At 71.0% G+C, this 114,644-nt stretch carries 97 protein-coding genes, 5 tRNA genes, 2 pseudogenes and 1 riboswitch (1 of these 105 running past the window's edge); of the genes and pseudogenes, 72 read left to right on the top strand and 32 right to left on the bottom strand.

Features of this window, described 5'->3' with window-relative positions; all coding sequences use genetic code 11:
* Positions 1–28: 28 nt before the first annotated feature.
* Entirely contained in the window at positions 29–1,147 is a 1,119-nt protein-coding gene (gene gcvT, locus ACIRC0_RS30435; protein WP_403622272.1) for a glycine cleavage system aminomethyltransferase GcvT, read from the bottom strand.
* A 184-nt stretch (positions 1,148–1,331) separates the two neighbouring features.
* A riboswitch (glycine riboswitch) is annotated at positions 1,332–1,443 on the bottom strand.
* Positions 1,444–1,659: 216 nt separating this feature from the next.
* Between gcvT and ACIRC0_RS30430 the strand changes: the two genes are divergently transcribed.
* The 10 genes from ACIRC0_RS30430 (at position 1,660) to ACIRC0_RS30385 (ending at position 13,392) form a co-directional block, all read left to right on the top strand.
* Positions 1,660–2,352 carry an AAA family ATPase gene (locus ACIRC0_RS30430; protein WP_403622375.1) on the top strand — a complete coding sequence of 231 codons (693 nt, stop codon included), beginning with the start codon at positions 1,660–1,662 and terminating at the stop codon, positions 2,350–2,352.
* Between the two features lie 66 nt (positions 2,353–2,418).
* Positions 2,419–3,210: an enhanced serine sensitivity protein SseB gene (locus ACIRC0_RS30425; protein ID WP_403622270.1), complete on the top strand. Its 792-nt coding sequence runs from the start codon at positions 2,419–2,421 to the stop codon at positions 3,208–3,210.
* 214 nt (positions 3,211–3,424) lie between these two features.
* Positions 3,425–4,219: an enhanced serine sensitivity protein SseB C-terminal domain-containing protein gene (locus ACIRC0_RS30420; protein WP_403622372.1), complete on the top strand. Its 795-nt coding sequence runs from the start codon at positions 3,425–3,427 to the stop codon at positions 4,217–4,219.
* A 323-nt stretch (positions 4,220–4,542) separates the two neighbouring features.
* Positions 4,543–5,550 (top strand): ABC transporter permease, encoded by a 1,008-nt coding sequence (locus tag ACIRC0_RS30415; protein WP_403622267.1) that lies wholly within the window; start codon positions 4,543–4,545, stop codon positions 5,548–5,550.
* Between the two features lie 69 nt (positions 5,551–5,619).
* The gene (locus tag ACIRC0_RS30410) at positions 5,620–7,413 is read left to right on the top strand and encodes an ABC transporter substrate-binding protein (RefSeq protein WP_403622265.1); all 1,794 of its coding nucleotides are present in this window, start codon (positions 5,620–5,622) and stop codon (positions 7,411–7,413) included.
* A gap of 111 nt (positions 7,414–7,524) precedes the next feature.
* A complete protein-coding gene (locus ACIRC0_RS30405; RefSeq protein ID WP_403622262.1) occupies positions 7,525–8,523 on the top strand; it encodes an ABC transporter permease in 999 nt (332 codons plus the stop codon).
* Positions 8,520–9,617 (top strand): ABC transporter ATP-binding protein, encoded by a 1,098-nt coding sequence (locus tag ACIRC0_RS30400; protein WP_403622259.1) that lies wholly within the window; start codon positions 8,520–8,522, stop codon positions 9,615–9,617. The genes ACIRC0_RS30405 and ACIRC0_RS30400 overlap by 4 nt, the downstream gene beginning before the upstream one ends.
* Positions 9,618–9,640: 23 nt before the next feature.
* Positions 9,641–11,119, top strand: a complete 1,479-nt coding sequence (locus ACIRC0_RS30395) for a dipeptide ABC transporter ATP-binding protein (RefSeq protein ID WP_403622257.1) — start codon at positions 9,641–9,643, stop codon at positions 11,117–11,119.
* A gap of 105 nt (positions 11,120–11,224) precedes the next feature.
* A complete protein-coding gene (locus ACIRC0_RS30390; protein ID WP_403622254.1) occupies positions 11,225–12,625 on the top strand; it encodes a M1 family metallopeptidase in 1,401 nt (466 codons plus the stop codon).
* 68 nt (positions 12,626–12,693) lie between these two features.
* Complete coding sequence (locus ACIRC0_RS30385; RefSeq protein ID WP_403622369.1) at positions 12,694–13,392, top strand: trimeric intracellular cation channel family protein; 699 nt, start codon at positions 12,694–12,696, stop codon at positions 13,390–13,392.
* Between the two features lie 289 nt (positions 13,393–13,681).
* Here ACIRC0_RS30385 and ACIRC0_RS30380 read toward each other — a convergent pair.
* Positions 13,682–14,143, bottom strand: a pseudogene (locus tag ACIRC0_RS30380) (alpha/beta hydrolase); the annotation flags it as partial.
* A gap of 558 nt (positions 14,144–14,701) precedes the next feature.
* Between ACIRC0_RS30380 and ACIRC0_RS30375 the strand changes: the two are divergent.
* Positions 14,702–15,562: a thioesterase family protein gene (locus tag ACIRC0_RS30375; protein WP_403622252.1), complete on the top strand. Its 861-nt coding sequence runs from the start codon at positions 14,702–14,704 to the stop codon at positions 15,560–15,562.
* Between the two features lie 480 nt (positions 15,563–16,042).
* Here ACIRC0_RS30375 and ACIRC0_RS30370 read toward each other — a convergent pair whose 3' ends face one another.
* Positions 16,043–16,672 carry a TIGR03086 family metal-binding protein gene (locus ACIRC0_RS30370; protein ID WP_403622249.1) on the bottom strand — a complete coding sequence of 210 codons (630 nt, stop codon included), beginning with the start codon at positions 16,670–16,672 and terminating at the stop codon, positions 16,043–16,045.
* Positions 16,673–16,786: 114 nt separating this feature from the next.
* Here ACIRC0_RS30370 and ACIRC0_RS30365 point away from each other — a divergent pair, with 114 nt between their 5' ends.
* Complete coding sequence (locus ACIRC0_RS30365; protein WP_403622246.1) at positions 16,787–17,752, top strand: helix-turn-helix transcriptional regulator; 966 nt, start codon at positions 16,787–16,789, stop codon at positions 17,750–17,752.
* A 154-nt stretch (positions 17,753–17,906) separates the two neighbouring features.
* Complete coding sequence (locus tag ACIRC0_RS30360; RefSeq protein ID WP_403622243.1) at positions 17,907–18,275, top strand: hypothetical protein; 369 nt, start codon at positions 17,907–17,909, stop codon at positions 18,273–18,275.
* Positions 18,276–18,286: 11 nt separating this feature from the next.
* Here the strand turns inward: ACIRC0_RS30360 and ACIRC0_RS30355 are convergent, their stop codons facing one another.
* Entirely contained in the window at positions 18,287–18,913 is a 627-nt protein-coding gene (locus tag ACIRC0_RS30355) for a TetR family transcriptional regulator (protein WP_403622240.1), read from the bottom strand.
* 134 nt (positions 18,914–19,047) lie between these two features.
* On the opposite strand from ACIRC0_RS30355, the gene ACIRC0_RS30350 reads away from it, so the two are divergent.
* The 3 genes from ACIRC0_RS30350 (at position 19,048) to ACIRC0_RS30340 (ending at position 20,814) form a co-directional block, all read left to right on the top strand.
* Positions 19,048–19,215: a hypothetical protein gene (locus ACIRC0_RS30350; RefSeq protein WP_103838011.1), complete on the top strand. Its 168-nt coding sequence runs from the start codon at positions 19,048–19,050 to the stop codon at positions 19,213–19,215.
* A gap of 39 nt (positions 19,216–19,254) precedes the next feature.
* Entirely contained in the window at positions 19,255–19,563 is a 309-nt protein-coding gene (locus tag ACIRC0_RS30345) for a DUF4190 domain-containing protein (protein WP_403622237.1), read from the top strand.
* An 87-nt stretch (positions 19,564–19,650) separates the two neighbouring features.
* Positions 19,651–20,814: a cysteine desulfurase family protein gene (locus tag ACIRC0_RS30340; RefSeq protein ID WP_403622234.1), complete on the top strand. Its 1,164-nt coding sequence runs from the start codon at positions 19,651–19,653 to the stop codon at positions 20,812–20,814.
* A 46-nt stretch (positions 20,815–20,860) separates the two neighbouring features.
* On the opposite strand, the gene ACIRC0_RS30335 is transcribed toward ACIRC0_RS30340, so the two are convergent.
* Positions 20,861–21,517, bottom strand: a complete 657-nt coding sequence (locus ACIRC0_RS30335; RefSeq protein WP_403622231.1) for an N-acetylmuramoyl-L-alanine amidase — start codon at positions 21,515–21,517, stop codon at positions 20,861–20,863.
* An 84-nt stretch (positions 21,518–21,601) separates the two neighbouring features.
* Here ACIRC0_RS30335 and mnmA point away from each other — a divergent pair, with 84 nt between their 5' ends.
* Complete coding sequence (gene mnmA, locus ACIRC0_RS30330; RefSeq protein WP_366024891.1) at positions 21,602–22,726, top strand: tRNA 2-thiouridine(34) synthase MnmA; 1,125 nt, start codon at positions 21,602–21,604, stop codon at positions 22,724–22,726.
* Between the two features lie 30 nt (positions 22,727–22,756).
* On the opposite strand, the gene ACIRC0_RS30325 is transcribed toward mnmA, so the two are convergent.
* On the bottom strand, positions 22,757–23,539 hold the full coding sequence (locus ACIRC0_RS30325) for an alpha/beta fold hydrolase (protein ID WP_403622227.1): 783 nt from the start codon (positions 23,537–23,539) through the stop codon (positions 22,757–22,759).
* A gap of 36 nt (positions 23,540–23,575) precedes the next feature.
* A complete protein-coding gene (locus ACIRC0_RS30320; protein WP_366024893.1) occupies positions 23,576–23,899 on the bottom strand; it encodes a DUF427 domain-containing protein in 324 nt (107 codons plus the stop codon).
* 51 nt (positions 23,900–23,950) lie between these two features.
* Here ACIRC0_RS30320 and ACIRC0_RS30315 point away from each other — a divergent pair, with 51 nt between their 5' ends.
* The 5 genes from ACIRC0_RS30315 to ACIRC0_RS30295 all read left to right on the top strand — a co-directional run bounded on the left by ACIRC0_RS30315 (position 23,951) and on the right by ACIRC0_RS30295 (position 31,012).
* Positions 23,951–24,490, top strand: a complete 540-nt coding sequence (locus ACIRC0_RS30315) for a TIGR00730 family Rossman fold protein (protein WP_403622224.1) — start codon at positions 23,951–23,953, stop codon at positions 24,488–24,490.
* A 15-nt stretch (positions 24,491–24,505) separates the two neighbouring features.
* Positions 24,506–25,204 carry an SDR family oxidoreductase gene (locus tag ACIRC0_RS30310; RefSeq protein WP_403622221.1) on the top strand — a complete coding sequence of 233 codons (699 nt, stop codon included), beginning with the start codon at positions 24,506–24,508 and terminating at the stop codon, positions 25,202–25,204.
* A gap of 30 nt (positions 25,205–25,234) precedes the next feature.
* Positions 25,235–26,242, top strand: coding sequence for a methionine synthase (locus ACIRC0_RS30305; protein ID WP_403622218.1), 1,008 nt, complete (start codon positions 25,235–25,237; stop codon positions 26,240–26,242).
* 15 nt (positions 26,243–26,257) lie between these two features.
* Positions 26,258–28,453, top strand: coding sequence for an NAD-dependent DNA ligase LigA (gene ligA, locus ACIRC0_RS30300; protein ID WP_403622215.1), 2,196 nt, complete (start codon positions 26,258–26,260; stop codon positions 28,451–28,453).
* A 225-nt stretch (positions 28,454–28,678) separates the two neighbouring features.
* Complete coding sequence (locus ACIRC0_RS30295; protein WP_403622212.1) at positions 28,679–31,012, top strand: putative bifunctional diguanylate cyclase/phosphodiesterase; 2,334 nt, start codon at positions 28,679–28,681, stop codon at positions 31,010–31,012.
* Positions 31,013–31,029: 17 nt separating this feature from the next.
* Here ACIRC0_RS30295 and ACIRC0_RS30290 read toward each other — a convergent pair whose 3' ends face one another.
* The gene (locus ACIRC0_RS30290) at positions 31,030–31,614 is read right to left on the bottom strand and encodes a TetR/AcrR family transcriptional regulator (protein WP_403622209.1); all 585 of its coding nucleotides are present in this window, start codon (positions 31,612–31,614) and stop codon (positions 31,030–31,032) included.
* A gap of 97 nt (positions 31,615–31,711) precedes the next feature.
* Here ACIRC0_RS30290 and ACIRC0_RS30285 point away from each other — a divergent pair, with 97 nt between their 5' ends.
* From ACIRC0_RS30285 to ACIRC0_RS30230, 12 genes are all read left to right on the top strand, one after another.
* Positions 31,712–32,086, top strand: coding sequence for a DUF4267 domain-containing protein (locus ACIRC0_RS30285; protein WP_403622206.1), 375 nt, complete (start codon positions 31,712–31,714; stop codon positions 32,084–32,086).
* A 28-nt stretch (positions 32,087–32,114) separates the two neighbouring features.
* Positions 32,115–32,609, top strand: coding sequence for a cupin domain-containing protein (locus tag ACIRC0_RS30280; RefSeq protein ID WP_403622203.1), 495 nt, complete (start codon positions 32,115–32,117; stop codon positions 32,607–32,609).
* Positions 32,610–32,734: 125 nt separating this feature from the next.
* Positions 32,735–33,031, top strand: a complete 297-nt coding sequence (gene gatC / locus ACIRC0_RS30275) for an Asp-tRNA(Asn)/Glu-tRNA(Gln) amidotransferase subunit GatC (protein WP_004925108.1) — start codon at positions 32,735–32,737, stop codon at positions 33,029–33,031.
* A gap of 6 nt (positions 33,032–33,037) precedes the next feature.
* Positions 33,038–34,540 (top strand): Asp-tRNA(Asn)/Glu-tRNA(Gln) amidotransferase subunit GatA, encoded by a 1,503-nt coding sequence (gatA, locus tag ACIRC0_RS30270; protein ID WP_403622200.1) that lies wholly within the window; start codon positions 33,038–33,040, stop codon positions 34,538–34,540.
* Complete coding sequence (locus tag ACIRC0_RS30265) at positions 34,537–34,779, top strand: hypothetical protein (protein ID WP_403622198.1); 243 nt, start codon at positions 34,537–34,539, stop codon at positions 34,777–34,779. Before gatA ends, ACIRC0_RS30265 begins: the two co-directional genes overlap by 4 nt.
* A 15-nt stretch (positions 34,780–34,794) precedes the next feature.
* Positions 34,795–36,309, top strand: coding sequence for an Asp-tRNA(Asn)/Glu-tRNA(Gln) amidotransferase subunit GatB (gatB, locus tag ACIRC0_RS30260; RefSeq protein WP_403622196.1), 1,515 nt, complete (start codon positions 34,795–34,797; stop codon positions 36,307–36,309).
* 270 nt (positions 36,310–36,579) lie between these two features.
* The gene (locus ACIRC0_RS30255) at positions 36,580–38,820 is read left to right on the top strand and encodes an MMPL family transporter (protein WP_403622194.1); all 2,241 of its coding nucleotides are present in this window, start codon (positions 36,580–36,582) and stop codon (positions 38,818–38,820) included.
* A complete protein-coding gene (locus ACIRC0_RS30250) occupies positions 38,798–39,373 on the top strand; it encodes a GNAT family N-acetyltransferase (RefSeq protein WP_403622192.1) in 576 nt (191 codons plus the stop codon). The genes ACIRC0_RS30255 and ACIRC0_RS30250 overlap by 23 nt, the downstream gene beginning before the upstream one ends.
* 63 nt (positions 39,374–39,436) lie before the next feature.
* A complete protein-coding gene (locus tag ACIRC0_RS30245) occupies positions 39,437–39,994 on the top strand; it encodes a hypothetical protein (RefSeq protein ID WP_403622189.1) in 558 nt (185 codons plus the stop codon).
* A gap of 190 nt (positions 39,995–40,184) precedes the next feature.
* On the top strand, positions 40,185–40,358 hold the full coding sequence (locus tag ACIRC0_RS30240; protein WP_403622186.1) for a hypothetical protein: 174 nt from the start codon (positions 40,185–40,187) through the stop codon (positions 40,356–40,358).
* Between the two features lie 155 nt (positions 40,359–40,513).
* A complete protein-coding gene (locus tag ACIRC0_RS30235) occupies positions 40,514–43,558 on the top strand; it encodes an AAA family ATPase (protein WP_403622183.1) in 3,045 nt (1,014 codons plus the stop codon).
* A gap of 38 nt (positions 43,559–43,596) precedes the next feature.
* The gene (locus ACIRC0_RS30230; RefSeq protein ID WP_403622180.1) at positions 43,597–43,791 is read left to right on the top strand and encodes a DUF6191 domain-containing protein; all 195 of its coding nucleotides are present in this window, start codon (positions 43,597–43,599) and stop codon (positions 43,789–43,791) included.
* 14 nt (positions 43,792–43,805) lie between these two features.
* On the opposite strand, the gene ACIRC0_RS30225 is transcribed toward ACIRC0_RS30230, so the two are convergent.
* Entirely contained in the window at positions 43,806–44,963 is a 1,158-nt protein-coding gene (locus tag ACIRC0_RS30225) for a PQQ-dependent sugar dehydrogenase (protein WP_403622177.1), read from the bottom strand.
* A gap of 120 nt (positions 44,964–45,083) precedes the next feature.
* A complete protein-coding gene (locus ACIRC0_RS30220) occupies positions 45,084–46,082 on the bottom strand; it encodes an aldo/keto reductase (protein WP_403622175.1) in 999 nt (332 codons plus the stop codon).
* Between the two features lie 74 nt (positions 46,083–46,156).
* On the opposite strand from ACIRC0_RS30220, the gene ACIRC0_RS30215 reads away from it, so the two are divergent.
* From ACIRC0_RS30215 to serA, 6 genes are all read left to right on the top strand, one after another.
* Positions 46,157–47,098, top strand: coding sequence for a 2-hydroxyacid dehydrogenase (locus tag ACIRC0_RS30215; RefSeq protein ID WP_403622172.1), 942 nt, complete (start codon positions 46,157–46,159; stop codon positions 47,096–47,098).
* Positions 47,099–47,646: 548 nt separating this feature from the next.
* Complete coding sequence (locus ACIRC0_RS30210) at positions 47,647–50,706, top strand: putative bifunctional diguanylate cyclase/phosphodiesterase (RefSeq protein WP_403622169.1); 3,060 nt, start codon at positions 47,647–47,649, stop codon at positions 50,704–50,706.
* 341 nt (positions 50,707–51,047) lie between these two features.
* Positions 51,048–52,895: an acetolactate synthase large subunit gene (locus ACIRC0_RS30205; RefSeq protein ID WP_403622166.1), complete on the top strand. Its 1,848-nt coding sequence runs from the start codon at positions 51,048–51,050 to the stop codon at positions 52,893–52,895.
* A gap of 21 nt (positions 52,896–52,916) precedes the next feature.
* Positions 52,917–53,441 (top strand): acetolactate synthase small subunit, encoded by a 525-nt coding sequence (gene ilvN / locus ACIRC0_RS30200; RefSeq protein ID WP_059128941.1) that lies wholly within the window; start codon positions 52,917–52,919, stop codon positions 53,439–53,441.
* A gap of 118 nt (positions 53,442–53,559) precedes the next feature.
* Positions 53,560–54,558, top strand: a complete 999-nt coding sequence (gene ilvC / locus ACIRC0_RS30195; RefSeq protein WP_403622164.1) for a ketol-acid reductoisomerase — start codon at positions 53,560–53,562, stop codon at positions 54,556–54,558.
* Positions 54,559–54,799: 241 nt separating this feature from the next.
* Positions 54,800–56,389, top strand: a complete 1,590-nt coding sequence (serA, locus tag ACIRC0_RS30190) for a phosphoglycerate dehydrogenase (protein WP_403622162.1) — start codon at positions 54,800–54,802, stop codon at positions 56,387–56,389.
* Between the two features lie 70 nt (positions 56,390–56,459).
* Here the strand turns inward: serA and ACIRC0_RS30185 are convergent, their stop codons facing one another.
* A complete protein-coding gene (locus ACIRC0_RS30185) occupies positions 56,460–57,992 on the bottom strand; it encodes an MFS transporter (protein WP_403622159.1) in 1,533 nt (510 codons plus the stop codon).
* 95 nt (positions 57,993–58,087) lie between these two features.
* On the opposite strand from ACIRC0_RS30185, the gene ACIRC0_RS30180 reads away from it, so the two are divergent.
* Entirely contained in the window at positions 58,088–58,678 is a 591-nt protein-coding gene (locus tag ACIRC0_RS30180; RefSeq protein ID WP_403622156.1) for a TetR/AcrR family transcriptional regulator, read from the top strand.
* Positions 58,679–58,686: 8 nt separating this feature from the next.
* Here ACIRC0_RS30180 and ACIRC0_RS30175 read toward each other — a convergent pair whose 3' ends face one another.
* Both ACIRC0_RS30175 and ACIRC0_RS30170 read right to left on the bottom strand, forming a co-directional pair.
* Positions 58,687–59,712 (bottom strand): alcohol dehydrogenase, encoded by a 1,026-nt coding sequence (locus ACIRC0_RS30175; RefSeq protein WP_403622153.1) that lies wholly within the window; start codon positions 59,710–59,712, stop codon positions 58,687–58,689.
* Positions 59,713–59,811: 99 nt separating this feature from the next.
* Positions 59,812–61,107 carry a PucR family transcriptional regulator gene (locus tag ACIRC0_RS30170; RefSeq protein ID WP_403622150.1) on the bottom strand — a complete coding sequence of 432 codons (1,296 nt, stop codon included), beginning with the start codon at positions 61,105–61,107 and terminating at the stop codon, positions 59,812–59,814.
* 161 nt (positions 61,108–61,268) lie between these two features.
* Here ACIRC0_RS30170 and ACIRC0_RS30165 point away from each other — a divergent pair, with 161 nt between their 5' ends.
* The 3 genes from ACIRC0_RS30165 (at position 61,269) to ACIRC0_RS30155 (ending at position 64,808) form a co-directional block, all read left to right on the top strand.
* Positions 61,269–62,195, top strand: a complete 927-nt coding sequence (locus ACIRC0_RS30165) for a proline dehydrogenase family protein (protein WP_403622147.1) — start codon at positions 61,269–61,271, stop codon at positions 62,193–62,195.
* Between the two features lie 50 nt (positions 62,196–62,245).
* Positions 62,246–63,877: an L-glutamate gamma-semialdehyde dehydrogenase gene (gene pruA / locus ACIRC0_RS30160; protein ID WP_403622144.1), complete on the top strand. Its 1,632-nt coding sequence runs from the start codon at positions 62,246–62,248 to the stop codon at positions 63,875–63,877.
* A 76-nt stretch (positions 63,878–63,953) separates the two neighbouring features.
* Positions 63,954–64,808, top strand: a complete 855-nt coding sequence (locus ACIRC0_RS30155) for an alpha/beta fold hydrolase (protein ID WP_403622141.1) — start codon at positions 63,954–63,956, stop codon at positions 64,806–64,808.
* Between the two features lie 65 nt (positions 64,809–64,873).
* Here the strand turns inward: ACIRC0_RS30155 and ACIRC0_RS30150 are convergent, their stop codons facing one another.
* Positions 64,874–66,787 carry a glycoside hydrolase family 97 catalytic domain-containing protein gene (locus ACIRC0_RS30150; RefSeq protein WP_403622138.1) on the bottom strand — a complete coding sequence of 638 codons (1,914 nt, stop codon included), beginning with the start codon at positions 66,785–66,787 and terminating at the stop codon, positions 64,874–64,876.
* 225 nt (positions 66,788–67,012) lie between these two features.
* On the opposite strand from ACIRC0_RS30150, the gene ACIRC0_RS30145 reads away from it, so the two are divergent.
* The 6 genes from ACIRC0_RS30145 (at position 67,013) to cimA (ending at position 73,976) form a co-directional block, all read left to right on the top strand.
* Positions 67,013–67,549 carry a GNAT family N-acetyltransferase gene (locus ACIRC0_RS30145; protein WP_403622135.1) on the top strand — a complete coding sequence of 179 codons (537 nt, stop codon included), beginning with the start codon at positions 67,013–67,015 and terminating at the stop codon, positions 67,547–67,549.
* A gap of 288 nt (positions 67,550–67,837) precedes the next feature.
* Entirely contained in the window at positions 67,838–67,969 is a 132-nt protein-coding gene (locus tag ACIRC0_RS30140) for a hypothetical protein (RefSeq protein ID WP_103838047.1), read from the top strand.
* A gap of 207 nt (positions 67,970–68,176) precedes the next feature.
* Complete coding sequence (locus tag ACIRC0_RS30135; protein ID WP_403622132.1) at positions 68,177–69,220, top strand: 3-isopropylmalate dehydrogenase; 1,044 nt, start codon at positions 68,177–68,179, stop codon at positions 69,218–69,220.
* Between the two features lie 300 nt (positions 69,221–69,520).
* Positions 69,521–70,609 carry a branched-chain amino acid aminotransferase gene (locus ACIRC0_RS30130; RefSeq protein WP_403622129.1) on the top strand — a complete coding sequence of 363 codons (1,089 nt, stop codon included), beginning with the start codon at positions 69,521–69,523 and terminating at the stop codon, positions 70,607–70,609.
* 166 nt (positions 70,610–70,775) lie between these two features.
* Complete coding sequence (locus tag ACIRC0_RS30125) at positions 70,776–72,083, top strand: MFS transporter (protein ID WP_403622127.1); 1,308 nt, start codon at positions 70,776–70,778, stop codon at positions 72,081–72,083.
* A 282-nt stretch (positions 72,084–72,365) separates the two neighbouring features.
* Positions 72,366–73,976 carry a citramalate synthase gene (gene cimA / locus ACIRC0_RS30120; RefSeq protein WP_403622124.1) on the top strand — a complete coding sequence of 537 codons (1,611 nt, stop codon included), beginning with the start codon at positions 72,366–72,368 and terminating at the stop codon, positions 73,974–73,976.
* Between the two features lie 232 nt (positions 73,977–74,208).
* On the opposite strand, the gene ACIRC0_RS30115 is transcribed toward cimA, so the two are convergent.
* Positions 74,209–76,071 carry a ricin-type beta-trefoil lectin domain protein gene (locus tag ACIRC0_RS30115; RefSeq protein ID WP_403622121.1) on the bottom strand — a complete coding sequence of 621 codons (1,863 nt, stop codon included), beginning with the start codon at positions 76,069–76,071 and terminating at the stop codon, positions 74,209–74,211.
* Between the two features lie 250 nt (positions 76,072–76,321).
* Here ACIRC0_RS30115 and ACIRC0_RS30110 point away from each other — a divergent pair, with 250 nt between their 5' ends.
* Together ACIRC0_RS30110 and ACIRC0_RS30105 are read left to right on the top strand one after the other, a co-directional pair.
* Entirely contained in the window at positions 76,322–79,348 is a 3,027-nt protein-coding gene (locus ACIRC0_RS30110) for a glycoside hydrolase family 3 protein (protein WP_403622118.1), read from the top strand.
* Positions 79,349–79,430: 82 nt separating this feature from the next.
* A complete protein-coding gene (locus ACIRC0_RS30105; protein ID WP_403622116.1) occupies positions 79,431–80,798 on the top strand; it encodes a hypothetical protein in 1,368 nt (455 codons plus the stop codon).
* Between the two features lie 151 nt (positions 80,799–80,949).
* Here ACIRC0_RS30105 and ACIRC0_RS30100 read toward each other — a convergent pair whose 3' ends face one another.
* Positions 80,950–81,552, bottom strand: a complete 603-nt coding sequence (locus ACIRC0_RS30100) for a YceI family protein (RefSeq protein ID WP_403622113.1) — start codon at positions 81,550–81,552, stop codon at positions 80,950–80,952.
* A gap of 424 nt (positions 81,553–81,976) precedes the next feature.
* Between ACIRC0_RS30100 and ACIRC0_RS30095 the strand changes: the two genes are divergently transcribed.
* Both ACIRC0_RS30095 and ACIRC0_RS30090 read left to right on the top strand, forming a co-directional pair.
* Positions 81,977–83,569, top strand: coding sequence for an acyl-CoA carboxylase subunit beta (locus ACIRC0_RS30095; RefSeq protein WP_403622110.1), 1,593 nt, complete (start codon positions 81,977–81,979; stop codon positions 83,567–83,569).
* A 57-nt stretch (positions 83,570–83,626) separates the two neighbouring features.
* Positions 83,627–83,824: an acyl-CoA carboxylase subunit epsilon gene (locus tag ACIRC0_RS30090; protein ID WP_103838056.1), complete on the top strand. Its 198-nt coding sequence runs from the start codon at positions 83,627–83,629 to the stop codon at positions 83,822–83,824.
* Positions 83,825–84,074: 250 nt separating this feature from the next.
* On the opposite strand, the gene ACIRC0_RS30085 is transcribed toward ACIRC0_RS30090, so the two are convergent.
* From ACIRC0_RS30085 to ACIRC0_RS30050, 8 genes are all read right to left on the bottom strand, one after another.
* On the bottom strand, positions 84,075–84,656 hold the full coding sequence (locus tag ACIRC0_RS30085) for an ATP/GTP-binding protein (RefSeq protein WP_366024936.1): 582 nt from the start codon (positions 84,654–84,656) through the stop codon (positions 84,075–84,077).
* The gene (locus tag ACIRC0_RS30080) at positions 84,637–85,221 is read right to left on the bottom strand and encodes a DUF742 domain-containing protein (protein WP_403622107.1); all 585 of its coding nucleotides are present in this window, start codon (positions 85,219–85,221) and stop codon (positions 84,637–84,639) included. The genes ACIRC0_RS30085 and ACIRC0_RS30080 overlap by 20 nt, the downstream gene beginning before the upstream one ends.
* A gap of 97 nt (positions 85,222–85,318) precedes the next feature.
* Entirely contained in the window at positions 85,319–85,732 is a 414-nt protein-coding gene (locus ACIRC0_RS30075) for a roadblock/LC7 domain-containing protein (RefSeq protein ID WP_004983065.1), read from the bottom strand.
* A gap of 10 nt (positions 85,733–85,742) precedes the next feature.
* Positions 85,743–88,994, bottom strand: a complete 3,252-nt coding sequence (locus tag ACIRC0_RS30070) for a nitrate- and nitrite sensing domain-containing protein (RefSeq protein ID WP_403622104.1) — start codon at positions 88,992–88,994, stop codon at positions 85,743–85,745.
* Positions 88,995–89,361: 367 nt separating this feature from the next.
* A complete protein-coding gene (locus tag ACIRC0_RS30065; RefSeq protein WP_403622101.1) occupies positions 89,362–89,937 on the bottom strand; it encodes a GTP-binding protein in 576 nt (191 codons plus the stop codon).
* Positions 89,918–90,316, bottom strand: coding sequence for a DUF742 domain-containing protein (locus ACIRC0_RS30060; RefSeq protein ID WP_103838060.1), 399 nt, complete (start codon positions 90,314–90,316; stop codon positions 89,918–89,920). The genes ACIRC0_RS30065 and ACIRC0_RS30060 overlap by 20 nt, the downstream gene beginning before the upstream one ends.
* A 111-nt stretch (positions 90,317–90,427) precedes the next feature.
* Positions 90,428–90,841 carry a roadblock/LC7 domain-containing protein gene (locus tag ACIRC0_RS30055; RefSeq protein ID WP_103838061.1) on the bottom strand — a complete coding sequence of 138 codons (414 nt, stop codon included), beginning with the start codon at positions 90,839–90,841 and terminating at the stop codon, positions 90,428–90,430.
* 9 nt (positions 90,842–90,850) lie between these two features.
* Positions 90,851–94,594, bottom strand: a complete 3,744-nt coding sequence (locus tag ACIRC0_RS30050) for a nitrate- and nitrite sensing domain-containing protein (RefSeq protein ID WP_403622097.1) — start codon at positions 94,592–94,594, stop codon at positions 90,851–90,853.
* Positions 94,595–95,195: 601 nt separating this feature from the next.
* Between ACIRC0_RS30050 and ACIRC0_RS30045 the strand changes: the two genes are divergently transcribed.
* The 9 genes and pseudogenes from ACIRC0_RS30045 (at position 95,196) to ACIRC0_RS30005 (ending at position 99,821) form a co-directional block, all read left to right on the top strand.
* Positions 95,196–95,384 (top strand): hypothetical protein, encoded by a 189-nt coding sequence (locus tag ACIRC0_RS30045; protein ID WP_200422574.1) that lies wholly within the window; start codon positions 95,196–95,198, stop codon positions 95,382–95,384.
* 631 nt (positions 95,385–96,015) lie between these two features.
* Positions 96,016–96,792 (top strand): fumarylacetoacetate hydrolase family protein, encoded by a 777-nt coding sequence (locus ACIRC0_RS30040; protein WP_403622094.1) that lies wholly within the window; start codon positions 96,016–96,018, stop codon positions 96,790–96,792.
* Entirely contained in the window at positions 96,785–98,260 is a 1,476-nt protein-coding gene (gene gltX / locus ACIRC0_RS30035; RefSeq protein WP_403622091.1) for a glutamate--tRNA ligase, read from the top strand. Before ACIRC0_RS30040 ends, gltX begins: the two co-directional genes overlap by 8 nt.
* Positions 98,261–98,522: 262 nt before the next feature.
* Positions 98,523–99,258, top strand: a pseudogene (locus ACIRC0_RS30030) (HAD family hydrolase).
* 91 nt (positions 99,259–99,349) lie between these two features.
* A tRNA-Gln gene (locus ACIRC0_RS30025) sits at positions 99,350–99,421 on the top strand.
* 39 nt (positions 99,422–99,460) lie between these two features.
* Positions 99,461–99,533: transfer RNA gene (locus ACIRC0_RS30020), tRNA-Glu, on the top strand.
* A 23-nt stretch (positions 99,534–99,556) separates the two neighbouring features.
* Positions 99,557–99,629, top strand: a tRNA-Glu gene (locus ACIRC0_RS30015).
* Between the two features lie 21 nt (positions 99,630–99,650).
* Positions 99,651–99,722, top strand: a tRNA-Gln gene (locus tag ACIRC0_RS30010).
* Between the two features lie 26 nt (positions 99,723–99,748).
* Positions 99,749–99,821, top strand: a tRNA-Glu gene (locus ACIRC0_RS30005).
* A gap of 46 nt (positions 99,822–99,867) precedes the next feature.
* Here ACIRC0_RS30005 and ACIRC0_RS30000 read toward each other — a convergent pair.
* Complete coding sequence (locus tag ACIRC0_RS30000) at positions 99,868–100,524, bottom strand: MerR family transcriptional regulator (RefSeq protein ID WP_403622366.1); 657 nt, start codon at positions 100,522–100,524, stop codon at positions 99,868–99,870.
* 118 nt (positions 100,525–100,642) lie between these two features.
* Between ACIRC0_RS30000 and ACIRC0_RS29995 the strand changes: the two genes are divergently transcribed.
* On the top strand, positions 100,643–101,128 hold the full coding sequence (locus tag ACIRC0_RS29995; RefSeq protein ID WP_403622087.1) for a DUF4188 domain-containing protein: 486 nt from the start codon (positions 100,643–100,645) through the stop codon (positions 101,126–101,128).
* A gap of 79 nt (positions 101,129–101,207) precedes the next feature.
* Here the strand turns inward: ACIRC0_RS29995 and ndgR are convergent, their stop codons facing one another.
* Positions 101,208–101,924: an IclR family transcriptional regulator NdgR gene (ndgR, locus tag ACIRC0_RS29990; RefSeq protein WP_023546516.1), complete on the bottom strand. Its 717-nt coding sequence runs from the start codon at positions 101,922–101,924 to the stop codon at positions 101,208–101,210.
* A 190-nt stretch (positions 101,925–102,114) separates the two neighbouring features.
* Between ndgR and leuC the strand changes: the two genes are divergently transcribed.
* The 4 genes from leuC to ACIRC0_RS29970 all read left to right on the top strand — a co-directional run bounded on the left by leuC (position 102,115) and on the right by ACIRC0_RS29970 (position 105,409).
* Entirely contained in the window at positions 102,115–103,545 is a 1,431-nt protein-coding gene (gene leuC, locus ACIRC0_RS29985) for a 3-isopropylmalate dehydratase large subunit (protein ID WP_403622083.1), read from the top strand.
* Between the two features lie 5 nt (positions 103,546–103,550).
* Positions 103,551–104,144: a 3-isopropylmalate dehydratase small subunit gene (gene leuD / locus ACIRC0_RS29980; RefSeq protein WP_263232254.1), complete on the top strand. Its 594-nt coding sequence runs from the start codon at positions 103,551–103,553 to the stop codon at positions 104,142–104,144.
* A gap of 277 nt (positions 104,145–104,421) precedes the next feature.
* Positions 104,422–104,652: a hypothetical protein gene (locus ACIRC0_RS29975; RefSeq protein ID WP_403622080.1), complete on the top strand. Its 231-nt coding sequence runs from the start codon at positions 104,422–104,424 to the stop codon at positions 104,650–104,652.
* A 127-nt stretch (positions 104,653–104,779) separates the two neighbouring features.
* Positions 104,780–105,409 carry an HU family DNA-binding protein gene (locus tag ACIRC0_RS29970; protein WP_103838072.1) on the top strand — a complete coding sequence of 210 codons (630 nt, stop codon included), beginning with the start codon at positions 104,780–104,782 and terminating at the stop codon, positions 105,407–105,409.
* A gap of 64 nt (positions 105,410–105,473) precedes the next feature.
* Here the strand turns inward: ACIRC0_RS29970 and ACIRC0_RS29965 are convergent, their stop codons facing one another.
* Together ACIRC0_RS29965 and cofC are read right to left on the bottom strand one after the other, a co-directional pair.
* Positions 105,474–105,677, bottom strand: a complete 204-nt coding sequence (locus ACIRC0_RS29965) for a hypothetical protein (protein ID WP_403622077.1) — start codon at positions 105,675–105,677, stop codon at positions 105,474–105,476.
* Between the two features lie 306 nt (positions 105,678–105,983).
* Entirely contained in the window at positions 105,984–106,631 is a 648-nt protein-coding gene (cofC, locus tag ACIRC0_RS29960) for a 2-phospho-L-lactate guanylyltransferase (RefSeq protein WP_403622074.1), read from the bottom strand.
* 200 nt (positions 106,632–106,831) lie between these two features.
* On the opposite strand from cofC, the gene ACIRC0_RS29955 reads away from it, so the two are divergent.
* The 3 genes from ACIRC0_RS29955 to ACIRC0_RS29945 all read left to right on the top strand — a co-directional run bounded on the left by ACIRC0_RS29955 (position 106,832) and on the right by ACIRC0_RS29945 (position 109,849).
* On the top strand, positions 106,832–107,602 hold the full coding sequence (locus ACIRC0_RS29955) for a lysophospholipid acyltransferase family protein (protein WP_403622071.1): 771 nt from the start codon (positions 106,832–106,834) through the stop codon (positions 107,600–107,602).
* Positions 107,599–108,609 (top strand): NAD(P)H-dependent glycerol-3-phosphate dehydrogenase, encoded by a 1,011-nt coding sequence (locus ACIRC0_RS29950; RefSeq protein ID WP_403622069.1) that lies wholly within the window; start codon positions 107,599–107,601, stop codon positions 108,607–108,609. Before ACIRC0_RS29955 ends, ACIRC0_RS29950 begins: the two co-directional genes overlap by 4 nt.
* An 82-nt stretch (positions 108,610–108,691) precedes the next feature.
* Positions 108,692–109,849 (top strand): D-alanine--D-alanine ligase family protein, encoded by a 1,158-nt coding sequence (locus ACIRC0_RS29945; protein ID WP_403622066.1) that lies wholly within the window; start codon positions 108,692–108,694, stop codon positions 109,847–109,849.
* A 36-nt stretch (positions 109,850–109,885) separates the two neighbouring features.
* On the opposite strand, the gene ACIRC0_RS29940 is transcribed toward ACIRC0_RS29945, so the two are convergent.
* Together ACIRC0_RS29940 and ACIRC0_RS29935 are read right to left on the bottom strand one after the other, a co-directional pair.
* The gene (locus ACIRC0_RS29940; protein WP_403622063.1) at positions 109,886–110,368 is read right to left on the bottom strand and encodes a DUF3515 domain-containing protein; all 483 of its coding nucleotides are present in this window, start codon (positions 110,366–110,368) and stop codon (positions 109,886–109,888) included.
* A 20-nt stretch (positions 110,369–110,388) separates the two neighbouring features.
* Complete coding sequence (locus ACIRC0_RS29935; protein ID WP_028802415.1) at positions 110,389–110,622, bottom strand: Lrp/AsnC family transcriptional regulator; 234 nt, start codon at positions 110,620–110,622, stop codon at positions 110,389–110,391.
* Positions 110,623–110,828: 206 nt separating this feature from the next.
* Between ACIRC0_RS29935 and ACIRC0_RS29930 the strand changes: the two genes are divergently transcribed.
* Complete coding sequence (locus ACIRC0_RS29930; RefSeq protein ID WP_103838079.1) at positions 110,829–111,791, top strand: thiamine-phosphate kinase; 963 nt, start codon at positions 110,829–110,831, stop codon at positions 111,789–111,791.
* 11 nt (positions 111,792–111,802) lie between these two features.
* On the opposite strand, the gene ACIRC0_RS29925 is transcribed toward ACIRC0_RS29930, so the two are convergent.
* Together ACIRC0_RS29925 and ACIRC0_RS29920 are read right to left on the bottom strand one after the other, a co-directional pair.
* Positions 111,803–113,005 (bottom strand): FAD-dependent monooxygenase, encoded by a 1,203-nt coding sequence (locus tag ACIRC0_RS29925; RefSeq protein ID WP_403622060.1) that lies wholly within the window; start codon positions 113,003–113,005, stop codon positions 111,803–111,805.
* A gap of 35 nt (positions 113,006–113,040) precedes the next feature.
* Positions 113,041–114,644: the 3' portion of a BTAD domain-containing putative transcriptional regulator gene (locus ACIRC0_RS29920; protein ID WP_403622058.1), read on the bottom strand. 1,417 nt of this gene lie beyond the right edge of the window; 1,604 of the gene's 3,021 nt are visible here — the last part of the coding sequence; its start codon lies off the right edge, out of view; the stop codon is at positions 113,041–113,043.

The raw sequence follows: 114,644 nt of genomic DNA, 5'->3' as shown, positions 1-114,644 counted from the left end.
GGGATCACGTCACCTGTCCGCCGAGTGCCTACTTCTGGCGCTTGTAGAACGGCAGCGCCACGACCTCGTGCGGCTCGTGGCTGCCCCGGATGTCCACACCGACCCCGGGCGTGCCCGGCGCGGAGTGCGCGGCGTCGACGTACGCCATCGCGATCGGCCTGCCCAGCGTGGGGGAGGGCGCACCGGAGGTGACCTCGCCGATCACCTCGCCGCCCGCGACGACCGGGTACCCGGCCCGCGGCACGCGGCGGCCCTCGGCGACCAGGCCGACGAGGACGCGCGGCGGGTTCTCCTGAGCACGGGCCGCGGCCTCCTTCAGCGCGGCCCGCCCCACGAAGTCGCCCTCCTTCTCGAACTTCACCACCCGGCCGAGCCCGGCGTCGAACGGCGTCAGCGAGGTGCTCAGCTCGTGCCCGTACAGCGGCATGCCCGCCTCCAGGCGCAGCGTGTCCCGGCAGGAGAGCCCGCAGGGGGCCAGACCGGCGGGCGCGCCCGCCTCGGTCAGCGCCTGCCACAGCTTCTCGGCGTGCTCGGGCGCGACGAACAGCTCGAAGCCGTCCTCGCCGGTGTAGCCGGTGCGGGCGATGAGGGCGGGGACGCCCGCGACCGTGCCGGGCAGGCCGGCGTAGTACTTCAGGCCGTCGAGGTCGGCGTCGGTGAGGGACTTCAGGATGCCGGGGGACTCGGGGCCCTGGACGGCGATCAGCGCATACGCGTCCCGGTCGTCGCGCACCGCGGCGGCGAAGCCCGCGGCACGCTCGGTCAGCGCGTCGAGGACCACCTGGGCGTTGGAGGCGTTGGCGACGACCATGTACTCGGCCTCGGCCAGCCGGTAGACGATCAGGTCGTCCAGGATGCCGCCGTCCTCCTGGCAGATCATGGTGTAGCGGGCGCGGCCCACGCGGACGGAGGCGATGTCGCCGACCAGCGCGTGGTTGAGGAACCGGTCCGCCTCGGGCCCGGTCACCGTGATCTCGCCCATGTGCGAGAGGTCGAACAGCCCCGCCTTGGTACGGACGGCGACGTGCTCGTCGCGCTCGGAGCCGTACCTGAGGGGCATGTCCCAGCCGGCGAAGTCGGTCATCGTCGCGCCGAGCGAACGATGCAGGGCATCGAGCGAGGTGCGGCGCAGGGGGCTACTGCTCATCGGTTGTGCTCCCAGGGCGTGGGTCCCCCCGCGCGAGCGCATTCGAGCGTGGGGGAGGGCGAGGTCGGTCCTCCCCATCTGTCATCGGAACCTGAGAGGTTCGCCATGAACGCCCGCACAGCGGGTCGTCACGGCTTGCACCTTGGGTGGAGCCACCGAGAAGCGGCCCGCTTTCCAGATGTGCCTCGCCCGCGCGGTATCGGGGCCTGAGAGATTCAAGGGAGGGACTTGCTCCTTCGGCGCCCGGGCCCACGTACGTACCCCGTACGTCCCCGGAACTCTCCCGCGCGGATTCAAGCGGCCGGTATGCAGTTGGCGCGCACATCATTGCACGCCTCGCCCGATCGTGGGCAGGCCGCGTGGGCAACCGGCCCGGGGCCGCCTCCGTGACCGGCTTCCGGACGCATCTGTGACCGGCTTGTGGCAGTACGCGAACGCCATCGGGAGAAACCGTCCATTACCTTCTCTTTACACTCGGCGGGGATGGGACTTCCTGACCGCAAGGGAGGACGATCACGGTGGACAGGACGACGGCGTACGCCATCACCACGGGCATCGCGGTACCCCGGCAGCCCGGAGCCCCGGCCCGGGAGGCCGGCGCGCCGGTGCCGGCGCCGGTGGTCCGCGACCTGCGCGACCGAGGGGGCCACAGCCCGTACGGGCTCACCTTCGGCGCCCGCGACGTCGTCGCGGTCACCGGCCTGCCCGGCAGCGGCAAGTCCACGCTCATGCGGCGCACGGTGCGCGGCGCCCGCGTCGACTCCCAGGACACCCGCGACCGCTGGGACGCGCGCCTGGCCCGCTTCCTGCCGTACGGGGCCTACCGCCCGTTGGTCCGCCTCGCGCACTACGCGGGCCTGCGCCGGGCCCTGCGAGCCGGCAGCGGAGTCGTCGTGCACGACTGCGGCACCCAGACCTGGGTGCGCACCTGGCTGGCCCGCGAGGCCCGGCGCCGCGGCGGCACGCTGCATCTGCTCCTGCTCGACGTCACCCCCGACACGGCCCTGGACGGCCAGCGCGAGCGGGGCCGAGGCGTCTCCCGGTACGCCTTCCTGCGCCACCGCCGCGCCACCCGTCAGCTGCTGAGCGCCGTCGAGCGGGGCCGCCTCCCGGAGGGCTGCGGCTCGGCGGTCCTGCTCGACCGGGACGCGGCGGACGTGCTGCGCCGGATCGACTTCGCGGACCGGGCGGAATCAGCGGAATGAATCGCGGTGCCCGCGCACCCGTTAGCCTTTTCGCCACACCAGTGGTACTCGGCAGGCGGTAGGCAGATGGACATCCCGGCGGACCTTCCCGCGGACTTCCCGGCACAGGCGCACCCCCATCCGCACGGCGGATGGCCGGGCAACGAGCTGGAGGAGGTGCTCTCCGCCTCGCTCGGCATCCCCTCGGCGGGCGGCCGGATCGTCGAGGTGCTCGGCCGCAGCTTCCTGTGGGTGCCGCTGCCGAACGGCGGCGGCCCGCACAGCGGCCCCCTCGACCTGCCCACGCTGGAGATCGAGGGCCAGGCGTACGTCCCGGTGTTCAGCTCGGAGGAGCAGTTCCGCCACGCCGCCGGCGGCCACATGCCGTACACCATCGCGCCCGCCGCCGAGTTCGCCCGCGGGCTGCCCCCGCAGGTCGGCATCGCGGTCAACCCGGACGGCGTGGTCGGCATACCCCTGCCTCCGGAGGCGGTGGCCGAGCTGTGCCGCGTCGGACGCACCCCGCTGGACGGCCCCACGACCGGTGGCCGCGTCCGCCTCTTCGAACCGGACTGGCAGGACGACCCGGTGGACTTCCTCGCCGCCGCGTCCGCCGAGTTCACGGCGACCGGCGTGGTCCTCACGGCACGCCGCTGCCTCGCCGCCATCGAGACGGCGGACCCGGTGCTGTTCGTCGGCGTGGAGCTCTCCCAGTGGGAGGGCGACCTCCGCACCCTCCCCATGGACGCCCTGGGCCGCGCCCTGGCCAAGGTGGCGGTCAAGTGGCCGGTCAACCTGGTCCTCCTGGACGTGGCCCAGGACCCGGTGGCCGACTGGATGAGAGAGAAGGTCCGGCCGTTCTACCAGCAGGGGTACTGAGCATGGTGCCCCGTCAGGGGCGCCCCCTCAGGGGCGCGGGGAACTGCGCGCCCAGCCACGAACGACCCGCACCCGCCGGCCGGCAGCAGACCCCGAGCTCTTGGGCACCCGCGGCCGGCGGCAGCCACCGCGCACCGGCTGTCAGCGGACCCACCTAACCTGGTTTCATATGCGGAGCACATCGTCGGCGAAGGGGCGGTAAAGGGTGAGCGGGGTGAGCGCGAGCGGCACCACGGCCGGCCAGGTCGAACACATGCTGCGCCAGGTGACGCCCGGGCGTTACGACGCCTACGAGGCGCTCCTGCGCGCGCTCGCGACGCCGTCCGCCGGCAGGGTCTGGATGCTGCTCTGGCACGGCCAGGCCGGCTCGCCCGACGCCCAGTACGCGACCATGGAAGTGGACGGCCACGGCTACGCGCCCTGCGTCACCTCCGCGCAGGAGCTCTCGGCCAGCGGCTGGACCCGCTCCTACGAGGTGATCGACGGCGCCGACGTGGCCCGCGCCCTCTACCCCGGCCACTACGGCCTGTGGCTCAACCCGCACGCGCCCGGCGGTGGCGTCGGCATCCCCTGGCTGGACCTGCGCCGCATCGCCGCCGGCCTGGAGCACCAGCCCGCGGGCCCCCTCAGGCTGTCCGAACCGGCCATCGATATCCCGCAGTTCTACGCCCTGCTCACCCAGAACGCCCACCGCACGCCCGCCGTGCGCTCCCTGCGCCGCGCCTGGGTGCAGCCCGCCCTCGGCGCCCCGTACCTGGCGATCGGCCTGGACGTCTACGACACCTCACCGCCCGCCGTCGACTCGGTGCGGGCGATGATGCAGCAGTCGGTCACGGCCGTCCCAGAGGGTCTGCCGGTGTCCACGGTCGCGCTGTCCGACGAGGACGACCCGGTGGCGATGTGGCTGCGCGCCCGCGCTCGCCCGTTCTACGACCGCGAGGCCCACGCCCCGGCACCGGCCCCGGTGGCCGGTGGCTACGGCTACCCGCCGGTGCGGGGGGCGTACTGACGTCCGCACTTCACGGGCGGAGGACCGGGTTCGGTACCCGGGGCCCTTCTTCGCGCGTAGATGTGGGTGGATGGTCCCCCTCTCGGGTGATGTCGCCCGGTTTGCCTGTGTCCGCACCGCGTTACCAGCTGTCCGGATAACGGATCTCCCCAGTCCGCATCACGTTTATGCATCCTTTCACCGTCAAGTCTGGCCACTGATCGCCGAAGCGTTGAAGACTCCCGCTTCAAGGGGTTCGCCCCTGTGTACGACGGACTGATTCATGCCGCCACAGCGGCAAGTGCGGGCCGGCCACCGCGCCGGTTGAGAGGGGTCCCTGCCAGATGACGGCACCATTGCACGAGCCGACTGCGGAAGCGGCCCCGGGGGCGGCCGAGGAAGCAGCCGCTGCCGCCACCGACGCGAAAGCCGTTCAGGGCCGTTCCCTGGGACGGATCGCCTGGGAGCGCCTCAAGCAGGACAAGCTCGCCCTCACGGGCGGCATCGTCGTGCTCGTGCTCATCGCGGTCGCCCTGCTCGCGCCCGTGATCTCCAACCTGGTCGGGCAGGATCCCGACGCCTACCACGAGAACCTGATCGACCCGCTCTTCGGTACGCCCACGGGGTCCCTGGGCGGCATCAGCGGCGATCACCTGCTGGGTGTCGAGCCGGTCAACGGCCGCGACATTTTCGCCCGCATCCTCTACGGCGCCCGGGTCTCGCTGCTGGTCGGCTTCCTGTCCGCCGTGGTCGCCGTTGTCGTCGGCACCATCCTGGGCGTCCTGGCCGGCTTCTTCGGCGGTTGGATCGACTCGATCGTCAGCCGCGTCATGGACGGTCTGCTTGCCTTCCCGCAGCTGCTGTTCACCATCGCGCTGGTCTCCGTCATGCCGAACAACATGCTGGGGCTGACCGGCTCCAACGTGCGCGTGTTCGTGATGATCCTGGTCATCGGCTTCTTCGGCTGGCCCTACATCGGACGCGTGGTTCGCGGCCAGACCCTCTCGCTGCGTGAGCGGGAGTACGTCGAGGCGGCCCGCTCGCTCGGCGCCGGGCGCCTTTACATCCTTTTCAAAGAGCTGCTGCCCAACCTCGTCGCGCCGATCATCGTGTACACGACGATGATGATCCCCACCAACATCCTCACCGAGGCGGCACTCAGCTTCCTGGGTGTGGGCGTCAAACCGCCCACGGCCTCCTGGGGGCAGATGCTTTCGAGCGCGATCGACTACTACGACTCGGATCCCATGTACATGGTGGTCCCGGGCGTGGCGATCTTCATCACCGTTCTTGCATTCAACCTCTTCGGCGACGGCGTGCGCGATGCGCTGGACCCGAAGGGCTCCCGCTGAACTGCCGTACCCCAAGCTTCCCGTGGCACCTGCACGGGGTCTCTCATCAAATCCGGAGGATCCGAGATCGTGACTACCCAACGCACCTCAGGGCGGCGCAAGCAGGCCATGGCCGCTGCCGCCGTGGTCGCCGCGCTGCTGACCACGGCGGCGTGCGGCGGCGGCAACGACGACAACGACGGTTCGAAGAACGGTGCGGCCGGCTTCGACGCGGCGAACAACAAGGTCGCCCAGGCCTCCCTGGCCAAGAAGGGCGGCACGCTGAAGTTCGGTGGGGCCCAGGACGCCGACTCGTGGGACACCACGCGTGGCTACTACGGCTTCGCGTGGAACTTCATGCGCTACTACAGCCGCCAGCTCGTCACGAACAAGACGGAGCCCGGTAAGGAAGGCGCCAAGCTGACCCCGGACCTCGCCACCGGGCTCGCCAAGGTCACCGACGACGGCAAGACGTACACGTACACGCTGCGCGAGGGGATCACCTGGGAGGACGGCAAGCCGATCACCTCCAAGGACGTCAAGTACGGCATCGAGCGCGTGTGGGCGCAGGACGTGCTGTCCGGCGGCCCGACCTACCTCAAGGACTTCCTCGACCCGGACGGCAAGTACCAGGGCCCCTACAAGGACAAGTCCGCGGACCACCTCGGTCTGAAGGCGATCGACACGCCCGACGACAAGACGATCGTCTTCCACCTGCCCAAGGCGAACGCCGACTTCGAGGAAGTGCTCGCGCTGACCTCGGCGTCCCCGGTCCGCCAGGACATGGACACCAAGTCCAAGTACGCGCTGCACCCGTTCTCCTCGGGCCCGTACAAGTTCCAGTCGTACAACCCGGGCAAGGACCTCACCCTCGTCCGCAACACCAACTGGAAGCAGTCCTCGGACCCGATCCGCAAGGCGTACCCGGACAAGATCACCGTCCAGTTCTTCTCGGACGCCAACCAGCTGGACCAGCGTCTGCTCAACGGTGACCTGGACCTGGACATCAACCAGACCGGCATGTCGCCGCAGGGCCGCACCACCGCCCTGAAGGAGCACAAGGCCAACCTGGACAACCCGGTCTCCGGCTACATCCGGTACGCGGTCTTCCCGCAGAGCGTGAAGCCGTTCGACAACGAGCACTGCCGCAAGGCCGTCATCTACGGCGCCGACCACGTCTCCCTGCAGACCGCGCGCGGCGGCCCGATCGCCGGTGGTGACATCGGCACCAACATGCTGCCGCCGTCCGTCCCGGGCGCCGAAGGCCAGAAGTACGACCCGTACGAGCTCGCCGGTGCCAACAAGAACGGCAACGCCGCCAAGGCCAAGGAGGAGCTGAAGGCCTGCGGCCAGCCGAACGGCTTCAGCACCACCATCGCCGTGCGCAACAACAAGCCGGTCGAGGTGGCCACCGCCCAGTCCCTGCAGGCGTCGCTGAAGAAGATCGGCATCAACGCCCAGATCGACCAGTACGACGGTTCGCAGACCACCGGCATCATCGGTAGCCCCGACAACGTGAAGAAGAAGGGCTACGGCATCATCATCATGGGCTGGGGTCCGGACTTCCCGACCGTCCAGGGCTTCGGTCTGCCGCTGTGGGACAGCAAGTACATCCTGCAGAGCGGCAACAACAACTACGCCCTGATCAAGGACAAGACGATCGACGGCCTGTTCGACCAGTACGTCAACACCCTGGACGACGCGGGCAAGGCCAAGATCGCCACGGAGATCAACCACAAGGTCATGGAGGGCGGCTACTACCTGCCCTTCGTCTTCGAGAAGTTCATCAACTGGCGTTCGAACCGGCTGGCGAACGTGTACACGACCGACGCGTACAGCGGTCAGTACGACTTCGTCAACCTGGGCCTGAAGTCCGCGAAGTAAACCCCGGCACACCCGCCGTACGGCACGAAAGGCAGGTGAAGGCCGGCGCGGCGTGACCGCGGGCCGCCGGACAACCTCCGGCGGCCCGCGGTCCGCGGCGGGCCGTTAGCTGTGCTCGCTTATCTCATCAGGCGGCTGTTCGCCGCCGCAGTGATGCTTGTGGTCATCGTCATGGTGGTCTTCGGCATCTTCTTCCTCGTCCCCAAGTGGGCGGGCGTCGACATCGCCGCGAGCTTCGTGGGCAAGCAGGCCGACCCGGCCGCCGTCGAGGCGGTGCGTGAGAAGCTGGGCCTCGGCGACCCGATCTACGTCCAGGTCTGGGAGTTCTTCAAGGGCATCTTCGCCGGCCGCACGTACGCGGCCGGCGGCGACGTCACCCACTGCGCCGCACCGTGCTTCGGCTACTCCTTCCGCAGTGAACAGGCCGTCTGGCCGGTGCTGACCGACCGCTTCCCGGTGACCCTGGGTCTCGCGCTCGGCGCCGCCGTGCTGTGGCTGATCTTCGGCATCGCAGCGGGTGTGCTCTCCGCGCTCAAGCGGGGCAGCATCTGGGACCGTGGCGCGATGGTCGTCGCCCTGGCGGGTGTGTCCCTCCCCATCTACTTCACCGGCCTGCTCAGCCTGGCGATCTTCGCCTTCGGCCTGAAGTGGATCGACGCGCAGTACGTGCCCCTCGACCAGAGCGTCGGCGGATGGTTCGGCGGCATGATCCTGCCGTGGATCACTCTCGCGTTCCTGTACGCGGCGATGTACGCCCGGATCACCCGCGCCACCATGATGGAGATCCTCGGCGAGGACTACATCCGCACCGCCCGCGCAAAGGGCCTGCGCGAACAGACCGTCATCGGGAAGCACGCCATGCGCTCGACGATGACGCCCATCCTGACCATGCTCGGCATGGACCTCGGCGCGCTCATCGGCGGCGCCATCCTGACCGAGTCCACGTTCAACCTGCCGGGCCTCGGTCGCGCCGTGCTCGACGCCATCAGGAACCAGGATCTGCCCATCATCCTGGGCGTCACCCTGATCACTTCTCTCGCGGTGCTCATCGCCAACCTCGTGGTGGACGTCCTGTACGCCGTGATCGACCCCCGAGTGAGGCTCTCATGACCGAACTCAGCAAGACCGGAGCGGCCGTGGGCGAGCCCACCAGCGGTTCGCCCGCCCCCACCTCCTTCCTGGAGGTGCGCGACCTCAAGGTGCACTTCCCGACCGACGACGGTCTGGTGAAGTCCGTCGACGGGCTCAGCTTCCAGCTGGAGAAGGGCAAGACCCTCGGCATCGTGGGCGAGTCGGGTTCCGGCAAGTCCGTCACCTCGCTCGGCATCATGGGCCTGCACACAACGGGCCAGTACGGCAAGCGCAAGGCGCAGATCTCCGGCGAGATCTGGCTGAACGGCACCGAGTTGCTGTCCGCCGACCCCGACCGGGTACGCAAGATGCGCGGCCGCGAGATGGCGATGATCTTCCAGGACCCGCTGTCCGCGCTGCACCCGTACTACACGATCGGCCAGCAGATCGTGGAGGCGTACCGGATCCACCACGACGTCGACAAGAAGACCGCCCGCAAGCGGGCGATCGAGATGCTCGACCGGGTGGGCATCCCGCAGCCGGACAAGCGGGTCGACAACTACCCGCACGAGTTCTCCGGCGGTATGCGCCAGCGCGCGATGATCGCGATGTCGCTGGTCAACAACCCCGAACTGCTCATCGCGGACGAGCCGACCACCGCCCTGGACGTGACCGTCCAGGCGCAGATCCTCGACCTCATCCGCGATCTGCAGAACGAGTTCGGCTCCGCCGTCATCATCATCACCCACGACCTCGGCGTCGTCGCCGAACTGGCCGACGACATCCTGGTGATGTACGGCGGCCGCTGCGTGGAACGCGGACCGGCCGAGAAGGTGTTCTACGAGCCCCGCCACCCCTACACCTGGGGCCTGCTCGGCTCGATGCCGCGGCTGGACCGCGAGGAGCAGGAGCGCCTGATCCCGGTCAAGGGCTCCCCGCCCTCCCTGATCAACATCCCGTCCGGCTGCGCCTTCAACCCCCGCTGCCCGTACGCCGACGTCCCGAAGGACAACGTCACCCGCACCGTCCGGCCCGAGCTGACCGAGGTCGGCAGCCGGCACTGGGCCGCCTGCCACATGTCGCAGGAGCAGCGGGAGCGTATCTGGACCGAAGAGATTGCGCCGAAGCTGTGAGCGAGAACTCCAAGGACGCGGCAGTGACGATTCCTGCGCAGAGCGACGGTGCCACCCTCACCAAGGACGCCGCACCCGGCGAGACCCTGCTGAAGGTGACCGGCCTCAAGAAGCACTTCCCCATCCGCAAGGGCCTGCTCCAGCGGCAGGTCGGCGCCGTGCGCGCGGTCGACGGCCTCGACTTCGAGGTCAAGGCCGGTGAAACCCTGGGCGTCGTGGGCGAGTCGGGTTGCGGCAAGTCCACCATGGGCCGGCTGATCACCAGGCTGCTCGAGCCGACCGAAGGCGCCATCGAGTTCGAGGGCAAGGACATCACGCACCTCGGCGTGAGCGGGATGCGCCCGCTGCGCCGCGATGTGCAGATGATCTTCCAGGACCCGTACTCGTCGCTGAACCCGCGCCACACCATCGGCACCATCGTCGGCGCGCCCTTCCGGCTCCAGGGCGTCACGCCCGAGGGCGGCGTCAAGAAGGAAGTGCAGCGGCTGCTGTCGGTCGTGGGTCTGAACCCCGAGCACTACAACCGCTATCCGCACGAGTTCTCCGGCGGTCAGCGCCAGCGCATCGGCATCGCCCGGGCGCTCGCGCTCAACCCGAAGCTGGTCGTGGCCGACGAGCCGGTGTCCGCGCTGGACGTGTCGATCCAGGCGCAGGTCGTCAACCTGCTCGACGACCTCCAGCAGGAGCTGGGCCTGACGTATGTGATCATCGCGCACGACCTGTCGGTCGTCCGGCACGTCTCGGACCGGATCGCGGTGATGTACCTCGGCAAGATCGTCGAGCTGGCCGACCGCGACTCGCTGTACAAGGCGCCGATGCACCCGTACACCAAGGCGCTGATGTCGGCGGTGCCGATCCCGGACCCGAAGCGGAAGAACGCCAAGAGCGAGCGCATCCTGCTCAAGGGCGACGTCCCCTCGCCGATCGCGCCGCCGAGCGGCTGCCGCTTCCACACCCGGTGCTGGAAGGCGACGGAGATCTGCCGGACCACCGAGCCGCAGCTGCTGGAGCTGAAGCCGGGGCAGCGGGTGGCCTGCCACCACCCGGAGAACTTCGAGGACCAGGCCCCGCAGGACACGGTGCTGCTCTCCGACGCCAAGGAGGCGGCGAAGCTGGTGGCCGACGAGGTCCTGGCGGAGTCCGCGGAGACGTCGGCGGCGGTGGCCGCGGTGGTCGAGGCCGAGGCCTCTGGTGCGCCGGCTGCGACCGAGGAGCCCTCCGGGGCATCCGACGACTCCGAGGACACGGAAGCACCCTCCGCGGAGGAGACCCCCGAACCGGCGGGCGAGGCGTCCGCGGAGGACACCACCGAACCCGCGGGCGAGGAGTCCGCGGGGGAGACCCCCGACGAGGCGCCCTCGGAGGAGTCCGCCGGCGAGGTGGAGTCGGAGGAGACCTCCGGCGAGGCGGACTCGGACGAACCCGCCGGCGAGGCGCCCTCGGAGGAGCCTGCTCCCGGCAAGCCCGCGGCTGCGGACCGTCAGGAGTCAACCGACAAGTAAGGCATGACAACTTGGCAAAGTCATGCACATGACCGAACGGGAGAGTGCAGAGTCTGGCGTGACCGTCCGATCGACTGATCGGCGCACGCTCGAAGGGATGACTCCATGGCACTCTCCCGTTCGGCACGTTCGGCGCGCTTAGGGGTTCTGGCCACCGCGGCGGCCTCCTTCCTCGCCGTCGCGGCGTCCCCCGCCCCGGCCCCGGGCTCCGACGGCATCGGCGACTCCTACTTCCCCGGGCTCGGCAACGGCGGCTTCGACGCCCGCCACTACGCCCTCGACGTGGCGTACGCCCCGGACACCGGCCGCCTGGACGGCCGTACGACGATCACGGCCCGTGCCACCCAGAGCCTCACCTCCTTCGACCTCGACCTGCAGCAGCTTCAGGTCGCGCAGGTCGAGGTGAACGGCAGACCCGCCCGGTTCACGCGCCAGGGCGACGAGATCCGCATCACCCCGCGCGGCGTTCTGCCCAAGGGCCGCGACTTCACGGTCGCCGTCACCTACGGCGGCATCCCGCAGCCCCTCGGCGGCCCCATCGTGTTCGGCTCCAAGTACGGCTGGATGAAGACCGCCGACGGCGTCTTCGTCGCTTGCGAGCCCAACGCCGCCTCCACCTGGTTCCCCTCCAGCGACCACCCCTCCGACAAGGCCACCTACGACATCCGCATCAAGACGCCCAAGGGCCTGACCGCGGTCTCCAACGGACGGCTCATATCGACGTACGACAAGGGGGACCAGACCGTCACCCACTGGCGGGAGTCCAAGCCGATGGCCACCTACCTGGCGACGGCGACCATCGGCAAGTTCGACGTGCGGACCGGGAAGACACCGTCCGGGATCCCGGTCTACGTCGCCATCGACCCCGTCCTGAAGAACAGCAACAGCGTCGACGTGTACGCCGTCACCGCCGAGGCCACCGACTACTGGTCGAAGGTCTTCGGCCCGTACCCCTTCGAGGAGACCGGCGCCATCGTCGACGACATGCCCGAGGCAGGCTTCTCCCTGGAGGTCCAGTCGAAGCCCGCGTACTCGGCCGTCCGCAACGAGACGACGATCGTCCACGAGCTGGCCCACCAGTGGTTCGGCGACTCGGTCTCGGTGGCGCACTGGAAGGACATCTGGCTCAACGAGGGCTTCGCGACCTACGCCCAGTGGCTGTGGGCCGAGCACAAGGGCACCCGCTCGGCACACGACTCCTTCGTCGCGGCGTACGACGCCCGCCCCGCCGACAACGCGTTCTGGCAGATCAAGGTGGCCGACCCGCAGCGCGACACCATGTTCGCCTCCGCGGTCTACCAGCGCGGGGCGATGACGCTCCAGGCGCTGCGCGAGCGCATCGGCGACAAGGCGTTCTTCGAGCTGCTGCCCGCCTGGACCAGGCTCCACCGCTACGGCAACGCGAACACCGGCGACTTCATCCGGCTCGCGGAGAGGATCTCGGGGCAGCGGCTCGACGACCTGTTCCAGAAGTGGATCTTCACCACGGGCAAGCCGGCGCTGTAACCTCGGCGCAATCCGGAGTTCGCCTTGCTTTGTAAGGTGCACCCTGCTGAATGGGTGAGAATGTAAGGGTGCTCCAGCAATTGTTCAGCCCCTCCGTCCAGCACACGCTGGATCTCGTCGGCATCTTCGTCTTCGCGATCTCCGGCGCCCTGCTGGCCGTCCGCAAGAACTTCGACGTGTTCGGCATCGCCGTGCTCGCCGAGGTCACCGCGCTGGGCGGAGGGCTGTTCCGGGACGTGGTCATCGGCGCCGTGCCGCCGGCCGCGTTCACCGATCTGGGGTACTTCCTGACCCCGCTGCTCGCCGCCCTCCTGGTGGTCTTCCTCCATCCGCAGGTGGAGCGCATCCAGGTCGCCGTCAACGTCTTCGACGCGGCCGGCCTCGGGCTGTTCTGCGTCGCGGGGACGACGAAGGCGTACGCCTACGGACTCGGCCTGACCGCGTCCGCCGCCCTCGGCCTCGCGACGGCCGTGGGCGGCGGTGTCCTGCGCGACGTCCTCGCCAACGAGGTGCCCTCGCTGCTGCGCTGGGACCGAGACCTCTACGCGGTCCCGGCGATCGTCGGGGCCACCATGGTCGCGCTCTGCATACGTTTCGACGCGCTGACCCCCTTCACCTCGGGGCTCGCGGTCGTCACCGCTTTCGTACTACGCCTGATGGCGATGAGGTACCACTGGCGAGCTCCGCGCGCCTGGAACCGGCGGTCCAATGTGGCTGAGGAAGACTCCCCGTGGCCTGGCCGGTCATCTGCTGGCTCAGCCAGGTGAACACCGTCGGGATCTGCGGCCGCCACAGGGCCATGCTGTGCCCGCCCGCGCTGTGCGGGATCAGCACCGCGCGCACCACCGTCGGCGGCTTCGCGATCGCCTGCAGCGCGGCGGCCGCCTGGTAGCCGTCGCCCATCTGACCCGAGAGGTACAGCGAGATCCGGGGAGGGGTGCGGTAGCCCTTCAGGATGAAGTACGGGTTGTTCTGCCGGCGCAGCTCGACGCTCCGCGCGGCCAGAGAGTTGCGCTCGCCGATCGGGTCGTTGTAGCCGGACAGGCTGATCGCGGCCCGGTAGCGGTCGGGGTGCGCGACCGCGAGCTTCGCGGCGCAGTGCGCCCCCGCGGAGTACCCGGCGGCCGCCCATCCGTCCGGGGCGGGCTGGGCGCGGAAGTTGTCCATGACCATCTTGGGCACGTCGACGCTGAGCCAGGAGTCGGCGTTCACGACGCCCGGGATGTTCGCGCAGCCGGTGTCGACCTTGGCGATGAGGTTGGTGCGCGGCGCCACCAGGATGAACGGCTCCACCTGCCCGCTCTGCATCAGCGGCAGCAACTGCTCGTGCACCTTCAGCGAGCCGAACCAGGCCTTGGCCGAGCCCGGGTAGCCGGACAGCAGCTCCACCACAGGGAACTTCTTGTCCTTGTAGGCGGGGTCGTTGTACTGCGGCGGCAGCCACACGTAGACCTCGGCGTCGACGCCGGAGACCCGGCCCTTGAGCTGGGTGACCTCGACCCCGCCGGCCGCGTGCATACCCGGGCCGTCGGCCTGGGTGAACGTCTGTTTGACCTTGGGCAGGGCCTTGATCTGGATGCCGCCGGTGCCGTCCTTGCCCAGGTCGGCGGCCTGCTGCACGTGGTCGCCCGTGCCGAACAGGTCGGACCAGTTGTCGTAGAGGCTGTTGGCGTTGTTCACCAGCACGAAGACGAGGGTGACCGCCGTCGCCTGGGCGAACACGAGCATGAGCACCCGGACGGCCTGGCGCAGCACCATCGGGCCCCGCAGTCGCGACCACAGGAACAGAGGCAGGATGAGGGCGACCGCCAAGAGGACGATCGACGTGATGAGGAACGGCGTCCCGGTCAGGCTCATCGGCTATGCGGCTCTTCCTGTGAACGGGCGGAACGGGCTGTACGTCTTCTGAGAGGGAGACAGCGGGCCGTCGGTCACGGACGAGTGGGGACACTTACCGAGAAATTGCCAAAACCTCACCGGAGAATGGCCGAAATTCGCGCGGAGGCCCGGCGCGACGTCACCCCTCGGGTCGCCCCAAAGCTACCGCTTAGTAATTTGTTGTTGTACGGTTCTGGCATGCCAGAAGCAGCTACCGCACCGGCCGCGCGAGCCACGATCGGCGACAGCGAGTTCGACCGCGACACCGCGGTCACCCGACGGGAACCCGGCGTCTACGACATCGACCTCTCCGCCGGCTGGACGATCATCAACGCCGTCAACGGCGGCTATCTGCTGGCCGTCCTGGGCCGCGCCCTCGCGGACGCCCTGCCGCACCCGGACCCGTTCACCGTCTCGGCGCACTACCTGACGGCCTCCCAGCCGGGCCCCGCCGTCGTGCGCACGGACGTGGTGCGCACCGGCCGCACCCTCTCCACGGGCCAGGCGTCCCTCTTCCAGTACGACGAGGAGGGCCGCGAGGTGGAGCGCATCCGCGTCGTCGCCTCCTACGGCGACCTGGACTCCCTCCCCGACGACGTCCGTACGAGCGCTCGGCCGCCCGCGATGCCGCCCCTGGACCAGTGCTTCGGCCCGCAGGACGCTCCGGCGCCGGTCCCCGGCAGCTCGGCCATCACCGACCGGCTGATGCTCGAGCTGGACCCCGCGACCCTGGGCTGGGCGCTCGGCGCGCCCTCGGGGCAGGGCGAGATGCGGGCGTGGTTCGGCCTCGCCGACGGCCGGGACGCCGACCCCCTGTCCCTGCTGCTCGCGGTGGACGCACTGCCGCCCACCGCCTTCGAGCTGGGAATCTCCGGCTGGGTACCGACGATCGAACTGACCGTGCACGTACGCTCCCGCCCGGCTCCGGGCCCCCTGCGCGTCTCGATCACCACACGCAACCTCGCCGGCGGCTTCCTGGAGGAGGACGCGGAGGTCTGGGACACCAACGACCGCCTGGTCGCCCAGTCCCGCCAACTGGCCCGCGTCAAACTGCCCTGACCCGAACACCCGGACCGGCGCGCCACAGGTGAGGCGACCGGGAGGTTGCCGGCGCCGGGGTCCCGGCGCGGAGCCGCGCAGGGGCACTGCAGCCTGTTACGGGACCGGGGCAGGCGGCACAGCGGCCGGAGTGCCGGGCGAAGGCCCGCTGCGTCCGGGCGGGTGCGGTGGTCGGGGTGCTGGGGCGGAGCCCACAGGTGTGCTGGGGGAGACCTGCCACGGAACCTGGGCAGCGGGCCGGGTGGGCGGCCGCAGCGGCTGTGGCGGAACCCTGCTGCGTCCGGGCGGTCGGGGTGCTGGGGCGGAGCCCCACTGGGGTGCAGGCGGAGCCCCGTCAGGGGGGCAGGGGGCGGAGCCCCCGGTGGGGTCCAGGGGCGGAGCCCCCGGTGGGGTCGAAGGGGCGAAGCCCCTGGGGATGGGAAGGGTAAGGGCGGCGGGGGCGAAACACATCCCCGCCGCACCCGCCGCACCCCCCGGGCCCTACCCGTCCAGCGGCCGACGGCCCAGCCACGCCGCCAGGCGCGCGTAGGCGTCCGCCCCCTCGGGGACTGCAACCGCCGACGCGAACGGCACGTCGTCGCCCCGTTCCGCCTCCGGCAGGACAAGGCGGCCCACCGCGAGCGCGAACTCCGCCAGTTCGGGGTCCAGGTCACCGGGCCGCCCCAGGGCCTGCCAGAGATCCCAGGTGTGAGTCACGCACTCCATCACATACCCGGACAGCGCGTTGCGCCCCGGTGCCTCTCCCCATGGGACGCGCACCGCCGCGTCCAGCCGGCCGTCGTCCGCCCAGCCCCGCCGCACCGCGGACCTGGCCTCGTCGTACGCGGCCGCCCAGCCGTCGTCCGGAACGCCGTCCACGAAGGGATGCACGGCCATCCCGTCGCCGCCCGCGCCGACCTGGGCGATCCGCAGGGTGCCGCCGACGATGTGCGACAGCAGCGTCCGTACGTCGAACTCCGTGCACGGCGTCGGGCCCGCGAGCTGCGCGGGCCGTACGGTCCCGATCAGTGCGGCGGCCTGCTCGGCGGCGCGGGCGTACACGGGGCGTGGGTCGGTCATGGTGTCGGTGATCGTGGCGGTAGCGGTGGTCGTGGCGGCGTAGGTGGCCATGGCGGTCTCTCCGTTCCGTTCGGGTCCGCAGGGGATGACCGGAGACTCGCGCCATAACCTGACAGTTTCCGTCAACATTTGCGCGCCGGTCCCCGCGCCCGCGATCCTGTGCCGGTGAAGTCCGACCGCCTGCTGTCGATCCTCCTGCTGCTCCAGACCCGCGGCCGCGTCCCCGCCCACAAACTCGCCGAGCGGCTGGAGGTGTCGGTGCGCACCATCTACCGCGACATCGAGGCCCTCTCGGCCTCCGGCGTCCCGGTGTACGCGGAACGCGGACGGCACGGCGGCATCGAACTGCTCGCCGGATTCCGCACGGACGTCACGGGCCTGACCGCCGACGAGTCCCGCGCCCTGTTCATCCTGGCCGCCCAGGGCGCGCACGCCGCGCTCGGCCTCGACGCCGCCCTCGGCTCGGCGCTGCGCAAGGTGATGGCGGCGCTGCCCGCCCCGCACCGCCCGGCCGCCGAGGCCACCAGCCGCCGCATCCTGGTCGACGCCACGCGCTGGAAGGGCGGTCCGCAGTCCGCCGTCGACCTGGACACCCTCCAGGACGCGGTGTTCGCCGACCGCCGCCTCAGGCTGCGCTACCGGCACAGCGGGGCCACCACCCCGCGCACGTACACCGTGGACCCGTACGGGCTCGTCTCGAAGGCCGGCGTCTGGTACCTGGTCGCCGACCGCCGCGCCACCCCCCGCTTGTTCCGCGCGGACCGGGTGCGCTCGGCGACCCTGCTGCCGGACCCGGTGCGGCGGCGCCCCGGTGTCGAACTCGCCGACGTCTGGGAGGTGCTGCGGCGGCAGGTCGAGGAGCGGCCCGGCGGCTTCGAGGTGACGGTCCTGGTGCGGCGCGACATCCTGGACATGTTCCAGCGGCTGACCGCCTCCGCGCTCGTCGCCCTGCCGGAGGACGACGGCGAGAGTCCCTGGGTGACCGCCCGGCTGTCGTACGGCTTCGTGCGCGAGGTGCGCCAACTGCTGATGTTCGCCGACCGGTTGGAGATCCTGGCGCCGCCCGAGGCCCGCGAGGAACTGGCGCGGGCGGCGGCCTCCGTCACAGAACTGTACCGGCGCGGGGACTGAGCCCCGGGACGAATGCGCAGGCCGGCGAGGTGGTTTGGGGCCCCCTTTTGCCCGCCGCGCAGCCGCGTCACAGGGCGCCCTGGGTCAAGCCCCAAGCGGCGTTGATTGAGTGCCCGCCTCGAAACTCCCCTCATCGTCCTTGTAGTTGTTTCTCATGAAGCGTGCGCGTCTCCTTCCCGCGGTGGCCCTGCTGGCGCTCTCGCCCCTGGTCCTGGCGGCCTGCGGCTCGGGCGGCTCGTCATCGGCGGACAACGGCGGCTCCGGCCGGAACACCGGTTGCCGGGCGCCCTCGGTGATGCCGTCCGGCGGCGCCTCCGGCAACCCGTCCGCCCGGCCGTCGGGCGCCCCCTCCGGCGCCACCGCGGGCGGCGAGGCGGGCTCGAAACCGACGGGTGCGCCGTCCGGGATGCCCTCGGGGATGCCGTCCGGCGGTTCGGGCAGCGGGCCCGGCGGCGGCCAGGGCGGCGGCTGCGGCGGCCCCGGCGGCCAGCCGGGCGGGCAGGGGCAGCAGGCCCAGGGCTGACCTGCCGCCCGTCACTCCTTCCAGTGGTGGCGGCCGATGCTGATCAGCCGCATCCGCTGGACGGCGAGCCGGGCCACCCGCTCCCGGTCCTCGGCGGCGCCCTCCATGGCCTCCAGGAACTGGGAAGCGGTCACCAGCATCTGGTCGACGTACAGACCGGCGAGCATCAGCAGGTCCTCCTCGCTCCACCCGGCGGACTCAGGGTGTTCGGCCAGCGCGACCTTCACCTCCTCGGCGAACCGGGCGAGTTGCCGGCGTATCGCCTCCCGCACCGGCTGGACGCCGCCGTGCCGTTCGCGGGCGATGAACCGTACGTGTGCGGGGTACGCGTCCACATGACGGGCGATCAGGCCGACGGCACGCTCGATGCGTGCGTCGCTGTCGCCGGTCGCGGAGACCGTCGACTCGATCATCGGGTGGAGGCTGCCGAGGGCCTCCTCGACCAGCTCCACGCCGAGATCCGCGATCGACCGGAAATGCCGGTAGAAGGCGGTCGGCGCGACGCCGACCGCACGGGTGACCTCGCGCAGCCCCAGGCTGCTCAGGCTCTGCTCCTCCAGCAGGCCGAGCGCCGCGTCCAGCAGCGCCTGGCGGGTCTTCTGCTTCTGGGCCTGCCGGATGCCGAGGGTGTGACTCATGCCATGCAGTTAACAACTGTTCTCTGTAATTGGAAAGCCATGGGACGCGCTAGACTGGGAAGTCAGTGAACAAGTGTAACCACAACCGTTCACCGAAATGTCACGAGAGGCATCCCGGAGGGGGATCTCGTCCCATGCTGTTCCTCGTCGCCGCGCTCCTGCTGCTGGGCACCGTCCTGGGCACCGTGGCCCATGCCCCGCTCTCCTTCACCCTCGTCGCCGCGGCCGTCATCGCCGTATGGCTCGTCGTCTTCGCGGTCCGCGAGCGGCACGGGCGCCGTCGGCACACGTCGGCCCACTAAGACCGCCGTACGTCCTTCGACTCTCGGGAGCTGACCGTCATGCAACTCACCGCCGTACGAACCAAGGACACCGCCGCGCGCGGCGAGGAGACCGCCGCTCCGGCGGCCCGCACCGGCGCGCGCGATGCGAACGGCATGGCCGTCGCGTCCTTCATCCTCGGCCTGCTCGGCCTGCTGGTCCTGAACCTCGTGCTGGGCCCGATCGCCATCGCCCTGGCCGCGGTGGCCCTGTGGCGCGGCACGACCCGCCGCGGTCGCGCCCTGCTGGGCCTCGGCCTCGGCGTGGCGGACCTGGTGCTCCTGGTGACGTTCATGCAGATGGACCACACGGTGTCCTGGAGCTTCTGACCGCCGCCACCACGACGCCGGGTGCGGCTGCGGCGATGCCCGGCCACACCGGCCACCAAAAGGGTGGGGCCTAGAATTGGCGTCACCATGGCATACCTCGACCACGCCGCGACCACCCCGATGCTCCCCGAGGCGGCAGAGGCCCTGACCGCGCACCTCGGCATCACGGGCAACGCCTCCTCGCTGCACGCATCGGGCCGCCGCGCCAGGCGAACCGTCGAAGAGGCCCGCGAAACCCTCGCAGAAGCCCTCGGCGCCCGCCCCAGTGAGGTGGTCTTCACCTCCGGCGGTACCGAGGCCGACAACCTCGCCGTGAAGGGCCTGTTCTGGGCCCGCCGCGCCGCCGACCCGGCCCGTACCCGGGTCCTCGCCAGCCCCGTGGAACACCACGCCGTCCTGGACGCCGTCCACTGGCTCGGCGAACACGAGGGCGCCACCGTCGAGTACCTGCCCGTCGACTCCTACGGCCGCGTCCACCCCGAGGCCCTGCGCGAGGCCATCGCCCGCGACCCCGACGATGTCGCCCTCGTGACGGTGATGTGGGCCAACAACGAGATCGGCACCGTCATGCCGGTCAGGGAACTGACCGAGACCGCAGGCGAGTTCGGCATTCCCCTGCACGCGGACGCCGTCCAGGCCTTCGGCCAGGTCCCCGTCGACTTCGAGGCCTCGGGCCTCGCCGCGATGACGGTCTCCGGCCACAAGATCGGCGGCCCCTACGGCATCGGCGCGCTGGTCCTCGGCCGCCAGTACAGCCCCGTCCCGGTACTGCACGGCGGCGGCCAGGAACGCCATGTGCGCTCCGGCACCCTGGACGTGCCCGCCATCGCCTCCTTCGCGGTCGCCGGACGGCTCGCCGCCGAGCAGCGCGAGTGGTTCGCCCGCGAGATCGGTGCCCTGCGCGACGACCTGATCGAAGAGGTCCGCAAGGCGGTCCCGGACGCGATCCTGGGCGGCGACCCGGTGGACCGGCTCCCGGCCAACGCCCACTTCACGTTCCCCGGCTGCGAGGGCGACTCCCTGCTCCTGCTGCTGGACGCCCAGGGCATCGAGTGCTCCACGGGCTCCGCCTGCACGGCGGGGGTGGCCCAGCCGAGCCACGTCCTGCTCGCCACCGGCGCCGACCCGGACCTCGCCCGCGGCACCCTGCGCTTCTCCCTGGGCCACACGTCCACGGAGGCCGACGTGGAGGCGGTCGCGAAGGCCATCGGCCCCGCGGTGGAGCGCGCGCGCACGGCGGGGCTGACCTGACCGGGCCTTCGCCGTAGCGGGCCTTCGCCCTAGCGGGCCTCGAGCCCTACCGGGCCCGCGCCGCCCGCTCCCGCCGTACGAGCCCCATGTACCGCTCCCAGTCCCAGTGCGGCCCCGGATCCGTGTGGTCCGTCCCCGGCACCTGGGCGTGCCCGATGATGTGCTCACGGTCGACGGGTATCCCGTACCGCCCGCAGACCGCGGCCGTGAGCCGCGCCGACGCCGCGTACATCGCGTCGGTGAAGGACGACGCCCGCTCCACGAACCCCTCGTGCTCGATGCCGACGCTGCGCTCGTTGTACTCCCGGTTGCCCGCGTGGAACGCCACGTCCAGCTCGCGGATCATCTGCGTGACCCGGCCGTCCCGGCGCACGATGTAGTGCGCCGCCGCACCGTGTCCAGGGTCCTGGAACACCTTCACCGCGCTGCTGTAGCCGCCCTGGGTGACATGGACGACCACACGGTCTATGCCGTAGTCGTCCGGCCGGTCCGCGCGCCGCAGGTTCGCCGGCGACGCGGCCAGCCACCGCGCACCGGGGAAGTCGACCGCGCCCTCCACCCGAGGCTTCTCGACGCCGGGCAGCCGCCACCACAGATGCGCCAGCTCCTGCCGCGCCAGCACGGCCGTGCCCAGGGCGGCCGCCGTGCCGCCGAGGATCAGCGCGCGCCGCCCGAGCCGCCGGTCGCCGTCCCTGTCCTTCATGTGATCCCCCCTGTGATCCCCGCTGTGATCGTCAACGGATACTCGCCGACAGCGGTTCCCGCGGCCCCGTACCCTTGAAGGGCTATGACTGACACCCCGCAGCGCCCCCTCCGCGTCCTCGCCGCCATGTCCGGCGGGGTCGACTCCGCCGTCGCCGCCGCCCGCGCCGCCGAGGCGGGCCACGACGTGACCGGCGTCCACCTCGCGCTGTCCGCGAACCCGCAGTCCTTCCGCACGGGTGCGCGCGGCTGTTGCACCATCGAGGACTCGCGCGACGCCCGCCGCGCCGCGGACGTCATCGGCATCCCGTTCTACGTCTGGGACCTCGCCGACAGGTTCCGCGAGGACGTGGTCGAGGACTTCGTCGCCGAGTACGAGGCCGGACGCACCCCGAACCCGTGCCTGCGCTGCAACGAGAAGATCAAGTTCGCGGCGCTGCTCGACAAGGCGCTCGCGCTGGGCTTCGACGCGGTCTGCACCGGCCACTACGCGAAGATCGTGACGCTGCCCGACGGCTCCCGCGAGCTGCACCGCGCCTCCGACATGGCGAAGGACCAGTCGTACGTCCTCGGCGTGCTCGACGAGAAGCAGCTCGCGCACGCACTGTTCCCGCTCGGCGACACGGTCACCACCAAGGACGAGATCCGCGCGGAGGCCGAGCGACGTGGCCTCGCGGTCGCCAAGAAGCCCGACTCGCACGACATCTGCTTCATCGCCGACGGCGACACCCAGGGCTTCCTCGCCCGCCGGCTCGGCAAGGCCGAGGGCGACATCGTCGACGAGTCCGGCGCCAGGGTGGGCACGCACGACGGCGCGTACGGCTTCACGATCGGCCAGCGCAAGGGCCTCAGGATCGGCACCCCGGCCCCGGACGGCAAGCCGCGCTACGTCCTGGACATCTCCCCGGTGACGAACACGGTCACCGTCGGCCCGGCGTCCGCCCTGGACGTCTCCGCCCTCACCGCCGTCAAGCCCCGCTGGTGCGGAACGGCCCCGGCCGGCCCCGGCACCTACACGGCCCAGCTCCGCGCCCACGGCGGCGAGACCGAGGTGACCGCCGAACTGGTCGACGGCGAACTGAGGGTCCGCTTCACCGAGCCGGTCCGGGGTGTGGCCCCCGGCCAGGCCATCGTCCTGTACGACGGCACGCGCGTGGTGGGCTCGGCGACGATCGCGTCCACGACGCGGGCGACCACCGCGGTCGCGTAGCCCGCGGCACCGGCCCACCGGAGCCCGGGGCTACCGGTCGAAGAACTCCGCCAGCACCGGTGCCAGCACCTCGGGATCCACCATGTGGGTCTGGCCCTCCAGCGTGCGGTGCGTGCCCCGGGGCGTCGCCTGGGCGATCGCCTCGGCCGCCCTGCGCAGCCACGGAGGGCTCGCGTCGCCCGCGACGGCCAGAACCGGGGCCGTGATCGAGGCCAGCCGATCCCGCGGCACCAGCCCGTCGCCCATCACGGCGTCGTCGTAGGCGAGCGTGTGTGCGATCGCCTCCATGTCCGCCCACATGGGGGACTGGCGGGCGGTCGCGATCACCGCTTCGGCCAGGCCGGTGAGCCTCAGGAACAGCTCCACCGCGTCCCCGCGCCGTCCCGCCGCGAGCGCCTCGGTCAGATTCCGGGTGTACTCCGCGCGCTCCTCGGCGCCGCCCTCCCCGTAGTCGGCGAAGGGCACCTCGTACACGGCGACCTGACGGACCGGAAGCCCGCTCGCAGCCGCCCTCAGCACGAGCGCGCCGCCCGACGAGACGCCGTACAGCGACGCCTCGCCGCCGGCGGCCTCGATGAGCGCCGCCAGGTCCTCGACCTCGCGGTCCACGGCGTACGGCGCCGTGTCGCCGCTCGCGCCGCGGCCCCGGCGGTCGTACACGATGACGCTGAAGCGGTCCGAGAGGCGCGCGGCCAGGGGCGCCACCGTGGCGCCCGTGGACATCGCGCCGCTCACGAGGACGACCGCCGGGCCCTTACCGGTGCGTTCGTAGGCGATGGGGGTGCCGTCGCGCGAGATGGTCTGCTTGTCCATGAGTGTGAGACTGCCGCAGACCACGCCGCTAATCGGTCAGGACACCTCGACTTCGTAGAAGCAGAGGTGGTCCTTGATCCGGGCGACGTCCGGCTTGGGGTCCGGATACGCCCAGACGAGGTCCGGCGCGTCCGGCAGGGACCAGTACGACGCCGTCCCCTTGAAGGGGCAGACCGTGTGGGTGTCCGAGGGGGTCAGGAGGTCCATCCGGACGTCCTCGACGGGGATGTAGTACCGCACGGGACAGCCGGTCTCGCGCAGCACCAGGGGGCGGTCGCTGTCCGCCAGGATCTGTCCGCCGTGCACCACGCGCACGTGCCGGTCGCCCTGCTCGATGGTGATCGTGTGTCCTTCGGCCATACCGGAAAAGCGCTCGCGGGGACCCGGTTCTTCCCGCGTACGGTGGTCGGCATGAACATCTGCGTCTTCCTCTCCGCCGCCGACCTCTCCGAGACCTACACGCGCCCCGCCCGCGAGTTCGCCGAACTGCTCGGCAAGGGCGGGCACACCCTGGTGTGGGGCGGCTCGGACGTCGGGCTGATGAAGGTGGTCGCGGACGGGGTGCACGAGGCCGGCGGGCGGCTGGTGGGCGTCTCCGTCGAGTTCCTCTCGGACAGGGCGAGGACGGGCGTCGACGAGATGGTGGTCGCCAGGGACCTCGCCGAACGCAAGAAGCTGCTCCTGGAGAAGGCCGACGCGGTCGTGATCATGGTGGGTGGCACGGGGACTCTGGACGAGGCGACCGAGATCCTGGAGCTGAAGAAGCACGGGCACACCGACAAGCCGGTGGTCCTGCTCAACACCGCGGGCTTCTACGACGGTCTGAAGGAGCAGTTCCGGCGCATGGAGGACGAGGGCTTCCTGCCCAGGCCCCTCGCGGACCTGGTGTTCTTCGCCGAGGAGCCGGTGGGGGCGCTGGCGTACCTGGAGGAGTCGCTGGGGATCCAGTGACGCGGTGGTGCGAGCATGGCGGGCATGGCTACTCATGTGATCACCGGTGCCGGCTCCGGCATCGGCGCGGCCGTCGCCCGCCGTCTGCACGCGCGCGGGGACGACCTCGTGCTGCACGCGCGCGACGCGGGGCGGGCGAAGGAGCTGGCTTCGGAGTACCCCGGGGCGCGGACGCTGGTGGGCGACCTCGCGGAGCCCGACAGGCTGTCCTGGGCCCTCTCGCACCAGAGTCCGCCCGACCGGGTGGACTCCCTGCTGCACATCGCGGGCGTGGTCGACCTGGGCCGGGTGGGCGAGCTGACCCCGAAGTCCTGGCACCACCAGCTGAACGTCAACCTGATCGCACCCGCCGAGCTGACCCGCCTCTTCCTGCCGCAGCTGCGCGCCGCACGCGGCCACGTCGTGTTCGTGAACTCCGGGGCCGGCCTGAACGCCCACGCGGAGTGGTCGGCGTACGCCGCCTCCAAGCACGGCCTGAAGGCCCTCGCGGACTCCCTGCGCGAGGAGGAGCACGCGCACGGCGTCCGGGTCACCTCGGTCTACCCCGGCCGCACGGCGAGTCCGATGCAGGCCAAGGTCCACCAGCAGGAGGGCAAGCAGTACGACCCGTCCCGGTGGATCGATCCCGAGTCGGTGGCGACGACGGTCCTGATGTGCCTGGACCTGCCGAGGGACGCGGAGGTCAACGACGTGACGGTGCGGCCGGGGCGGTGACCGTACCGGCCCATTGCATAGGCTGCCGGGGTGAGTGAGAACAGCCAGTTCACGTTCGGCGCCGCCACCGGCGTAGGGTCCATGCCCGGTGGGGACGCCCGGGAGGCGGCCAAGACCGTCACCGGGAGCTTCGAGGACTTTCCGTTTCTGGCCGAGCTGCCCGCGCGGGGGCCCGGCGCGGACATGATCGGGCGGACCGCCGGGATGCTCGTCGACCTGTACGCGCGCGTGGAGCCGAGCGGCTGGCGGTTCGGGGACCGGCCGGGCCGGGACACCCGGCGGGCCCGCTCCTGGCTCGGCGAGGACCTCGACGCGCTCGAGGAGTTCACCCAGGACTACGAGGGGCCGCTGAAGGTGCAGGCGGTGGGCCCGTGGACGCTCGCCGCCGCGCTGGAGCTGAAGAGCGGCGAGGCCGCCCTCTCCGACCCGGGCGCCTGCCGCGACCTCGCCGGCTCGCTCGCCGAGGGCCTGCGGCTCCACCTCGAGGAGGTGAACAGGCGCGTCCCCGGCGCCCGGCTCGTCCTCCAGCTCGACGAGCCGTCCCTCACCGCCGTCCTGCGCGGCCGGGTGAAGACCGCGAGCGGCTACCGCACCCACCGCGCCGTCGACCGGCAGATCGTCGAGGCCACGCTGCGCGACGTGGTCGGCGTGCACGCGGACGGCCCGGTCGTGGTGCACTCCTGCGCCCCGGACGTTCCGTTCGCCCTCCTGCGCAGGGCCGGTGCCGCCGCCGTCTCCTTCGACTTCTCCCTGCTCACCGAGCGTGACGACGAGGCGATCGGGGAAGCCGTGGAAGGAGGTACGCGGCTGTTCGCCGGGGTCGTGCCGTCCACGGACGGCCCATTGTCAGACCCTGCCGGTAGCGTCATGGGTGTCAGGACGCTGTGGCGCAGGCTGGGGCTGAATCCGGGGCTTCTCGCGGACGCGGTCACGGTCACGCCGACGTGCGGGCTCGCGGGCGCCTCCCCGGACTACGCGCGCAAGGCGCTCGCCCACTGCGTCCGGGCGGCGAGATCCCTCGCGGACAACCCAGAGTAACGGGAGGACAACACGGTGGCCGGCGACAAGCAAGCGGAGACGACGGTGCCCGTCGAGGCCCGGGAGCAGCACGCGCAGCTCGCCGAGCAGATCGAGGAGCACCGCTTCCGGTACTACGTGAAGGACGCTCCCGTCATCAGCGACGCGGAGTTCGACCGGCTCCTGCGCTCCCTCGAAGCGCTCGAGGAGCAGTACCCGGAGCTGCGCACGCCCGACTCGCCCACCCAGAAGGTCGCGGGGGCGTACGAGACGGAGTTCACGGCCGTCCAGCACCGCGAACGCATGCTCTCGCTGGACAACGCGTTCGACGACGAGGAGCTCGCCGCCTGGGCCGACCGCGTCGCCAAGGAGGTCGGCACCTCCGCGTACCACTTCCTGTGCGAGCTGAAGGTCGACGGCCTCGCGGTCAACCTCACCTATGAGCACGGCCGCCTCACGCGCGCGGCGACCCGCGGCGACGGCCGCACCGGCGAGGACATCACTCCGAACGTCCGTACGATCGCGGAGATCCCGGACCGCCTCAAGGGCGACCACGTCCCCGACCTCGTGGAGATCCGCGGCGAGGTCTACTTCCCGATGGAGAAGTTCGAGGAACTCAACGCCCGGCTGGTGGCGGGCGGCGACAAGCCCTTCGCCAACCCGCGCAACGCGGCGGCCGGTTCCCTGCGCCAGAAGGACCCGCGCATCACGGCCACCCGCCCGCTGCACATGGTGGTCCACGGCATCGGCGCCCTGAAGGGCTTCAAGGACGGCCTCACCCGCCTCTCCGAGGCGTACGACCTGCTGAAGTCCTGGGGCCTGCCCACCGCCCGGCACAACAAGGTGGTCGACGACCTCGACGGCGTACGGCAGTTCATCGCCTACTTCGGGGAGAACCGCCACTCCGTGGAGCACGAGATCGACGGAGTCGTCGTCAAGCTCGACGAGATCCCGCTCCAGGGCCGCCTCGGCTCCACCTCCCGCGCCCCGCGCTGGGCGATCGCGTACAAGTACGCGCCGGAGGAGGTCAACACCAAGCTCATCAACATCCGCGTGGGCGTGGGCCGTACCGGCCGGGTCACGCCGTACGCCCAGGTCGAGCCGGTCACGGTGGCCGGCTCGGAGGTCGAGTTCGCCACCCTGCACAACCAGGACGTGGTCAAGGCCAAGGGTGTGCTCATCGGCGACACGGTGGTGCTGCGCAAGGCCGGTGACGTCATCCCGGAGATCCTCGGCCCGGTCGTCGACCTGCGCGACGGCACCGAGCGGGAGTTCGTGATGCCGTCCGAGTGCCCCGAGTGCGGCACACCGCTGCGGCCCATGAAGGAGGGCGACGTCGATCTGCGCTGCCCGAACGCGCGTTCCTGTCCTGCTCAGTTGCGCGAGCGTCTTTTCTATCTGGCGGGCCGCAAGGCGCTGGACATCGAGCACTTCGGATACGTCGCCGCCGCCGCCCTCACCCAGCCCCTGGAGCCCGCCGAGCCGCCGCTGAAGGACGAGGGCGACCTGTTCGACCTCACCGTCGAACAGCTGCTGCCCATCAAGGCGTACGTCCTCGACCAGGACAGCGGCCTGCCCAAGCGCGACCCGAAGACCGGCGAGGAGAAGATCGTCACGGTGTTCGCCAACCAGCAGGGCGAGCCGAAGAAGAACGCGCTCGCGATGCTGGAGAACATCTCGGCCGCCAAGGAGCGTCCGCTCGCCCGCATCCTCACCGGCCTGTCGATCCGTCACGTCGGCCCGGTGGCGGCCGAGGCGCTGGCCCGCGAGTTCCGGTCGATCGAACGGATCGACCAGGCGAGCGAAGAGGAGCTGGCGGCCACCGACGGGGTCGGGCCCATCATCGCCGCCTCCCTCAAGCAGTGGTTCGCCGAGGACTGGCACCGCGACATCATCCGCAAGTGGAAGGCCGCGGGCGTCCGTATGGAGGAGGAGGGCTCCGGCGAGGACGAGGGGCCGCGTCCGCTGGAGGGGCTCACGGTGGTCGTCACCGGAACGCTCGGGCAGTACACACGGGACGGCGCGAAGGAGGCGTTGCAGAGCCGTGGCGCGAAAGTGACCGGGTCTGTCTCCAAGAAGACGTCCTTCGTCGTGGTGGGCGAGAATCCCGGCTCGAAGTACGACAAGGCCATGCAGCTGAAGGTCCCCGTGCTGGACGAGGACGGTTTCGCCGTCCTGTTGGAACGAGGGCCTGAAGCAGCCGCGGAAGTCGCGCTTCCGACCGGGGAGTAGCGGTTGAAGGTCACCCGTTCGGCGCATACCAGATGCATACGGGTGGCCGGGTCGCATTCGGGCAACCGTCGACGACCGCTGCCCGTGAAAGCCTTCTGCGGCCTACTGTTGAGCTGTGCGCCTGCCGTGCCCGGACGCGTGGTGGGTTTTCAGTCGCGGTGCCGTTGACGGTTCGTCGGGCAATCGGGCCGCGTGGCGAGGGCACCGGCTGTGAGAGGGACGGGAATGGAACCGAGCGAGAGCGCCGCCCCGGACTCACGGCTGCTCCTGCGCCGGGTGTCCGGCGCGTGGCGGGCGGGCCGCCGGATCGTGCGGCCGTCCGGGCACGCGGGTACAGGCGGCCCGTGTGCCGTGCCACGGGCCCTGCCGGGGGCGCACCCCGGCCCCGGCGCCGGAGTCCCGGCGGGGAGCACCCCGGGCACGACCTCGCTGCCGGCCCTGCCGCCCGGTACCGGCGCGCTCGCCGACGGGAGTTCCTCCGGGCTGCCCGGCCAGGACGGGGAGCGGCACGTGTCGTGGCCCGCGCTGCCCGCGGTGGTCGTCGCGGCCGCCGGGTTCGTCCTCGGCGCCGGCTTCTACCGGGCGTTCGGCGAACACCACGCGCTGTTCCCGTCCGGCGCCGTCGGCTGGTCCCTGGCCGTGCTCACCGGCATCATCGTCGGCCACCTGGTCATGCTCGGCCGCTCCCGCTGGTGGGGCGGCACCGGCTCGGGCGCCGCCCTCACCCTCGCCGTCCTGCTGCTGTACGGCTGGGTGCCCGCCGGGATGGTCAGCCTCACCGTCGTCGTCCTGGTCGGCACAGCCCGGCTGGGCCGCTGGCGGCAGGGCATACTGCACGGCGCGGTCGACCTCCTCGGCATCGGCGCCGGAGCCCTCGTACTGGCCGCCTTCGGGAGCGTCCCGAGCGTCGAGACGCCCTGGGACCCGCACACCTGGACCCTCTACGCCGCCCCCCAGGTCGTCCTCGTCGCCACCGCGTACCTCGCCGTTACCCGGCTGCTGCTGTGGTACCTGCACGCGCCGCGCACCGGCGGCCTGCCCACCGTCGCCCGCACCGCCCTGGTCCGGCACGGACTCGTCGCCGTGGCGCTGCTCGGCATCGCGCCGCTGGTCTGCGTCGTCGCCGTCGCGGTGCCGGTGCTGCTGCCGCTGTTCTCCATCCCGCTCATCGCCCTGGACTCCACCCTGTGGATAGCCCGCGCCCGCGCCGAGGAGCAGCTGCGCGACGGGCTGACCGGGCTGCCGAACCGGCAGTGGCTGCTGGAGCGCACCTGGACGGCCCTCGACGACGCCGAGCGGATCGGGGCTCGGGCCGCCCTGATGCTGATCGACCTCGACCGCTTCCGGTCCGTGAACGACACGCTCGGCCATCTCGCGGGCGACCGGCTGCTGCTGCAGATAGCCGAGCGGCTGCGGCTGGCGCTGCCGCGCGGGGCCGAGGCCGCGCGGCTCGGGGGCGACGAGTTCGCGGTCTTACTGCCGGTCGCGGACTCCACGACGTCCGCGTCGAGGGCGGCCCGCAACCTGGTCGCCGCGCTCGGCTCGCCGCTCGATCTGGACGGCCTCACGCTCGTGCTGGAGGCCAGTGCCGGGGTCGCCGTCTTCCCCGACCACGCGCTGGACGCCGAGGGGCTGCTGCGGCGGGCGGACGTGGCGATGTACCAGGCGAAGCGGGACCGCACCGGGGTGGAGGTGTACGAGTCCAAGCGGGACTCGAACACTCCCGACCGGCTCGGGCTGCTGGGGGATCTGCGGCGCGCGCTGGACGCGCACGAGGTGCAGTTGCACTACCAGCCGAAGGTGCGCTTCGACGGGCAGGTCGCCGGGCTCGAGGCGCTCGTGCGGTGGGTGCATCCCGAGCGCGGGAAGGTGCCGCCGGACGAGTTCATCGCGATCGCGGAGTCGTCCGGGCTGATGCCGCACCTGACGGAGTACGTGCTGGAGACGGCGCTCGAGCAGGTGGCGCGGTGGCGGGCGCAGGGGCTCACGGTGCCGGTCGCGGTGAACGTCTCGCCGCGCGATGTCCACACGCCGGGGTTCGCCGGGTCGGTCGCGGCGCGGCTGGCGCGGCACGGGGTCCCGGCGGGAGCGCTCCAGCTGGAGATCACGGAACACGTGCTCCTGGAGGACCCCCAGCGGGCCGCCGACACACTGGCGGGGCTGGCGGGGCACGGCGTGAAGATGTCGCTGGACGACTTCGGTACGGGCTACTCGTCGCTCGTGCATCTGCGGCGGCTGCCGGTGAGCGAGCTGAAGATCGACCGGTCGTTCGTGGCGCGGCTCGCGGTGGACGCGGAGGACGCCGAGATCGTGCGCTGCACGGTGGACCTCGCGCATTCGCTGGGCCTGCTCGTCGTCGCGGAGGGCGTCGAGGACGACGAGACATGGGAGCGGCTGCGGGACCTGGGCTGCGACGCGGTGCAGGGGTGGCTGGTCGCCGCGGCGATGCCGGCGGAGGAGACGACGGCGTGGCTGCGGGCCCGAGGAGTGCGGGGGTGGCAACGCCCCAGGGCCGCGCTGCCCGCGGCCACCGCGGACGACCCCGGGCGGCTCGGCTGACCCGACAGCCGCCCTGATCAGTCCGTCCCCGCCGCGAAGTGCCCGATCAACAGGGCGAGCCGGCGCTCATGGGCCTCGGCCGGCAGGCGTCCGCTGCACATCAGCGTGACCAGGCCGTGCAGCCCGGCCCAGTAGGTCTCCGCGAGCAGGCCCGGGTCGTCGCCCTCGTGCGCGACGGGTTCCACGGCCCGGAGCAGTTCGCCGAACGCCTCCTGCAGGGCCGCGGGCGCCTCCGGTGTCGCGAACGGCAGGTCCACGGTGTGGGTGAACACGGCGTCGTAGAGCGCGGGGCGCCGCCGCGCGAAGTCCGTGTACGCCTTCCCCACCGCTGCCAGCGCCCCGCGCGTGCCCTCGGCCGCCGTACGCGCCGCGCGCATCTCGGCCGCCAGGTCCGCGCAGCCCTGCACCGCGACCGCCGCCATGATGGCGTCCTTGCCCTTGAAGTGGCTGTACAGCACCGGCTGGCTGTACTCGATCTCCGCCGCGAGCCGCCGGGTCGTGACGGCGTCCCAGCCCTCGGCCTCCGCCAGTTCCCGCGCGGCCGTCACGATCAGCCGCTCGCGTTCCGCTCGTTCGCGCTCCCGACGCGTCTGGATCGTCATGCTCGAAGTCTAGCAGTGCTAGCCAATCTGTCGACGCTCTGCTAGTGTCGCTCACGTTGCTAGCGCCGCTAGCTCACCTCGATGGGGGAGAAGAGACATGACCGTCACCGCGTACACCCTGGCCGCCCTGCTCGACCTGTTCTGCGTGTTCCTCGGCTACCGCTTCTGGTTCCAGCCCGCCTCCGCCGCGGCGGGCTACGGCGTCCCCGCCGACCCCCGTGGCGAAGCCGGTGCCTACCTGTCGGTCAAGGGCCTCAGGGACGGCACCTTCGGGCTGGCGGGCCTCGCGGTGCTTGCCTTCGCCGGTGCTCGGGCCGAGGCCTGGTTCATGGTCTGCGTGGCACTGATCCCGCTCGTCGACACGCTGATAGTCCTGCGTCACGGCGGCGCGAAGGCCGTGGCCTTCGGGATCCACTTCGCCACCGCCGTCGTTGTACTGATCAGTGCCGGCCTGCTCTTCGCCGTCCGATAACGCCGATACCGACACCAGGGGGTCACACATGTCGCTGTTCGTGCCGAAGTTCGAAGAGTCCGTGATCGTTCGCGAGGCCGAGGCCGAAGTCGTCGGTCGCGCGCCCGCCACCATCCGTCTGCTCGCCGACAGCAGCGCGACCGGGGGCGCCCTGTCCACCCAGCGCGTCACCCTCAAAGGCGGCGCCGACGGCGCCAAGCCGCACTGGCACGACAACTCCGCGGAGATGTTCTTCCTGCTCGACGGCGCCGCCGACATCCTCTCCGGGGAGGACATCGTGACCGCCGGACCCGGCGACCTCGTCGTCGTCCCGCCCGGCAAGCCGCACGCCTTCGCCGCCGTACCCGGTGCGGACGCCGACCTGCTCATCGTCATCACCCCGGGCGTCGAGCGCTTCGAGTACTTCCGTCACCTCCAGCGCATCGCCCTCGGCGAGGCCACCCCGGAGAGCCTGCTGGAGGTGCAGGACCTGTACGACAACCACTTCCTGCGCAGCCACGCCTGGGAAGGGCGCCGAGGCTGAGGGGCGGGCGCCCTCCCCTGGCGCCGAGCCTGAGGGGGCGGGCCCGGCAAACCGTTTCACGGCGACGGGTCCCCGCCCCATAGGATTGGGCCAAAGCACACACACTCACCCCAGAGGATCGCTGCATGCCTGGCATCACGCGCGAGGAGGTCGCCCACCTCGCCCGGCTGGCGCGTCTGGAGCTGAAGCCCGAAGAGCTCGACCACTTCGCAGGCCAGCTCGACGACATCATCGGCGCGGTCGCCCGCGTCAGCGAGGTCGCCGACCAAGACGTACCGCCGACCTCTCACCCGCTGCCGCTGACGAACGTCATGCGCCCGGACGAGGTCCGTCCGTCGCTCACCCCCGAGCAGGCGCTGTCCGGCGCCCCGGCCCAGGAGCAGCAGCGTTTCAAGGTGCCGCAGATCCTGGGGGAGGAGTAGCCCGCCATGACGGACAAGAACAGCATCATCCGGCTCACCGCCGCCGAGACGGCCGCGAAGATCGCCTCCGGCGAGCTGACCGCCGTCGAGGTCACCGAGGCCCACCTCGCCCGGATCGAGGCCGTCGACGAGAAGGTGCACGCCTTCCTGCACGTCGACCGTGAGGGCGCGCTCGCCCAGGCCCGTGCCGTCGACGAGAAGCGGGAGCGCGGCGAGAAGCTCGGCCCGCTCGCCGGTGTGCCCCTCGCGCTGAAGGACATCTTCACCACCGAGGGCATCCCGACCACCGTCGGCTCCAAGATCCTCGAGGGCTGGATCCCGCCGTACGACGCCACCCTCACCAAGAAGCTGAAGGAAGCGGACGTCGTCATCCTCGGCAAGACCAACATGGACGAGTTCGCCATGGGGTCGTCGACGGAGAACAGCGCGTACGGGCCGACCGGCAACCCGTGGGACCTCACCCGTATCCCCGGCGGTTCCGGCGGTGGGTCGAGCGCCGCGCTCGCCTCCTTCCAGGCGCCCCTGGCCATCGGCACCGACACCGGCGGCTCCATCCGCCAGCCCGCGGCCGTCACCGGCACGGTCGGCGTCAAGCCGACCTACGGCGGTGTCTCCCGCTACGGCATGGTCGCCTTCTCCAGCTCCCTCGACCAGGGCGGCCCCTGTGCCCGTACGGTCCTGGACGCGGCCCTGCTGCACGAGGTCATCGCAGGCCACGACCCGCTGGACTCCACCTCCATCGACGCCCCGGTCCCGCCGGTCGTCGAGGCCGCGCGAAGCGGCTCCGTCGAGGGGATGCGCGTCGGTGTCGTCAAGCAGTTCCGCGGCGAGGGCTACCAGGCCGGCGTCCTGCAGCGCTTCGACGAGTCCGTCGCGCTCCTGAAGGAGCTGGGCGCGGAGATCGTCGAGCTGGACTGCCCGTCCTTCGACCTGGCGCTGGCCGCGTACTACCTGATCGCCCCGAGCGAGTGCTCCAGCAACCTCGCCCGCTTCGACGGCCTGCGCTACGGCCTGCGCAGCGGTGACGACGGCACGCACTCCGCCGAGGAGGTCACCTCGCTGACCCGTGCGGAGGGCTTCGGCCCGGAGGTCAAGCGCCGCATCATGCTCGGCACCTACGCCCTCTCCAGCGGCTACTACGACGCGTACTACGGCTCCGCCCAGAAGGTCCGCACGCTCATCACCCGCGACTTCGAGAAGTCGTTCGAGAAGGTGGACGTGATCGTGTCGCCCACGACCCCCACCACCGCCTTCCCGATCGGCGAGCGCGCCGACGACCCGATGGCGATGTACCTGGCGGACCTGTGCACCATCCCGGTCAACCTGGCCGGCAACGCCGCCATGTCGCTGCCCTGCGGTCTGGCGCCCGAGGACAACCTCCCCGTCGGCCTGCAGATCATCGCCCCGGCGATGAAGGACGACCGCCTCTACAAGGTCGGCGCCGCCGTCGAGGCCGCCTTCGTGCAAAAGTGGGGGCACCCGCTTCTCGAGGAGGCTCCGTCGCTGTGAGCAAGGCACTGTCGAAGGCCAAGGGCTTCAAGAAGTCCAAGTCCGGTACGTACCTGTCCATCGCCACCACCGCGTTCGGCGCGATCAGCGTCGCGAAGCAGGTCAAGAAGGCCCGCCTCGAAAACGACACGCTGCGCCTGATCGACGCCGCCGTGTCCGCCGCCGCCATCGTCACCGGCCTCGCCCTGCTCGTGCGGGACCTGAAGCGCCTGGGCGACGACGACGTCCTGCTGGGCTGAGAGGGAAGTTTCACCGTGACCACCATGACCGACCTGGTGTCGTACGAGGACGCGCTGGCGTCGTACGACCCCGTCATGGGCCTCGAGGTCCATGTCGAACTCGGCACCGCCACCAAGATGTTCTGCGGCTGTTCCACGGCCCTCGGCGCCGCGCCGAACGCCCAGACCTGCCCCACCTGTCTCGGCCTGCCCGGCTCCCTCCCGGTCGTCAACGCGACCGGCGTGGAGTCCGCGATCAGGATCGGTCTCGCTCTGAACTGCGAGATCGCCGAGTGGTGCCGCTTCGCCCGGAAGAACTACTTCTATCCGGACATGCCGAAGAACTTCCAGACCTCCCAGTACGACGAGCCGATCGCCTTCAACGGCTACCTCGACGTGCAGCTGGAGGACGGCACCACCTTCCGCGTGGAGATCGAGCGCGCCCACATGGAGGAGGACACCGGCAAGTCGACGCACGTCGGCGGCGCCACCGGCCGCATCCACGGCGCCCAGCACTCGCTGCTGGACTACAACCGCGCCGGCATCCCGCTGATCGAGATCGTCACCAAGCCGATCGTCGGAGCCGGCGAGCGCGCGCCCGAGGTGGCGAAGGCGTACGTCCGTGAGCTGCGCGAGCTCATCCGGGCGCTCGGCGTCTCCGAGGCCCGGATGGAGATGGGCCAGATGCGCTGCGATGTGAACCTCTCGCTGATGCCCAAGGGCTCGGAGAAGTTCGGCACCCGCAGCGAGACCAAGAACGTCAACTCGCTGCGCTCCGTCGAGCGCGCCTGCCGCTACGAGATCCAGCGCCACGCCGCCGTGCTCGGCAGCGGCGGCACGGTGATCCAGGAGACCCGCCACTTCCACGAGGACACCGGCACGACCACCTCGGGCCGGACCAAGGAGGAGGCCGAGGACTACCGGTACTTCCCCGAGCCGGATCTGGTGCCGGTCGCGCCCTCGCGCGAGTGGGTCGAGGAGCTGCGCAGCTCGCTGCCCGAGCTGCCGCTGGTGCGCCGCAACCGGCTGCGCGAGGAGTGGGGCGTCTCCGGCACCGACATGCAGGCGATCCTCAACGCCGGTGCCCTGGACCTGATCGTCGCCACCATCGACGCGGGCGCCGACGCGGCCGCCGCGCGCAAGTGGTGGATGGGCGAACTGGCTCGCAGCGCGAACGAGTCGGGCAAGGCCCTGGACGAACTGCCGATCACCCCTGAGCAGGTCGCGCGTGTGACCAAGCTGGTGGAGTCGGGCGACCTGAACGACAAGCTGGCCCGCCAGGTCATCGAGGGCGTCCTCGCGGGTGAGGGCACCCCGGACGAGGTCGTCGAGAAGCGCGGTCTGAAGGTCGTCTCCGACGAGGGCGCGCTGACCGCCGCCGTCGACGAGGCCATCGCCGGCAACCCGGCCGTCGCTGACAAGATCCGCGGCGGCAAGGTGGCCGCGGCCGGCGCCCTGGTCGGCGCTGTCATGAAGGCCACCCGCGGCCAGGCCGACGCGGCCCGCGTCAAGGAGCTGATCCTTCAGAAGCTCGGCGTCAGCGAGGGCTGAGAGACAGCGCGGAACGCTCCCGAGGGGCAGTACACCGAATCTGGTGTACTGCCCCTCGTTCGCTTACAAAAACCTTATGTGGCGACAGAGTTGCTGGGATTGTCCTGTGACTTGGGTCCCATTCCCGTGAGTAACGCCACGAAAGTGACAAACGATCTTTTCCGGCTGCGAAAGTGTTGTGGATTGCTCATGTGTTCTTTGCGGGCTGTTCCGTTCTCTTAGCGGCTGTCCCCGGGCAAAGATCCACGAAATACCCCAGGGAGCACGTCCGTGGCAGCCCTCGCACGTTGGTGTGTCCGCCACCGCCTCGTCACCGTCCTGCTGTGGCTGGTCGCCTTCGCCGGCGTCACCTCCGCGGCAGCCGTCACGGGCTCCGCGTACTCGAACAACTACGGCGCCCCCGGCACCGAGTCCGACCGCGCCTACCGGCTGATCCAGAAGAGCTTCCCGCACCTCAGCGGCGACAGCGACACCGTCGTCTGGCACACCGCCGACGCCGGCGTGCGCGACACCGACGTCCAGCAGGCGATGACCCGCACCCTGGACCGCATCGCGGACCTGCCCGGCGTCGCCTCCGTCACCAACCCTTACGAGGGCGACCGCGGCGATGCGATCAGCCGCGACGGTCACACCGCGTACGCGACGGTCACCTTCGCCCACGAGGCCCAGGACATCAAGAAGGGCGAGGCCCAGGCCGTCGTCAGCGCCGCCAAGGCCGCCGAGACCCGCGGGCTCCAGGTGGAGCTCGGCGGCAGCGCCGTCTCGCTCACCGAGGCGCAGGGCGGGCACCTCGCCGAGGCCATCGGGGTGGCCGTCGCCGCCGTGGTCCTCTTCCTCGCCTTCGGCTCCCTCGCCGCCTCCCTGCTGCCCATCGCGACCGCGCTGATCGGTGTGGGCACCGCCTACTTCGGCATCGACCTGCTCGGGCACACGATGACCGTCGCCGACTTCGCGCCCATGCTCGGCCTGCTGATCGGGCTCGGCGTCGGCATCGACTACGCGCTGTTCATCGTGACCAGGCACCGCCGCAGCCTCAAGCGCGGCGTCCCGGTGGCCGAGGCCGCCGTGAACGCCGTCGCCACCACAGGCCGGGCCGTCGTCTTCGCGGGCGCCACCGTGTGCATCGCGCTGCTCGGCATGCTGATCCTCCGGCTCGGCTTCCTCAACGGCGTCGCGGTCGCCGCCTGCCTGACCGTGCTGCTCACCGTCGCGACCTCCGTGACCCTGCTGCCCGCCCTGCTGTCCTTCATCGGCCCGCGCGCCCTGAGCAGGCGCGAGCGGCGCAGGCTCTACGAGCACGGGCCCGAACCCGAGATGCCGACCGGGCTCGCGGCCCGCTGGTCCGCGTTCGTCGAGCGCCACCCCAAGAAGCTCGGCGCCGTCGCCCTGGCCGTCATGGCGCTGCTCGCGCTGCCCACGCTCTCTCTCCACCTGGGCACCTCCGACCAGGGCAACGACCCGAAGTCGTCGACCACCCGGCAGGCGTACGACCTCCTCGCCGAGGGCTTCGGCCCCGGCGTCAACGGCCCGCTCACCCTGGTCGGCAAGGTCGGCGGCGCCGAGGACAGGCTCGCCCTCGACAACCTCGACTCCACGCTCGCCGCGACCAAGGGCGTCGCCGCCGTGACGCCGGTGACGTACAACGGCAGCGGCACCACGGCGTACCTCACCGTCGTACCCGACTCCGCCCCGCAGTCCCAGCAGACCAGCGACCTGGTGAAGCGGCTGCGCTCCGACGTGCTGCCGCGCGCCGAGAAGGGCACCGCCCTCGACCTGTACGTGGGCGGGGTGACGGCCGGCTACGACGACTTCGCAAGCGTGATCGTCGGCAAGCTGCCGCTGTTCGTGAGCGTGGTGATCGGCCTGGGCTGCGTGCTGCTCCTGCTGGCCTTCCGGTCCCTCGGCATCCCGCTGAAGGCCGCCGCGATGAACCTCGCCGCCGTCGCCGCCGCCTTCGGCGTGGTCGTCGCGATCTTCCAGTGGGGGTGGGGGAGCGAGCTGCTGGGCCTCGGCAGCGCCGGCCCGATCGAGCCCTTCCTTCCCGTGATCATGGTCTCGGTGCTCTTCGGGCTGTCCATGGACTACCAGGTGTTCCTGGTCAGCCGCATGTACGAGGAGTGGCTGGAGACCGGCGACAACCGCCGGGCCGTGCGCATCGGCCTCGCCGAGACCAGCCGGGTGATCAACTCGGCCGCCGTCATCATGATCTCCGTCTTCCTGTCCTTCGTGCTCGGCGGCGACCGCGTGATCGCCATGTTCGGCATCGCCCTCGCCTCCGCCGTCGCCCTGGACGCCTTCGTCCTGCGCACCCTCCTCGTCCCCGCCCTGATGCACCTCCTCGGCGCCGCCAACTGGTGGCTGCCCTCCTGGCTCGAGCGCCGGCTGCCGCGCATCAGCATCGAACCGCCCGAGTGCCGTGCGACGATCCCTGGGCGGCGTCCTGAGGAGGACGCCCTGGTCGACGTACTGCTGAAGGAGCGGGAACAGGATGTACGCGATGTCCCTGGGTGACGACGGAGCCGAGCTGCGGCCCCTGGAGCCTTGGCACGCCGAGGAGTTCCTCGCGCACCTCGACCGCGGGCGCGAGTTCATCACCCAGCACATCCGGTTCGGGGAGAACGCCACCGACGTGGACTGCGCCCGCGAGATCCTCAAGGGCTACGCCGACAAGCGCGCTGCCGACAGCGGCTTCCTGCACGGGCTGTGGCTGGACGGCAAGCTGGTCGGCGGACTGCTCTTCCGCGTCTTCGACGCCGCCGCCGGCAACTGCGAGCTCGGCTGCTGGCTGGAGCCCGCGGCGGCCGGGCGGGGCCTTGTCACCCGTGGGGCGCGGGTGCTCATCGACTGGGCGTTTGACGAGCGCGGCATGCACCGTGTGGAGTGGTACGCGTCGTCCGCCAACGAACCGAGCATCAACGTGGCGCGACGGCTCGGCATGACCCGGGAGGGGGTACTCCGCGAGGCGTACCCGCACCGGGGTGTGCGTCAGGACATCGAGGTCTGGTCGGTGCTCGCCCCCGAGTGGAGTGCGGCACGCGCGCGTGACGACCGTGACGATCACTAAGAGACGATCACCAAGAGCCGATCATTAAGAGACCTCTCAGACAGCGTCCGTACGGTGCGAGGCATGGGAACCAAGACAGTGGACGAGGCCAAGGCCGCAAGCGGCGTCGAGGCGACGAACGACGAGGAGAAAGCGGAGGTCACCAAGGCCGACGAGGTGACTGAGGCCACCGAGGCGAGGGAGGCCGAGGCCACGGAGGCCACCGAGGAGGCCGCGGCGCAGGGCCCCTCCGGCATCGGCCAGGGCGCCGGGGCGGTCGTTTCGGCCGCGCTCGGCTTCGTCTCGCTCAGCGGCAGCTGGCTCGGCACCGTGGCCGGAGCGCGCCAGCAGCTGATCGGCCAGCTGCGGACCTCGTCCCAGGCGAGCGTCGCCAAGCAGATCAAGGCGGTCTACGGCGACGCCTGGCACGCCACCGCGCTCTGGGGCGGCCTGTTCGCGCTGGCCGCGCTGATCGTGGGCGTCGTCGTGCTGGCCCGGCCGGCGTTCGGGACGCCCGGGAAGCCGCAGGCCGCGTGGATCAAGTCGGTCGCGTGGGGCGGCGTCGTGCTGGGTGTGATCGGCCTGTTCCTGGCCGTGCTGAAGTACACGGACATCCTGCTCGGGCTGCCGTCCGCCAGCTGAGGAACGCGGTATGAGGGGTCTTGGGGCGTCTCCGGCACTTCCGCCGGGGCCCTAAGACCCCCTCTTCGTATCTAAGGCCCCTACCGAGCCGGAAGATGCGGAACTTTCCCGATGTCACGGACCCCGCTTAAAAACGAAGGTTGAGGCAGCGCAGAAGCGATGCGCACCACACCTTCCTAGGGGGACGCACATGTTCGCGTACGAGCTGCACAAGATCCGTTCCGCCGAGCTGATCCGCGAGGCCGACGACTACCGCCTCGCCCGCACGGCCCAGCGCCGCCGCCGGTCCGCCGACGACGCGGCCCGCCAGGCCCGGTCCCATAGTGCCCGCCGGGGCCGAAGCCTCTTCACCCGCGCGGCGTGAACACGCGGCCATGGGACGGCGGCACGGGACCCGCGCTCCCGGCGCACCCCGACCCCGCCCGACCTGCCACGGCGGCCGTCCCCGAACCACCGGGGGCGGCCGCTTCGCCGTCGCCGGTGCGGATAATCGGTGCCGCCCTGTCAGTGCCTCGTGACATGCTCGGGGGCGTGGAGACCAGGTCCGTCAGCCCCGTTTTCGTAGGCCGCGACGAGGAGTTGGGGGCGTTGCACGACGCGCTCGCCCGCGCCGCAGCCGGAGAGCCCCAGGCGCTGCTCGTCGGGGGCGAGGCGGGCGTCGGCAAGACCCGGCTGCTGGAGGAGTTCACGGCGGCCGCGGCCCGCCGGGACGTCGTCGTCGCGCTCGGCGGCTGCGTCGAGATCGGCGCCGACGGGCTGCCCTTCGCGCCGTTCTCCACCGCCCTGCGAGCCCTGCGCCGGCAGCTCCCCGAGGAACTCGCCGAGGCCGCCGCCGGCCAGGAGGAGGAGCTCGCCCGGCTGCTGCCCGAACTCGGCGAGGCCCGCCGCGGCCCGCGGGACGACGAGGAGGGCATGGCCCGCCTCTTCGAGCTCACCGCCCGCCTGCTCGAGCGGATCGCCGCCCGGCGCACCGTCGTCCTCGCCCTGGAGGACCTGCACTGGGCCGACGCCTCCACCCGCCACCTGCTCGCCTACCTCCTGCGTACACTGCGCAGCGGCCGTCTGGTCGTCGTCGCCACCTACCGCTCCGACGACATCCACCGCCGCCACCCGCTGCGCCCCCTCCTCGCCGAACTCGACCGCCTGCGTACCGTCCGCCGCATCGAGCTGGGCCGGTTCAACCGCACCGAGGTCGAGCGCCAGATCGCCGGCATCCTCGCCGCCGACCCCGACCCCGCGCAGGTCGACGACATCTTCGCCCGCTCCGACGGCAACGCGTTTTTCGTGGAGGAACTGGCGGTGGCCGCTCAGGACGGCTGCTGCACCGGCCTCACCGACTCCCTGCGCGACCTCCTCCTCGTCCGTGTCGAGGCGCTGCCCGAGACCGCCCAGCGGGTCGCCCGGACCGTCGCCGAGGGCGGCTCCACCGTCGAGTACCGCCTCCTGGCGGCCGTCGCCTCACTCGCCGAGGACGACCTCATCGAGGCCCTGCGTGCCGCCGTCGGCGCCAACATCCTCCTCGCCACCCCGGACGGCGACGGCTACCGCTTCCGCCACTCCCTGGTCCGCGAGGCCGTCAGCGACGACCTGCTCCCCGGCGAGCGCTCGCGTCTCAACCGCCGCTACGCCGAGGCCCTGGAGGCCGACGCCACGCTCGTCCCCGCCGACCAGCGGGCCACCCGCCTGGCCAGCTACTGGTACCACGCGCACGACGCCGCCAAGGCCCTGCCCGCCGTCCTCGACGCCGCGGTGGAGGCCCGCCGCCGGCACGCCCACTCCGAACAACTGCGGCTCCTGGAGCGGGCGATGGAGCTGTGGGACCTCGCCCCCGACGACGTACGGGCGGCCCTGCGGCCCGTGGACCACGCCGAGGTCTACCCTCCCTGCGGCTGCGACCCGGCGACCACACCCCTGCGTTACCTCGACCTGATGGCCGAGGCGGCCGTGGCGGGCCGGCTGTGCGGGGAGCGGGAACGCGCACTGAAGATCACCAAACGGGCCCTGCGCCTGCTGGAGGAGGATCCCGACCCGCTGCGGGCCGCCTGGTTCTGGGTGCAGCGCTCCCGGCTCGTGCAGAACACGGGCCGCGGCGACGGATGGAAGGAACTCGCCACCGCCCAGGAGCTGGTACGGGGACTGCCGCCCTCGGAGGTGCACGCCGAGGTGCTCGCCATGGTCGCCGGCTGGTCGATGCTGCACGAGCCCGGCCCCGACGCCTTTTCGGCCGCCGAGCGCGCCGTGGAGTACGCGCGCATGGTGGGAGCTCGTGACATCGAGCTCAACGCCCGCCTCACCCTGGGCGGCCTCCTGGTCGACGCGGGTGACATCGACACCGGGCTCGCGGAGATCTACGAGGTCAAGGAGCAGGCGGCCGCCCTCGGCGAGGCCTATGTGAGGGGCCGCCTGCATGTGAACCTGCCGTCCCACCTGGAGGGCATCGGCCGTTCCCGGGAGGCTGTCGAGGTGCTCCGGGAAGGCCTGGAGATCACCCGGAAGCTGGGGCTGACGGACTCCGAGGCGTGGGTGTGGGGCAACCTCGGCGAGTCCCTCTACTCGCTGGGCCGCTGGGACGAGGCCGCCGAGGCCGGCCTCCACTCCGAGCGGGTCGGCCAGAGCGCCAAGCCCCGCGCCTTCCGGGCCACCATCCACGCGCACCTCGCGCTCGCCCGCGGCGACCTGGCCGAGGCGGGACGGCAGCTGGCCGCCGCCCGCGCGTACCTGGGCACGCACGACACCATGCCGCAGCACGAGCTGAGGCTGGAGCACGTCACCATCGGGATCGCCGCCGGCGAGGGCCGGCTCGCCGACGCCCGCGCCGCCCTCGCCACCGCACTGACCAGGGGGTTCCCGCCCGGCACCCAGCGCTACGGCTGGCCGCTGCTGCTGGCCGCCGCCACCGCCGAGGCCGACGCGCTCGGGCTTCCCGCCGCGGAGCCGGGCCGCGCGGAGACGCTGGAGCGGATCCGCGACACCGCGAAGACACTCGCCGCGAACGTGCCGGTGTGGCACGCGTACGCATGCTGGGTCCGTGCCGAGCTGCTGCGCGCCGAGGGCCGTGGCGCACCGGACGCCTGGTCGGAGGCCGTGACGGCCTTCGAGGCCCTGGACCGCCCGTACGACCTGGCCCGCGTCCGGCACCGGCTCGCCGAGTCCCTGCTGGCCCCGGGCGGCGACGAGGACGCGCGCGAACGGGCCGCCGAGCTGCTGCGGCTGGCCGGGGCGGTGGCCGACCACCTCGGTGCCCGGCCGCTCGCCGACTCGGTCGCCCTGCTCGCCCGGCGCGCCCGCCTCACCCTCACCCGCGCCCCGGAACCGGCCACGCTCGATCCCGCCGAGTCCCTGGGGCTGACCAACCGGGAGCGGGACGTGCTCCGCCTGGTCGCGATCGGCCGCAGCAACCGGCAGATAGCCGAGGAGCTGTTCATCTCCCCGAAGACCGCCAGCGTCCACGTGTCGAACATCCTGGCGAAGCTGGGTGTCGCAGGCCGGGGCGAGGCGGCGGCGGTGGCGCACCGATTGCGACTGTTCCCGGCGGAGACGCCCCCTGTCCAGGCCGCGGGCTGAGGCTTACGCTGACGGGAATCGGGCCCCAGGGAGGCGCCGTGTTCAACATGTTCGAGGAACTGTTCGCGCCCGGCCGCAAACACACCCACGATGAGCAGAAGCGCCTGGAACTGACCCGGCTGGACGTCACGGACGGCGATCCGGGCCGTGGCCCGATCGACCTGGCGTCGGGCACGGTGGTCATACGCCTGCCGAAACCGGCTCCCGGCGAGCCGGAGCCCGACCAGGGCTAAACCGGCCCGCCCGCCTACGACACCTCCACCTCGAGGATCCGGTCGTCGGAGGGCGACGGCTTGCCCCGGCCGTCCGTGCTGCTCGTCGTCAGCCACAGCTTGTCGCCGCCGGCCGCGACCACGGTGCGCAGACGGCCGTGGGTGCCGGTGAGGAAGGCCTGCGGGGGCGCCGAGGTCTGCGTGCCCTGCAGCGGGATGCGCCACAGCCGCTGCCCGCGCAGACCCGCCATCCAGATCGAGCCCTCGGCGTAGGCGATGCCGCTGGGGGAGGCCACGTCGGTGTGCCACTGGGCGATCGGGTTCTGGTACTTGGGGTCGCTCGACCTGCCCTCGGTGTCCGGCCAGCCGTAGTTGCCGCCCGGCTTGATCGCGTTGAGCTCGTCCCAGGTGTCCTGGCCGAACTCGGAGGCGTACAGCCGCTGCTTGCCGTCCCAGGCCAGACCCTGCACATTGCGGTGCCCGTACGAGTAGACCACCGAGTTCCCGAAGGGGTTTCCGGGGGCGGGCTCGCCCTCGGGGGTCATGCGCAGGATCTTGCCGCCCAGCGAGTTCCGGTCCTGGGCCAGACCCCGTTCGCCCGACTCGCCGGTGCCCGCGTACAGCATGCCGTCGGGGCCGAACGCGATACGGCCGCCGTTGTGGACGAAGCCCTTCGGGATGCCCTTGAACACGGTGTCCGGTGCGCCGAGCTGCTCACCGGCCGGCTTCCGCGGGTCGTACAGCATGCGGACGATGCGGTTGTCGGAGTCGGTCGTCAGGTAGGCGTAGACCAGGTGGTCCGAGGCGTGGTCCGGGGAGAGCGCGATGCCCAGCAGACCGCCCTCGCCGTCGGCGGCGACGCCGGGCACCGCGCCGAGGAGCGTTTTCCGGCCGGTCCTGTCGTCGACCCGGGTGATCGTCCCGTCGTCCCGGGAGGAGACCAGGAGCCCGCCGCCGGGCAGCGGAGCCAGGCCCCAGGGCGTCTTGAGGTGGTCGGCGACCGTGCGTACCACCCGCACCGACCCCTTGGCCGGCGGTGTCTCTTCGGCGGGCCGCCCGGAGGTCGACGGCGCCGCCGAGCCGGCCGGGGAACTCTCGCCACCACCCGGCGTGCCTCCGCCACCGGAGGAGCAGCCGACCGCCAGCAGCGCGGTCGCGGCCACCACGGCCGTCACCACTCGACGTCGCACCATGCAGGTCCCTCCACCACGGGCCTTCCTCCCTTACCTACGCCTCGGACGCCCCTGGGGTTCCCATCGCCGGTCTTCCCTACACCGACCGTCCCCTTCCGGCCCACGCGTTACGGGATCCGTTCAGTCCCACGACCCCTGAGCCGCGGGCAGTCCCGCCAGTTCCGTCAGGTCCTCGGGGGTCAGCCGCAGCACGGGGGCCGCCGCGTTCTCCGTCACCCACCGCCGCTGTTTGGCCCCCGGGACCGGGATCACGTGGGGGCCCTGGGACAGCACCCAGGACAGGGCCACCTGGGCGGGGGTGACGGCGTCGCCGTGGCGGTGCGCCACCCGGCGCAGCCCCGCCACGATCGGCTGGTTCGCCGCCATCATCTCCGCCGTGAAGCGGGGATGCCGGGCGCGCAGGTCGTCCGGTTCGAAACCCTCGCCGGGGGTCAGCGTGCCGGTCAGAAAGCCGTTGCCGAGCGGCATCGCCGCCAGGAAGCCCACGCCGCGCGCCGCGCACCACGGCAGCAGCGCGTCCAGCGCCTGCGGCGACCACACCGACAGCTCCGCCTCCACCGCGCTCACCGGGAACACCTGCTGCACCCGCTCCAGCTGCCGGATCGTTCCGTCGTACCGCCGTGTCCCGGTCCGCCGCCCGCCGCGCACCCCCACCGCGCACAGCCCCAGCGCCCGCACCTTGCCCGCCCGCACCAGGTCCGCCATCGCGCCCCAGGTCTCCTCGACGGGCACCTCCGGGTCCGCGCGGTGCAACTGGTAGAGATCGATGACGTCCGTCTGCAGACGGCGCAGCGACGCGTCGCAGGCCCGTTTCACATACCCGGGGCGGCCGTTGGCCACGATGTGCTGCTCGCCCACCAGCAGCCCCACCTTGGTCGACACGAAGGCCTCGGCGCGCCGCTCCTTCAGCACCCGGCCCACCAGCAGCTCGTTGGTGAAAGGCCCGTACATGTCGGCGGTGTCCAGCAGTGTCATCCCCAGGTCGAGCGCCCGGTGCACCGTCCGCAGCGACTCGTCGCCCCGCTGCCGGGAGGTGGAGTATCCCCAGCTCATCGGCATGCACCCGAGTCCCACGGCCCCCACTTCGAGCGTCGCCGCGCCGATCGTCCTGCGCTCCACCTGGCAGTGCCCTCCTTTGCTGGCACCCCAAACTAACCAATGCGGCACCCGATCCTTGGCATAGCCTCCTGACCATGACCGACGACGTTTGGCTTCCGTTCCGCACCGACGAGATAGAGGGCCTTCCCCAGGGCCTGAACTACCGCTACTGGGACGGCGGGCTGGACTTCCCCGCCGACCCGGCCGACTGCGCCTTCTACGCCGTGCCGTACATGAAGCGCCACGACGTCAAGGTCCGGCCGCTGGAGCAGATGCGGAACCTGCAGGTCATCCAGACACTGACGGCCGGCGTCGACGACATCACCGCCCATCTGTCGTCCGTCGTGCCGGGCGTGCGGCTGTGCAACGCGCGCGGAGTGCACGAGGCGAGCACGGCCGAGCTCGCGCTCACTCTGATCCTCGCCTCGCTGCGCGGCATCCCCGGCTTCGTACGGGCTCAAGCGGAGGAGCGCTGGCAGAGCGGGTTCCACCCCGCGCTCGCCGACAAGTGCGTCCTCATCGTCGGGTACGGAGCGATCGGTGCCGCCATCGAGGACCGGCTCGCGCCCTTTGAAGTCGCGCGGGTGGCGCGCGTCGCGCGCCGCGAGCGCAACACAGCGCGCGGCCTTGTGCATCCTCTCTCCCGATTGTCGGAACTTCTTCCCGACGCCGATGTCATCGTCCTGGTCACACCGCTCACCGAGGAGACGAAAGGCCTGGTCGACGCGGAGTTCCTGGCCCGGATGAAGGACGGGGCGCTGCTCGTCAACGTGGCGCGCGGCCCGATCGTCGACACCAAGGCCCTGCTGGCCGAGCTGGAGTCCCGCCGTATCACCGCCGCCCTGGATGTCACCGACCCCGAACCGCTGCCTGCAGGACACCCCCTGTGGCATGCCCCGGGCGTGCTCATCAGCCCTCATGTCGGCGGCCCCACCTCGGCGTTCTGGCCCCGCGCCAAGCGCCTCCTCAGCGCTCAGCTGAACCGTTTCGCGCAGGGAGAACCGCTCGAGAACGTCGTCCTGACGACCGGCGGCTGAACCGGCGCGGCAGACGGGGGAGTCGGGGTGGGGCAGGCCCCGCGCACGGCCGGCGCGGCGCACGAATCCAGCCATCGCCGCCACCCGCGCACGCGCCCGCCGGCGGTCGCACCACCGGCGCACACACCGCTTCCGGCGCACCACCCGTCCGCTTCCGGTACGCTCCGCAGTCCCCCGAACGCGGTACGTACCCGCATTCCCCCTGGTCGTCACGGAGAGTAGAGGGACTATGTCCCTGAGTGACGAGACTGGTGTATCGTCCCCGACAGGGCTGCGCCGCGCACCGTTCGGCGCCGGGGACGGAACTTTCAGACATTACGAGGGGGGCGACGGGCGATGCACGGCCTATGGACGAACGACCCGACGCGGCGCGGCCGCGGGCGACGACCCTGGCGGACCGCGACGCGCAGACGCGGTCACAGCGCTCACGGCAGCCGTCGTCACCACGCCGGCCACTGTCACCACCCGGGGGACGCCGGCCGCAAGAGGCACGCCCACCCGGCACGCCGGGCCCAGCGGGACCCGGCGCCACGGACCGGGAGGGACCGGTGAGGTCCCGGGGAGTGCTGCCGGCCCGCCGTCCGGCACCGGGCGGCCGGGCGAACCCGGCTCCGCAACTCGTCCTGGCCCTGGTGTGCGCGGGATACGCCGTCGGTTCCGCCGTCGACTGGGGCTCCCGGACCCTCGCGCTGATCATGGGCGACTTCGGGTTGAGCGCGGCGGCCGGCACCGCGTCGGTCTCCTGCCTGCTGTACGCCCGCAGCCGCCGCAGCCGCTTTCGATCGGCCTGGCTGCTGTTCGCGCTCTCCTCCGCCATGGCCGCGCTGGGCAACGGCGTCTGGGGCTGGTACGAGGTCGTCCTCGACCGACCCGTCCCCTCGCCCAGCTGTGCCGACCTTTTCTTCCTCTGCTTCGCTCCACCCGCGATCGTAGGACTGCTCGTGCTCGCCAAAAGGCCCGTCACCAAGGCGGGTTGGGTATGCCTGGCGCTCGACGCGTGGCTGATCGGCGGCTCGCTGCTGACGCTGTCGTGGAGCCTCGCGCTCGCGCAGGCGGCCAAGTTCGACGGACCGAGCGTGGCGCACACCGCGCTGTCGCTCGCGTACCCGCTGCTGGACATCGCCCTGATCAGCATGGTGGTCGCCCTGCACCTCAGGCGCTCGGCGGTGAACCGCTCCGCGGTCAACACCGCCATCGGCGCACTCGCCCTGACCGTGCTGTGCGACGCCCTGTTCACCTCGCCGCTGCTGCACAGCAGCTACCACTCGGGCCAGCTGCTGGACGCGGGCTGGTTCTCCGGCTCGCTGCTCCTCGCCTACGCCCCCTGGGTCGGCGCCCGGCCCGGCCGCATGCCGGACGACGCACACACGCGCGTGGTGCACGAACACGTCCCGGAGCAGCGGCAGAGCGAACCCCGGGCCACCGGCCACGAGGAAGGGCACCGGGACCACGACCCGGCCCCCGGGCTCCCGCAGGGTCCGGCCCACGACCGGTACCCGGCCTCGCCCCCGCCGGACGCCGATCCCGACCGGTACCGGGCCACGCGCCCGATCGCCGGATCGCTGGCCGCCCTCACGCCCTACCTGGCCGCCGCCGTCTGCACGCTGGGGATCCTCTACAACGTCCTCAACGGCCACAGCGTCGACCGCGTCGTGCTCATCACCGCGGGCGCCGTCGTCCTCGCGCTCGTCGTGCGCCAGGGCATCATGCTGCTCGACAACATCACCCTCACCCAGGAACTGGCGCAGAAGGAGAACCACTTCCGCTCCCTGGTGCAGGGCTCCAGCGACGTCATCATGATCGCCGCGCCCGACGGCATCCTGCAGTACGTCTCCCCGGCCGCCGCCGGCGTCTACGGCCGGCCCGCCGAGGAACTCGTCGGAACCGAACTCGCCGCACTCATCCACCCCGAGGACCTGGGCTGCGTGGTGCACGAGGTACGGCGCTTCCTCGCCGCCAGCCACACCGAGGAGCCGACCACCCGCATCGAGTGCCGCTTCCGCTCCGGCGACGGCGGCTGGCTCAACGTGGAGTCCACGGTCAACCGCCACCAGGGCGGCCTGATCTTCAACAGCCGGGACGTGACCGAGCGGGTGCGCCTGCAGGCCCAGCTGCAGCACAGCGCCGAGCACGACCCGCTCACCGACCTGCCCAACCGCGCCCTGTTCACCAAGCGCGTCCAGCAGGCCCTCTCCGGCCGCCGCTCCTCCGACCGCGGCACCGCCGTCCTGTTCATCGACCTCGACGGCTTCAAGGCCGTCAACGACACCATCGGGCACCAGGCCGGCGACGAGCTGCTCGTCCAGGCCGCCCGCAGGCTCCAGGAGTCGGTGCGGCAGGGCGACACCGCCGCGCGCCTCGGCGGCGACGAGTTCGCGGCCCTCATCGTCGGCGACGGCACCCGGGACCGCACCGCGCGCGAGAGGCACATCCTCGAGCTCGCCGACCGGCTCCGGGTCACCCTCTCCCAGCCGTACGACATCGACGGCAACGATGTCCGGGTGGCCGCCTCCATCGGCGTGGCCTTCGCCGAGCCGGGCCTCGGCGCCGGTGAGCTGCTGCGCAACGCCGACCTCGCCATGTACCGCGCCAAGGCCGCCGGCAAGGGCCGCGTCGAGCTGTACAAGCCCCAGATGCAGCAGGACGTCGTCCGCAAGGCCGAGCTGGCCACCCGGCTGCGGGCCGCGCTCGACGACGGCGAGTTCACCCTGCTGCACCAACCCGTGGTGTCGCTCGAGGACGGCCGGATCGCGTCTGTCAGCGCCCGGGCGCGCTGGCGGTCCTCCCAGGGCGTGCTCTTCACACCCGACGAGTTCCTGCGCGTCTCCGAGGACAGCGACAAGGCCGCCGAGCTGGGCCGCTGGATCCTCGAGGAGGCCGTACGGCAGGCCGCCGAGCGCGCCGCCGGCGGGCTCGCCGTAACCGTCGCCGTCCGGGTGGGCGCCCGCCGGCTGCTCGACCGCTCCCTGCCGCTCGGCTCCATCGAGGCCCTGCTCACCCGGCACGGTCTGGCTTCGGGCGCCCTGATGATCGAGCTGTCCGGCATCGACCCACGCATCTCCCTGGAGGAGCTGGAACGCAGACTCGGCAACCTCCGCCGGATCGGCGTCCGTATCGCCCTGGACGGCCTCGGCAACGGCTACGCGGCCATCGCGGCGCTGCGCCGGCTCCCCATCGACGTCCTGAAACTGGACCGGAACCTCGTCGAGGGGGTCGTCGAGTCCGCGCGGCTGCACAAGATCACGGGTGGGCTGTTGCGCATCGCCCGCGACCTGGGCCTCACCTCCGTCGCCGACGGGGTGGACCTGCCCGAGCAGGTCGTCGCTCTGCGCGCCATGGGCTGCACGCACGGTCAGGGCATGGCATTCTCGGGTCCACTGGACGAGTACCGGCTGCGCCGGGCGCTCACTGCCGGCCACTACCCGGTGCCGCTCGGCCCGGCGGAGCCGGCCTTCGCGGGCGGAGTGAGAGAGCCGAAGGAGCGCGTCGGTGTCGAGAGCGCATGGGGGTCCGCCCGCTCGAGCGAAGCCGAGAGTGGGGGAGCGCGGAGGTCGGAAGGGCTGAGCACGGTCGTTGCCTCGACACCGACCGGGGCGCCCCGTAGGTGAACGACTCACGGGAAGGGCCGCGGGGGTGTACGCCAGTGGCGTGCCTGCCGTTTTCGGAGGCGGGACGGCCCTACGCTCACATAATGAGACTCCCGTCCCACCCACTTGACAGTGATGCCGTGCCGGGGGGAGGGTCTGTGCCATGCGCACCCGAATTCTCGTACTTGGACAGCGCGTCGGCTGAGCTGGGACCCACCGGACATGAACCGGAACACCCAGCGACCACACCCGGCGCGCTCCCCTCGCTTGCCTCACGGCACGAGGGGTTTTTTGTTGCACAGGCACCAGTCGAACAACGCCCAAACCTCGCCAAAACCCTCAGCATCGAGAAGAGAATGCCGATGACCGAGCAGGCCACCGGGGCCCATCACCCGCAGCCGCGGCCCCGATCCGGAGGACAACAGTCCGCGCCCGAGCACGTCACGGGTGCGCAGTCCCTCATCCGCTCTCTCGAGGAGGTCGGCGCCGACACGGTATTCGGCATTCCGGGTGGTGCCATCCTTCCGGCGTACGACCCGCTGATGGACTCCACGCGGGTGCGTCACGTGCTGGTGCGGCACGAGCAGGGCGCGGGCCACGCAGCCACCGGCTACGCCCAGGCCACCGGCAGGGTCGGCGTCTGCATGGCGACCTCGGGACCGGGAGCCACCAACCTGGTGACCCCGATCGCGGACGCCCACATGGACTCGGTGCCGCTGGTCGCTATCACCGGGCAGGTCGCCTCCAAGGCGATCGGGACCGACGCCTTCCAGGAGGCGGACATCGTCGGCATCACCATGCCGATCACCAAGCACAACTTCCTGGTCACCAAGGCGGAGGACATCCCGCGGGTGATCGCGCAGGCGTTCCACATCGCCTCGACCGGCCGCCCCGGCCCGGTCCTGGTCGACATCGCCAAGGACGCCCTCCAGGCGCGGACCACCTTCTCCTGGCCGCCGGTGATGGACCTGCCCGGCTACCGCCCGGTGACCAAGCCGCACGCCAAGCAGATCCGCGAGGCCGCCAAGCTGATCACCTCCGCCAAGCGGCCCGTCCTGTACGTCGGCGGCGGCGTCCTCAAGGCGCAGGCCACCGCCGAGCTGAAGGTCCTCGCGGAGCTCACCGGGGCGCCCGTCACCACCACTTTGATGGCGCTCGGCGCGTTCCCCGACAGCCACCCGCAGCACCTGGGCATGCCCGGCATGCACGGCTCCGTGGCCGCCGTCACCGCCCTGCAGAAGGCCGACCTGATCGTCGCCCTCGGGGCCCGCTTCGACGACCGCGTCACCGGCAAGCTGGACAGCTTCGCCCCGTACGCCAAGATCGTCCACGCCGACATCGACCCCGCCGAGATCGGCAAGAACCGCGCCGCCGACGTGCCGATCGTCGGGGACGCCCGTGAGGTCATCGCCGACCTGATCCAGGCCGTGCAGAAGGAGCACAGCGAGGGTCACCAGGGCGACTACACCGCCTGGTGGAACGACCTGAACCGCTGGCGCGAGACCTACCCGCTCGGCTACGACCTGCCCGAGAACGGCACGCTCTCCCCGCAGCAGGTCATCGAGCGCATCGGGCAGCTCGCGCCGCAGGGCACGATCTTCGCCGCGGGCGTCGGCCAGCACCAGATGTGGGCCGCGCACTTCATCCAGTACGAGAAGCCCGCGACCTGGCTCAACTCCGGCGGCGCCGGAACCATGGGCTACGCGGTCCCGGCCGCGATGGGCGCGAAGGCCGGCGCCCCGGACCGCACGGTCTGGGCGATCGACGGCGACGGCTGCTTCCAGATGACCAACCAGGAACTGACCACCTGCGCCCTGAACAACATCCCGATCAAGGTCGCCATCATCAACAACGGCGCCCTCGGGATGGTCCGCCAGTGGCAGACCCTCTTCTACAACCAGCGCTACTCCAACACGGTGCTGCACTCCGGCCCCGAGGACGTCGACCCGGCGGCCAGGGGAACCCGCGTCCCCGACTTCGTGAAGCTGTCGGAGGCCATGGGGTGCTACGCGATCCGCTGCGAGTCCCCGGACGACCTGGACAAGGTCATCGAAGAGGCGAACTCCGTCAACGACCGTCCCGTGGTCGTCGACTTCATCGTCCACGAGGACGCGATGGTGTGGCCGATGGTCGCCGCCGGCACCTCCAACGACGAGATCATGGCCGCCCGGGACGTCCGCCCCGACTTCGGCGACAACGAGGACGACTGAGAGAGAGCTGAGTCAAGAACCATGTCCAAGCACACCCTCTCGGTCCTGGTCGAGAACACCCCGGGCATCCTCGCCCGGATCGCCGCCCTGTTCTCCCGCCGCGGCTTCAACATCGACTCGCTCGCGGTCGGTGTCACCGAGCACCCCGACATCTCCCGCATCACCATCGTGGTGAACGTCGAGGACCTGCCCCTGGAGCAGGTGACGAAGCAGCTCAACAAGCTCGTCAACGTGCTGAAGATCGTCGAGCTGGAGCCGGCGCAGGCCGTTCAGCGTGAACTCGTTCTGGTGAAGGTGCGCGCCGACAACGAGACGCGCTCCCAGATCGTCGAGATCGTCCAGCTCTTCCGCGCGAAGACGGTCGACGTCTCCCCGGAGGCCGTCACCATCGAGGCCACCGGGTCCAGCGACAAGCTGTCGGCCATGCTGAAGATGCTGGAGCCGTACGGCATCAAGGAGCTGGTGCAGTCCGGCACGATCGCGATCGGCCGCGGCGCCCGTTCGATCACGGACCGGTCCCTGCGGGCCCTCGACCGGTCGGCGTAAGACGGTGTCCGGGCGGCCGGGGACAACCGGCCGCCCGTATTCCGAGACCCCGAGACTTCCCTTCCGCCCGCCGTCATACGGTGGGACGCAACACCTGCACTCAAGGAGAGAACCCAAAGTGGCCGAGCTGTTCTACGACGCTGACGCCGACCTGTCCATCATCCAGGGCCGCAAGGTCGCGGTCATCGGCTACGGCAGCCAGGGCCACGCCCACGCGCTGTCGCTGCGCGACTCGGGTGTCGACGTCCGTGTCGGTCTGCACGAGGGCTCGAAGTCCAAGGCGAAGGCCGAGGAGCAGGGCCTGCGCGTGGTGACCCCGGCGGAGGCCGCCGCCGAGGCCGACGTGATCATGATCCTGGTGCCGGACCCGATCCAGGCCCAGGTCTACGAGGAGTCCATCGCCCCGAACCTTAAGGACGGCGACGCGCTGTTCTTCGGCCACGGCTTCAACATCCGCTTCGGCTTCATCAAGCCCCCGGCCGGCGTGGACGTCTGCATGGTCGCCCCGAAGGGCCCGGGCCACCTGGTGCGCCGCCAGTACGAGGAGGGCCGCGGCGTTCCCTGCATCGTGGCCGTCGAGCAGGACGCCTCGGCAGGCGCGTTCGCGCTGGCGCTGTCGTACGCCAAGGGCATCGGCGGCACCCGCGCCGGCGTCATCAAGACGACGTTCACCGAGGAGACCGAGACCGACCTGTTCGGTGAGCAGGCCGTCCTGTGCGGTGGCACCGCGGCGCTGGTGAAGGCGGGCTTCGAGACCCTGGTCGAGGCGGGCTACCAGCCGGAGATCGCCTACTTCGAGTGCCTGCACGAGCTGAAGCTGATCGTCGACCTCATGTACGAGGGCGGCCTGGAGAAGATGCGCTGGTCGATCTCCGAGACCGCCGAGTGGGGCGACTACGTCACCGGCCCGCGCATCATCACCGACGCAACCAAGGCCGAGATGAAGAAGGTCCTCGCCGAGATCCAGGACGGCTCCTTCGCCCAGAACTGGATGGACGAGTACCACGGCGGTCTGAAGAAGTACAACGAGTACAAGAAGCAGGACTCCGAGCACCTGCTGGAGACCACCGGCAAGGAGCTGCGCAAGCTCATGTCGTGGGTGAACGAGGAGGCGTGACCTCTGATGCGGCGGTGTCCTTTGCCGGGGGCACCGCCGCATTATTCTTGTTGTCCACACCGGCCAGCCACGTCCGGGTGATCCTTCCGCGCAGGCGCAATACGCCCCTCGCCGCGCCACTAGACTGCTGCACAACAATCGCGTCAGGCCCACAGCGTCGTGCGTCTTCCACGCGGCAAGCACCCCTCCACCGCCAGCGGCCGTCGGGACGGCCGTCCGCATTGGACATGTGAGGACTCACGTGAGCTCGAAACCCGTCGTACTCATCGCTGAAGAGCTGTCGCCCGCGACCGTCGAAGCCCTCGGCCCCGACTTCGAGATCCGCCACTGCAACGGCGCCGACCGGGCGGAGCTGCTGCCCGCGATCGCCGACGTCGACGCCATCCTGATCCGCTCCGCGACGAAGGTCGACGCCGAGGCCATCGCCGCCGCGAAGAAGCTGAAGGTCGTCGCGCGAGCCGGCGTCGGCCTGGACAACGTGGACGTCTCCGCCGCCACCAAGGCCGGCGTGATGGTCGTCAACGCCCCCACCTCGAACATCGTGACCGCGGCCGAACTGGCCTGCGGTCTGATCATTTCCACCGCCCGCAACATCCCTCAGGCCAACGCGGCGCTGAAGAACGGCGAGTGGAAGCGCAGCAAGTACACCGGCGTCGAGCTCGCCGAGAAGACCCTCGGTGTCGTCGGCCTCGGCCGCATCGGCGCGCTGGTCGCGCAGCGCATGTCCGCGTTCGGCATGAAGGTCGTCGCCTACGACCCCTACGTCCAGCCTGCCCGGGCCGCGCAGATGGGCGTGAAGGTGCTGTCCCTGGACGAGCTGCTCGAGGTCTCCGACTTCATCACCGTCCACCTGCCCAAGACCCCCGAGACGCTCGGCCTGATCGGCTCCGAGGCGCTGCACAAGGTCAAGCCGAGCGTGCGCGTCATCAACGCCGCGCGCGGCGGGATCGTCGACGAGGAGGCGCTGTACTCGGCGCTCAAGGAGGGCCGCGTCGCCGCTGCCGGCCTCGACGTGTACGCGAAGGAGCCGTGCACGGACTCCCCGCTGTTCGAGCTCGACCAGGTCGTCTGCACCCCGCACCTCGGCGCCTCCACCGACGAGGCGCAGGAGAAGGCGGGCATCGCGGTCGCCAAGTCGGTGCGCCTGGCGCTCGCCGGCGAGCTGGTGCCGGACGCGGTCAACGTCCAGGGCGGTGTCATCGCCGAGGACGTCAAGCCGGGTCTGCCGCTCGCCGAGAAGCTCGGCCGCATCTTCACCGCGCTCGCGGGCGAGGTCGCGGTCCGGCTCGATGTCGAGGTGTACGGCGAGATCACCCAGCACGACGTCAAGGTGCTCGAACTGTCCGCGCTCAAGGGCGTGTTCGAGGACGTCGTGGACGAGACGGTGTCGTACGTGAACGCCCCGCTGTTCGCCCAGGAGCGCGGTGTCGAGGTGCGCCTGACCACCAGCTCCGAGGCCACCGACCACCGCAACGTGGTCACCGTCCGCGGCACGCTCGCCGACGGCGAGGAGGTCTCGGTGTCCGGCACGCTGGCCGGCCCGAAGCACCACCAGAAGATCGTGGCGGTGGGCGACTACGACGTGGACCTGTCGCTCGCCGACCACATGATCGTGCTCCGCTACACCGACCGTCCCGGTGTGGTCGGCACCGTGGGCCGCATCCTCGGCGAGGCCGGCATCAACATTGCGGGCATGCAGGTGGCCCGCGACATCGCCGGCGGCGAGGCCCTCGCGGTCCTCACGGTCGACGACACGGTGCCGCAGAACGTGCTGACGGAGGTCGCGGAGGAGATCGGCGCGACGTCCGCCCGCTCGGTGAACCTGGTCTGACAGCGGTACGCACGACAGCCGGGGCCCGGCCACCTCAGGGTGGCCGGGCCCCGGCTCGTTTCCTGATCCGTCACTCCTCGGTGTCGCGTACGTGGATCCGGCGCAGGCTCGTCGCCGCCAGTGCCGCCGCCCCCACCAGGACCACCGCCCCGGCGATCGCGGCCCCGTGCATCCCGGTGGTGAACGCCTCCCGCGCCGCGGCCAGCAGCGCCGCTCCCGCCCGGCCCGGCATCCCGTGGGCCACCGCGAGCGCGCCGCCCAGCGTCTCGTGGGCCGGGGCCGGGGCCGAGGCCGGGATCTCGTGGCGGTAGACCGCCGTACCGATCGAGCCCAGGACCGCCATCCCCAGCGCGCCGCCGAACTCCGCGCCGGTCTCCAGGAGGGAGGACGCGGAGCCGGCCCGCTCGACCGGGGCCGCGCTCATCGCCAGGTCCGTCATCTGGGAGATGGCGATGACGATCCCGGAGGCGAGGACACCGCAGGCCGCGAGCACCAGCCAGAGTGAGTCGGTACCGGCGAGCACGAGCATTCCGTAGCCGGCCGCGGCGATCGTGAACCCGGCCGTGACGACGTAGGCGCGGCCCACGCCCTTCTGCACCAGCTGGGTGGCGATCGGCGCCGCCATGCCGATCGGCACGGAGGGGAGCAGCGCCCACAGCGCCGCCTCCATCGCGCTCTTGCCGAGCACCGACTGCAGGTACTGCGTGGTGAAGAAGGCCGAGCCCATCATCCCGAAGGACGAGATCAGGTTGAGGACCACGGCGGGCGCGAAGCCCCGGCCGCGGAACAGGGCGGGGGAGATCATCGGCGAGGCCGTGGTGCGCTGCCGGTACACGAACAGCGCCGCGAACAGCAGGCCCACCGTCACCGCCAGCACGTATTGCACGTGCCAGCCCTCGGCCGGGATCTCCTTCAGGCCGTAGATCACCGGAAGGACCACCGCCATCGACAGCGGCACGCTGAGCAGGTCGAAGCGGCCGGGCTCGGGGTTCTTCGACTCGGGGAGCAGGAACGGACCGAGGACCAGCAGCAGGGCCATCGCGGGCAGGTTCACCAGGAAGACCGAGCCCCACCAGAAGTACTCGACGAGGACGCCGCTCATCACCGAGCCGAGCGCGATGCCGGCCGTCATCACGCCGGACCACAGGCCGATCGCCTTCGCGCGCTGACCGGGGTCGGTGAACATCGTGCGGATCAACGCCATCGTCGACGGCATGAGGGTGGCGCCGCCGATGCCGAGCACGGCGCGGGCCGCGATCAGGGTCTCGGCGCTGTCGGCGTAGGCCGCCAGCAGTGAGGCGCCCCCGAAGGCGGCGGCCCCGAGCAGCAGCAGCCTGCGGCGGCCGATGCGGTCACCGAGCGAGCCCATCGTCATCAGCAGCCCGGCGAGGACGAAGGCGTAGATGTCGAAGATCCACAGCTGCTGGGTACCGCTCGGCTCCAGGTCCGCGCTGATCGCGGGGATCGCGAAGTAGAGGACCGAGACGTCCATCGAGACCAGCAGCAGCGGAAGCATCAGGACGCCCAGGGCCGTCCATTCGCGGCGGCCGGCGCGGGTTCCGGCGGGCGGTGCGGTCGTGGTCGTGCTCGTCGGGTTCGTCATGCCAGGGACTGTACGGTTGTCCTAAACGCTTGTCTAGTACGGTCGTATAAATCGAGCGTCTAGGACGGCTGTATGGATCGGAGTAGGGTGGCGGCATGGGACACCGTGAGGATCTGCTCGAGGGCGCCAAGCGCTGCCTGCTGGAGAAGGGGTTCGCGCGCACGACGGCGCGCGACATCGTCAGGGAGTCGGGGACGAACCTGGCGTCGATCGGCTACCACTACGGGTCGAAGGACGCGCTGCTGGTTCAGGCGTACGTCTCCCTGGTCGAGGAGATGGGGGACCGCTTCGAGCCCGGCTGGGGGGCGGGCGGTACGACGGCGACTGCGCCGGAATCACTGGAGCGCTTCCGTGAGGTGTGGTCGAACGTGCTGCGTACGCTGCCCGAGTCGCGGGCGATCTGGCTGCTCAGCTATGAACTGCTCTTCCAGGACGACCGCCTGGGGGACGTGCGCCGGTTGCTGGCCGAGGCTCAGGAGCAGGGGCGCGCGGGGATCATCTCGATGTTCAACGGAGTTCCGGAGGAGCAGCTCGACAAGGAGACCATCGACACGGAGGGCCGCTTCTACCAGACCCTGCTCCAGGGGCTGGTGGTGCAGTTCCTCTTCGACCCCCACTCCGCGACCGACGCCGACCAGCTCACCGAGGGGCTGCGCCGCGTCATCGCGGGGGCCGCCAAGAGCTGAGGCGTCCGTCAGCGAGTGGTCAGCACCATCCGGAAGCGGGCGGCGCCGGAGAGCATCTTCTGGTACGCCTCGCCCGCCTGGTCCAGGGGCACGGTCTCGACCATCGGGCGGATCCCGTGCAGGGCGCTGAACGCCATGGTGTCCTGCACGTCCTGCGCGGTGCCGGACGGGTGCCCGCGGACGACCCTGCCGCCCATGATCAGCTGGACCGGGCTGATCCCCATGGGATCGGGAGACGCGCCGATGACGACCAGCTCGCCGCGGTGCGACAGCCCGTCCACGGTCGCCGTGATGGCCTCGGCGTTGCCGGCGGTGGCCAGGACGACCCTGGCGCCGCCGAGGGACTGCAACGCGTCCGCGACGGAGGTGTCCGCCGTGCTGTCGACGTAGTGATGAGCGCCGAGTTGCTTGGCGAGGCCGGCCTTCTCGCCCCCGCGGGCGATCGCCACCGTCTCGAAGCCCATGGCGGCCGCGTACTGCACCCCGAGGTGGCCGAGCCCGCCGATGCCGAGCACCGCGACCAGGTCCCCCGGCCGGGCGGAGCTGCGCCGCAGCCCGTGGAAGGTGGTCACCCCCGCGCAGGCCATGGGCCCGGCGTCGGTCGCCGCCAGCGCGTCGGGGATACGGGACAGGGCGTCGGCCGGCGCGATCACCGCCTCGGCGAAGCCCCCGTCGTAGGCCCATCCGGGCACCTTCAGGTTCTGGCACACGACGAAGTCGCCCTGCCGGCAGGGCGTGCAGTGGCCGCAACTGCCCCCGAACCAGCCCACCGCCACCCGGTCGCCCACCTGCCAGCCCCGCTCCCGCACGCCCTCGCCGAGCTCCTCGACGCGCCCCGCGATCTCATGCCCGGGCACCACCGGGAACGTGACGCCCGGCAGCCCGGCGTTCACGAAGAAGGCGTCGCTGTGGCAGATCCCGCACGCCTCCACGGCCACCCGTACATGGCCGGGCCCAGGCTGCGGCACCTCACGCTCGACGACCTCGAACGGACCGCCGGCGGCGGCCACCTGCGCGACTCGATACGTACTCATGGGCTCTCCCCGGAAACGGGTATGACTGCCCCCGCAACCCCAGCAGACCAGCTTCGGCCCGATCCCGCGCGCCGAAGGGGAGAAAAGAGCGGACGTGTCCTACAGCCGCGCACCCTTCAGCGCCATGTGCAGCAGCAGACGGTCCTCGCCGTCGTCCAGGTCCAGGCCCGTGAGCTGTTCGACGCGGGAGAGGCGGTAGTACAGGGTCTGGCGGTGGACACCCAGTTCGGCGGCCGTGCGGCCCGCCTGGCCCGCGCAGTCCAGGAACACCTCGGCGGTGCGGGCCAGTTCGCGGTGGGCGGGGGTCAGCAGGGCGCTGACGGCCGGGTCGTGGGCCGCCTGCGGCGGCAGCGACGTCAGCAGGCGGTACGGGCCGATGGCCGACCACTGGGCGATCGGGCCGAGCCGGGGCTCAGCCAGGGCCGCGCGGGCCGCCGCCGACGCCTCCTGCCAGGCCGCGCCCAGCTCGGCGAGGCCGTGCCGGGCGCCGGCCACCCCGGCCGCGGAGTCCCGGGCGCCGGCCTCCCCGGCCGCGGAGTCCCGGGCGCCGGCCACCCCGGCCGCGGAGTCCCGAGCGCCGGCCACCCCGGCCGCGGAGCCCGCGCCTTGGTGTCCCGCCTCCCGCAGCAGCCGGGTGGCCGCCGTCAGCGCCGGGGTCAGCACGTCCGCCGAGCGCAACCGCACCAGCAGCGCGAGGCTCTGGCCCGTCGCGCCCCACGGCACGGTGCACAGCGCGGTCGCCGCCGGGATCGTCCGGGCCGACGGCGCGTCGTCCGGGTCGGCCGAGGGCCAGGGCGCGACACAGACCACCGTGTGCAGGCCCTCGCCGCGCGGGCCCAGCGCCGTCCGCAGCTCGGCCACCGCCATGTCCTGCGGCCAGCCGCGCTCCGCGGTGAGCACCGCGCGCAGCTCACGCGTCACCTCCGCGCCCGCCTGCGCCTCCTCCGCGAGCAGGTCGCCGATGCGCGCCGCGATCTCCATCGCGGCCGACAGCTGCGCCTCGGACGGGCCCGGCTCGTCGGCCAGCAGCCACACATAGCCGAGGACGACACCCCGATGGCGTACCGGCAGACAGATCCTCCCCCGGTACACGCCGGCCTCCGGAGTGGGCGGAATCCGCACCGGTCCGGTGGCGCGCGCGATGCCGAAGCCCTCGAACCACTTCCGCACCGCCGCCGTGGAACGGCGCGTGAGGATCGAGCGGGTGCGCACCGGATCGAGGGACGCCTCGTCGAAGTCGCCCTCGCTGTCGTACGCGGCGAAGGCGATCAGCTCGAAGTCCCGGTTCTCCAGGGTCGCCGGGGCGCCGAGCAGCGCGGAGATCTCGTCGACGAGCTCCTGGTAATCGCCGCGCCCTGCCTTGAAAACGTCCGCCACAGGGGCATTCTCCCGCATTTTCCCATCCCGCTCATACATCTGTCTGAGATCCAGGGCACGGATGCGTGACAGCTGTCGATGGCCGACGATCGGAGGGATCCTTAGGTTTCACGGTGGTTCTCCGTGCCGTACCCGAATGGTCGGGTCGCGGCCTCTTGCCCGTTCTGTGGAGGTGCCCCGTGCTGGGTCCCGTGATTCTCGCCGCGTCGCGCAGCGACCGGATGCGACGCCTGATCTCGGCGGCCCCGGTGACCAAGCAGGTCGTCGACCGCTTCATCCCGGGCGAGACGGTCGACGACGTCGTGCCGATCATCCAGGATCTCACCGGCAAGGGGCTGGAGCTGACGATGGACGTCGTCGGCGAGGACATCACGACCCCCGAGCAGGCCGCGGCCGCGCGCGACGCCTACCTGGAGCTGATCGACCGGCTGGAACCCCTGGAGCTGGGCACCCGCGCCGAGATGTCGGTGAAGCTGTCGATGTTCGGCCAGGCGCTGGAGGACGGCCACGAGCTGGCCCTCAAGAACGTCCGTCCGGTCGTCGAGGCGGCCGCCGCGATCGGCACGACGGTCACGCTGGACGCGGAGGACCACACCACCCTCGACTCGATGTTCGCCATCCATGAGGAGCTGCGGAAGGACTTCCCGCAGACGGGCTGCGTCATCCAGGCCTACCTCTTCCGCACCGAGGCCGACGCCCGCCGCCTCGCCGCGAGCGGCAGCCGCGTGCGTATCGTGAAGGGGGCGTACAAGGAGCCCGCGTCGGTCGCGTACCAGAACAAGCACGAGACCGACAAGGCGTACGTCCGCATCCTGAGGACCCTCATGGAGGGCGAGGGATACCCGATGATCGGCTCCCACGACCCGCGCCTGATCTCCATCGCCCAGGAACTCGCCCACCGCGCCGGGCGCAAGATGGACGAGTACGAGTTCCAGATGCTCTACGGCATCCGCAGCGAGGAGCACCTGCGCCTGGCCGCCGAGGGCCACCGCATGCGCGTCTACACGGCGTACGGCACGGACTGGTACGGCTACTTCATGCGCCGTCTGGCCGAGAAGCCGGCGAACCTGCGCTTCTTCGTCCGCTCGATGGTCAGCAAGGGCTGAGCCCGCACCCCCGCTCGCAACACCGCTCACGTCAAGGAGTTACGGAACCCATGGACGCTGTGACCCAGGTCCCCACCCCCGTCAACGAGCCGGTGCACGGCTACGCCCCCGGCTCGCCCGAGCGCGGCCGCCTGGAAGCCAAGCTGAAGGAGCTGGCCGAGAACCCGATCGACCTTCCCTGCACCATCGGCGGTGTCCGGCGCATGGGCGGCGGCGAGGAGTTCCAGGTCGTGCAGCCGCACAACCACAAGTCCGTGCTCGGCACCTACCGCAACGCCACGCAGCAGGACGCCCAGGACGCCATCGACGCCGCGCTCGCCGCAGCGCCCGCCTGGCGCGCGATGTCCTTCGACGACCGCGCCGCGATCATCCTGCGCGCCGCAGAGCTGCTGGCCGGTCCCTGGCGCGAGACGCTGGCCGCCTCCACCATGCTCGGCCAGTCCAAGACCGCCCAGCAGGCCGAGATCGACACCCCGTGCGAGCTGGTCGACTTCTGGCGCTTCAACGTGCACTACGCCCGCCAGATCCTGGCCGAGCAGCCCCCGGCCAACTCCCCGGGCGTGTGGAACCGCCTCGACCACCGCCCGCTGGAGGGCTTCGTCTACGCGATCACGCCCTTCAACTTCAGTGCCATCGCCGGCAACCTGCCCACCGCCCCCGCGCTGATGGGCAACGTCGTGGTCTGGAAGCCGTCCCCGACCCAGACCCACGCCGCCGTCCTGCTGATGCAGCTCCTTCAGGAGGCGGGCCTGCCGAAGGGCGTCATCAACCTCCTCACCGGAGACGGCATCGAGGTCTCCAAGGTCGCCCTGGAGCACCGCGACCTCGCGGGCATCCACTTCACCGGTTCCACCAAGACCTTCCAGTACCTGTGGAAGACGGTCGGCAACAACATCGAGAAGTACCGCTCCTACCCGCGCCTGGTCGGCGAGACCGGCGGCAAGGACTTCGTCGTGGCCCACCCGTCGGCCGACCGCGCGGTCCTGAAGACGGCGCTCACCCGGGGTGCCTTCGAGTACCAGGGCCAGAAGTGCAGCGCCACCTCCCGCGCGTACATCCCGGCGTCGATCTGGAACGACGGCTTCAAGGAGCAGTTCGCGGCCGAGGTCGACGGCATCAGCATGGGTGACGTCACCGACCTGTCGAACTTCATCGGCGCCGTCATCGACGAGCGCGCCTTCGCCAAGAACAAGGCCGCGATCGACCGCGCCAAGGAGGACCCGGCCTGCACGATCGTCGCGGGCGGCTCCTACGACGACTCGGTGGGCTACTTCGTCCGTCCGACCGTCATCGAGTGCAGCGACCCGGAGAACGAGGTGTTCCGCACCGAGTACTTCGGCCCGATCCTCGCGGTCCACGTCTACGAGGACGACAAGTACGACGAGATGCTGACCCAGATGGAGTCGGTCTCGGACTACGCCCTGACGGGCTCGGTCATCGCGAACGACCGCGCGGCGGCGGCGTACACGGCCGAGAGGCTCCGCTACGCGGCCGGCAACTTCTACATCAACGACAAGTCGACCGGCGCCGTGGTCGGCCAGCAGCCCTTCGGCGGCGGCCGCGCCTCCGGCACGAACGACAAGGCGGGCGCCCCGCAGAACCTGCTGCGCTGGACCCTGACCCGCGCGATCAAGGAGACGCTGGTCCCGCCGACGGACTACACGTACCCGCACATGGGCTGACGCCCGCGACGGCCGGAACGGGCCGGGTTCCTGCACGGACCCGGCCCGTTGGCGTGTCCCGGGGCAGACTGGTCACATGATCGATGCGCGGACGGTGACCGCCGACGACGGCGTACACCTGTGGGCGGCGCGGTCGGGCCGGGGCGATCCGCTGGTCCTGTGCCACGGTGGGCCCGGCCTGTGGGACATGTTCGAGGACGTGGCGGAACTGCTCGGGGACCGGTCCACGGTGGTCCGCTGGGACCAGCGCGGCTGCGGGCGGTCGCAGAGGTGCGCCGGACCCTGGACGAGCGCCCGCTTCGTGGCCGATCTCGACGCCGTCCGACGGCGGTTCGGCCTCGACCGCATGGCCCTGCTCGGCCACTCCTGGGGCGCGCAACTGGCGTTGAGCTACGCGCTGACGCACCCGGAGAGGGTGCGGGCGCTGATCTATGTCTCCGGTACGGGCATCGACTCGGACGACACCTGGCACCCCGCCTACCGCGGGAACTTCCTCGCCAGACTCGGTGAGCAGCCCGAACGTCTCGTGCGATGGCGGGAGTTGACCGATCGCGTCGAGCGCACCGATGAGGAGGACCGGGAGCGGGCGGTCCTGCAGTGGTCGATCGAGTTCGAGGACCGCGAGCGGGCTCTGGAGCACGCCGGGCGCATGGCCGATCCCTGGTTCGGCGTCAACGACGAGTGCAACAGGGCCCTCAACGGGGAGCGGAAGCGCACCTGGGGCACCCCGGAGCTGCACGCCGCCTGCCGGACCCTCGACGTGCCCGTGCTGATCGTCGACGGCGGCCGGGACATCCGGCCGCGTTCGGCGGTCGACTCCCTGGAACGGGCCCTGCCGATGGTGCGGCGGGTGGTCCTGCCCGATGCCGGGCACATGCCCTGGACAGAGGGCCCGAAGGGATTCCGCCAGGCGGTCGCGGACGTGCTGTGACCCGGCGGGGGCCCGACGCCCTCGTGCGGGGTGCCTTCCGCACGAGGGCGCCGGGCCGGCCGGGGTCAGCGCTCACACGTCGTACGGCCCGCGTACGGACGGCAGGCGAGGGCCGCGAAGCCGCCGTCCGCCGCCACCGGCACCGCGAGGGTGTCCCCGCCGCGCACCGTGTGCGTCTCGCGCACCAGGCCCGACGGGCCGTCCGTCAGGGTCTCCACCAGCCAGGGCCCCGCGCCCAGCCGGATCGGCACGTCGGCCGTCTGCGCCGCGCCGGCGAACGTGCCCCCGATGAACCAGCGGCCGTCCGCCGAGCGCCGGGCCAGCACCGCGGAACGGCCCGGGTCGCCGGTCAGCAGCCGGGTCTCCTCCCAGCGGGCCGGAAGCTGCTCCAGGAAGCGCCGGGCCTCGGGGCGCGCGTCGTACGACTCCGGGGTGCCGGCGAGATTTTGGATGCCCGACTCGTACAGGACCGTCAGCCCCAACTCGCCCGCGTCGGAGCCCACGTTGGGGCGGTAAGGGCGGTGGAAGGCGCCCGGGGTGAAGTCCATGGACCCGATGACGTTCCGCGTGAACGGCAGGGACGCCAGGTGCTCCGCGGTGTTGTTGCGCTTCTCCTCACCGCCGACGCCCTCCATCGTCATGACCTGCGGCCAGGTGCGCTGGATGCCCTTGGGGACCGTCGAGCCGTGGAAGTTCACCATGAGGTGGTGTCGGGCCGTCGACTCCAGGACGTCGTCGTACCAGCGCATCCGCTCCTGGGACTCCGAGTCCATGAAGTCGATCTTCACTCCCTTCACGCCCCAGCGCTCCAGCCTGCCGAGCCACTTCTCGCGCTCGGCGGGGTCGGTGAGGAGCGTGTAGTGCAGCCAGACGTGGATGCCGACGCCCTTCGCCGCCGCGTAGCGCACCAGCTCGGGCATCCAGCTGTCCGTCTGCCAGTCCGGGTCGATGACGTCCCAGGCGTCGGGCTTGAAGTACCAGCCGGCGTCCACGACTTCGTACGGCCAGCCGCGCTCGGCCGCGTAGTCCACGTACTTCTCCTGCGCCGCGAGGCTCTGCCCGGCCGTCTTGCCGCCGGCCAGCCAGGTCCACAGGGCAGGGCCCGGCTTGATCCAGGAGGTGTCGCGGACGCGGGAGGCGGGGGCGAGGTCGTCCACGAAGGTGGACCCGGTGACGGTGGCCAGGTCACCGGTGATGACCGCTCGCCAGGGGGTGGTCAGGGCGCCGGTGGTGTCGATCGCGGCGTCGTCGTAGAGGCTCACGCCGTACGTCGGCGAGCCCGCCGTGTGTGTCAGATGGGCACCCGCGTAGGTGCCGGTGACGTCCGACTCGGCGATCAGCGCCCAGCCGCCGTCGGTGTGGAAGAGGGACTGCATCATGTACGCGCCCGCCGGTGCGGTCGCGGCCGACTCGTAGCGTTTGAAGGGCAGTTCGTTGTCGGCGCGGTAGGCACCGAGGGCGGCGCTCGCGCCGGCGGGGAGCGTGAAGGCGGACGTCTCGCGCAGGACGCCACCGTGGTTCTGCGGCAGCACATAGCGGTACGCGACGCCGTCCGGGGCGACCCGCGTCACCAGGTCGAGCCGGGCGCCCGTGGCGGTACGGAAGCGGAAGCGGGCCTCGGTCATACGGACGTCGCGTACGCGGGACTTGCCCGCGGTGCTCGTGTACCGCTCCGCGACCGCACGGCTGCTGCGGCCGATCAGACTCAACCCCTTGGAGAAGTCGGTCTGTCGGGTGACCAGGCCGACCGGCGACGGTTCCAGAACCGTGCGGCCGTCGCGTCTGACGGTGAGCGTCGGGTGCCCGTCGGACGGGTCGAGCGCGACGACGGCCGTCGGTGAGCCGTGAGGGCCGCGCACCTCCCAGGACGCCTCCCGTGCGGTGGCGCCGGCCTGTGCCGGAAGGGCCGACGCGGTGGTGGCGAGCAGTGCGGAGCAGAGGGCCAGGACGATGGTGCGGAGCCGTGGTCGGGCGGTCATGCGGAACCTCTCCCTGTCGCAGTCATCCGATGACTGTGAGGGTGGTGGCGCTATATGTCCATGTCAAGGCGTGTGACGCGGCCTATACATCGGACTGGAGGTCAAGCACAGGGTGAGAGGTCATGTAGAGGAACACCCGGAGTCGGGCCGTGAAGGGCGTCGCGCAGGGGAGCAACAGGGGGCGTCGGGCGGGGAGAACGTGACGGAACGAGTGATACTGATCACGTGACAGTCGGAGTCCGTACCGCCCACACCGCCGACCTCGACCCCGCCGAGCTCCGGGCCGTGCGCGCGCTGCTGGACGCCGCGTTCGACGGCTACGACGATGACGACTGGGAGCACGCGCTCGGCGGGATGCACGTGCTCGTCAGCGACGAGGAGGGGCTCGCCGCGCACGGGTCCGTCATCCAGCGGCGCGCCCGCTACCGCAAGCGCTGGCTGCGCGTCGGGTACGTCGAGGGCGTGGGCGTCCGCGCCGACGTGCGGCGCCAGGGGCTCGGCGGGCGTGTCATGGCCGAGGCCGAGCGGATCATCGACCGCGCCTACGACCTCGGCGCGCTCTCCGCCAGCGACGACGGTGCCCCCCTTTACGCCGCCCGGGGCTGGCGGCTCTGGCGCGGCCGTCTCTACGGTCTCGGCACCCGCGGTGTCGTCCGCCTGCGTGACGACGAGGACTGCACCTACGTGCGCCCCGCCGCTGCGGGCGACCTCGACTTCAAGCGCAAGCTGGTCTTCGACTGGCGCGACGGGGACGTCCTCTGATCGTCGACGACCGTTTTCGCAGGTCGCGCCCGTATGGCCCGCCGTGCCGTCTCAGATAGTAGGAAGTCCGAGTAATTGTGGAGACAGACGCCCTGTCCTCACTTACTTTTGTAGAAGCCGAACGTCTCGCTCGATCAAGCGAATGGCGGTCGAGAGCCGGGCCCCGTGCAGGCAACCCCTGCGGCACCGCTCCACGCCTCGGCTGGGGGCACCTCCCACGCGTTAAGCAGTGGGGGAGTCTCGTAACCCCCTTTCCGCACTCCCGGATGTCGAAGGAGTCGATTTCCCATGGCCGAGACGACCGCCCGCCGCCGAGTCCGTCACGTTTCCCGTACGAGCGAGTCCGACCGCAAGAACGCCGCCGCGGCGCTCCAGCGCGCCCTCGACCGCAGGGACAACGGCGGCGCGACCGGCCACTGAGCCGCGCCTCCGCATCCCAGCCCCTCACCCGTAAGGCCCGCACCCTCACCCATGAGGCTGCACCCATAAGCCGGGAGCCGCACCCGCACGAGGTGCGGCGCGGCCGGGCGCCCCGCGCCATCTGCCGCGCCGCATCTTGCTGTCGGGCCGGTGTCCGCATCGCGGACACCCCGTGTCATTGCGTGGGACAAGGAGTACGGTGCCGTCATGTCTCGCAGCATCAATCTCGCAGTGATTCCCGGTGACGGCATCGGCCAGGAGGTCGTGACCCAGGGGCTGAAGGTCCTCTCCGCCGTCCTTCCGCAGGATGTGAAGCTGGAGACCAAGGAGTACGACTTCGGCGCCCGGCGCTACCACGCCACCGGTGAGACCCTCACCGACGCCGACCTCGAGCAGCTCAAGCAGCACGACGCGATCCTGCTCGGCGCGATCGGCGACCCCTCGGTGCCGTCGGGCGTGCTGGAGCGCGGCTTCCTGCTCAAGCTCCGCTTCGCCTTCGACCACCACGTCAACCTGCGGCCCTCCAAGCTGCTGCCGGGTGTTGCGACCCCGCTCGCGGGTCAGCCCGAGATCGACTTCGTCGTGGTCCGCGAGGGCACCGAGGGCCCGTACACGGGCAACGGCGGCACCATCCGCAAGGGCACCCCGCACGAGGTCGCCACCGAGGTGTCCGTGAACACCGCCTTCGGCGTCGAGCGCGTGGTCCGGGACGCCTTCGCCCGCGCCCAGGCACGCCCGCGCAAGAAGCTGGCCCTGGTCCACAAGAACAACGTGCTCACGTTCGCGGGTCACCTGTGGACGAACATCTTCAACAAGGTGGCCGAGGAGTTCCCCGAGGTCACCACCGAGTACATGCACGTCGACGCGGCGACGATCTACCTCGTCACCCAGCCCGAGCGCTTCGACGTGATCGTCACCGACAACCTCTTCGGCGACATCATCACCGACCTCGCCGCCGCCATCTCCGGCGGCATCGGGGTCGCCGCCTCCGGCAACATCAACCCGTCCGGCGAGTTCCCGTCGATGTTCGAGCCCGTGCACGGCTCGGCACCCGACATCGCGGGCCAGGGCAAGGCCGACCCCTCGGCCACCGTCCTGTCGGTCGCCCTCCTGCTGCGTCACCTCGGCTACGAGGCCGAGGCCGCCCGCATCGAGGAGGCCGTCTCAACCGACCTCGCGGAGCGCGCGGGCAAGCCCGCCCGCACGACCGACGAGATCGGCGACGCGCTCGCCGTACGAGTAGCCGGCTGACCCGCCGACCTACTCACACCCCCTGAGTCAAGGCCGCCGGGTCGCAACCGCACCCGGCGGCTTTCCCATGCCCTCGCCGGGTGTCACCATCGACCCACCCTGTGCTACCCCTAGGGCCGTATTCACACCGTTTCTCCCCCGCAGCCCGAAAGGCGTGGGGGTGCCCCCATCCCTCACCCGCTTGTCATAATCGAACGCGGAGCCGCGGATTGAGGGAATGCTCGGACGTCCTAGCACCGGCCACTGCCGGTGCGGGAGTGAGCGCGGCCCGTCACGACAACCGGTGAAGGACAACCACACATGACGACGCCCACGATCGAGCTGAAGCCCTCCTCCAACCCGCTCTCCGACGCGGAGCGGGAGGCGATCCTGGCCAACCCCGGGTTCGGCCGCCACTTCACCGACCACATGGTGACGATCAGGTGGACCGAGGGGCGGGGCTGGCACGACGGTCAGCTCGTCCCCTACGCGCCCATCTCCCTCGACCCGGCCACCAACGTCCTGCACTACGCGCAGGAGATCTTCGAGGGGCTCAAGGCCTACCGTCAGCCCGACGGCTCCGTCGCCACCTTCCGCCCGGAGATGAACGCCCTGCGCTTCCAGCGTTCCGCCAAGCGCCTCGCGATGCCCGAGCTGCCGGTCGAGACCTTCATCGAGGCGTGTGACCTGCTCGTCCAGCAGGACAAGGCGTGGGTGCCGGCGCACGGCGGCGAGGAGTCCCTCTACCTGCGCCCCTTCATGATCGCCACCGAGGTCGGCCTGGGCGTCAAGCCCGCCAACGAGTACCTCTTCCTGGTCATCGCCTCCCCGGCCGGCGCGTACTTCCCGGGCGGTGTGAAGCCCGTCTCGATCTGGGCGTCCGAGGACCGCGTCCGCGCCGTCCCCGGCGGCATGGGCGACGCCAAGACCGGCGGCAACTACGCGGCCTCCCTGCTCGCCCAGGCCGAGGCCGCCGCCAAGGGCTGCGACCAGGTCTGCTACCTCGACGCCGTGGAGCACAAGTGGGTCGAGGAACTCGGCGGCATGAACCTGTACTTCGTGTACGGCAACAAGATCGTCACTCCGAAGCTGACCGGTTCCATCCTGGAGGGCGTCACCCGTGACTCGCTGCTGACGGTCGCCCGTGACCTGGGCTACGAGGCCGAGGAGGGTCGCGTCTCCATCGACCAGTGGCAGGCCGACTCCGAGAACGGCACCCTCACCGAGGTCTTCGCCTGCGGCACCGCCGCGGTCATCACCCCGGTCGGCACGGTCAAGCGCGCCACCGCGGAGTGGAAGCAGTCGGGCGGCGAGCCGGGCGAGGTCACGCTGAAGCTCCGCGAGGCGCTGCTCGACATCCAGCGGGGCACGCGCGAGGACACGCACGGCTGGATGCACAAGCTGGGCTGACGCCCGCCGCACCTCTTCAGGGACCGCCCCGGACTTTCACCTGCGGGGCGGCCCTCTTTTCTCCCGTACGGGAGCAGGCGGCCGGCCCGCGGATGCGTCATGAACGCAATGAACGAAACCCGAGGCGCTCTTGTCGCACCCGCGAACGCCCGGCACGTTACGGCCCATGGGACGAGAGCACTGGAAGAAGATCTGGATCGGCTCGGCCGGCAACATGGTGGAGTGGTACGACTGGTTCGTCTACGCCAGCTTCGCCACCTACTTCGCCGGGGCGTTCTTCCCCGACGGCAACCCCACGGCCCAGCTCATGAACACCGCGGGCATCTTCGCGGTCGGCTTCTTCATGCGCCCGGTCGGCGGCTGGCTGCTCGGCCGGGTCGGTGACCGCAGGGGCCGCAAGGCCGCGCTGACCCTCACGGTCACGCTGATGTCCGCCTCCGCGATCCTCATCGCGATCGCGCCGACGTACGCCGTCGCCGGGTACGGCGGCGCGGCGGTGCTGCTCGTCGCCCGACTGCTGCAGGGGCTGTCGGTGGGCGGCGAGTACGCGGCCAGCGCGACCTACCTCACCGAGGCGTCCGACCCTCGCAGGCGCGGCTTCGCCTCCAGCTTCCAGTACGTGTCGATGACCGCCGGCCAGATCGTCGGCCTCGGCCTGCAGATCGTCCTCCAGCGCACCATGTCCGACGACGCGCTGCACGACTACGGCTGGCGCATCCCGTTCGTACTGGGCGCCCTCGGCGCGGCGGTGGTCTTCTACCTGCGCCGGAACATGCTGGAGACGGACGTCTACGAGGCCGAGGCCGACGAGAGGGAAGGCGAGGAGCGCGGCACGCTGCGCGCGCTGTGGCGGCACAAGCGCGAGGCGTTCCTGGTGATCGCACTGACCATGGGAGGCACGGTCGCGTACTACACCTACACCACGTATCTGACGAAGTACCTGTCGAACTCGGCGGGCCTGCCCAAACAGACCGCGACCCTGGTCTCCTTCACCGCGCTGATCGTCTTCGCCTGCCTCCAGCCGCTCGCCGGCCGGCTCTCCGACCGGATCGGCCGCCGGCCTCTGCTGATCACCTTCGCGGTCGGCTCGACCCTGCTGACGGTCCCGATCATGACGTTGCTGAAGCAGGCGGACAGCTTCTGGCCGGCTCTCGGCCTGGCGCTGCTGGCCCTGGTCGTGGTCACCGGATACACCTCGATCAACGCCTGTGTGAAGGCCGAGCTGTTCCCGACACGCGTCCGCGCGCTGGGTGTGGCGCTTCCCTATGCGGTGGCCAACGCCCTGTTCGGCGGAACGGCGGAATACGTCGCCCTGTGGTTCAAGGACGCGGGCGCCGAGTCCGGCTTCTTCTGGTACGTCGCGGCCTGTGCGGCCGTCTCGCTGGTCGTGTACGTCACCATGCGGGAGACCAGGGACCTGGACCTCACCCGGATGAAGGACGGGCAGTCCTCCTCCTTGACGACCGCATCCTGAGACGGCGGTGAGCGCGGGGGCGGACTGTGCCAAACTGCCCCCGTGCTCTCGTTCGCCATGATTATTGGCAGCAGGCGCGCCGGTCCGCAGTGACCGCCACGTACGACCAGGTACGGGTGGCCACCGTCGTCCTCGACCCGCGCGCAGACCTCTCGCACCCGCGAGGGGTTTTTTCGTTTCCTGGCCCACCTTCAGCCGGGGGCGGAGCGCGAGGGAGTATGGGGGGACGGTGGAACCGGTCATTCCGGTAAGACCGAGATCCAAAACAGGAGCCTTGAGACCATGACCGAGACGGCAACCAGCGAGCTCGACGACTCGTTCCACGTCTTCGACACGACGCTGCGCGACGGCGCGCAGCGCGAGGGGATCAACCTCACCGTCGCGGACAAGCTGGCCATCGCACGGCACCTGGACGACTTCGGCGTGGGCTTCATCGAGGGCGGCTGGCCCGGCGCGAACCCGCGGGACACCGAGTTCTTCGCGCGCGCCCAGCAGGAGATCGCCTTCCGGCACGCCCAGCTGGTGGCCTTCGGCGCGACGCGCCGCGCGGGCGGCAAGGCCGCGGAGGACCCGCAGGTCAAGGCGCTGCTGGACTCGGGGGCTCCGGTGATCACGCTGGTCGCCAAGTCCCACGACCGCCATGTCGAACTGGCGCTGCGCACGACGCTCGACGAGAACCTGGAGATGATCCGCGACACGGTGTCCCACCTGCGGGCGCAGGGCCGGCGGGTCTTCGTCGACTGCGAGCACTTCTTCGACGGCTACCGGGCGAACGCCGCGTACGCCAAGTCGGTGGTGCGTACGGCGGCCGAGGCGGGCGCGGACGTGGTCATCCTCTGCGACACGAACGGCGGCATGCTGCCCGCCCAGGTCCACGCGGTGGTCTCGACGGTGCTGGCGGACACGGGTGCCCGGCTCGGCATCCACGCCCAGGACGACACGGGCTGCGCGGTCGCGAACACCCTCGCGGCGGTGGACGCGGGTGCGACGCACGTGCAGTGCACGGCGAACGGGTACGGCGAGCGGGTGGGCAACGCCAACCTGTTCCCGGTGGTGGCGGCCCTGGAGCTGAAGTACGGCAAGAAGGTGCTGCCGGAGGGCCGTCTGCGCGAGATGACGCGCATCAGCCACGCGATCGCGGAGGTCGTGAACCTCACGCCCTCCACCCACCAGCCGTACGTGGGCGTCTCGGCCTTCGCCCACAAGGCGGGCCTGCACGCCTCGGCCATCAAGGTGGACCCGGACCTGTACCAGCACATCGACCCGGAACTGGTCGGCAACACCATGCGGATGCTGGTCTCCGACATGGCGGGCCGGGCCTCGGTGGAGCTCAAGGGCAAGGAACTGGGCATCGACCTGGGCGGTGACCGCGAGCTGGTGGGCCGGGTGGTCGAGCGCGTCAAGGAGCGGGAGCTCAAGGGCTACACGTACGAGGCGGCGGACGCGAGCTTCGAACTGCTCCTGCGCGAGGAGGTGGCGGGCAAGCCGCTGCGCTACTTCCGCACGGAGTCCTGGCGGGCGATCGTCGAGGACCGCCCGGACGGCACGCACGCCAACGAGGCCACGGTGAAGCTGTGGGCGAAGAGCGAGCGGATCGTGGCGACGGCGGAGGGCAACGGCCCGGTCAACGCCCTGGACCGCGCCCTGCGCGTGGCCCTGGAGAAGATCTACCCGCAGCTGGCCGCCCTCGACCTGGTCGACTACAAGGTCCGCATCCTGGAGGGCAAGCACGGCACCCAGTCCACGACCCGCGTCCTGATCTCCACGTCGGACGGCAAGGGCGAATGGTCCACGGTGGGCGTGGCGGAGAACGTGATCGCGGCATCGTGGCAGGCCTTGGAGGACGCGTACACCTACGGCCTGTTGCGGGCCGGCGTGGAACCGGCGGAGTAGCCCCCGAAGCCACCCGTGCCCCCACGCCGCGGACTGCCGCCCCCAACCCCCGCTGCCGGCCTCACGACACGGGCTGCGGGGCGGCCCCCCGGACGGGGCCTGGGGTGGAGCCTCCGCGAAGTGCGGGGGCCGGCCCTGGGGTTCGGGGCCGAGCCCCCGGTGGGGGTGAAGGGGCGGAGCCCCTGGAGGTGGGACGGGTAGGGGCGGCGGGGGCGAGAACCCCCCGGGAGGGCTACTGCAACCGCCACTTCTGGTTCGCCGCACCCGTGCACGACCAGATCTGCGCCCGCGCCCCGTTCGCCGACGAGTTGTCCGTGACGTCCAGGCACTTGTTCGCGGCGATGTTCACCACGTCACCCGTCGACGAGTTGTACGACCACTGCTGCGCTCCCGTGCCGTTGCAGTCGTACAACTGCGCCTTCGCCCCGTCAGCCGTCGACCCGGACGTCACGTCCAGGCACTTCCCGAGCGCCTGGATCGACCCGTCGGCCTTCACCGTCCACTGCTGCGCGGCCGTCCCGTTGCAGTCGTAGAGCTGCACGGCCGTGCCGTCGGCGTTCGACGCCCCCGCCACGTCCAGGCACTTGCCCGCGAGCCCCACGAACGCCCCCGCCCGGTCGCCGCCGCCCGACTGCGCACCCGACCACGTGAACGTCGCCGACGTCTTCCCCGGCAGCGAGTACGTCGCGTGCTGCCCGCCCCAGTCGATCGTCACCGTCTTCGCCGACGTGGCGTCGTTGTACGCGATCAGTGCCTTCGAACCGTCCGGGTTCCGCCACGCCACGTTCGGCACGGACGACGACGCCGTCGAGGCGATGCGCTGCGCGCCCGGCCGTACGAACTTCGTCAGATGCCCCATCGTGTAGTACTCGACCGTGTAGTCGACCGTCCCGCTCGCACCGTCCCCGTTGTGGACCGTGATCAGTCCGGTGCAGGTGCCGCAGCCGCCGTTGTGCGGCCCCCTGTTCTGGTCGACGGCCAGCGACCACTTCGTCACGGACTTCGCCCAGTTCCGGGTGTAGTCGACGATGTTGAGCATGTCCTCGCGCTGCTGGTTCGCGATCCAGGTGCCGCCCGAGTGCTCCGTGCCGAACGCGTCCAGCTGCGGGTACTGGTTGTGGACGGCCGTCTGCTTCGTCACGTCACCCCCGTACCCGTGCCAGGCGATCCCGCCGAAGTTCGGGTGCGAGCGGATGGCCGCGTCGTCCACCGTCTGGGCGGCGTAGGAGTCGTAGGTGTCCCAGTTCCAGTCGTGCGCCAGCACCTTCGTCGTCAGACCCGCCGCCTGGAGCTTCGGCAGCAGCTCGTTCTTCGTGAAGTAGGCGAGCCCGGACGCGTTCCAGCTCATCGACGGGTAACCCGAGCAGCACGTCGGCTCGTTCTGGGCCGTGACGTACGTGACGGGGATGCCCTGGTCCCGGTAGGCCTGGAGGTACTTCACGAAGTACGAGGCGTACGCCCCGTAGTCCTCAGCCTTCAGCCAGCCTCCGTTCAGCTGCCCGCTGTCCTTCATCCAGGCGGGCGCGGTCCACGGGGAGGCCATCACCGTCAGCTGCGGGTTCAGCTGGAGCGCCTGCCTCGTCAGCGGCACCACGTCCGCCAGGTCGTGCGTGATGGAGAACCTCGCCAGCGACGGGTCGTTCTGACCGGCCGGCACGTCGTCGTACGTGTATCCGTAGCGCGCCAGGTCGGAGGCGCCCATCGGATTGCGCAGGAACGACAGGCCGATCCCGTCCGTCGGCGAGAACAGCTTCCGCATCGTCGCGTCCCGCGTCGCCTGCGTGAGCGCCCCGCTGCTGTTCATCAGCCAGGCCGCGGTGTCCGTGAAGGACGCCCCGCCGCCGGTGAAGGTCTGGTAGCGCGTGTTCTCGTCCACGGTGATGTTCTCACCGCTGCCACCGGTGCCGGACTGGAAGGCGAACGGCGTCTGCGGCTGCAGACCCCGCACCACATGGCGCCCGCCCGAGTCGTCGGTCGTGGTGAGCCAGGCGGTGACCTGTTCGCCGGCCGCGTGCGCCGGCGTGGCCGTCGCGAACCCGGCGGCGGTGAGCAGCCCGGCGAGCAGCAGCCGGACCGTGCGCCTGTGTCTGTTCATGGAGCGCCGCCCTTCTGGAGGTGGGGGATGGGGGCGTGCGAGGCGTGAGTAAATGACGGCTTCGTACACGCGTCAAGGGTGTGCGCGTTCAGAATCTGAATCGACAAGGGGCGTGATTCGGCAGGGAGTTGTGTCTTTGCCCGTTCTGACGTGCGGTCTTGACGGGTGCCCGGGGCGCTAGTTAACTCACGGCGTGATCTAAGTCTTGAGCGAACCATGACGACTTGATGAGTCGAGGGAAGGTCCGTCCATGCGAAGAACCGCCCTGCTCGCCTCCGCCGCCCTGCTCACCGCCCTGATCCCCCTGGCGTCGGCGCGCGCGGCCGACGACCCCACCCCCGCCCCTGCCCCCGTCGACCGCTTCGAGGGCGAGGTGCCCTTCGCGAACCAGCCCGCCGAGGGCATCTTCACCTGGGGCGGCGACAGCGACGACCCGCCCACGCTCCGACTGGCCGACCGCGCCGACGCCCCCGAGGGCGCCAAGGTCCTCTCGGGCACCTACGACATCAGCGGCTACGGCGGCTTCACCCACGACTTCGCCGCGGACCAGCCGGCCCACGACTGGTCCGCCCACAAGGGAATCCGCTTCTGGTGGGACGGCCAGGACAACGGCAAGAAGATCGCCTTCGAGATCAAGGACGGCGGCGCGAACGGCGAGGCGTCGGAGCTGTGGACGACCTCCTTCACCGACGACTTCACCGGCTGGAAACAGATCGAGATCCCCTTCACCGACTTCACTTATCGCACGGACTACCAGCCGGTCGGCGGTATCGACCACGTCCTCGGCCTCACCGGGATGTGGGGCTACGCCGTCACCCTGCCGGTCGGCGTCAAGGGCCATTTCGCGATGGACGACGTGGAGCTGTACGGCAGGGCCGACCAGTCGCTGCGCGCCTCCGTCACCACCGACGCCCCCGTCCACCCGGTGAAGGAGGGGGGAACGGCGACCGTCAGGGTCACCGTCGCCACCACCGGCTCCGCTCCGATCGACGAGCCCGTGAGCGTGCGGTACGAGACCGGCGGCGGCAGCGCCGAGCCCGGCAAGGACTACACCCCGGTCTCCGGCACCCTCACCTTCCCCGCGGGCACCGCCTCCGGCGCCTCCCGGACCATCCAGGTCCCCACCTTGAAGGACAGGTCCGCCGAGCCCGCCGAGACCATCCCCGTCAAGCTCACGGTCACCGGAGCCAAGGCCCCGGCCGAGACGCCCCAGGTGGTCATCGACGCCCACGGACTGCCGTACCTGGACAGAGAGTTGCCCGTCAGGAAGCGCGTCGCGGACCTCCTCTCCCGTATGAGCCCGCAGGAGAAGGCCGGCCAGATGACCCAGGCCGAGCGCGCCGCCCTCAGCGACCAGGGCGACATCGCCACCTATGCCCTCGGCTCACTCCTCTCGGGCGGCGGCTCCACCCCCACGCCCAACACCCCCGAGGCCTGGGCGAAGATGATCGACGGCTTCCAGCTCCAGGCGCAGGCCACCCGCTTCCAGATCCCGCTGATCTACGGCGTGGACGCGGTGCACGGCCACAACAACCTCACCGGTGCCACGATCATGCCCCACAACATCGGCATCGGAGCGACCAGAGACCCCCGACTGGCCGGGAAGACCGGGGCGGTGACCGCCTCCGAGGTGCGCGCCACCGGCGTCCCGTGGGACTTCGCGCCCTGCCTGTGCGTCACCCGTGACGAACGCTGGGGCCGCTCCTACGAGTCCTTCGGCGAGGACCCGGCGCTCGTGCAGTCCATGGAGACGATCATCCAGGGCCTGCAGGGAAGGCCGGACGGGCGCGACCTGAGCCGTGACGACAAGGTGCTCGCCACCGCCAAGCACTTCGTCGGCGACGGCGGCACCGCGTACGGCTCGTCGACCACCGGCTCCTACACCATCGACCAGGGCGTCACCACGGTCACCCGGCAGCAGCTGGAGGCCGTCCACCTGGCGCCGTACAAGACGGCCGTCCGGCGCGGCATCGGCTCGGTCATGCCGTCGTACTCCTCGCTCGACATCGTCGGCGACGGCCAGGGCCCCGTGAAGATGCACGCCCGCGGCGACATGATCAACGGTGTGCTCAAGGGCCGTATGGGCTTCGACGGCTTCGTCATCAGCGACTGGAACGCCATCGACCAGCTCCCCGGCGACTACGCGTCCCACGTCCGCTCGGCGGTCGACGCGGGCGTCGACATGATGATGGTGCCGTATGCGTACAAGGACTTCCGTACGACACTCGTCGACGAGGTGAAGGCCGGGCGCATCAGCGAGCGGCGCGTCGACGACGCCGTCTCCCGCATCCTCACGCAGAAGTTCAGGCTGGGGCTCTTCGAGCACCCCTACGCCGACACCACCGGTGCCGCGCGGATCGGCTCGGCGGCCCACCGGGCCGTGGCCCGCCAGGCGGCCGCCGAGTCCCAGGTCCTGCTGAAGAACGCGCACGGTGTGCTGCCGCTGAAGAAGAACCAGAAGGTGTACGTCGCCGGCTCCGACGCCGACGACCTCGGCAACCAGACCGGCGGCTGGACCCTCACCTGGCAGGGCTCCTCCGGCACCCACACCCGGGGCACGACCATCCTCCAGGGCATGCGGAAGGCCGCGCCGGACGCGACCATCACCTACTCCAAGGACGCTTCGGCACCGACGAACGGCTACGACGTCGGCGTGGTCGTCGTCGGCGAGACCCCTTACGCCGAGGGCGTCGGTGACGTCGGCAACGGCCACGACCTGCGGCTCTCCACCGCCGACCAGGCCGCCGTCGACAAGGTGTGCGGGGCCATGAAGTGCGCGGTGCTGATCGTCTCCGGGCGCCCGCAGATCATCGGCGACCGGCTCGGCGAGATCGACGCCCTCGTGGCGTCCTGGCTGCCCGGCACGGAGGGCGACGGCGTGGCGGACGTCCTCTACGGCAGGCGGCCCTTCACCGGGCAGCTCCCCGTCACCTGGCCGCGGTCGGAGAACCAGCTGCCGATCAACGTCGGCGACGCCTCGTACGATCCGCAGTTCCCGTACGGGTGGGGGCTCACCACGCTGACCAAGGTCCCCCAGGGAGGCGCGGCGACCCTGAAGGCGCTCGCGCTCGCGGCCGCCGCGGCCGAGAGGACGGGCTCCGACCGGGCCGGACGCGAGATCGTCACCAGGGCCCGGCTGCTCGTCCAGCAGAAGGCGGGATCCGAGATGACCGCGGCCGTCGCGAAACCGTTCGCCGACGCCGACCACCTGCTCCTGACGGGCAGGTACGCGGCAGCCGTGGCCGAGCTGACGCAGGCCTACCGGGCTGCGGCCTGACGGACCCGGTGCGGGTGGGCGGTGCGTTGCCGCCCACCCGCACCGACCTCCGCGTTCGGGCGCCTTCCGGTAGGTTCGAAGTATGAACGCCGTGCTCCGTCGAGGACTGGTCGTACCGCTGGTCGCCCTGCTCATGGCCGTGCTCACGGTGCTGTCCACCGGAGCGCCCCGCGCGCAGGCCGCCACGGACGTCTCCGCCATCGCACAGGCGCTCCGCAGCGGTCCCGTGTACGTCGATCCCGCCGCCTCCCGGCAGCTGTCCGTCACGGACGCCGACGCGCTCGCCAAGAAGATCGAGGACGCGGGCAAGCCGGTCTTCCTCGTGGTCCTGCCCGCCGACTACCCGACCCGGGACCTCTTCGCCGACCTGCGCACGGCCACCGGCATCACCGGCCTGTACGGCGTCCGCCTCGGCGACCGCTTCGACGCCCGCGCCGACTCCTCGGTCCTCGGGCACAGCGCCGTGCGGAACCTGGTCACCAGCGTCCAGGGCGAGACCGCCAAGGCCCAGCTGAACGACTTCACCGACCGTGCCCTCGCCAACGTCGGCGGACACGCCCCCTCGACCTGGGGTACCTCCCGCGGCAGCCACGGGGTGTCGTCCACCGCGCTGATCACGCTCGCCGTCGTCCTGGTGCTCGGCGGCACCGGCGCCTACATGCTCGTACGGCGCGGCCGGCGCCGGCGCGAGGAGGAGCAGCAGGCAGCGCTGGAGAAGCTGCGCGTCGTCGTGGACGAGGACATCACCGCCTTCGGCGAGGAACTCGACCGCCTCGACTTCCGGCCGGGGGAGCCGGGCGCCGACGACGCGATGCGGGCGGACTACGCACGCGCCCTGGACACGTACGAGGAGGCGAAGTCGGCCATGGCGGCGGCGCGGCGCCCGGAGGACGTGAAGGCCGTGACCCAGGCCTTGGAGGACGGCCGCTTCGCGCTGGCGACGCTCGCCGCCCGCCGCGAGGGCCGGCCGCTGCCCGAGCGCCGGGCGCCCTGCTTCTTCGACCCGCGCCACGGCCCGTCCGTCGCCGACGCGACCTGGACGCCTCCGGGCGGCGCCCCGCGCGAGGTCCCGGTCTGCGCGGCCGACCGGGCTCGTCTGGCCGACGGCCGCGACCCCATGATCCGCGAGGTGGACACGGAGTACGGCCGCCGTCCGTACTGGGACGCCGGCCCCGCCTACGGCCCCTGGGCGGGCGGCTACTTCGGCGGCGGCCTCCTGCCCGGCCTGCTCGTCGGCACGCTGCTCGGCAGCATGATGGCCACCCCCTCGTACGCCGCCGACTACGGCACCGGCTACGGCGACTTCGGCGGGTACGAGGGCGGCGACGTCTCGGGCGCCGACTTCGACACCGGGGACTTCGGCGGCGGCTTCGGCGACGGCGGGGGAGGGGACTTCGGCGGGGGAGGGGACTTCGGCGGAGGCGGCGGGGACTTCAGCGGAGGGTTCTGACCGCCTGGCCGTCCTCCGTCCCCTCCGGCGACGCCACCGGAGGCGATGGTCCCGGAGCGGGAGCGTCAGCGCGGGCACAGGGTCGGGAGAAGACGCGAGCGCCCGCCCTCCTGATCCGGGAGGGCGGGCGCTCGCGGTGGTTCCGGCGAGGTCACGCCTGCTTGATCGCCGAGATGTCGAAGACCAGCTTGATCTTGTCGGAGACCAGCACACCGCCCGTCTCGAGGGCCGCGTTCCAGGTCAGGCCCCACTCGGAGCGCAGGATCTCCGCCTTGCCCTCGAAGCCGACGCGCTCGTTGCCGAACGGGTCCTTGGCCGCGCCGTTGAACTCCAGGTCGATGCTGATCGGCTTGGTCGTGCCGAGGATCGTGAGGTCGCCGGTGATCCGGTACTCGTCGCCGCCGAGCGCCTCCGCGCGGGTGGAGCGGAACGTCATCGTCGGGTGCTCGTCGATCCTGAAGAAGTCGGAGCTCTTGAGGTGGTTGTCGCGGTCCGCGGAGCCGGTCTCGATGCTGTCCATCCTCACGTCGAGGGAAGCCGTGGACTTCGACGGGTCCGAGCCGTCCAGGTGCAGGGTGCCGGTGAAGTCCTTGAAGCTGCCCTTGACGTTGGTGACCATCGCGTGCCGGGCCACGAACCCGATGGTGCTGTGCGCCGGGTCCAGCGTGTACTCGCCGGTCAGGGCGGCGAGGTCGGGGTTCACCCCGGCGGCCGGTGCGGTCTCGGTGCTGCTCTTGCGGCTGAAGATGCTCATGACGTGCTCCTTTGGGGGACGGTTCGCGGTCCTGGAGGGAGGCCGCGGCTCGAAGCTGTTTAATCTTCAACGAGCTCAACGCGGGAGACGGTAGACCTATTCCGTTCGACTTTCAACATTCATCGAGTGTGTGTCGCTCACGGAGGCGCGGCGGCACGTGGGCCTCGGGTCGGCCGGTACGGTGTGCAGGTCGCCTGCGGCCGTTCGGGGCCCCTTGTCACTCGGGCGATGGCATGTGCCGCCCACCAAGGTGTGATCACTCTGCGTCTCCCACTTTGTGGGAGCTCGACAACGCCCATGCCCTCTGAGCAGTCAGAACGGCTGCATCCGGGCTCTGTTCTGTTCAGGGTTACCAGGAAAACGGGCCTGAGACTGTACGGAGTCGACGGCGAGCTTTCCTTGGTGGACTTCGTAAGGTCGCTACATGACCGTTTTGGACGAGGCTGTGGATTCCGGGAGCGAGCCCGCGGACGCGCGCGGGCGGGTCGCCGAACTGCACGAGATCCGCAAGCAGGCGCTCGCGGGCCCGAGCGAGAAGGCGACCGAGGCGCAGCACGCCAAGGGCAAGCTGACCGCCCGGGAGCGCATCGAACTGCTTCTGGACCCCGGCTCCTTCCAGGAGGTCGAACAGCTGCGCCGGCACCGGGCGACCGGGTTCGGCCTGGAGTCGAAGAAGCCGTACACCGACGGTGTGATCACCGGCTGGGGCACGGTGGAGGGCCGCACGGTCTTCGTCTACGCCCACGACTTCCGCATCTTCGGCGGCGCGCTGGGCGAGGCCCACGCCACCAAGATCCACAAGATCATGGACATGGCCATCGCGGCCGGAGCGCCGCTGGTCTCCCTCAACGACGGTGCGGGCGCCCGCATCCAGGAGGGCGTCAGCGCGCTCGCCGGGTACGGCGGCATCTTCCAGCGCAACACCAAGGCCTCCGGTGTCATCCCGCAGATCTCGGTGATGCTCGGCCCGTGCGCGGGCGGCGCGGCCTACAGCCCCGCCCTGACGGACTTCGTGTTCATGGTCCGTGAGACCTCGCAGATGTTCATCACCGGCCCGGACGTGGTCAAGGCGGTGACCGGCGAGGAGATCACGCAGAACGGTCTGGGCGGCGCCGACGTCCACGCCGAGACCAGCGGCGTCTGCCACTTCGCGTACGACGACGAGGAGACCTGCATCGCCGAGGTGCGCTACCTCCTCTCCCTGCTCCCGCAGAACAACCGGGAGAACCCGCCGCGGGTGGAGTGCACCGACCCCGTCGACCGCCGCTCGGAGGTCCTGCTCGACCTGGTGCCGGCGGACGGCAACCGGCCGTACGACATGGCCAAGGTGATCGAGGAGATCGTCGACGACGGCGAGTACCTCGAGGTCCACGAGCGCTGGGCGCGGAACATCATCTGCGCGCTGGGCCGGCTGGACGGCCAGGTGGTCGGCATCATCGCCAACCAGCCGCAGACGCTCGCCGGTGTGCTCGACATCGAGGCCAGTGAAAAAGCTGCGCGCTTTGTGCAGATGTGTGACGCTTTTAACATCCCGTTGGTGACGTTCCTGGACGTTCCCGGGTTCCTTCCGGGTGTCGACCAGGAGCACGGCGGCATCATCCGGCACGGGGCGAAGCTGCTGTACGCGTACTGCAACGCGACCGTGCCGCGGATCTCGCTGATCCTGCGCAAGGCGTACGGAGGTGCGTACATCGTGATGGACAGCCAGTCCATCGGGGCGGACCTCACCTATGCCTGGCCGACCAACGAGATCGCCGTGATGGGCGCGGAGGGCGCGGCCAACGTCATCTTCCGCCGCCAGATCGCCGAGGCGGAGGACCCCGAGGCCATGCGGGCGCGGATGGTCAAGGAGTACAAGTCCGAGCTGATGCACCCGTACTACGCGGCCGAGCGGGGCCTGGTGGACGACGTCATCGACCCGGCCGAGACCCGCGAGGTCCTGATCAGGTCCCTGGCGATGCTGCACGCGAAGCACGCCGACCTGCCGTCCCGCAAGCACGGCAACCCCCCGCAGTAACCGGGCGGACCCACCGCGGCAACCCCGCGGACCCCTCTCTCACGGAGACTGACAGCCATGAGCAACCCTGACATCCGCGTCGAGAAGGGCCACGCCGAGCCCGAGGAAGTGGCCGCCATCACGGCCGTCCTCCTGGCTCGCGCCGCGGCCCAGACCCCCGCCACCACTGCGTCCCACCGAGGCCGCGCCAAGGCAGGCTGGCGCCGCCTTGAGCGCGAACCGGGCTTCCGCGCCCCGCACAGCTGGCACGCGTAGCCGCGCCGCCCGAGCAGTTCCTGAAGGGCCCCTCCGCTTGGGAGGGGCCCTTCTTGCTGCGCAGGCACGAAGTCGCCGTCGCTGCGGAAAAAGAGTCGGGCCCCTCCTGAGGAGGGGCCCGAGGGTGCACGCCCCAAAGGGGCGCGGGGCTGTATCGACGTGCGGCTCCACCACGTGGGCGCGATCGACCACGAACCACCCGCGGCCGGCGTACGACCCGCTGGGGCAGCCCGGTAGCCGCAACCTCCGCCTAGCGAAGGCGAGCCATCAGCGCGTGCTCCACCAGGGTGATCAGGGCGGACTTGGCGTCGGCCCGATGTCTCGCATCCGTCGTGATGATCGGGGTGTCCGGACCGATCTGGAGGGCCTCCCGGACCTCGTCCGGCGAGTACGGCTGCTGGCCGTCGAAGCCGTTGAGTGCGATCACGAAGGGCAGGCCGCTGTTCTCGAAGTAGTCGACCGCGGGGAAGCAGTCGGCCAGGCGCCGGGTGTCCACGAGCACCACCGCGCCGATCGCGCCGCGGACCAGGTCGTCCCACATGAACCAGAAGCGGTCCTGGCCCGGCGTACCGAAGAGGTAGAGGATCAGGTCCTGGTCGAGGGTGATACGGCCGAAGTCCATCGCCACCGTGGTGGTGGTCTTGTCCCCGGTGTGTGTGAGGTCGTCGATGCCCGCCGAAGCAGACGTCATGACGGCCTCCGTGCGCAGCGGGTTGATCTCCGAGACGGCGCCGACGAACGTGGTCTTGCCCACGCCGAAGCCGCCCGCCACCACGATCTTCGCGGAGGTGGTGGAGCGGGAAGGACCGCCGCTAGAGCTTGCGAAGTCCACTGAGCACCCTTTCGAGCAGTGTCACGTCTGGCTGGCCGCCGGCGTTCTCGTCGCCGCCGGGCTGATGGATGGCGACCAGGCCCGCCTCCGCCAAGTCGGCGACGAGGATCCTGGCCACGCCGAGAGGGATCGTGAGGAGGGCCGAGATCTCGGCCACCGACTTGATTTCCCGGCACAGGTTGCAGATCCGCTGATGCTCGGGCAACTGGCCCTGCATCTGGTGCGGTTGCGCGGTGGTGTGCACCAGCGCCTCGATGGCGAGCTGGTAGCGCGGCCTGGTGCGGCCACCCGTCATGGCGTACGGACGCACCAGAGGGTTGTTCGAGGATCCGGCGGGCGCCGGCTCGGGGGAGCGGCGCTGCGGCTGCACGGGTTGGATACGCGGTGCCGGCGGCTGGTCGTACGGTGACGGACCCGGACCCTGGGGGCCCTGCGGCGTGTACGGCTGCCGCCACTGTCCCGGCGCGGAGGGGAAGTCGTACCGGTTCTGGTCACCCTGACCCGGGCCCTGACCGGGGCCGTAGGACCAGTTGCCGGTAGGCGAACCGCCTGGGGGTGTTGCCACTTTCTCTCCTCCTCCGACTGCGCCGGGCACCCATCCCTGTGGAAGCCGCGTCCCGAAACCTTACGGCCCCGGGACGCTCAAACGCACCGTCCGTCTTCTAGTTGAGAAGGCTGCCCTGGAGCTCCGCACGAAGGTCCGGAGTCAGGACCGTACCGGCACGATCGACCAGAAGCGCCATCTCGTACCCAATGAGGCCGATGTCCGCCTCCGGGTGTGCCAGAACCGCGAGCGACGAACCGTCGGAGATGGACATGATGAAGAGGAATCCCCGCTCCATCTCCACAACCGTCTGGTTCACACTGCCGCCCTCGAAGATGCGGGAGGCACCCGCGGTCAGCGAGGTCAGACCGGAGGCGACGGCCGCCAGCTGGTCGGCGCGATCGCGCGGAAAGCCTTCGGACATCGCCAGAAGGAGTCCGTCGGCGGAGACCACCACCGTGTGGGACACCCCGGGGGTGTTGTCCACGAAGTTGGTGATCAACCAGTTCAGGTTCTGTGCCGCCTGGCTCATCGGGCTCACACTAACGCTCCTGGTTGTAGGTGCTGTCAGGACCGAAGCCCTGGCCGTTCGTTTCACTGCCTGCTCGGCGTCCCCGCTGGACGCCTCGGCGCAGGTTGCTCAGCCTGCCCCTGACGTCCTCGGGGGCACGGGAGACCTGGGGGCCTCCCTGCGGGGTCGCCTCCGCGGCGCCCTCGATCAGGTTCGCCTTGGGTACCCGTCGAGGCAGACCGGAAGCGGTGACCCCGCCCGCCTTGGGTTTCCGGAGCTGCGCTGCCTGCTGCCACCGCTCGTCGTTCGCGGAGCGCCAGTCGCCGCCCGTCTCCGGAGCCGCCGGCGGATCCTGGGTCACGGGCTGAGTCCGGCCGGCGGTGCCGTTCGCGGTGGAGCCGCGGCGGGGCAGTCCGGCATCGGTCAGCTCGTGGCCGGCGGAGGGGGCCGGTCCCGGACGGTCGAAGCCTACGCGGTCCCGCTCACTTACGTCACCGGCCTGCGCGGATTCCGGTTCGGGAGCGTACTCGGGGCGGTAGCCGCTCTGGAAGTCGTCCCGCTGGGGCCAGTCGTCCTGGTACGGCGACTCCTCGAAGGCGGAGAACGTCTCCGCCGGGGCGGACCGGTCCGCCGTACGGCCCTCCGGCACCTGCTCCGCATACGCGGGCTCCGGGTAGCCGCCACCGGACGGGAAGCCGTCGTTCTGCGGCAGGCCGCCGTTCTGGGAGAAGTACGGATCCTGGTACGCACTCTGCTGGGGCTCCGCGTACGCCGTCTGCTGGTCGTACGCGGCCCGCTGCTCCTCGTACGCGTTCTGCCCGTTGTCGTACGGGGACTGCCCGTTGTCGTACGCGTGCTGTCCGTCGCCGTACGCGGGCTGCTGCGTCTCGAAGCCGTCCTGGTACGGGGGAGCGGTCCGATCGCTCTCCTGCGGCTCCTGCTCCCGGTTCGTGCCCTGGACCTGGGCCTCCAGGGCCGCACGGCGCTCCTCGCGCATCAGCGAGCGGCCGACGGGGTCCAACTCCCGTATGTCGTTCGGGACCTCGGTGTAGCGGCTGTCGTCGAAGCCCAGCTCCGCCGCCGTCCGCAGCGGCTGCCCGTCGAAGCTCTCACCCGGGAAGGCCTGCTGCGGGATGATCTGGGAGACGGTGAACTCGTCGCGCTCCAGCGGCTGTTCGCCGCCACCGCCGTGGGTGATGGCGTCGGGCAGCATGACCAGCGAGGTGGTGCCGGCCTGTTCGCCCGAGGGGCGCAGCTGGACCCGGATGCCGTGCCGGTCGGACAGCCGGCCGACCACGAACAGGCCCATGCGCTGCGAGATCGCGACGTCCACGGTCGGCGGGTTGGCCAGCTTGTGGTTGATGTCCGCGAAGTCCTCGGCGGTCAGGCCGATGCCCTTGTCGTGGATCTCGACCATGATGCGGCCGTCGGGGAGACGGGTCGCGGTCACGCGGACCTTGGTCTGCGGCGAGGAGAACGTCGTGGCGTTCTCCAGCAGCTCCGCGAGCAGGTGCACGAGGTCGGTCACGGCTCGGCCGTGGATCTCGGCCTCGGGGACGCCGGACAGCTCGATGCGCTCGTACTGCTCCACCTCGGAGGAGGCGGCGCGCAGCACGTCGATCAGCGGGACGGGCTGGTCCCAGCGGCGGCCGGGCTCCTCGCCGGCGAGGACCAGGAGGTTCTCGCCGTTGCGGCGCATACGCGTGGCCAGGTGGTCCAGCTTGAAGAGGTTCTCCAACTGGTCCGGGTCGGCCTCGTTGTTCTCCAGCTCGGTGATCAGGGTCAGCTGGCCCTCGATCAGCGACTGGTTGCGGCGCGAGAGGTTGGTGAAGATCGCGTTGATGTTGCCCCGCAGCAGGGCCTGCTCGGCGGCGAGCCGGACGGCCTCGCGGTGGACCTGGTCGAAGGCGCGGGCGACCTCGCCGATCTCGTCCGTGGAGGAGATCGGGATGGGCGCGACCCGGGTGTCGACACGGCCGGGGTCGGTGCGCGAGAGCTGGTCGACCAGCATCGGCAGGCGCTGCTCGGCGACCCCGAAGGCCGCGTTGCGCAGCTGGCGCATCGAGCGGCTCATCTGGCGGGCCATGAGGCCGGCGATGATGAACGCGGCGAGCAGGGCGACGACGACGATGGCGCCGGTGACGAACGCGGACCGCTTGGCGTTGTCGGCGATGGCCGAGGCGTCCGCCACGGCCTTGTCGGCCATGTCCGACTCGATCTGGCGGTACGCGTTGAACTTGAGGGTGTTGACCGCCCACCAGTTCTGCGGCGTGACGCCCTGCTGGGCGAGCGCGGCGCGGGCGGTGGTGTCGGTGGACGGCAGCGAGGCGAGGGCCGAGACCATCTTGGTCGGGTCGGACGGCGGGGGCACGTAGCTCGGGTCCTTGGCCTTGGCCTGCCGGGCCATCGCCGCGCCGTCGGACTGGATCTTCTTCTGGAGGACCGTGAGCTTGTCGGCGTCCGCCTGGGTACCGCCGCCGATGTACTCCTCGACGGCGATGCCCTCGAGGTAGGCGTACGAGGACAGGGCGACGCGCTGCTTGGCGAGGCTGGTGTCCGAGGTGCCGGGCTTGATCAGCATGTGCATACCGATCGAGCGCTCCAGTGACAGAGCCGCCTTTGTCAGTGAGATGGCGTAGACGGTCCGGCCGTAGCTGGTGATGTTGCCGGTGCCCAGACCGAGCTCGTTGGCGAACTCCATCAGCGGGTGCTGGACCTGGACGTAGCCCTCTTCGGTCTGCACCCCGCTCAGGGCGGAGGTGTAGGCGCCCTGGCGCAGCGCCGGCAGCTTGGTCTCGGCCTTGCGGAAGATGGAGAGGCGGCGCTCCAGGCCCGACTTGTGGGGCATGTTCTGGGCTGCCTGGTCGAAGATCTTGGCGGCCTGGTCGGTGGCACCGCGTGCCTGGACGACCGTCGAGTCGTTCTGGCCCTTGCCCTGGAGGAGGGGTGCGGCGCTGACGTCGCGCTCGGTGACGAGCGCGTTGGCGTAGGTCAGGGACGCCTGGACGAGACGGGCCGTGTTCTCCGCGTCCCGCGCCTGCCGCCAGGTGTCGATCGAGCTCTTCACCTGGAAGCCGCCCATCACCAGGCCGACGAGCACGGGTATGAGCAGGATCGCGTTCAGCCTGGTCGGCACGCGCCAGTTGCGCGGGGAGAAGCGGCTGCCGCTGGGCGGGAGAGCCGTCGGCTCCGGGCCGGGCACTTGTGCGGGTGCCGCTCCGCGCGGCGGCGGGGTGAAGTTGCCCCGTGCCGACGGCTCGGGACCGTTCTTGCTTCGCCTCACTCGACCAACAACCTCTCGGCGACGGCACCTACGTCGTGCCGCGGTGTCTCCAGAGCCCTGTCCGAGACTTGTACGTCTTTGACCAATGGGCAGTTCAGGCATTCCAGCACGTCGGCATGCGCGATTCCAAACACTCGGAATCACGGATTCCGGAGGCTGGATGCCCTAGATAAAACGGTCATAAAGAGCGAGCCCCGCCAAAAGGCGGGGCTTTTGTGAGCGCAGCGGTACCGACCGACCGCGCGGTGTGTCGGTACCACCGAATTTCTCTGTCGAAACGTTATGAACACCGGGGCCGACCGTGTCAAACGCCACAGCCGGCGCCCGGTGATCTACGACAACTGCCGTATGGTGCCGCCGATTTGATCTACCGCAGCCGGGCCATGAGCGCGTGTTCCACCAGCGTGATCAGCGCGCTCTTCGCATCCGCACGGTGCCGGGCGTCGGTTGTGATGATCGGGGTGTCCGGGCCGATCTGCAGCGCTTCCCGCACTTCTTCGGGCGTGTACGGCTGGTGCCCGTCGAAGCCGTTGAGTGCGATCACGAAGGGCAGGCCGCTGTTCTCGAAGTAGTCGACCGCGGGGAAGCAGTCGGCCAGGCGCCGGGTGTCCACGAGCACCACCGCGCCGATCGCGCCGCGGACCAGGTCGTCCCACATGAACCAGAAGCGGTCCTGGCCCGGCGTACCGAAGAGGTAGAGGATCAGGTCCTGGTCGAGGGTGATACGGCCGAAGTCCATCGCCACCGTGGTGGTGGTCTTGTCCCCGGTGTGTGTGAGGTCGTCGATGCCCGCGGACGCGGAGGTCATCACGGCCTCGGTGCGCAGCGGGTTGATCTCCGAGACGGCGCCGACGAACGTGGTCTTGCCGACGCCGAAGCCGCCCGCCACCACGATCTTCGCGGAGGTGGTCGCCCGCCCTCCGTCAGAGCTTGCGAAGTCCACTGAGCACCCTTTCGAGCAGTGTCACGTCCGGCGCGCCGCCGTTGTTCTCGTCGCCACCAGGTTGGTGGATCGCGACGAGTCCGGCCTCGGCGAGGTCCGCGACGAGAATCCGGGCCACACCGAGCGGCATGGCCAGCAGCGCCGACACCTCGGCCACCGACTTCACCTCGCGGCACAGGTGGCAGATCCGCTGGTGCTCCGGCAGCAGTCCCATCAGCTGGGCCGGGTCGGCCGTGGTGCTGATCAGCGCCTCGATCGCGAGCTGATAGCGCGGCCGGGTCCGGCCGCCCGTCATCGCGTACGGACGGACCAGCGGCTGGTCGCCCTCGTCCCCGTACGGCTCGGCGTACGGATCGTGAGAGGCGGTGGGCGGGGTCATGAATCCTCCGGGCGGGACAGCAAGTCGGTCGGGCTAGCCGTCTGACGGGGCCGGTGGGGGGACTGTGGCGGCCTGACGGTGATTTCGTGAGGTGGGTGGTACCGGGGCCGGTCAGTGGAGCAGACTGCCCTGGAGCTCGGCGCGCAGGTCGGGGGTGAGTACCGCGCCCGCGCGGTCGACCAGGAGTGCCATCTCGTAGCCGACCAGGCCGATGTCGCACTCCGGGTGCGCGAGCACGGCGAGGGACGAGCCGTCCGAGATGGACATCAGGAACAAGAAGCCGCGTTCCATCTCGACGACGGTCTGTGCCACGGTGCCGCCCTCGAAGATCCGGGAGGCTCCTGCCGTCAGCGACGTGAGCCCGGAGGCCACGGCCGCGAGCTGGTCGGCGCGGTCACGCGGGAAGCCCTCGGACAGCGCCAGCAGGAGACCGTCGGCGGACACGACGACGGTGTGGGACACCCCGGGGGTGTTGTCCACGAAGTTGGTGATCAACCAGTTGAGGTTCTGTGCCGCCTGGCTCATCGGGCTCAACTAACGCTCCTGCTGGTGAGTGGGGCTGGGGAAGCTGCCGGTCTGGCCGGTACCGGCCTGGCGACCCTGGGCGATGCCCCGTCGGAGATTGGTCAGCCGACCGCGCACGTCGTCGGGGGCGCGCGAGACCTGCGGACCGCTTTGGTGCTGTTGCTGCTGGGCCGTGCCCGGCACGAGGTTCGCGCGCGGGACCCGGCGCGGCAGGCCGGAGGTGGTGACCCCGCCGGAGGCGGGCTGCCGTACGCGCTCGGCCTGGCGGACGAGCTCGTCGTTCGGGGAGGTCCGCCAGGCCGAACCGGCCGGACGCTGGGGACCTGGGGAGGGCTGGGCCTGGGGGGCGGCCTGCGGCGGCGCGGAGGCGCCGCCCTGCTGCCGCTCGCGGAACCAGTTGGTCTCGAGCGTGTCGTACAGCGGCGTGCGCCCGTCGCCGGGGCCCGCCGCCGGCGGCAGGGCCTCGGGCTCCTGGCGACGCTGAGGCTGCTGCGGGGCCGGCGGCCGGGGCGCGCCGTAGGCGTCACCGCCGGTCTGCGGACGCTCGAACTGCCCGGTGGACGACGGGTCCTGGCGGTTGCCGAAGCCCGGGGCCGCGAACTGGCCCGTGCCGGAGCCGTCGTAGCCCTGCGGGGCGAACTGACCCGTCGGGGCCGGGCCCTGGGCGCGGCCGGGCGCCGGGAAGCGGCCCGTGTCCTGGCCCTGTCCGGCCGCCGGGTACTGGCCCGTGGGGCCGCCCGCGCCCGGGGCGCCGAAGATGTCGGAGCGGACGAACTGCCCGTTGTCCGCGGCATGGGCGGCGGGGCGCGGGGCGTTGAAGTCCGGCCGGGGCATCTCGGAGGTGGAACCGGGACCCTGGCGGTCGTCGATCCGCGGGAACTGCTGGCGGTCGTCGATGCGCGGGATCTCCGCCGTCGAACCGGGGCCCTGACGGTCGTCGATCCGCGGCATGGGCGAGGTCGAGGTCAGCGCGTCCGGCTCCTCGTGGCCGCGCGGGGCGTCCAGCGAGGCGCGCGGCACCGGCGGCTGCGCGTTCTCGTCGCTCCAGCTCGGCGTGCGCTGCTGCGCGCCGGCACCGGGCAGCTCCGGCCGCGGACCACCACGTCCGGGCAGCTGCGGACGGCGACGGCCACCGCGCTCCTTGGGCTGCTGCGACTGCTGCTGAGGCTGCTGCGGCGGTACGGGGGCGCTGTCGCCGAACCCGGCCGGGCGCAGACCCGGGCCGCCGTCACCGAAGCCGCCCTGCCGGGAACCGGGCTCCTGGAAGGGCTGGGCCGCCTGCGGGCCGCCCTGCCCGAAGGCTCCGGTGCCCGCGCCCGCCGGGGCCGGCCGGCCCTGCGGGGAGACGGGGGCCTGCGGTCCGCCGGGGCCGCCGGGGCGGCCACCGGGGAAGGTGCCGGGCAGCGCGGCGCGCGGCCCCTGACCGGCGCCCACCTGTCCACGCTCGGGCGCGGCGTCGAGTCCGGGGCCACCGGCGGGCCGGTTGCCCTGCTGCGCCTGGCGGCGGGCCGCGGCCGCGCCGGCGGCGGCCTGCGCGGCGGCCGGGCCACCGCTGTGCGGGGCGCCCTGGCCCGGCTTGCCCGGGGCGGGCTTCTTGCCGCCCTGGGCGACGTCGACCGGGAGCATGACCAGCGCGGTCGTACCGCCGGAGTCGGACGGGCGCAGCTGGATGCGGATGCCGTGGCGCTGCGACAGACGGCCGACCACGAACAGACCCATGCGGCGGGACACCGACACGTCCACGGTGGGCGGCGAGGCGAGCCGCTCGTTGATCGCCGCGAGGTCCTCGGGCGACAGACCGATACCGGTGTCGTGGATCTCGATCAGGACGCGGCCGTCGGGCAGCGCGTGACCGGTGACCTTGACCTTGGTCTGCGGCGAGGAGAACGAGGTGGCGTTCTCGAGGAGCTCGGCGAGCAGGTGCACGAGGTCGTTGACGACGCGGCCGGCGACCTCGGTGGTCGGGACCGCGGCCAGTTCGATGCGCTCGTACTGCTCCACCTCGGACGCGGCGGCGCGGAGCACGTCGACCAGGGGGACCGGGCGGGTCCAGCGACGGCCCGGCTCCTCACCGGCGAGGACGAGGAGGTTCTCACCGTTACGGCGCATACGCGTCGCGAGGTGGTCGAGCTTGAACAGCGACGACAGCTGGTCCGGGTCGGCCTCGCGGGACTCGAGTTCGGAGATCAGCGACAGCTGGCGCTGGATCAGACCCTGGGAGCGGCGCGAGAGGTTCGTGAACATCGCGTTGACGTTGCCCCGCAGCAGGGCCTGCTCGGCGGCGAGGCGGACCGCCTCGCGGTGCACGTCGTCGAAGGCCGCGGCCACCTGGCCGATCTCGTCCCGGGAGTGCACACCGACCGACTCCACGGACGTGTCGACGTCCTGCGGGTCGGACTCGGACAGCTGCTTGACCAGCTCGGGCAGGCGTTCCTGGGCGACCCTGGTCGCGGTCTCCTGCAGCCGGCGCAGCGAGCGGATCATGGAGCGGGCCACGACGAAGGCGCCGACGAGGGAGACACCGAGGACGAGGAGGATCAGCGCACCGGAGATGATCGCCTCGCGCTCCGAGACGTTCTTCAGCTCGCGGGCCTTCTGTTCCATCTGCTCCAGGAGCGTGCCCTCGATGCTCTTCATCTGCTGGATCTTGGTCGAGTCGTCGTCGACCCAGTCCTTGTACGAGCGCTTGTCCTGCGACTGCAGGCCGTTGGCGCTCTTCAGCACGCGGCCGGCGTACTGGTCGGCGGCCTCGATCGTCGGGCTGCCCTGGTCGATCGGCTTCGTCAGGTCCTCGGCGCCATCGCCGTAGATGCTGCGGAAGCTGTCCAGCTCGGAGTCCTGGCTCTCCAGGGCCGAGAGGGCGTACTGGCGGTCGTTCTCGGAGAGATGGCCGAACGTGGTGTTGCTCGCGGGCAGGGCCGCCGCGATCACCGCGCGCTGCATCGACGCGTACTCCTTGGCGGTGGAGAAGGCCGCCAGGGCGCGGGTGCGCTGGATCATCTCCGGGTTGCTGGTGGCCTGCGCCATGTCCTGGGACAGGCTGAGCAGACCGCTGATCAGACGGTGGTAGGCCTCGACCGTCTGGGTGGAGTTCTGCGGGTCCTTGTAGGCGTTGGCGCGTATCGCACTGAGGTTGTTCAGCTCGCTCGCGATACCGACGATGCTGTCGCGCACACCCGAGAGCCGGCCGCTGCCGGAGGCGTCGCCGATCTCCTGGGTGCCCTCCAGGAAGGCGGAGCGGGCGCGGTTGGTCTTGTCGCGGACGCCCTTGACCGTGTAGTCGTTCGCGGTCGCGCCGTGGGCGAGCGGGCCGGCGGACTGGTCGCGCTCGTCCTGGAGCGCCTCCGCGAGCTGCGTCGCCTGCCGGGTCATGTCCGTCAGCAGCTTCATGTTGTCGAGCTGCTGGATCTGGTCCACGTTGTCGCTGATGCGCAGGGCACCGAGCGAGGTCGCCGCGACCACGGGGAGCGCCAGCAGCGACACCAGACGCGTGGAGATGCGCCAGTTGCGCAGCGCCAGGCGTGAACCGGCCTCGAGCGGGGGAGTGCTGCCCTTGGGTGCCGCGGGCGCGGGGGGCGGCGTGGGCGACGTGCCGAGCGTGGGCGCGCCGGCGCGCCCGGGCCGCTCGGGGCCGCCGGCGGCCGGTGCCGGTCCCGGGTTCTGGGCGTGCTGGGGCGAGGAACCGCGGTCGGTCCCGCCGTGCGGCTCCGGCTCCGCCGAAGCGCTGCCATCCCTCTTGAAACGTCCCTGCACTAGCGTCGCAACCTCTGGACCAGGCGCCCCTCCGCGCGAGCGGTGGGACGGTGTCGGCGTCGTGGGGGGCGCCCTGAATACGCTCCCCGGGTGGTCGTGAGTGACCGGCGCTGGCTCCCCCTTCCCGCCGCTCTTCGGCGCTGCGTTGCGCCCCTTGTGCGCCGGTGCGATCCCGCGGCGGTCCGTGGAATTCCAGCACAGTGCCGGATCTCCAACAAGGCCAACGGGCGAGCGTGTGACTACCGTGACACCTTGTGAGGGGGGCGTCACCGGACGTAGAAAGTGATCCCGTACATAACGGGCGCATGCGGACGAGACGTTGATGTGTGCCCGGTGTCCCAGTCGCCATGATCGGGAGCGGAATGCGGGCTTCAGTGGAACAATGTCCGTTTCGCTGAAGGGGGTTGGTGGTGCCGATTGCCCGTTTTGTCTATCAGTCAGTGAGCAAACTCACACGGTGATCAGACCCTCTTCAGGGCTTTGCGCGGGAATTGGATGTTTAGCCTGACGCTTTACAGGGATGGCGAATCCGACAACCCGCGCCCCGGCGACGGTCCTTGCGGCCCGCCCGGCGCCCGCAACGACGAGGTCAACGACAACAGTGAAGACCACGATGATGTTCCGCACCATAGCGAACCCGCGGCGGACGACGCTGGTGCACCTCACCGACGCCGAGGAGCTGCAGGCGCCGGCGACCCCGGAACACTCCGTCGACCTTCCCACCCAGACCGCCAATCCCAAGCGCACCGTCCTCATGGAGGTCCCGGTCCAGGCCTCCGTCGCGCAGTAGTACGCGCGACGGGCGCCGCACGCTCAACGGGACGAGGACATCGTGGGGCGCCCGCGTATGCCGTACCGGATCCAGTGGCGCACTGTGAACGGCCGCTCACCAGCGGTCGGCGGCTGATCCTCTGCCGAGGCGAGGCGTACCGCCGATCACCCCCGGGTCCGGTGGTACCCGCCGGTGAAGCCGGGTTCGGCGGTGGCCGCTGGTGACGCCCGGGTTCGGCGGTGGCCGCCGATGTCGCCCGGGTTCGGCGGGGGCCACCCGATCCGAACGGACCCAATGGTGTTGCGCCGATCCGGACGGGGCCGATGGCGTCCCGGCGATCGGCCGTCGTGCCGGTGGCGTCCCGCCGGCCATGCGTTGGGCCGGTGGCGTCCCGCCGGCCATGCGTCGTGCTGGTGGCGTCCCGCCGGCCATGCGTCGTGCTGGTGGCGTCCCGCCGATCGGCCGTCGTGCTGGTGGCGTCCCGCCGACCCGTACGGCCCGCCGGCGTCCACCGGCCCGTACCCCCGAGGCGCCCCGCCGATCCCGTATCGGACCCGCGGCGCCCATAAAGCGCGAGGTGCGCGCCCCCTGCCGCGTTAGCCTGGAGCGTCAGACTCCAGCCAGCTCAGTTAAGGGGCGCAAGGATCCCGTGCGCATCGCCAGATTCTCCATCGACGGGAACGTCGCCTTCGGCGCGGTCGAGGGTGACAAGCCGGACGAACTCGTCCTCGACATCATCAAGGGCATCCCGTTCGCGGACTTCGAGCTCTCCGGCACCAAGGTCCCGCTGAGCAAGGTCAGGCTGCTGCCGCCGGTGCTCCCCAACAAGGTCGTCGCCTTCGGCCGCAACTACGCGGAGCACGCGCGCGAACTGGGCAACGAGGTCCCCGAGGCCCCGTTCGCCTTCTTCAAGCCGTCCACCTCGGTGATCGGCTCCGGCGACGAGATCGCCTACCCCTCCTTCTCCCAGGAACTGCACCACGAGGCCGAGCTGGCCGTGGTGATCGGCCGCATGTGCCGCGAGGTCCCGCGCGAGCGCGTCAAGGACGTGATCCTCGGCTACACCTGCGCCAACGACGTCACCGCGCGCGACGTCCAGCGCCGCGAGAAGCAGTGGGCCCGCGCCAAGGGCTTCGACACCTCCTGCCCGCTCGGCCCCTGGGTGGAGACCGACGTCGACCCGAGCGACCTCACCATCCAGCTCACGGTCAACGGCGAACAGCGCCAGCTCGGCCGCACGAGCGAGATGATCCACCCGATCGAGGACCTGATCGTCAACATCTCCGAGGCCATGACGCTGCTCCCCGGCGACGTGATCCTCACGGGCACCCCCGCGGGGGTCGGCCCCCTCAACGTCGGCGACGAGGTCGCCGTCACCATCGAAGGCATCGGCACTCTCACCAACAAGGTGATCAAGCGTGGCTAACGGCTCCGTCCGCGTACGTTTCTGTCCGTCCCCGACCGGCAACCCCCACGTGGGCCTGGTCCGCACCGCCCTGTTCAACTGGGCGTTCGCCCGCCACACCGGCGGCACGTTCGTCTTCCGCATCGAGGACACGGACGCGGCCCGCGACTCCGAGGAGTCCTACGTCCAGCTCCTGGACTCGCTGCGCTGGCTGGGCTTCGACTGGGACGAGGGCCCCGAGGTCGGCGGCCCCCACGCGCCGTACCGCCAGTCCCAGCGGATGGACCTCTACAAGGACGTCGCGAAGAAGCTGCTGGACGGCGGGTACGCCTACCACTGCTACTGCACCACGGAGGAGCTGGACGCCCGCCGTGACGCCGCCCGCGCCGCCGGGAAGCCGTCCGGGTACGACGGTCACTGCCGCGACCTGACCGCCGAGCAGGTGGCGGCGTACGAGGCCGAGGGCCGCACGCCCATCGTCCGCTTCCGCATGCCCGACGAGCCGATCACCTTCACCGACCTGGTCCGCGGCGAGCTGACCTTCACGCCGGAGAACGTGCCCGACTACGGCATCGTCCGCGCCAACGGCGCCCCCCTCTACACGCTCGTCAACCCGGTCGACGACGCCCTGATGGAGATCACCCACGTCCTGCGCGGCGAGGACCTGCTCTCCTCCACGCCGCGGCAGATCGCCCTGTACAAGGCGCTGATCGAGCTCGGCATCGCCAAGGCCGTGCCCGAGTTCGGCCACCTGCCGTACGTGATGGGCGAGGGCAACAAGAAGCTGTCGAAGCGCGACCCGCAGTCGTCGCTGAACCTGTACCGCGAGCAGGGCTTCCTCCCCGAGGGCTTGCTCAACTACCTCTCCCTGCTGGGCTGGTCGCTCGCACCCGACCGCGACATCTTCTCGATCGACGAGATGGTCGCCGCCTTCGACATCGCGGACGTGAACCCCAACCCGGCCCGCTTCGACCTGAAGAAGGCCGAGTCGATCAACGCCGACCACATCCGGCTGCTCGACGTGAAGGACTTCACCGAGCGCTGCCGGCCGTGGCTGAAGGCCCCGTTCGCCCCGTGGGCACCCGAGGACTTCGACGAGGCGAAGTGGCAGGCGATCGCGCCGCACGCGCAGACCCGCGTCAAGGTCCTGTCCGAGATCACCGACAACGTCGACTTCCTGTTCCTCCCGGAGCCGGTGTTCGACGAGGCGAGCTGGACGAAGGCGATGAAGGAGGGCTCCGACGCCCTGCTGACCACAGCCCGCGCCAAGCTCTTCCAGGCCGACTGGAGCAGCCCGGAGTCGCTGAAGGACGCCGTGCTGGCGGCCGGCGAGGAGCACGGCCTCAAGCTCGGCAAGGCCCAGGCGCCGGTCCGCGTGGCCGTCACCGGCCGCACGGTCGGCCTGCCCCTCTTCGAGTCCCTGCAGGTCCTGGGCAAGGAGAAGACGATCGCGCGCATCGACGCGGCGCTGGTGAAGCTGGCGGCGTAGGCACGGCGAAGGGGCGGCACCCGGACTCCGGGTGCCGCCCCTTCGGCATACGCCAGGCGGCGGCGTTCTCGTCGATCAGGTGGTGGTTCTCGTCGAAGATCTCCAGGACCACGACGATCATGATCGCGCCCGCCACCGTGTACTCGAGTACGAAGCCGGGAGCCACGTAAGCCTTCCGCAGATGCTCGTCCGGGCCGAGCCGGGCGGTGGCGGAACCCCGGAAACCGGCAGAGGCGTCACCGGTCCGGGTTACTGTCGGGCCATGAGTATTCGGGCCGTGGTCTGGGACGTCGACGACACCCTTTTCGACTACACCACCGCCGACCGTGCCGGGATGCGTGCCCATCTGGCGGCCGAGGGGCTGCTGCTCGACGGCTTCGGGGCCGTGGAGACGGCCCTCGCGCGGTGGCGCGAGATCACCGACCTCCAGTGGGCGCGGTACGCGGCGGGGGAGGTCTCCTTCGAGGGGCAGCGGCGCGACCGGGTGCGGGTCTTTCTGGGGAAGGACCTGACCGACGACGAGGCCGACGCCTGGTTCCGGCGGTACCGGGAGCACTACGAGGCCGCCTGGGCGCTCTTCCCGGACGTCCTGCCCGTCCTCGACGCCCTCGCCGTCAGCCACCGACACGCCGTGCTGTCCAACTCCAGCATCCACGTCCAGGAGCACAAGCTCCGCACCCTCGGCGTCCGCGACCGCTTCGAGGCCGTGCTGTGCGCCGCCGAGCTGGGCGTATCCAAGCCGGACGCCCGTGCCTTCCGCGTCGCCTGCGAGGCCCTGGGGCTCGCTCCCCACCAGGTGGCGTACGTCGGCGACCATCCGGAGATCGACGGGCGGGGCGCCGCCGAGGCGGGTCTGCTGTCGGTCTGGATCTGCCGTGACACCGCGCTCATCAGCGGCGACGCCACCGAGGGCCCCCCACCGGATCTCGTCCCTCGCCGAACTCCCCGCGATCCTCCGCGCCGATACCCGTTTTGGAGCGCCGTCCACCTTCAGGTAATGTTCTTCCTGCGCCGCGGGGAGCGGGCCGGAAGGCCGGAACCCAGCAGCGCAGAACTAGAACAAGATCCCCTCAGGGGCTTGCGTTCCAGTGGCCTATGGTGTAATTGGCAGCACGACTGATTCTGGTTCAGTTAGTCTTGGTTCGAGTCCAGGTAGGCCAGCTCGCAGAGCTCATCTGCACCCGCGGATCTCATCCGCAAGCCCCCGTTGTGTAGCGGCCTAGCACGCTGCCCTCTCAAGGCAGTAGCGCCGGTTCGAATCCGGTCGGGGGTACGGATCCTTCCAGGATCACATGGGCCCCCGTTGTGTAGCGGCCTAGCACGCCGCCCTCTCAAGGCGGTAGCGCCGGTTCGAATCCGGTCGGGGGTACTGAAAGGTCTAAACCACCTTTGGTCTATGGTGTAATTGGCAGCACGACTGATTCTGGTTCAGTTAGTCTTGGTTCGAGTCCAGGTAGACCAGCTGATCTGCGGAAACGCATGATCCACGCCCCCGTTGTGTAGCGGCCTAGCACGCCGCCCTCTCAAGGCGGTAGCGCCGGTTCGAATCCGGTCGGGGGTACGCAGTCGAAAGGGGCCCTCCCTCGGGAGGGCCCCTTTCGCGTCGGTCACTTCCCGCCGAGCCGGCGGCGTGACTCCTCCGCCTCCGCCAGTCGGCGCAGACTCAGCAGCACCGGCTCGTACAGCACGGTCAGTGCCACGGCGGCCTCCACCTGTTCGTCCGGCGTCTCGTAGCGCTCCACCAGGTCCAGGTCGGTGACCGCGATCCGCTCCATCGCCCGCCCGTAGGGCTCCAAGTCCTCGACGGCGCAGGGGTAACCGAGTCGGGACAGCGCGGTGATCGCGGTCACCAGCATCCCGTACGCGGGTGAGGCCGGCTCTCCGGACGGGCCGGGCGTGGCACCGTAGCTCCAGCCGAGCCGGTCCAGAAGCGCGTCGGCGGTGTGCCGGGCCGCCTCGGTGGCGGGGTCGCCCTCGTCCGGCGCCGGACCGTGCGGCAGGGCCCACACGGCAGTGCCCAGGCGCTTGTTCCGGTCCAGGTCCTGGTCCTGCAGCGCGGCGAGCACCTCCCGGGCCGAGTTCACCGGGATACGGCCCACCTGGATCAGCGCCCGCACCAACCGCAGCCGCCGCAGGTGCTCCTCGTCGTACTCGGCCTGCGTGGCCGTGATCCGGCGGCCGGGGTGCAGCAGCCCTTCGCGCAGGTAGTACTTGATCGTCGCCGTGGAGACGCCGCTTCGTGCGCTCAGCTCCGCCAGTCGCATTCCGTCCCGCACCGTCTTTCCTCTTGCGTCCTCGCCTTGGGTAGTGCCACTATCCAATCATGGATAGTGACGCTATCCAATCGAGTCGGTGGGCCGGACGAGACGAGTGGGGGAGATCATGAGTGGAAAGCCGATCGAAGGGCGCATGACCGCTGCGGGCGAGGACGGGGTGGTCGTCTTCCACATCGGGATGCGTATCAACAGCTTTGCGGCGGTGCGCAGTTGGTGGCCGGTGGCCAGGGCCATGGGGCCGATGCTCGCGGAGCTCGCGCGGGACAAGGACAGCGGACTGCTCGGCTACAAGTCCCTGTTGGGCGGGGTGCGCGAGGTGTACCTGGTCCAGTACTGGGAGTCGAAGGAGAAGCTCCTCGCCTACGCCGCCGCCCCGGACAAGAGCCACCGGCCGGCCTGGGCCGCCTTCAACCGGCGGCTGCGCGAGGGGAGGGGGAAGGTCGGCTTCTGGCACGAGACGTACGTCGTGCCGGCCGGGTCCCATGAGTCGATCTACATGAACATGCCCGAGTTCGGTCTGGGCAAGGCCACGGGAGTGGTGCCGGTCGGCCGCCGGGGCGACCGGGCCGCCGACCGGCTGCGGATCTCCTAGGGCGTCGTCCGCGCGTCGAAGGGCAGCGGGAGGGGCCTGCCGCGGCGTTGAGGCCGGCCCCTCGCTGACTACTCCCGGATCAGCCCGAGCGGCGCAGCGCCTCGGAGAGCCGTGCGGCGGCGTCGATGACCGCCTGGGCGTGCATACGGCCGGGGTGGCGGGTCAGGCGCTCGATGGGGCCGGAGACGGACACCGCGGCCACGACGCGGTTCGAGGGGCCGCGTACGGGCGCAGAGACGGACGCCACGCCCGGCTCGCGCTCGCCGATGGACTGGGCCCAGCCGCGGCGCCGCACGCCCGACAGGGCCGTCGCCGTGAAGCGGGCGCCCTGCAGTCCGCGGTGCAGTCGCTCGGGCTCCTCCCAGGCCAGCAGGATCTGTGCCGAGGAGCCCGCCTTCATGGTGAGTGTCGAGCCGACCGGGACCGTGTCCCTGAGGCCGGACAGGCGTTCCGCCGCGGCCACGCAGATGCGCATGTCACCCTGGCGCCGGTAGAGCTGCGCGCTCTCGCCCGTGACGTCGCGGAGGTGGGTCAGCACCGGGCCCGCCGTCGCCAGCAGGCGGTCCTCGCCCGCCGCCGCGGCCAGCTCGGCCAGCCTGGGGCCGAGAATGAAACGGCCCTGCATGTCGCGCGCCACCATACGGTGGTGCTCAAGCGCCACGGCGAGGCGGTGCGCCGTGGGTCGTGCCAGTCCGGTGGCGCCGACCAGGCCCGCGAGGGTGGCCGGACCGGACTCCAGAGCGCTCAGGACGAGGGCCGCCTTGTCCAGAACGCCGACGCCGCTACTGTTGTCCATGCAACGATACTCACGTCTCACTCTGTGAAACGCAAGTTCAATTTTTCGTGGAACGCGCCACCCTTGATGTCACGGCGGCCCGCGGACCATCGGGCCCGGCGGCACACGCCCGGAAACCAGGGGTACGGGCGCCGCCACCCCAAGATCTCTAGTTGGGTCGGTGCACTCCTTGCCGACCGGAGGGAAAGCGATGGGTAGGACACTCGCGGAGAAGGTCTGGGACGACCATGTCGTCCGGCGCGCCGAGGGCGAGCCCGACCTCCTCTACATCGATCTGCACCTGCTGCACGAGGTGACCAGCCCGCAGGCCTTCGACGGGCTGCGCAAGAGCGGCCGCCAGGTGCGCAGGCTCGACCTCACCATCGCGACCGAGGACCACAACACCCCGACCCTCGACATCGACAAGCCCATCGCGGACCCCGTCTCCCGCGCCCAGCTGGAGACGCTGCGCAAGAACTGCGCGGAGTTCGGCGTCCGCCTCCACCCGCTGGGCGACGTCGAGCAGGGCGTCGTGCACGTCGTGGGCCCGCAGCTGGGCCTGACCCAGCCGGGCACGACGGTCGTCTGCGGCGACTCGCACACCTCCACGCACGGCGCCTTCGGCGCGCTGGCCTTCGGCATCGGCACCTCGCAGGTCGAGCACGTGCTGGCCACCCAGACGCTGCCGCTGGCCCGCCCCAAGACCATGGCGATCACGGTCGACGGCGAGCTGCCCGAGGGCGTCACCGCCAAGGACCTGATCCTGGCGATCATCGCGAAGATCGGCACCGGCGGCGGCCAGGGCTACATCCTGGAGTACCGCGGCTCGGCCATCGAGAAGCTCTCGATGGAGGCCCGGATGACCATCTGCAACATGTCGATCGAGGCCGGCGCCCGCGCGGGCATGATCGCCCCGGACGAGACCACCTTCGCGTACCTCAAGGGCCGCCCGCACGCCCCCGAGGGCGCCGACTGGGACGCCGCCGTCGAGTACTGGAAGACGCTGCGGACCGACGACGACGCCGAATTCGACGCCGAGGTCCACATCGACGCCTCCGCGCTCTCGCCGTTCGTCACCTGGGGCACCAACCCGGGCCAGGGTGCGCCGCTTTCGGCGTCCGTCCCCGACCCGGCTTCGTACGAGGACGCTTCGGAGCGCCTGGCCGCCGAAAAGGCCCTGGAGTACATGGGGTTGGAGGCCGGGCAGCCGCTGCGCTCCATCAAGGTGGACACCGTCTTCGTAGGCTCCTGCACCAACGGCCGTATCGAGGACCTGCGCGCCGCCGCCGCGATCCTCAAGGACCGCAAAGTCGCCGACGGCGTACGGATGCTCGTCGTGCCGGGCTCCGCGCGCGTGGGTCTGCAGGCCGTCTCCGAGGGCCTGGACGTGGTCTTCAAGGAAGCCGGCGCCGAATGGCGGCACGCGGGCTGCTCGATGTGCCTCGGCATGAACCCGGACCAGCTGGCCCCGGGCGAGCGTTCCGCGTCCACCTCCAACCGCAACTTCGAGGGCCGGCAGGGCAAGGGCGGCCGGACGCACCTGGTCTCGCCGCAGGTCGCCGCCGCCACGGCCGTCCTCGGTCACCTGGCGTCCCCCGCCGACCTGTCCGACGCCGACACTCGTACGCCCGCTGGAGTCTGAGAGTCATGGAAGCATTCACCACGCACACCGGCCGGGCCGTCCCGCTGCGCCGCAGCAACGTCGACACCGACCAGATCATCCCCGCCCACTGGCTCAAGAAGGTCACGCGCGACGGGTTCGAGGACGGGCTGTTCGAGGCCTGGCGCAAGGACCCGGAGTTCGTGCTCAACCGCCCCGAGCGGCAGGGCGCCACGGTGCTGGTCGCCGGCCCCGACTTCGGCACCGGCTCCTCCCGTGAGCACGCCGTCTGGGCGCTGCAGAACTACGGCTTCAAGGCGGTCATCTCCTCCCGCTTCGCCGACATCTTCCGCGGCAACTCGCTCAAGAACGGGCTGCTCACGGTCGTCCTCGAGCAGAAGATCGTGGACGCGCTCTGGGAGCTCACGGAGAAGGACCCCACTGCTGAGGTCACTGTGGACCTTGAGGCTCGTGAGGTTCGCGCCGAGGGCATCACCGCCGCCTTCGAGCTGGACGAGAACTCCCGCTGGCGGCTGCTGAACGGCCTCGACGACATCTCCATCACGCTCCAGAACGAGGCCGACATCGCCGCGTACGAGGCGCGCCGCCCCTCCTACAAGCCGCGGACGCTCCAGGTCTGACACGGATCTGCCACCCGGCCCTGCGCAAGAGCCGGTTTCGGCCATCGCGGCATCGCTCTGTACCCCCAATCGTGGACGGTTGGGGGTACAGCCGTATCTGCCCCGGGGAGGGTCCGCGGATCGCCGCGATGGTCATCAACTACCGCAGTTACAGAGGTCATTGCCTGGGTACCCGCATCTTGACACCGCTACGTGCCGAGGCGCCCGGAGAGCCTGAGGGGCGCGGCAGTTGCCCCCAGCGGGGGCGACAACTCGCCCCAGATGGCACAATCTGTGCATGGACAACGACGGCCAACTCCAGCTCTATACGGCGGTCGCGGGCCAACTCAAGAAAGCGCACGCAAGGGTGCGCGCACTGCAAGTCCCGGAGGGCGTACGGATGGCGCTGACCCGGAAGCTGCTGGTCATCACGGCCGCGGCCAAGCACGATCCCGCCGAAGCGGCCCGGCGTCTGGAGCGGTTCATGGGCGACCTGGACGAGGAGCGCATCCCCGAAGAGGAAGTCTGAGGCGGCCGAGTCTGTTGCGGCACAAGGGTGATAAGCCCGTTTCGTGTTTGATTTGCGGTATATATCTGCCTAACGTGCGAAAAAGCTTGAACACTTTCGTTCCGGCGATGTCTCCGAAGGGGAAGACGTGAACAAGGCGCAGCTCGTAGAAGCGATTGCCGACAAGTTGGGTGGCCGCCAGCAGGCCGCCGATGCTGTCGATCATGTCCTGGACGCCATCGTCCGCGCTGTCGTCGCGGGCGAGCGGGTCTCGGTCACCGGCTTCGGTTCGTTCGAGAAGGTCGAGCGTCCGGCCCGTTACGCCCGCAACCCCCAGACCGGCGAGAGGGTTCGGGTCAGGAAGACCTCCGTGCCGCGCTTCCGCGCGGGCCAGGGCTTCAAGGACCTGGTGAGCGGCACGAAGAAGCTCCCGCGCGGTGGTGAGGTCGCCGTCAAGAAGGCGCCCAAGGGCAGCCTGTCCGGCCCGCCGCCCACCATCGCCAAGGCTGCCGGCAAGAAGGCCGCCGCCAAGAAGGCGGCACCGGCCGCGAAGAAGGCCGCGGCGAAGAAGGCGCCCGCCAAGAAGACCACGGCGGCGGCCAAGAAGACCACGGCGAAGAAGGCGCCCGCCAAGACCACGGCGGCCGCCAAGAAGACCACGGCCAAGAAGACCACCACGAAGAAGGCGGCGGCGAAGAAGGCCCCGGCCAAGAAGGCTCCGGCCAAGAAGTCGACGGCACGGAAGACCACCGCCAAGAAGACCACCGCCCGCAGGTAACCGGGGCGCACGGGCACTCACGCGCCGGGCCGGGCTCCCATGAGGAGCCCGGCCCGCGGTGTGTTCAGAAGGTGTGCAGGGTCACCAGCGTGATCCGCCGGTCCTCACCCTCGCCCTCCATCTCGACCCGTACCCGCTGCCCCGGCCGCAGCAGTCGCAGCCCGCCCGCGTCGAACGCCGCCGCGTCGAAGGGGACGGGGGTGCCGTCGTCGAGCAGCACCTGCCCGGTGCGGCTGTCGGGGTCGTAGGTGTACGCGGTCGCCTGCATGACCGCAGCCTATCGGCGCCGGTGGGCGGCCGGTCCGGCGGCGGGGGCCCGAAGGCGGGACCGTGCGCCGACGGATCCTGGACGCCCGTCGAGGTGGCGCCACGGCGCCCCGGAGCCGCGTGGCCGCGGCCCGAGCGCACTGACGGCAGACGGCACCGCCGAAGGAGAGGGCCGTCGGCTCCTTTCGGGCTCCCCGTCCGAGTCCGTGCGTCGCACGAGCGCCGGCCGCGCGTGCCGAGCGGCCGCTCTCCGACGGCCGCGCCTGGTCGGGGGCCCGCGGTACCGCGCACGCGCCGAGGCGTCCCGTCAGCCCCCCGGCTGCCCGGGAATCAGCAGCCGGGCCGTTGCCGCCGTGGTGTGCGGGCCCACGCCCAGGGACAGGGCCACGCGCAGGTCGTCGCCCGTGTCCACGTCCTGGCGTACCGAAGGCACCTCGTCGAGGTCGAGTTCCACCGCTCCCGAGGCGCGATGACGTGCCCGGGAATCAGGACCGAACGACGGCCGCAATTCACCGCCGGGCGTCGCGGCCAGCAGCGTCGTGCCGATTCCGGCGGCGTCCGGCAGAAAAGCGCGCGGGAATTCCGCGGCCGCGTCGAGGACCCGGGCCAATTCCACGGGCCGCAGCGCCGGAAGATCCGCGTTGAGCGCCGCCACCGCACCGCGCGGGCGCAGCGCCCGTACGGCGGCCGCCCCGTGCGCGAGCGCGGCGTTCAGCCCGCCCGCCGGCTCGTCCGGGACGATCCGGGCGCCCAGGGCCGCCAGCTCCCGCCCGGCCACCGGGTCGTCCGTGACGACCGCCACATCACGCACCGCGACACACGACAGCGCCGCGGCCACCGTGTCCTGCGCGAAGGCGAGCGCCAGTCCCGGACGCACCGCGTCCGCCGCGGTGTCCGAGAGTCTGCTCTTGGCCCGCGTCAGGGCCTTCAGGGGTACGACCACAGTCCACTGCACGAGCGCTCCGTCCCTGTCCTCGTCGCGCCCATTGTCACCCGCCCCCATGGAGAACATGTGCGAAGCCGCATGCAGCGCGGTCGTCGGAGACAGGCGGGCGTACGGTGTTCTCGACAGACGGGCGGCCTGGGGCGACACTTGTGCGGCCCACAGCCAAGCGCCAGGCCCCTCGTGCCGGGTCCCTAGAGGAAGGTGTCCGCGTGCCCCGCCGCAGAATCGGCTTCTGGTACCGCTTCGCAGCGGTCCTCTGCAAACCGCCGCTGGTGGTTCTGCTCAAGCGGGACTGGCGCGGAATGGAGAACATTCCGGCCGAGGGTGGATTTATCACGGTGGTGAACCACAATTCCCATGTGGACCCCTTCGCCTACGCCCACTTTCAGTACAACACCGGGCGCGTTCCCCGATTCCTCGCGAAGAGCGGCCTTTTCAAGAAGGGATTCGTCGGCGCCGCGATGCGCGGCACCGGCCAGATCCCCGTCTACCGGGAGTCCACGGACGCGCTCAGCGCCTTCCGGGCCGCCATCGACGCCGTGGAGCGCGGCGAGTGCGTCGCCTTCTACCCCGAGGGCACCCTCACCCGCGACCCGAACGGCTGGCCCATGACCGGCAAGACCGGCGCCGCCCGCGTCGCCCTGCAGACCAGGTGCCCGGTCATCCCCGTCGCCCAGTGGGGCGCCAACGAGCTGCTGCCGCCCTACGCCAGGAAGCCCCACCTCTTTCCGCGCAAGACGCACCACGTGCTCGCCGGCCCGCCCGTGGACCTCACGCGCTTCTACGGCAAGGAGATGTCCCCCGACCTCCTGAAGGAGGCGACGGAGGTCATCATGGCCGCCATCACCCGCCAGCTGGAGCAGATCCGCGGCGAGAAGGCGCCCGAGAAGCCGTACGACCCGCGCGAGGTGCGCATCGAGCAGCGCCGCCGGTCCGCCGCACAGGAGAAGGCACGGGAGAAGGAGGGGCAGGGCCAGTGAGCAAGCCGGTCAAGGCGGCCGTGTTCGGAACGGGATCGTGGGGGACGGCGTTCGGCATGGTGCTCGCCGACGCCGGGTGCGAGGTCACCCTCTGGGCGCGCCGCGCCGAACTCGTCGAGGCGGTCAACTCCACCCGTACGAACCCGGACTACCTGCCGGGCGTGGAACTCCCCGGAAACCTGCGCGCCACCACCGACCCCGCCGAGGCCGCGCGCGACGCCGACTTCGCGATACTCGCGATCCCCTCCCAGACCCTGCGCGGGAACCTCGCCGAATGGGCGCCGCTGCTCGCGCCCCACACGATCCTCGTCTCCCTGATGAAGGGCGTCGAACTCGGCTCCGCCATGCGGATGAGCGAGGTCATCGAGGACGTCGCCAAGGTCGTCCCGGAACGCGTCGCCGTCGTCACCGGGCCCAACCTGGCCCGTGAGATCGCCGCGCGCATGCCCGCCGCCGCCGTGGTGGCCTGCACCGACGAGGCCGTCGCACAGCGGCTGCAGACCGTCTGCCACACGCCGTACTTCCGCCCGTACACCAACACGGACGTCGTCGGCTGCGAACTCGGCGGCGCGGTCAAGAACGTCATCGGCCTGGCGGTCGGCATCGCGGACGGCATGGGCCTCGGCGACAACGCCAAGGGCTCGCTCATCACCCGCGGGCTCGCCGAGACGACCCGGCTCGGGCTCGCCATGGGCGCCGACCCGCTGACGTTCTCGGGACTGGCCGGGCTGGGCGACCTGGTCGCGACCTGCTCCTCGCCGCTGTCGCGCAACCACACCTTCGGCACCAACCTCGGCAAGGGCATGACGCTGGAGGAGACCATCGCGGTCACCCGGCAGACCGCCGAGGGCGTCAAGTCCTGTGAGTCCGTGCTGGATCTGGCCCGTCGGCATGGTGTCGACATGCCGATCACGGAGACGGTCGTCGGCATCGTCCACGAGGGCAAGCCCCCGGTGGTCGCCCTGAAGGAACTGATGTCGCGCAGCGCGAAGCCCGAACGACGCTGAGCGATCCCGCCCCGTTTTTGATCGTTCGCCTGCGGGGCGCACGCTGACCCAGGGCACTGCCTACGGGTACTCTCATCGCGATATGAGCACCGAGAACCTCCCCCAGAGCCCTGGGCAGCCGCCCCGCAAGCCGCGTGTCGCCGTCGTCTTCGGCGGCCGCAGCTCAGAACACGGGATCTCCGTGGTCACCGCCGGCGCGGTGCTGCGCGCCATCGACCGGACGAAGTACGACGTCCTGCCGATCGGCATCACCCAGGACGGCCGTTGGGCGCTCACGGCCGATGCGCCGGAGCGCATGGCGATCACCGAACGCCGCACGCCCAGCGTCGAGGACCTCGCGGAGTCCCAGGAGGGCGGCGTCGTCCTGCCCGTCGACCCGGCGAACCGCGAAGTCGTCTACAGCGAGCCCGGTTCGGTGCCCAAGGCGCTGGGCGAGGTCGACGTGGTCTTCCCCGTGCTGCACGGCCCCTACGGCGAGGACGGCACCCTCCAGGGTCTCCTGGAGCTGTCCGGCGTCCCGTACGTGGGTTCCGGCGTGCTCGCCTCGGCCGTAGGCCAGGACAAGGAGTACATGAAGCGGGTGTTCGCCTCGTTCGGGCTCAAGGTCGGGCCGTACGTGGTGATCCGGCCGCGTGAGTGGCAGCGCGACGAGTCCGCCGCCCGCAAGAAGATCGTCGACTTCGCCGGCGAGCACGGCTGGCCGCTGTTCGTGAAGCCCGCACGGGCGGGTTCGTCGATCGGCATCACCAAGGTCGAGGACCTCTCCGGCCTCGACGAGGCGATCGCCGAGGCCCAGCGCCACGACCCGAAGATCCTGGTCGAGGCGGCGGTGCGGGGCCGCGAGATCGAGTGCGGCGTCCTGGAGTTCGAGGACGGCCCGCGCGCCTCCGTACCGGCCGAGATCCCGCCGCCGGACACGCACGCCTACTACGACTTCGAGGCGAAGTACATCGACTCCACGCCCGGCATCGTGCCCGCCCCGCTGACCGACGAGCAGACCGCCGAGGTGCGGCGGCTCGCGGTGGCGGCGTTCGAGGCCGCGTCCTGCGAAGGGCTGGTCCGCGCGGACTTCTTCCTGACGGAGGAGGGCGAGTTCGTGATCAACGAGATCAACACGATGCCCGGGTTCACACCCATCTCGATGTACCCGCAGATGTGGCAGGCGAGCGGGATCTCCTACGGCGAACTGGTCGACCGCCTGATCCAGGCGGCGCTGAACCGCGCGACCGGGCTGCGCTGAGGACCGTACGGCTCGGAGCGTGTGTCACATCCGCTCTCAGGAGGCGATCCCCTCGGGGATCGCCTTCTTGATGGCAGGGGCCACATCGACGAGCGGCCCCGCGCCCCCAGCCGTCCGCGCCTTGGGAATGGTCACCTCGACATACGCCTGCCGCAGCGTCGTCGTGAACCGGAACGACCCGTCGTTCTCCTTCTGCAGCAGCCAGCCCACGCCGTTGACCTCCGCACCGTCGGCGTCCGGGTCCGACATCTCCGCGGGCCGCTCCACCCCGCAGCGCAGTATGATCGCCGGGCTTCCCCAGCCCGCCGTCAGCGCGGACCGGGGCTCGGGGTCGTTCCGGCCCTGGCCGCCCACCTTCCGCGGCAGCACCTTGTCCAGGTTCCGGCACAGCTTCGCGACCTTCGCGTCCGGACTGGGAACCGCGGCCGAGGGGTGCGCGTCGCTCGAGGAGCAGCCCACGGCGGCGATCAGCAGGGCGAGGGCGGGCAGACCGAGCAGCCGGTGACGCAGGATGTCCACCGGGCAAGCGTAGACGGGGGCTACAGGTGCACCACCGGGCAGGTCAGGGTGCGGGTGATGCCGTCCACTTGCTGGACCTTCGCAACCACCATGCGGCCGAGTTCGTCGACGGTGTCGGCCTGGGCGCGCACGATGACGTCGTACGGACCCGTCACGTCCTCGGCCTGGATCACCCCAGGGATCTTGCTGATCGTCTCGGCGACGGTCGACGCCTTGCCGACCTCCGTCTGGATCAGGATGTACGCCTGTACCACGGAACCTCCAGGGCGGCCACGAGGATCATGTGGAGAGAAGGGACGCCACGGTACCGCGTCGCCGCTCGCCGAGGGGAGACCCGCGGGGGCTGTGGCGTGAGCGCCGGGCAACACCGGCGACACAAGGTGACGGTCGAGACGACCGTACCGAGGACGATGAGGGCTCGCGACCGGGCGCGGAAGGCAAGAGAAGGGGACGTACGACGATGAAGGGCACCGTGGGCGAGCTGGGCGAGTTCGGGCTCATCAGGGAGCTCACCTCCCGGCTCACCACCACCCCGGCGGTCCGGGTCGGCCCCGGCGACGACGCCGCTGTGGTCGCCGCGCCCGACCGCAGGGTGGTGGCGAGCACCGACATCCTGCTGGAGGGCCGGCACTTCCGCCGCGACTGGTCGACGGCGTACGACGTCGGCCGCAAGGCGGCCGCGCAGAACCTCGCGGACATCGCCGCCATGGGCGCCGTGCCGACCGCGCTGCTGCTCGGTCTGGTCGTCCCCGCCGAACTGCCCGCCACCTGGCCCACCGAGCTGATGGACGGCCTGCGCGACGAGTGCCAGGTCGCGGGCGCGGCGGTGGTCGGCGGCGACGTCGTACGCGGCGACACCATCATGATCTCGATCACCGCGCTCGGCGACCTGCGCAACCAGGAGCCGGTCACCCGGGCCGGCGCCCAGCCCGGCGACGTGGTCGCCGTCACCGGCTGGCTCGGCTGGTCCGCCGCCGGGTACGCGGTGCTCTCCCGCGGCTTCCGCTCGCCGCGCGCGTTCGTGGAGGCGCACCGGCGCCCGGAGCCGCCGTACCACGCCGGTCCGGCGGCCGCGGGGCTCGGCGCCACCGCGATGTGCGACGTCAGCGACGGGCTCATCGCCGACCTCGGGCACATCGCGGAGGCGAGCAAGGTGCGGATCGACATCCGCTCCGGCGCCATCGACATCCCCTCCCAGATGAACGACATCGGGCAGGCCGTGGGCGTGGACCCCCTGCAGTGGGTGCTCACCGGCGGTGAGGACCACGCGATCGTCGCCACCTTCCCGCCGGACGTGAAGCTGCCGGCCCGCTGGAAGGTGATCGGCGAGGTCCTCAACCCGTCGGCGCTGCCCCAGGTGACGGTCGACGGGGCGCCGTGGACCAGCAAGGGCGGCTGGGACCACTTCTCGGACATCGAGTAGCAGCCGGGGTCTCACAACGGGTACTCCGGCAACTCGATGGCCGTCGCCGCCTTCTCCGTCAGCCGTTTGAAGAAGCTCGCCAGAGGCCGGGAGCTGAGCAGCCGGTACATCCGGTCCCGGCTGCGGATCCGCCGCTCGGTGGCCGGGGCGAAGAACGGGCCCGCGTTGCCGGAAATCCTCTGGCAGCCCTTGGCGAAGTCCCGGATCCTCGCCTCGTACGCCGCCAGGGCGCTGCGGTGGTCGCCGCCCGCGAGGGCGAGTTCACCGGCCAGGGCGTACGCGCCGACGACCGCCACGCCCGTGCCCATGCCGCCCATCGTGGCTCCGTACCCGGCGTCCCCGAGCAGCACCACGCGTCCCTTGGTGAGGCGGTCCACATGGATCTGGGCGATCGCGTCGAAGTACAGGTCGTCGGCGTCCTCGAGGGCCTTGAGCACCGCCGGCGCCTCCCAGCCCATGCCCGCGAACCGCTCGGTGAGGATCCGCTTGTGCGCGGCGGTGTCCCGGCGGTCGTAGGTGAGCCGCTCGGAGCGGAAGACCAGCAGGGCGCCGGCGCGGTCCGGGTCGCCGTCGTAGTTGCCGATGACGACCGCGCGGCCCGGCTCGCTGTACACCCGGCCGGTGCGGTCCAGGCCCAGGTGGTTGGGGATGTCGAAGCCGGCCACGTAGTGGTCGAAGAAGCGCAGGTAGCGGGACTCGTCGCCGAAGACGAGGCGACGGGTGTGCGAGTGCAGGCCGTCGGCGGCGACCACGAGGTCGAAACGGCGGGGCGCGCCGCGCTCGAAGGTGACGTCGACGCCGTCGGGGGTGTCGTCGAGCGTGGCGATGGAGTCGCCGAACACGTACTCCACACGGTCCTTGGTGCGTTCGTACATGATCCGGGCGAGGTCGCCGCGGCAGATCTCCACGTCGCCGCTCATCATCTCGGACGGCAGATCGACGCGCGGGCTGCCGTCGGGGCCGACGACCGTCTGCCGGCCCATGTGGGTCTGGTGGGCGTGGATGTCGTCCCAGATGCCCATCGCGGTCAGCACCCTGCGGTGCACGTGGCCGCGGAAGTCGACCGCGAAGCCGCCGCCGCGCAGGGCGGGCGCCTTCTCGACGACGGTGACGCGGGCGCCGTACCGGGCGAGGTTCAGCGCGATCGCGGGTCCGGCGACGCCGGCACCGCAGACGAGGACGTTCAGGTGGCCGAGGCGGTGTGTGTTCGTCATGGCAAGGAGCGTCGCCGGGGCCGCTGACCGTGCGCCTACCGTTCGCTGACCGCCGCTGACCGCAGGCGCCGGCCCTCGTCGAAGGCCTTCTCGTACGCCTCGGGGGACAGCTTCGCCCGGATGCCCCGGCGGATGCCGATGACCTCGGGGTCGCCCAGCAGCGGTGCGCCCCGCAGGGCCGTGGCCGCGCCCAGGAGGACGGCCGCACGCTCGGGCGACTCCGCGATCGACGCCAACGCCTCGGCGGTCTCGGCCAGTTCCAGCACACCCGGCTGCTCGGCGGCGAGATCGGCGGCCTGCGCCAGCCAGTCGCGGGCCAGCTCCGGATGTCCCTCGGCGGCGGCCGTGCGGCCGAGCCCGATGAGGATGCGGACGGTTTCACCGGCGCTGAACCAGCCGGCCGCGCAAGCCTCCAGGGCCCTCTCGTAGCGCACGCGCGCGTGCGCCGTGTCACCGGACCTCCGGGCCAGGTCACCCAGGCCGCGCCGGGCGCCGGCCACCTTGTCGGGGGCGCCGGCGGAGTGGGCGAGGGCGGCCGACTGCTCGAACTGGGCGGCCGCCTCTTCGAAGTCGCCGCGGTGCAGCAGCACGGTCGCCCGGGAACGCAGCAGGTCCGCGGTCTCCTCCGGGGCCTGAAGCTCCCGGGCGTGGGCCAGGCCCTCGTCGAGCAGCTCCAGGGCCCGCTCGTACTCGCCGCGCCAGTCGGCGAAGGTTCCCAGCGGGTCGAGGCAGTTGGCCATGCCCCAGCGGTCGCCGGTCGCACGGAAACCGGCCAGGGCGCGGGTGAAGGCGGCCTCCGAGGCGGCGGCACCACCCGAGAACAGCGCCTGGTAGGCGAGGCCGAGGTCCAGCACCGCGCGGCCCCAGGGGTCGTCACCGACCTGGACGGCCCGGACTTCCGTGTCGGCGGACAGCAGCGGGCCCCCGGCCAGCGCCCACAGCACCATCGCGGACGGCCGCCGCAGCGGCTCGCCGAGAGTGCGCATCACCGTGGACACCCGCGCGACGCGCTCGGGTTCCGCCGGGTCGTCGCCGCGTCCGGTGATCGTGTTCATCAGGCACAGGGCGTACTCCTCGGCCAGTTGCCCGGGCGGTTCGTCACCGACGGCCGCCAGCAGGGCCCGGGCGAGGGGAACCTGCTCGCCGTGCGGCCCGCGCAGCCGTCGGAACCAGGACAGGTCGGCCATCAGGCGCAGGGCGTCCCCGGGAGCGGTGGACACGAGGTGGCGCAGCGCCGCCTCCAGGTTGCCGTGCTCGGCGGTGAGCAGGGCCAGCCAGGGCAGCTGTTCCCCGCTGCGGAGGTACGGCTCCGCCCGCTCGGCCAGCCTCAGGCAGTACGCGGCGTGCGCGTCCCTGAGCCGCTCCCGCTCTCCCGCCCGGTCGAGGTGCTCGGCGGTGAACGCGCGGATGGTCTCCAGCATCCGGTAGCGGCCCTCGGCCACCTCCAGGAACGACTTCTCGGCGAGGGACGCCATGAGGTCCTCCGGGAACGGCACGTCGCACACCGCCTCCACCGCCTCCAGGGTCGCGCCGCCGGAGAACACGGACAGCCGCCGGGCCAGCTCGCGCTCCTCGTCGTCCAGCAGGTCCCAGCTCCACTCCACGACCGCGCGCAGCGTCCGGTGCCGGGGTGCCTTGG

Origin of the sequence: Streptomyces sp. NPDC093984 (assembly GCF_044764595.1) — a bacterium.
In the GTDB taxonomy this organism is placed as follows: domain Bacteria; phylum Actinomycetota; class Actinomycetes; order Streptomycetales; family Streptomycetaceae; genus Streptomyces; species Streptomyces cynarae.
Note: the sequence above shows the minus strand (reverse complement) of the source record. Positions and strands in the feature narration are given on the sequence as shown.

Excerpts from the sequence above, each read along its gene's own strand:
- gcvT (WP_403622272.1), bottom strand. The coding sequence starts at position 1,147 with ATGAGCAGTAGCCCCCTGCGCCGCACCTCGCTCGATGCCCTGCATCGT.
- ACIRC0_RS30425 (WP_403622270.1), top strand. The coding sequence starts at position 2,419 with ATGGACATCCCGGCGGACCTTCCCGCGGACTTCCCGGCACAGGCGCAC.
- ACIRC0_RS30415 (WP_403622267.1), top strand. The coding sequence starts at position 4,543 with ATGACGGCACCATTGCACGAGCCGACTGCGGAAGCGGCCCCGGGGGCG.
- ACIRC0_RS30400 (WP_403622259.1), top strand. The coding sequence starts at position 8,520 with ATGACCGAACTCAGCAAGACCGGAGCGGCCGTGGGCGAGCCCACCAGC.
- ACIRC0_RS30390 (WP_403622254.1), top strand. The coding sequence starts at position 11,225 with ATGGCACTCTCCCGTTCGGCACGTTCGGCGCGCTTAGGGGTTCTGGCC.
- ACIRC0_RS30375 (WP_403622252.1), top strand. The coding sequence starts at position 14,702 with ATGCCAGAAGCAGCTACCGCACCGGCCGCGCGAGCCACGATCGGCGAC.
- ACIRC0_RS30370 (WP_403622249.1), bottom strand. The coding sequence starts at position 16,672 with ATGGCCACCTACGCCGCCACGACCACCGCTACCGCCACGATCACCGAC.
- ACIRC0_RS30360 (WP_403622243.1), top strand. The coding sequence starts at position 17,907 with ATGAAGCGTGCGCGTCTCCTTCCCGCGGTGGCCCTGCTGGCGCTCTCG.
- ACIRC0_RS30355 (WP_403622240.1), bottom strand. The coding sequence starts at position 18,913 with ATGAGTCACACCCTCGGCATCCGGCAGGCCCAGAAGCAGAAGACCCGC.
- ACIRC0_RS30350 (WP_103838011.1), top strand. The coding sequence starts at position 19,048 with ATGCTGTTCCTCGTCGCCGCGCTCCTGCTGCTGGGCACCGTCCTGGGC.
- ACIRC0_RS30345 (WP_403622237.1), top strand. The coding sequence starts at position 19,255 with ATGCAACTCACCGCCGTACGAACCAAGGACACCGCCGCGCGCGGCGAG.
- ACIRC0_RS30340 (WP_403622234.1), top strand. The coding sequence starts at position 19,651 with ATGGCATACCTCGACCACGCCGCGACCACCCCGATGCTCCCCGAGGCG.
- ACIRC0_RS30335 (WP_403622231.1), bottom strand. The coding sequence starts at position 21,517 with ATGAAGGACAGGGACGGCGACCGGCGGCTCGGGCGGCGCGCGCTGATC.
- mnmA (WP_366024891.1), top strand. The coding sequence starts at position 21,602 with ATGACTGACACCCCGCAGCGCCCCCTCCGCGTCCTCGCCGCCATGTCC.
- ACIRC0_RS30325 (WP_403622227.1), bottom strand. The coding sequence starts at position 23,539 with ATGGACAAGCAGACCATCTCGCGCGACGGCACCCCCATCGCCTACGAA.
- ACIRC0_RS30320 (WP_366024893.1), bottom strand. The coding sequence starts at position 23,899 with ATGGCCGAAGGACACACGATCACCATCGAGCAGGGCGACCGGCACGTG.
- ACIRC0_RS30315 (WP_403622224.1), top strand. The coding sequence starts at position 23,951 with ATGAACATCTGCGTCTTCCTCTCCGCCGCCGACCTCTCCGAGACCTAC.
- ACIRC0_RS30310 (WP_403622221.1), top strand. The coding sequence starts at position 24,506 with ATGGCGGGCATGGCTACTCATGTGATCACCGGTGCCGGCTCCGGCATC.
- ACIRC0_RS30295 (WP_403622212.1), top strand. The coding sequence starts at position 28,679 with ATGGAACCGAGCGAGAGCGCCGCCCCGGACTCACGGCTGCTCCTGCGC.
- ACIRC0_RS30290 (WP_403622209.1), bottom strand. The coding sequence starts at position 31,614 with ATGACGATCCAGACGCGTCGGGAGCGCGAACGAGCGGAACGCGAGCGG.
- ACIRC0_RS30285 (WP_403622206.1), top strand. The coding sequence starts at position 31,712 with ATGACCGTCACCGCGTACACCCTGGCCGCCCTGCTCGACCTGTTCTGC.
- ACIRC0_RS30280 (WP_403622203.1), top strand. The coding sequence starts at position 32,115 with ATGTCGCTGTTCGTGCCGAAGTTCGAAGAGTCCGTGATCGTTCGCGAG.
- gatC (WP_004925108.1), top strand. The coding sequence starts at position 32,735 with ATGCCTGGCATCACGCGCGAGGAGGTCGCCCACCTCGCCCGGCTGGCG.
- gatA (WP_403622200.1), top strand. The coding sequence starts at position 33,038 with ATGACGGACAAGAACAGCATCATCCGGCTCACCGCCGCCGAGACGGCC.
- ACIRC0_RS30250 (WP_403622192.1), top strand. The coding sequence starts at position 38,798 with ATGTACGCGATGTCCCTGGGTGACGACGGAGCCGAGCTGCGGCCCCTG.
- ACIRC0_RS30245 (WP_403622189.1), top strand. The coding sequence starts at position 39,437 with ATGGGAACCAAGACAGTGGACGAGGCCAAGGCCGCAAGCGGCGTCGAG.
- ACIRC0_RS30240 (WP_403622186.1), top strand. The coding sequence starts at position 40,185 with ATGTTCGCGTACGAGCTGCACAAGATCCGTTCCGCCGAGCTGATCCGC.
- ACIRC0_RS30235 (WP_403622183.1), top strand. The coding sequence starts at position 40,514 with ATGCTCGGGGGCGTGGAGACCAGGTCCGTCAGCCCCGTTTTCGTAGGC.
- ACIRC0_RS30225 (WP_403622177.1), bottom strand. The coding sequence starts at position 44,963 with ATGGTGCGACGTCGAGTGGTGACGGCCGTGGTGGCCGCGACCGCGCTG.
- ACIRC0_RS30215 (WP_403622172.1), top strand. The coding sequence starts at position 46,157 with ATGACCGACGACGTTTGGCTTCCGTTCCGCACCGACGAGATAGAGGGC.
- ACIRC0_RS30205 (WP_403622166.1), top strand. The coding sequence starts at position 51,048 with ATGACCGAGCAGGCCACCGGGGCCCATCACCCGCAGCCGCGGCCCCGA.
- ilvN (WP_059128941.1), top strand. The coding sequence starts at position 52,917 with ATGTCCAAGCACACCCTCTCGGTCCTGGTCGAGAACACCCCGGGCATC.
- ACIRC0_RS30185 (WP_403622159.1), bottom strand. The coding sequence starts at position 57,992 with ATGACGAACCCGACGAGCACGACCACGACCGCACCGCCCGCCGGAACC.
- ACIRC0_RS30180 (WP_403622156.1), top strand. The coding sequence starts at position 58,088 with ATGGGACACCGTGAGGATCTGCTCGAGGGCGCCAAGCGCTGCCTGCTG.
- ACIRC0_RS30175 (WP_403622153.1), bottom strand. The coding sequence starts at position 59,712 with ATGAGTACGTATCGAGTCGCGCAGGTGGCCGCCGCCGGCGGTCCGTTC.
- ACIRC0_RS30170 (WP_403622150.1), bottom strand. The coding sequence starts at position 61,107 with ATGCGGGAGAATGCCCCTGTGGCGGACGTTTTCAAGGCAGGGCGCGGC.
- pruA (WP_403622144.1), top strand. The coding sequence starts at position 62,246 with ATGGACGCTGTGACCCAGGTCCCCACCCCCGTCAACGAGCCGGTGCAC.
- ACIRC0_RS30155 (WP_403622141.1), top strand. The coding sequence starts at position 63,954 with ATGATCGATGCGCGGACGGTGACCGCCGACGACGGCGTACACCTGTGG.
- ACIRC0_RS30150 (WP_403622138.1), bottom strand. The coding sequence starts at position 66,787 with ATGACCGCCCGACCACGGCTCCGCACCATCGTCCTGGCCCTCTGCTCC.
- ACIRC0_RS30140 (WP_103838047.1), top strand. The coding sequence starts at position 67,838 with ATGGCCGAGACGACCGCCCGCCGCCGAGTCCGTCACGTTTCCCGTACG.
- ACIRC0_RS30135 (WP_403622132.1), top strand. The coding sequence starts at position 68,177 with ATGTCTCGCAGCATCAATCTCGCAGTGATTCCCGGTGACGGCATCGGC.
- ACIRC0_RS30130 (WP_403622129.1), top strand. The coding sequence starts at position 69,521 with ATGACGACGCCCACGATCGAGCTGAAGCCCTCCTCCAACCCGCTCTCC.
- ACIRC0_RS30125 (WP_403622127.1), top strand. The coding sequence starts at position 70,776 with ATGGGACGAGAGCACTGGAAGAAGATCTGGATCGGCTCGGCCGGCAAC.
- cimA (WP_403622124.1), top strand. The coding sequence starts at position 72,366 with ATGACCGAGACGGCAACCAGCGAGCTCGACGACTCGTTCCACGTCTTC.
- ACIRC0_RS30115 (WP_403622121.1), bottom strand. The coding sequence starts at position 76,071 with ATGAACAGACACAGGCGCACGGTCCGGCTGCTGCTCGCCGGGCTGCTC.
- ACIRC0_RS30110 (WP_403622118.1), top strand. The coding sequence starts at position 76,322 with ATGCGAAGAACCGCCCTGCTCGCCTCCGCCGCCCTGCTCACCGCCCTG.
- ACIRC0_RS30105 (WP_403622116.1), top strand. The coding sequence starts at position 79,431 with ATGAACGCCGTGCTCCGTCGAGGACTGGTCGTACCGCTGGTCGCCCTG.
- ACIRC0_RS30100 (WP_403622113.1), bottom strand. The coding sequence starts at position 81,552 with ATGAGCATCTTCAGCCGCAAGAGCAGCACCGAGACCGCACCGGCCGCC.
- ACIRC0_RS30095 (WP_403622110.1), top strand. The coding sequence starts at position 81,977 with ATGACCGTTTTGGACGAGGCTGTGGATTCCGGGAGCGAGCCCGCGGAC.
- ACIRC0_RS30090 (WP_103838056.1), top strand. The coding sequence starts at position 83,627 with ATGAGCAACCCTGACATCCGCGTCGAGAAGGGCCACGCCGAGCCCGAG.
- ACIRC0_RS30075 (WP_004983065.1), bottom strand. The coding sequence starts at position 85,732 with ATGAGCCAGGCGGCACAGAACCTGAACTGGTTGATCACCAACTTCGTG.
- ACIRC0_RS30060 (WP_103838060.1), bottom strand. The coding sequence starts at position 90,316 with ATGACCCCGCCCACCGCCTCTCACGATCCGTACGCCGAGCCGTACGGG.
- ACIRC0_RS30055 (WP_103838061.1), bottom strand. The coding sequence starts at position 90,841 with ATGAGCCAGGCGGCACAGAACCTCAACTGGTTGATCACCAACTTCGTG.
- ACIRC0_RS30000 (WP_403622366.1), bottom strand. The coding sequence starts at position 100,524 with ATGCGACTGGCGGAGCTGAGCGCACGAAGCGGCGTCTCCACGGCGACG.
- ACIRC0_RS29995 (WP_403622087.1), top strand. The coding sequence starts at position 100,643 with ATGAGTGGAAAGCCGATCGAAGGGCGCATGACCGCTGCGGGCGAGGAC.
- ndgR (WP_023546516.1), bottom strand. The coding sequence starts at position 101,924 with ATGGACAACAGTAGCGGCGTCGGCGTTCTGGACAAGGCGGCCCTCGTC.
- leuC (WP_403622083.1), top strand. The coding sequence starts at position 102,115 with ATGGGTAGGACACTCGCGGAGAAGGTCTGGGACGACCATGTCGTCCGG.
- leuD (WP_263232254.1), top strand. The coding sequence starts at position 103,551 with ATGGAAGCATTCACCACGCACACCGGCCGGGCCGTCCCGCTGCGCCGC.
- ACIRC0_RS29975 (WP_403622080.1), top strand. The coding sequence starts at position 104,422 with ATGGACAACGACGGCCAACTCCAGCTCTATACGGCGGTCGCGGGCCAA.
- ACIRC0_RS29965 (WP_403622077.1), bottom strand. The coding sequence starts at position 105,677 with ATGCAGGCGACCGCGTACACCTACGACCCCGACAGCCGCACCGGGCAG.
- ACIRC0_RS29945 (WP_403622066.1), top strand. The coding sequence starts at position 108,692 with ATGAGCACCGAGAACCTCCCCCAGAGCCCTGGGCAGCCGCCCCGCAAG.
- ACIRC0_RS29930 (WP_103838079.1), top strand. The coding sequence starts at position 110,829 with ATGAAGGGCACCGTGGGCGAGCTGGGCGAGTTCGGGCTCATCAGGGAG.
- ACIRC0_RS29925 (WP_403622060.1), bottom strand. The coding sequence starts at position 113,005 with ATGACGAACACACACCGCCTCGGCCACCTGAACGTCCTCGTCTGCGGT.